Annotated in this window: 95 protein-coding genes and 5 pseudogenes (2 of these 100 cut by a window edge); 15 read left to right on the forward strand and 85 right to left on the reverse strand. The window is 38.7% G+C overall.

What is annotated here, in order from left to right; translation table 11 throughout:
- A protein-coding gene (locus SCSC_RS07385; protein WP_006270205.1) for a glycoside hydrolase family 1 protein crosses the window boundary here: on the forward strand, window positions 1-1,018 show its 3' portion. Its footprint begins 380 nt before the window's first position; 1,018 of the gene's 1,398 nt are visible here — the last part of the coding sequence; the start codon falls outside the window, past its left edge; it ends in the stop codon at window positions 1,016-1,018.
- Between the two features lie 133 nt (window positions 1,019-1,151).
- Here the strand turns inward: SCSC_RS07385 and SCSC_RS07390 are convergent, their stop codons facing one another.
- The 10 genes and pseudogenes from SCSC_RS07390 to SCSC_RS07430 all read right to left on the reverse strand — a co-directional run.
- Complete coding sequence (locus SCSC_RS07390) at window positions 1,152-1,472, reverse strand: PTS cellobiose transporter subunit IIA (protein ID WP_003031767.1); 321 nt, start codon at window positions 1,470-1,472, stop codon at window positions 1,152-1,154.
- Between the two features lie 10 nt (window positions 1,473-1,482).
- Window positions 1,483-1,797 (reverse strand): PTS cellobiose transporter subunit IIB, encoded by a 315-nt coding sequence (locus tag SCSC_RS07395; RefSeq protein ID WP_006270249.1) that lies wholly within the window; start codon window positions 1,795-1,797, stop codon window positions 1,483-1,485.
- Between the two features lie 209 nt (window positions 1,798-2,006).
- Window positions 2,007-3,767 carry an ABC transporter ATP-binding protein gene (locus SCSC_RS07400; protein WP_006270213.1) on the reverse strand — a complete coding sequence of 587 codons (1,761 nt, stop codon included), beginning with the start codon at window positions 3,765-3,767 and terminating at the stop codon, window positions 2,007-2,009.
- Window positions 3,757-5,523 (reverse strand): ABC transporter ATP-binding protein, encoded by a 1,767-nt coding sequence (locus SCSC_RS07405; RefSeq protein WP_006270248.1) that lies wholly within the window; start codon window positions 5,521-5,523, stop codon window positions 3,757-3,759. The genes SCSC_RS07400 and SCSC_RS07405 overlap by 11 nt, the downstream gene beginning before the upstream one ends.
- The gene (locus SCSC_RS07410) at window positions 5,516-5,974 is read right to left on the reverse strand and encodes a MarR family winged helix-turn-helix transcriptional regulator (RefSeq protein ID WP_006270314.1); all 459 of its coding nucleotides are present in this window, start codon (window positions 5,972-5,974) and stop codon (window positions 5,516-5,518) included. Before SCSC_RS07410 ends, SCSC_RS07405 begins: the two co-directional genes overlap by 8 nt.
- Before the next feature lie 170 nt (window positions 5,975-6,144).
- Window positions 6,145-7,332, reverse strand: a complete 1,188-nt coding sequence (locus tag SCSC_RS07415; protein ID WP_006270250.1) for an NADH-dependent flavin oxidoreductase — start codon at window positions 7,330-7,332, stop codon at window positions 6,145-6,147.
- A 266-nt stretch (window positions 7,333-7,598) separates the two neighbouring features.
- On the reverse strand, window positions 7,599-8,009 hold the full coding sequence (locus SCSC_RS07420; RefSeq protein WP_006268326.1) for a peptide deformylase: 411 nt from the start codon (window positions 8,007-8,009) through the stop codon (window positions 7,599-7,601).
- 65 nt (window positions 8,010-8,074) lie between these two features.
- Window positions 8,075-8,974, reverse strand: coding sequence for a fructokinase ScrK (scrK, locus tag SCSC_RS07425; protein ID WP_006270296.1), 900 nt, complete (start codon window positions 8,972-8,974; stop codon window positions 8,075-8,077).
- Between the two features lie 139 nt (window positions 8,975-9,113).
- Window positions 9,114-9,572 (reverse strand): annotated as a pseudogene (locus SCSC_RS09550) (PTS sugar transporter subunit IIA); the annotation flags it as partial.
- Between the two features lie 59 nt (window positions 9,573-9,631).
- A pseudogene (locus tag SCSC_RS07430) lies at window positions 9,632-11,010 on the reverse strand (sucrose-specific PTS transporter subunit IIBC); the annotation flags it as partial.
- Window positions 11,011-11,201: 191 nt separating this feature from the next.
- Between SCSC_RS07430 and SCSC_RS07435 the strand changes: the two are divergent.
- Together SCSC_RS07435 and SCSC_RS07440 are read left to right on the forward strand one after the other, a co-directional pair.
- A complete protein-coding gene (locus tag SCSC_RS07435) occupies window positions 11,202-12,656 on the forward strand; it encodes a sucrose-6-phosphate hydrolase (protein WP_006270225.1) in 1,455 nt (484 codons plus the stop codon).
- Window positions 12,637-13,602 (forward strand): LacI family DNA-binding transcriptional regulator, encoded by a 966-nt coding sequence (locus tag SCSC_RS07440; RefSeq protein WP_006270237.1) that lies wholly within the window; start codon window positions 12,637-12,639, stop codon window positions 13,600-13,602. The genes SCSC_RS07435 and SCSC_RS07440 overlap by 20 nt, the downstream gene beginning before the upstream one ends.
- 84 nt (window positions 13,603-13,686) lie before the next feature.
- On the opposite strand, the gene SCSC_RS07445 is transcribed toward SCSC_RS07440, so the two are convergent.
- From SCSC_RS07445 to truA, 15 genes are all read right to left on the reverse strand, one after another.
- Window positions 13,687-14,505, reverse strand: a complete 819-nt coding sequence (locus SCSC_RS07445) for a Cof-type HAD-IIB family hydrolase (protein ID WP_006270209.1) — start codon at window positions 14,503-14,505, stop codon at window positions 13,687-13,689.
- Window positions 14,506-14,690: 185 nt separating this feature from the next.
- A complete protein-coding gene (locus SCSC_RS07450; RefSeq protein WP_003070566.1) occupies window positions 14,691-15,614 on the reverse strand; it encodes an ATP-binding cassette domain-containing protein in 924 nt (307 codons plus the stop codon).
- A gap of 10 nt (window positions 15,615-15,624) precedes the next feature.
- Entirely contained in the window at window positions 15,625-16,692 is a 1,068-nt protein-coding gene (locus SCSC_RS07455) for an ABC transporter ATP-binding protein (protein ID WP_006268109.1), read from the reverse strand.
- Between the two features lie 8 nt (window positions 16,693-16,700).
- A complete protein-coding gene (gene oppC / locus SCSC_RS07460) occupies window positions 16,701-17,627 on the reverse strand; it encodes an oligopeptide ABC transporter permease OppC (RefSeq protein WP_006270263.1) in 927 nt (308 codons plus the stop codon).
- Entirely contained in the window at window positions 17,627-19,123 is a 1,497-nt protein-coding gene (locus SCSC_RS07465) for an ABC transporter permease (protein ID WP_006268182.1), read from the reverse strand. Before SCSC_RS07465 ends, oppC begins: the two co-directional genes overlap by 1 nt.
- A 363-nt stretch (window positions 19,124-19,486) precedes the next feature.
- Complete coding sequence (locus SCSC_RS07470; RefSeq protein WP_006270242.1) at window positions 19,487-21,466, reverse strand: peptide ABC transporter substrate-binding protein; 1,980 nt, start codon at window positions 21,464-21,466, stop codon at window positions 19,487-19,489.
- Between the two features lie 195 nt (window positions 21,467-21,661).
- Window positions 21,662-23,638, reverse strand: coding sequence for a peptide ABC transporter substrate-binding protein (locus SCSC_RS07475; RefSeq protein ID WP_006270291.1), 1,977 nt, complete (start codon window positions 23,636-23,638; stop codon window positions 21,662-21,664).
- Window positions 23,639-23,797: 159 nt separating this feature from the next.
- Window positions 23,798-24,487 carry a B3/B4 domain-containing protein gene (locus SCSC_RS07480; protein WP_022524557.1) on the reverse strand — a complete coding sequence of 230 codons (690 nt, stop codon included), beginning with the start codon at window positions 24,485-24,487 and terminating at the stop codon, window positions 23,798-23,800.
- Between the two features lie 221 nt (window positions 24,488-24,708).
- The gene (gene pyrG, locus SCSC_RS07485) at window positions 24,709-26,322 is read right to left on the reverse strand and encodes a CTP synthase (RefSeq protein WP_006270281.1); all 1,614 of its coding nucleotides are present in this window, start codon (window positions 26,320-26,322) and stop codon (window positions 24,709-24,711) included.
- A gap of 243 nt (window positions 26,323-26,565) precedes the next feature.
- The gene (rpoE, locus tag SCSC_RS07490) at window positions 26,566-27,153 is read right to left on the reverse strand and encodes a DNA-directed RNA polymerase subunit delta (protein ID WP_006270287.1); all 588 of its coding nucleotides are present in this window, start codon (window positions 27,151-27,153) and stop codon (window positions 26,566-26,568) included.
- Between the two features lie 235 nt (window positions 27,154-27,388).
- On the reverse strand, window positions 27,389-28,672 hold the full coding sequence (gene tig, locus SCSC_RS07495) for a trigger factor (protein ID WP_006270234.1): 1,284 nt from the start codon (window positions 28,670-28,672) through the stop codon (window positions 27,389-27,391).
- Window positions 28,673-28,792: 120 nt separating this feature from the next.
- A complete protein-coding gene (locus tag SCSC_RS07500) occupies window positions 28,793-29,356 on the reverse strand; it encodes a TIGR01440 family protein (protein ID WP_022524559.1) in 564 nt (187 codons plus the stop codon).
- An 84-nt stretch (window positions 29,357-29,440) separates the two neighbouring features.
- Complete coding sequence (locus tag SCSC_RS07505) at window positions 29,441-29,917, reverse strand: ECF transporter S component (protein WP_006270221.1); 477 nt, start codon at window positions 29,915-29,917, stop codon at window positions 29,441-29,443.
- On the reverse strand, window positions 29,895-30,668 hold the full coding sequence (locus SCSC_RS07510; protein WP_003070587.1) for a bifunctional hydroxymethylpyrimidine kinase/phosphomethylpyrimidine kinase: 774 nt from the start codon (window positions 30,666-30,668) through the stop codon (window positions 29,895-29,897). Before SCSC_RS07510 ends, SCSC_RS07505 begins: the two co-directional genes overlap by 23 nt.
- Complete coding sequence (truA, locus tag SCSC_RS07515; protein WP_003070588.1) at window positions 30,658-31,407, reverse strand: tRNA pseudouridine(38-40) synthase TruA; 750 nt, start codon at window positions 31,405-31,407, stop codon at window positions 30,658-30,660. The genes SCSC_RS07510 and truA overlap by 11 nt, the downstream gene beginning before the upstream one ends.
- 110 nt (window positions 31,408-31,517) lie before the next feature.
- Between truA and SCSC_RS07520 the strand changes: the two genes are divergently transcribed.
- Window positions 31,518-32,003, forward strand: a complete 486-nt coding sequence (locus SCSC_RS07520; protein ID WP_006270224.1) for an NUDIX hydrolase — start codon at window positions 31,518-31,520, stop codon at window positions 32,001-32,003.
- 31 nt (window positions 32,004-32,034) lie between these two features.
- On the opposite strand, the gene dnaJ is transcribed toward SCSC_RS07520, so the two are convergent.
- From dnaJ to SCSC_RS07620, 20 genes are all read right to left on the reverse strand, one after another.
- The gene (gene dnaJ / locus SCSC_RS07525; protein WP_006270223.1) at window positions 32,035-33,168 is read right to left on the reverse strand and encodes a molecular chaperone DnaJ; all 1,134 of its coding nucleotides are present in this window, start codon (window positions 33,166-33,168) and stop codon (window positions 32,035-32,037) included.
- 360 nt (window positions 33,169-33,528) lie between these two features.
- Window positions 33,529-35,352 carry a molecular chaperone DnaK gene (dnaK, locus tag SCSC_RS07530; RefSeq protein WP_006270313.1) on the reverse strand — a complete coding sequence of 608 codons (1,824 nt, stop codon included), beginning with the start codon at window positions 35,350-35,352 and terminating at the stop codon, window positions 33,529-33,531.
- A gap of 451 nt (window positions 35,353-35,803) precedes the next feature.
- A complete protein-coding gene (grpE, locus tag SCSC_RS07535) occupies window positions 35,804-36,340 on the reverse strand; it encodes a nucleotide exchange factor GrpE (protein ID WP_006270252.1) in 537 nt (178 codons plus the stop codon).
- 35 nt (window positions 36,341-36,375) lie between these two features.
- Window positions 36,376-37,410: a heat-inducible transcriptional repressor HrcA gene (gene hrcA / locus SCSC_RS07540; RefSeq protein WP_006270270.1), complete on the reverse strand. Its 1,035-nt coding sequence runs from the start codon at window positions 37,408-37,410 to the stop codon at window positions 36,376-36,378.
- A 172-nt stretch (window positions 37,411-37,582) separates the two neighbouring features.
- On the reverse strand, window positions 37,583-38,302 hold the full coding sequence (locus SCSC_RS07545) for a transaldolase (RefSeq protein ID WP_006270208.1): 720 nt from the start codon (window positions 38,300-38,302) through the stop codon (window positions 37,583-37,585).
- Window positions 38,303-38,318: 16 nt separating this feature from the next.
- The gene (gene ulaA, locus SCSC_RS07550) at window positions 38,319-39,695 is read right to left on the reverse strand and encodes a PTS ascorbate transporter subunit IIC (RefSeq protein WP_003070596.1); all 1,377 of its coding nucleotides are present in this window, start codon (window positions 39,693-39,695) and stop codon (window positions 38,319-38,321) included.
- Between the two features lie 19 nt (window positions 39,696-39,714).
- A complete protein-coding gene (locus SCSC_RS07555; protein WP_003035564.1) occupies window positions 39,715-39,993 on the reverse strand; it encodes a PTS sugar transporter subunit IIB in 279 nt (92 codons plus the stop codon).
- On the reverse strand, window positions 39,986-42,043 hold the full coding sequence (locus SCSC_RS07560) for a BglG family transcription antiterminator (protein ID WP_006270214.1): 2,058 nt from the start codon (window positions 42,041-42,043) through the stop codon (window positions 39,986-39,988). Before SCSC_RS07560 ends, SCSC_RS07555 begins: the two co-directional genes overlap by 8 nt.
- Before the next feature lie 205 nt (window positions 42,044-42,248).
- Window positions 42,249-42,944 carry a histidine phosphatase family protein gene (locus SCSC_RS07565; RefSeq protein WP_006270275.1) on the reverse strand — a complete coding sequence of 232 codons (696 nt, stop codon included), beginning with the start codon at window positions 42,942-42,944 and terminating at the stop codon, window positions 42,249-42,251.
- Between the two features lie 135 nt (window positions 42,945-43,079).
- Window positions 43,080-43,775 (reverse strand): histidine phosphatase family protein, encoded by a 696-nt coding sequence (locus tag SCSC_RS07570; protein WP_006270230.1) that lies wholly within the window; start codon window positions 43,773-43,775, stop codon window positions 43,080-43,082.
- Between the two features lie 46 nt (window positions 43,776-43,821).
- The gene (locus SCSC_RS07575) at window positions 43,822-45,159 is read right to left on the reverse strand and encodes a PFL family protein (RefSeq protein ID WP_006270206.1); all 1,338 of its coding nucleotides are present in this window, start codon (window positions 45,157-45,159) and stop codon (window positions 43,822-43,824) included.
- Window positions 45,160-45,172: 13 nt separating this feature from the next.
- Window positions 45,173-45,439 carry an ACT domain-containing protein gene (locus tag SCSC_RS07580; RefSeq protein ID WP_003035507.1) on the reverse strand — a complete coding sequence of 89 codons (267 nt, stop codon included), beginning with the start codon at window positions 45,437-45,439 and terminating at the stop codon, window positions 45,173-45,175.
- 111 nt (window positions 45,440-45,550) lie between these two features.
- Complete coding sequence (locus SCSC_RS07585) at window positions 45,551-46,555, reverse strand: LacI family DNA-binding transcriptional regulator (protein WP_003070602.1); 1,005 nt, start codon at window positions 46,553-46,555, stop codon at window positions 45,551-45,553.
- 82 nt (window positions 46,556-46,637) lie between these two features.
- Window positions 46,638-48,536 (reverse strand): heparinase II/III domain-containing protein, encoded by a 1,899-nt coding sequence (locus SCSC_RS07590; protein ID WP_006270238.1) that lies wholly within the window; start codon window positions 48,534-48,536, stop codon window positions 46,638-46,640.
- Window positions 48,537-48,798: 262 nt separating this feature from the next.
- Window positions 48,799-49,107: a preprotein translocase subunit YajC gene (locus tag SCSC_RS07595; RefSeq protein WP_006270279.1), complete on the reverse strand. Its 309-nt coding sequence runs from the start codon at window positions 49,105-49,107 to the stop codon at window positions 48,799-48,801.
- Window positions 49,107-49,922: a PTS system mannose/fructose/sorbose family transporter subunit IID gene (locus tag SCSC_RS07600; RefSeq protein WP_003035586.1), complete on the reverse strand. Its 816-nt coding sequence runs from the start codon at window positions 49,920-49,922 to the stop codon at window positions 49,107-49,109. The genes SCSC_RS07595 and SCSC_RS07600 overlap by 1 nt, the downstream gene beginning before the upstream one ends.
- Entirely contained in the window at window positions 49,909-50,688 is a 780-nt protein-coding gene (locus SCSC_RS07605) for a PTS mannose/fructose/sorbose/N-acetylgalactosamine transporter subunit IIC (RefSeq protein ID WP_006270285.1), read from the reverse strand. The genes SCSC_RS07600 and SCSC_RS07605 overlap by 14 nt, the downstream gene beginning before the upstream one ends.
- Before the next feature lie 15 nt (window positions 50,689-50,703).
- Window positions 50,704-51,195, reverse strand: a complete 492-nt coding sequence (locus SCSC_RS07610) for a PTS sugar transporter subunit IIB (RefSeq protein WP_003035570.1) — start codon at window positions 51,193-51,195, stop codon at window positions 50,704-50,706.
- Between the two features lie 10 nt (window positions 51,196-51,205).
- A complete protein-coding gene (locus SCSC_RS07615) occupies window positions 51,206-52,396 on the reverse strand; it encodes a glycoside hydrolase family 88 protein (protein ID WP_037565960.1) in 1,191 nt (396 codons plus the stop codon).
- 13 nt (window positions 52,397-52,409) lie between these two features.
- Entirely contained in the window at window positions 52,410-52,844 is a 435-nt protein-coding gene (locus tag SCSC_RS07620) for a PTS sugar transporter subunit IIA (RefSeq protein ID WP_003070607.1), read from the reverse strand.
- A gap of 289 nt (window positions 52,845-53,133) precedes the next feature.
- Here SCSC_RS07620 and SCSC_RS07625 point away from each other — a divergent pair, with 289 nt between their 5' ends.
- The 4 genes from SCSC_RS07625 to SCSC_RS07640 are packed head-to-tail and all read left to right on the forward strand — an operon-like array spanning window position 53,134 to window position 56,278.
- Complete coding sequence (locus tag SCSC_RS07625; RefSeq protein WP_003035431.1) at window positions 53,134-53,949, forward strand: gluconate 5-dehydrogenase; 816 nt, start codon at window positions 53,134-53,136, stop codon at window positions 53,947-53,949.
- Between the two features lie 15 nt (window positions 53,950-53,964).
- Complete coding sequence (locus tag SCSC_RS07630; RefSeq protein ID WP_006270202.1) at window positions 53,965-54,606, forward strand: RpiB/LacA/LacB family sugar-phosphate isomerase; 642 nt, start codon at window positions 53,965-53,967, stop codon at window positions 54,604-54,606.
- Window positions 54,607-54,637: 31 nt separating this feature from the next.
- The gene (locus SCSC_RS07635) at window positions 54,638-55,639 is read left to right on the forward strand and encodes a sugar kinase (protein WP_006270261.1); all 1,002 of its coding nucleotides are present in this window, start codon (window positions 54,638-54,640) and stop codon (window positions 55,637-55,639) included.
- Window positions 55,640-55,648: 9 nt separating this feature from the next.
- Window positions 55,649-56,278 carry a bifunctional 4-hydroxy-2-oxoglutarate aldolase/2-dehydro-3-deoxy-phosphogluconate aldolase gene (locus SCSC_RS07640; RefSeq protein ID WP_006270298.1) on the forward strand — a complete coding sequence of 210 codons (630 nt, stop codon included), beginning with the start codon at window positions 55,649-55,651 and terminating at the stop codon, window positions 56,276-56,278.
- Window positions 56,279-56,426: 148 nt separating this feature from the next.
- Here the strand turns inward: SCSC_RS07640 and SCSC_RS07645 are convergent, their stop codons facing one another.
- Both SCSC_RS07645 and SCSC_RS07650 read right to left on the reverse strand, forming a co-directional pair.
- Window positions 56,427-58,454: a SpaA isopeptide-forming pilin-related protein gene (locus SCSC_RS07645; protein WP_006270228.1), complete on the reverse strand. Its 2,028-nt coding sequence runs from the start codon at window positions 58,452-58,454 to the stop codon at window positions 56,427-56,429.
- A 318-nt stretch (window positions 58,455-58,772) separates the two neighbouring features.
- Window positions 58,773-62,054: a polysaccharide lyase family 8 super-sandwich domain-containing protein gene (locus SCSC_RS07650; RefSeq protein WP_006270256.1), complete on the reverse strand. Its 3,282-nt coding sequence runs from the start codon at window positions 62,052-62,054 to the stop codon at window positions 58,773-58,775.
- A gap of 275 nt (window positions 62,055-62,329) precedes the next feature.
- Here SCSC_RS07650 and SCSC_RS07655 point away from each other — a divergent pair, with 275 nt between their 5' ends.
- Window positions 62,330-65,539: an LPXTG-anchored zinc carboxypeptidase gene (locus tag SCSC_RS07655; RefSeq protein ID WP_006270200.1), complete on the forward strand. Its 3,210-nt coding sequence runs from the start codon at window positions 62,330-62,332 to the stop codon at window positions 65,537-65,539.
- Window positions 65,540-65,601: 62 nt separating this feature from the next.
- On the opposite strand, the gene SCSC_RS07660 is transcribed toward SCSC_RS07655, so the two are convergent.
- From SCSC_RS07660 to wecB, 4 genes and pseudogenes are all read right to left on the reverse strand, one after another.
- Window positions 65,602-66,705: a family 8 glycosyl hydrolase gene (locus SCSC_RS07660; protein WP_006270259.1), complete on the reverse strand. Its 1,104-nt coding sequence runs from the start codon at window positions 66,703-66,705 to the stop codon at window positions 65,602-65,604.
- 8 nt (window positions 66,706-66,713) lie between these two features.
- Window positions 66,714-68,024: pseudogene (locus SCSC_RS07665) on the reverse strand (glycosyltransferase family 2 protein).
- A 143-nt stretch (window positions 68,025-68,167) separates the two neighbouring features.
- Complete coding sequence (locus SCSC_RS07670) at window positions 68,168-68,956, reverse strand: hypothetical protein (RefSeq protein WP_006270272.1); 789 nt, start codon at window positions 68,954-68,956, stop codon at window positions 68,168-68,170.
- A gap of 1 nt (window position 68,957) precedes the next feature.
- Window positions 68,958-70,106, reverse strand: coding sequence for a non-hydrolyzing UDP-N-acetylglucosamine 2-epimerase (wecB, locus tag SCSC_RS07675; RefSeq protein ID WP_115342920.1), 1,149 nt, complete (start codon window positions 70,104-70,106; stop codon window positions 68,958-68,960).
- 434 nt (window positions 70,107-70,540) lie between these two features.
- Here wecB and SCSC_RS07680 point away from each other — a divergent pair, with 434 nt between their 5' ends.
- A complete protein-coding gene (locus SCSC_RS07680; RefSeq protein WP_006270309.1) occupies window positions 70,541-71,116 on the forward strand; it encodes a TetR/AcrR family transcriptional regulator in 576 nt (191 codons plus the stop codon).
- Between the two features lie 569 nt (window positions 71,117-71,685).
- On the opposite strand, the gene SCSC_RS07685 is transcribed toward SCSC_RS07680, so the two are convergent.
- The 20 genes from SCSC_RS07685 to pnp all read right to left on the reverse strand — a co-directional run bounded on the left by SCSC_RS07685 (window position 71,686) and on the right by pnp (window position 88,100).
- Window positions 71,686-72,198 carry an NAD(P)H-dependent oxidoreductase gene (locus SCSC_RS07685; RefSeq protein WP_006270254.1) on the reverse strand — a complete coding sequence of 171 codons (513 nt, stop codon included), beginning with the start codon at window positions 72,196-72,198 and terminating at the stop codon, window positions 71,686-71,688.
- 23 nt (window positions 72,199-72,221) lie between these two features.
- Window positions 72,222-73,175, reverse strand: coding sequence for an aldo/keto reductase (locus SCSC_RS07690; RefSeq protein WP_006270222.1), 954 nt, complete (start codon window positions 73,173-73,175; stop codon window positions 72,222-72,224).
- 11 nt (window positions 73,176-73,186) lie between these two features.
- Window positions 73,187-73,486 carry a YciI family protein gene (locus tag SCSC_RS07695; RefSeq protein ID WP_006270283.1) on the reverse strand — a complete coding sequence of 100 codons (300 nt, stop codon included), beginning with the start codon at window positions 73,484-73,486 and terminating at the stop codon, window positions 73,187-73,189.
- A 129-nt stretch (window positions 73,487-73,615) separates the two neighbouring features.
- Window positions 73,616-74,743 (reverse strand): low temperature requirement protein A, encoded by a 1,128-nt coding sequence (locus SCSC_RS07700; protein WP_006270236.1) that lies wholly within the window; start codon window positions 74,741-74,743, stop codon window positions 73,616-73,618.
- Between the two features lie 61 nt (window positions 74,744-74,804).
- Window positions 74,805-75,464, reverse strand: a complete 660-nt coding sequence (locus SCSC_RS07705; RefSeq protein ID WP_006270262.1) for a putative quinol monooxygenase — start codon at window positions 75,462-75,464, stop codon at window positions 74,805-74,807.
- Window positions 75,465-76,379, reverse strand: coding sequence for an amidohydrolase family protein (locus SCSC_RS07710; protein ID WP_006270210.1), 915 nt, complete (start codon window positions 76,377-76,379; stop codon window positions 75,465-75,467).
- Window positions 76,376-76,819 (reverse strand): MerR family transcriptional regulator, encoded by a 444-nt coding sequence (locus SCSC_RS07715; protein WP_006270217.1) that lies wholly within the window; start codon window positions 76,817-76,819, stop codon window positions 76,376-76,378. Before SCSC_RS07715 ends, SCSC_RS07710 begins: the two co-directional genes overlap by 4 nt.
- A gap of 440 nt (window positions 76,820-77,259) precedes the next feature.
- Window positions 77,260-77,652 (reverse strand): 30S ribosomal protein S9, encoded by a 393-nt coding sequence (rpsI, locus tag SCSC_RS07720; RefSeq protein WP_003026228.1) that lies wholly within the window; start codon window positions 77,650-77,652, stop codon window positions 77,260-77,262.
- 19 nt (window positions 77,653-77,671) lie between these two features.
- Window positions 77,672-78,118, reverse strand: coding sequence for a 50S ribosomal protein L13 (gene rplM, locus SCSC_RS07725; RefSeq protein WP_006270233.1), 447 nt, complete (start codon window positions 78,116-78,118; stop codon window positions 77,672-77,674).
- Between the two features lie 181 nt (window positions 78,119-78,299).
- Window positions 78,300-79,169, reverse strand: coding sequence for a DegV family protein (locus SCSC_RS07730; protein ID WP_022524561.1), 870 nt, complete (start codon window positions 79,167-79,169; stop codon window positions 78,300-78,302).
- 23 nt (window positions 79,170-79,192) lie between these two features.
- Complete coding sequence (locus SCSC_RS09560) at window positions 79,193-79,372, reverse strand: NYN domain-containing protein (protein WP_006270271.1); 180 nt, start codon at window positions 79,370-79,372, stop codon at window positions 79,193-79,195.
- Window positions 79,372-79,545 carry a hypothetical protein gene (locus SCSC_RS09565; RefSeq protein ID WP_022524562.1) on the reverse strand — a complete coding sequence of 58 codons (174 nt, stop codon included), beginning with the start codon at window positions 79,543-79,545 and terminating at the stop codon, window positions 79,372-79,374. Before SCSC_RS09565 ends, SCSC_RS09560 begins: the two co-directional genes overlap by 1 nt.
- A 119-nt stretch (window positions 79,546-79,664) precedes the next feature.
- Window positions 79,665-80,393, reverse strand: coding sequence for a 23S rRNA (guanosine(2251)-2'-O)-methyltransferase RlmB (gene rlmB / locus SCSC_RS07745; protein WP_022524563.1), 729 nt, complete (start codon window positions 80,391-80,393; stop codon window positions 79,665-79,667).
- A gap of 156 nt (window positions 80,394-80,549) precedes the next feature.
- Window positions 80,550-81,680: an ABC transporter ATP-binding protein gene (locus tag SCSC_RS07750; RefSeq protein WP_006270295.1), complete on the reverse strand. Its 1,131-nt coding sequence runs from the start codon at window positions 81,678-81,680 to the stop codon at window positions 80,550-80,552.
- A gap of 112 nt (window positions 81,681-81,792) precedes the next feature.
- Entirely contained in the window at window positions 81,793-82,665 is an 873-nt protein-coding gene (locus SCSC_RS07755) for a helix-turn-helix domain-containing protein (RefSeq protein WP_006270243.1), read from the reverse strand.
- On the reverse strand, window positions 82,652-83,056 hold the full coding sequence (locus SCSC_RS07760) for a Mini-ribonuclease 3 (protein WP_006270300.1): 405 nt from the start codon (window positions 83,054-83,056) through the stop codon (window positions 82,652-82,654). Before SCSC_RS07760 ends, SCSC_RS07755 begins: the two co-directional genes overlap by 14 nt.
- Window positions 83,049-84,392, reverse strand: coding sequence for a cysteine--tRNA ligase (gene cysS, locus SCSC_RS07765; protein WP_022524564.1), 1,344 nt, complete (start codon window positions 84,390-84,392; stop codon window positions 83,049-83,051). The genes SCSC_RS07760 and cysS overlap by 8 nt, the downstream gene beginning before the upstream one ends.
- A gap of 82 nt (window positions 84,393-84,474) precedes the next feature.
- On the reverse strand, window positions 84,475-85,242 hold the full coding sequence (locus SCSC_RS07770) for a nucleoside phosphorylase (protein WP_037565964.1): 768 nt from the start codon (window positions 85,240-85,242) through the stop codon (window positions 84,475-84,477).
- Window positions 85,243-85,285: 43 nt separating this feature from the next.
- Entirely contained in the window at window positions 85,286-85,870 is a 585-nt protein-coding gene (gene cysE, locus SCSC_RS07775) for a serine O-acetyltransferase (protein WP_003070672.1), read from the reverse strand.
- A gap of 49 nt (window positions 85,871-85,919) precedes the next feature.
- Window positions 85,920-88,100 carry a polyribonucleotide nucleotidyltransferase gene (gene pnp / locus SCSC_RS07780; RefSeq protein WP_006270268.1) on the reverse strand — a complete coding sequence of 727 codons (2,181 nt, stop codon included), beginning with the start codon at window positions 88,098-88,100 and terminating at the stop codon, window positions 85,920-85,922.
- 397 nt (window positions 88,101-88,497) lie between these two features.
- On the opposite strand from pnp, the gene pepF reads away from it, so the two are divergent.
- On the forward strand, window positions 88,498-90,297 hold the full coding sequence (pepF, locus tag SCSC_RS07785) for an oligoendopeptidase F (RefSeq protein WP_006270251.1): 1,800 nt from the start codon (window positions 88,498-88,500) through the stop codon (window positions 90,295-90,297).
- Between the two features lie 166 nt (window positions 90,298-90,463).
- Window positions 90,464-91,255: a mitofilin family membrane protein gene (locus tag SCSC_RS07790; RefSeq protein ID WP_006270301.1), complete on the forward strand. Its 792-nt coding sequence runs from the start codon at window positions 90,464-90,466 to the stop codon at window positions 91,253-91,255.
- Between the two features lie 948 nt (window positions 91,256-92,203).
- Here the strand turns inward: SCSC_RS07790 and rpsO are convergent.
- From rpsO to SCSC_RS09570, 4 genes and pseudogenes are all read right to left on the reverse strand, one after another.
- A complete protein-coding gene (rpsO, locus tag SCSC_RS07795; protein WP_001018251.1) occupies window positions 92,204-92,473 on the reverse strand; it encodes a 30S ribosomal protein S15 in 270 nt (89 codons plus the stop codon).
- Window positions 92,474-92,602: 129 nt separating this feature from the next.
- Complete coding sequence (locus tag SCSC_RS07800) at window positions 92,603-93,334, reverse strand: pseudouridine synthase (RefSeq protein WP_006270232.1); 732 nt, start codon at window positions 93,332-93,334, stop codon at window positions 92,603-92,605.
- Complete coding sequence (locus tag SCSC_RS07805) at window positions 93,321-94,493, reverse strand: MFS transporter (protein ID WP_006270290.1); 1,173 nt, start codon at window positions 94,491-94,493, stop codon at window positions 93,321-93,323. Before SCSC_RS07805 ends, SCSC_RS07800 begins: the two co-directional genes overlap by 14 nt.
- A 126-nt stretch (window positions 94,494-94,619) precedes the next feature.
- A pseudogene (locus SCSC_RS09570) lies at window positions 94,620-94,825 on the reverse strand (polyphosphate polymerase domain-containing protein); the annotation flags it as partial.
- 1,244 nt (window positions 94,826-96,069) lie between these two features.
- Here SCSC_RS09570 and def point away from each other — a divergent pair.
- Window positions 96,070-96,684, forward strand: a complete 615-nt coding sequence (gene def / locus SCSC_RS07815; protein WP_003070685.1) for a peptide deformylase — start codon at window positions 96,070-96,072, stop codon at window positions 96,682-96,684.
- Window positions 96,685-96,726: 42 nt separating this feature from the next.
- On the opposite strand, the gene SCSC_RS07820 is transcribed toward def, so the two are convergent.
- The 9 genes and pseudogenes from SCSC_RS07820 to leuS form a co-directional block, all read right to left on the reverse strand.
- Complete coding sequence (locus SCSC_RS07820; protein ID WP_006268373.1) at window positions 96,727-96,957, reverse strand: GlsB/YeaQ/YmgE family stress response membrane protein; 231 nt, start codon at window positions 96,955-96,957, stop codon at window positions 96,727-96,729.
- Window positions 96,958-97,039: 82 nt separating this feature from the next.
- Window positions 97,040-98,281 carry an aminopeptidase gene (locus SCSC_RS07825; RefSeq protein ID WP_006270244.1) on the reverse strand — a complete coding sequence of 414 codons (1,242 nt, stop codon included), beginning with the start codon at window positions 98,279-98,281 and terminating at the stop codon, window positions 97,040-97,042.
- Window positions 98,282-98,302: 21 nt separating this feature from the next.
- Entirely contained in the window at window positions 98,303-98,455 is a 153-nt protein-coding gene (locus tag SCSC_RS07830; RefSeq protein WP_000778898.1) for a hypothetical protein, read from the reverse strand.
- A 49-nt stretch (window positions 98,456-98,504) separates the two neighbouring features.
- Entirely contained in the window at window positions 98,505-99,719 is a 1,215-nt protein-coding gene (locus SCSC_RS07835; protein ID WP_248499905.1) for a Fic family protein, read from the reverse strand.
- A 158-nt stretch (window positions 99,720-99,877) separates the two neighbouring features.
- A complete protein-coding gene (locus tag SCSC_RS07840; RefSeq protein ID WP_006270274.1) occupies window positions 99,878-104,272 on the reverse strand; it encodes a PolC-type DNA polymerase III in 4,395 nt (1,464 codons plus the stop codon).
- 285 nt (window positions 104,273-104,557) lie between these two features.
- A complete protein-coding gene (locus tag SCSC_RS07845) occupies window positions 104,558-105,412 on the reverse strand; it encodes a 5'-nucleotidase, lipoprotein e(P4) family (protein WP_006270199.1) in 855 nt (284 codons plus the stop codon).
- 195 nt (window positions 105,413-105,607) lie between these two features.
- Window positions 105,608-106,871, reverse strand: a pseudogene (ltrA, locus tag SCSC_RS07850) (group II intron reverse transcriptase/maturase).
- 612 nt (window positions 106,872-107,483) lie between these two features.
- Window positions 107,484-107,717, reverse strand: coding sequence for a flavodoxin (locus SCSC_RS07855; RefSeq protein WP_006270258.1), 234 nt, complete (start codon window positions 107,715-107,717; stop codon window positions 107,484-107,486).
- Between the two features lie 496 nt (window positions 107,718-108,213).
- A complete protein-coding gene (gene leuS / locus SCSC_RS07860; RefSeq protein WP_006270201.1) occupies window positions 108,214-110,715 on the reverse strand; it encodes a leucine--tRNA ligase in 2,502 nt (833 codons plus the stop codon).
- A gap of 324 nt (window positions 110,716-111,039) precedes the next feature.
- Here leuS and SCSC_RS07865 point away from each other — a divergent pair, with 324 nt between their 5' ends.
- Window positions 111,040-112,566 carry an IS1182 family transposase gene (locus tag SCSC_RS07865; RefSeq protein WP_115342921.1) on the forward strand — a complete coding sequence of 509 codons (1,527 nt, stop codon included), beginning with the start codon at window positions 111,040-111,042 and terminating at the stop codon, window positions 112,564-112,566.
- Between the two features lie 127 nt (window positions 112,567-112,693).
- Here SCSC_RS07865 and SCSC_RS07870 read toward each other — a convergent pair whose 3' ends face one another.
- Window positions 112,694-114,589 carry a M13 family metallopeptidase gene (locus SCSC_RS07870; protein ID WP_006270037.1) on the reverse strand — a complete coding sequence of 632 codons (1,896 nt, stop codon included), beginning with the start codon at window positions 114,587-114,589 and terminating at the stop codon, window positions 112,694-112,696.
- A 175-nt stretch (window positions 114,590-114,764) separates the two neighbouring features.
- Between SCSC_RS07870 and SCSC_RS07875 the strand changes: the two genes are divergently transcribed.
- A protein-coding gene (locus tag SCSC_RS07875) for a metal ABC transporter ATP-binding protein (protein WP_003070701.1) crosses the window boundary here: on the forward strand, window positions 114,765-115,343 show its 5' portion. The gene runs 141 nt beyond the window's last position; 579 of the gene's 720 nt are visible here — the first part of the coding sequence; the start codon lies at window positions 114,765-114,767; its stop codon lies off the right edge, out of view.

Genomic DNA, 115,343 nt, shown 5'->3' on the forward strand with positions numbered 1-115,343 from the left:
GGCACTACAAGCAAAAGGTGGTTGGCTTAATCGGGAAACGGTTGATGCTTATGTAAACTTTGCAAAAACCTGCTTTAACCTATTTGGTGATCGCGTCAAATACTGGTTCACTCATAATGAACCTATTGTCCCTGTCGAAGGTGGTTACCTCTACAATTTCCACTATCCAAATGAAGTCAACATGAAACACGCTGTACAGGTGGCTTTTCACGAAATGCTCGCCAGCAGCTTAGCTGTCAAAGCCTATCACGAAAAGCAAGATGGTAAAATTGGGATTATCCTCAACTTAACCCCAAGCTATCCGCGTGATGAGAATAATCCTGAAGACGTCAAAGCTGCTCAAATTGCAGATGCTTTCTTTAATCGCTCTTTCTTAGATCCTGCCATCAAAGGCGAATACACTGCTGATTTGATTGCTATCATTAAAGAATTGGATATGATGCCAGAATACACAGCTGAAGATTTGCAGACCATTAAAGAAAATACCATTGACTTGCTTGGTGTCAATTATTACCAGCCACGCCAAGTTAAAGCAAAGGAAAACCCTGCCGATAAAGACCCGCAGAATCCTATGCCAGATGATTTCTTTGACTACTACGATATGCCAGGTAAAAAAATGAACCCTTATCGCGGTTGGGAAATCTATGAAAAAGGAATTTATGATATTATGATGAATGTCCGTGATAACTATGGAAATCTTCCTTGCTATATCTCAGAAAACGGCATGGGCGTCGAAGGTGAGGAGCGCTATATCAACGCCAATGGTCAAATTGAGGACGACTACCGTATTGACTTCATCAAAGATCACCTCCGTTACCTACACCAAGCCATTGAAGAAGGAGCTAACTGCATCGGCTATCATCTTTGGACTTGTATGGACAATTGGTCCTGGTGCAATGCCTACAAAAATCGCTATGGTCTCATTGCCATTGACCTTGATAAGAAAGGAAAACGAACGATTAAAAAATCAGGTTATTTCTTTAAAGAGTTGTCTGACAAAAACGGTTTTGAAGATTAAATGTGACAAAACTCCCCAAGGGTTCCGATACCTTGGGGAGTTTATGCCAAATAAAAGATAAAAAATAAACCTATAACATGTAACTAATTCACACAAATACTATAAGTTTATTCTTAGGAGGTTTATAAATAAATTATTTTTCTTCTAACTTTTTATATAATTCAAGCATCTCTAATGCCACTTCACGTAATGTCATTGTTGTCATCAAATGATCCTGTGCATGAACCATGATGATCTCAATTTTAATCTCAACGCCACTTGCGTAATCTTGCAACAATTTCGTCTGTGCGTGATGTGCTTCAACCAATTCTGTATTCGCGGCTTCCAATTTTTGAGAAGCTTCATCGTAGTGACCAAGTCGCATCGCTGCAAATGCTTCGTGTACTGTTGCACGCGCAGTTCCACTATGAAGAATGATTTCAAATGCTACTACTTGTAATTCTTCTGTATTCATAACATCCTCTTTATAGATTGTCTGTGACTACTTTAGCCAGAGCTGCGACTCCTGTTGAGATTGGAACATAGGCTTGAGGTGGAATTTGAACAACTGGACGTCCAACTTTTTCTCCGAGGTCAGCAAATTGTTTAAAATACATTCTTGTTTGAGGACTAATTAAATAAAGATCAAATGCGGCAGATTCAATTACTTTATTTCCTTCTGTTGCTCCAATTGCTTCAACAGTAATATCTTGTCCTTGACCTTGAAGGTATTCAGTTGTCTTTTTAGCCATGAGAGAAGAAGGCATCCCTGCTGCACAGATAATTAACGCTTTTGTCATGAAAATTCTCCTTAAAATCTTGTTTATGAGGTAAGTTTTTATTAACAAATTACCTATCATTGAAATTAGTATAGCACAGTTTTTGTTAAATGTATAGTCTTTTATATATAAAGATTATACTTTTTCAAAAATTTAATAACAAAAAACTCTTTCCGGTCAAAGTTTGACTAGAAAGAGTCCCTATTGTAATTTATCGTTTGTCATTTCCTTTACGCATACTCTGCCTCTTCATCGAATTGACTATTGTAAAGATCAGCATAGAAGCCATTTTCTTCCATCAATTGATCGTGATTTCCTTGTTCAATGATATTACCATCACGCATGACCAAAATTAAATCAGCATTACGAATGGTCGACAAGCGGTGAGCAATGACGAAAGAAGTCCTTCCTTGCATCAACTTATCCATCGCTTTTTGGATCAATTCTTCTGTCCGCGTATCAACAGATGAAGTCGCTTCATCCAAGATAAGTAAGGGAGCATCCTTAAGAAGTGCACGCGCGATAGTTAGCAATTGCTTTTGCCCAACAGAAAGACTGACTGTGTCATCCAACACTGTATCATATCCTTTTGGCAAAGTCTTGATAAAGTGATGAACCCCGACAGCTTTAGTCGCTGCCACAACCGCTTCATCAGAAATATTCTTCTGATTGTAAATCAAATTTTCTTTAATCGTTCCCTCAAATAACCAAGTGTCTTGAAGGACCATTGAGAAAGCATCATGCACTTCAGAACGTTTCATCTGCTTGGTATCAACACCATCAATGGTAATCCGCCCTTTCTCAATTTCATAAAATTTCATGAGCAAGTTGACAATCGTCGTTTTCCCAGCACCAGTCGGACCAACAATAGCAATCTTTTGGCCGGCTTTTGCCTTGGCAGAAAAATCATGAATAATTGTTCGATCCGGATTGTAGCCAAAGAATACATTATCAAAGGTAACATCACCCTTTAAAGTTGTGAGCTGTTGAGACTTGTGCTCATCGTTTTCCATTTCCGGCTCTGCTAAAAACTCAAATACACGCCCCATAGCAGCACTAGCTTGTTGAAGAGTGGTAATCCCTTGTGCAATTTGGGACAATGGTTGAGAAAAAGTCCGTACATATACCATAAAGGCAACAATCGTCCCCATCGTGACATCACCATTCAATGCCATGCTCGCTCCAACCAATACGACCATCACATAACCAAAGTTCCCTGTAAATATCATTAACGGCATCATAATTCCAGAAATAAATTGGGACTTCCACATACTACTATAAAGATTCGTATTAAGCATTTGAAAGGTTTTTTTTGATTCCTCGGTAGCATTATAGCTGACAATGACATTGTGACCAGAATACATCTCTTCCACATATCCATTGACACTAGCAAGATTCTCTTGTTGTGCACGGAAAAACCGTTGTGATTTGCCCATAATCAACGCAACAAAGACAAAACCAATCAAAACCGATCCAATCGTTACAAAGGATAGAACCACGTTGTTATAAAACATCATAAAGAGAACAGCAATGAGAAGCAAACTTGATGAAATCACTGTTCCTAAACTTTGGTTCAGCGATTGTCCAACAGTATCCACGTCATTAGTGACTCGTGAAAGAGTGTCCCCTTGCGAATGACTATCAAAATACCGCAAGGGTAATTTATTAATTTTCTCCGCAATGGCTGTCCGTAAACGTTTTGAAAAATGCTGAACGACGGACGAAATAATAAAGGATTGCATATAATTTAATACAGTACCCACCGCATATAAAACGGCTAAGAAAAGAGCAATATTAGAGATCGCCTTCAGATCAATTCGACTTCTCATTCCTTCTGTGATAAGATTGGTAATTTCTTTTAATTTGACCGGACCATAAACCGTGATAACACTAGATAGCATTGCTCCCACAAATGCAACGAGCAATGGAAACTGAAATCCTTTGATATAGGGTTTCACTTGGCTAAATAAAGATGATTTTTTATTTTCCATTTTCCAATTCCTCCTTTGATAATTGTGAGTAAGCAATTTCTTGATAAACTTCGTTTGTCGCTAGCAGCTCTTTGTGAGTTCCTTGCCCAACAACTTTCCCTTTATCCAACACCAAGATCTGATCAGCATCCATGATCGTTGAAATCCGCTGAGCTACGATCAATCTGGTTGTAGCTTTCACTTTTTTCGCCAATTCTTCTCGCAAAATACGGTCTGTCTTATAGTCCAGTTCTGAAAATGAATCGTCAAAAATCAGAATTTCAGGTTTCCTAGCAAGTGCACGTGCAATCGACAGCCGCTGCTTTTGACCTCCAGAGAAATTGGTTCCGCTTTGTGCAACCTCTGAGTGCAGACCACCTTCTTTTTCTTCAACAAATGATTTCGCTTGTGCCAAGTCTAACGCAGGCCACATTTTTTCATCATCTAAGGGACTTTCATTACTTTGTCCAAAGTCTAAATTACTCTTTATATCACCAGAGAAGAGGACAGCTTTTTGTGGAATGTAGCCAACTTTATTATGCAAATCTTCTAGCTGATAATCTTTAACGTTTACTCCATCTACTAAAATTCTTCCTTCTGTCACATCATAAAAACGAGGAATTAAACTGATTAAAGTTGACTTTCCAGAACCAGTTGATCCGATGAAAGCCACCGTTTCGCCCGCTTTAGCTGTAAAGCTAACATGTTCAATGACAGCCTCAGAGTTTTTAGTATAGCGGAAAGAAACATTGTCAAATACCACTTCACCTTTGACATCTTTAGCTGTTTTGGGTTGCATTGGAGATTCAATCGTTGAATGCAAATCAAGTACCTCATTAATCCGCCCCGCAGACACCAAGGTACGAGGAAGAACGATAAACAGAGCAGCCATGAGCATGAAGCCCATTACGACCTGCATAGCATAAGACATAAAGACAACCATGTCGCTAAAGATTGGCAAACGTCCTGGTAAAACTGCATCTTGAATCAAGTAAGCACCAATCCAGTATATTGCCAAGGTCAAACCACTCGAAATCCCCATCATAATTGGATTTAAAATAGCCATGAGCCGACTAACAAAGAGATTCAACCGAGTCACTTCAGCATTTGCCCCTGCAAATTTATCATCTTGATAGTCTTCAGCATTGTAAGCTCGAACAACACGAATCCCTGTTAGACTTTCACGCGTAATACTATTTAACTTATCAGTCAACCGTTGAATAACAGATTGCTTTGGAAAGGCCAACGTCATCAAAACTGTCGTCATAATCATATTCACAATAATTGCGACAATAACTGCCCACAGCCAGTATTCTGATTTCCCAATGATTTTTGTAATCGCCCAAATCGCCATAATCGGCCCACGAGTCACGACTTGCAAGCCCATAGTAATCATAAGCTGAATTTGCGTAAGATCATTGGTTGTCCGCGTTAAAAGACTTGGAATAGAAAATCTCTTAATCTCAGCATTTGAATAATCCAGTACACGATTGAAAATATCTGAGCGCAAGCTCGTTGTAAAGCTAGCTGCCAATCTAGCCGCAATAAAACCAACTACCACAGCACTGAGAAAACTAGCAAATGACAATCCAATCATTTTCAAGCCCGGATTCCACAAATCAGAAACGACCGTTCCTTTCGTCTGTAGGAGTTCCGTAATTTTTGAAATATAGGTTGGAACCTCTAAGTCCAAATAAACTGCCAAACAAGTAAATAAGATACTGATGATAATCATCCCTACTTCTTTGACAGTTAAACGTTTAAACAATTTAACCATTCGCTTCTCCTTTTCCTATTTTTTCAATATTCTGATAAAATCGCCCCATTATTTGAAAAAAAGTCACCAAATCTTCTTCTGAAATGCCAGTCAATAAGCAGCGATCCATCTCATCAAAGAAATCCCGAATTTTATTCATGCGCTCTTTTGATTCCGATGTCAAACGAATAATCTTAGCGCGTTTGTCTGCTTCACTCACTTCCAGATAAATCAAGCCATTTTTAACCATTCGCTTCATTAAATTACTAGCAACTGACTTGGTAATTCCCAACTCCTGCTCAATATCTTTAATAAAGGTCATCTTGCCACAATCTTCTCGATGATTCACAAAATGCAATACTTGCCCTTGTGGGCCCGCCATAAATTCAATCCCTCGCTCTTTGGCAATTTTTTGAATCATCAGATGTGTCTTCCGTCCAAATCGCTTGAATTCCAATAATGGTTTTTCCATTTGATTTCCTTTCAAATAGTTCGCTAGAGAACCAATTAGTTTTCGTGAGAACTATTTTACTATAATTCAAATGAATGTCAAGTAATAAGTTTCTATGAGAACTATTTTTATTAAAATAAAATAGCTGACCAAAAATTCAGCCAGCTACCCTTATTTTTTATATAAGACGTTTACTTTTCAGCACTGTCATATTTTCCAGTATGAAACTCTGTGATACTATCATGTCCTGGCAATTCTGGTAAACCTAAAGAATCCTCACGAGTAAAGGCTTCACGCAAACCAGATGTCCAGGCGGTTTGCTCTAGTTGTTCTGGACTAATTTGGTGTACAATTTCATCACCACGACCTTCTTTTATCTTTTGCCCAAACAATGGATCAATCAATGTTCCGCGACCAACTGCAATCAAATCAGTCGGAGTCTGTGCAATCGCATCCTGCGCTTCTTCCTCGCTAAAGACACCACCAACAATAATTAGCTTAGTTTGATTATCTAGAATTGATTTAAAATGCTCAGCATAAGTCCGATCAGAGCCAACAGGTTTTGACGCATATCCTTCCCAGAGCGACAGATGAATGTAATCCAACTCATATTTGATGACCTCTCGAATCAAGGCTTGGGCTTCTCTATAACTATAACCGGCCTCATCTCCGTGAATTTCTTCAGGACTGATCCGATAGCCTACGATAAAATCTTTTGGTGCATATTTTTCCACTACTCGTTTCACTTCTTTTACGACCGCAAGAGGAAAAGCCATACGTTTTTCTAAAGAACCGCCCCATTTATCCTCACGCACATTTGAGAAACTTGAAAAAAATTGCTGCAAGAGATAATGATTTGCACCATGAATTTCCACTCCTGAAAAACCAGCCTCAATAGCACGCTTAGTGGCACGTCCAAAATCTTTAATAATTCTTTCAATCTCAGCATTCGTCATTTCACGAACTGGATAAGACAAAAATGAAAAATCAAGAGCACTGGGTGCCAAAACCTCCTCACCTTTAACAGCGCGACCAGAAGCTTCGCGACCACCATGATGAATCTGCAAAATAGCTTTGTTGCCATTTTTCTGCAAGGCTGCCGCAATCTTTTTAGCTCCCTCTAGATGCTCATCGGAGTAAATTCCTAATTGTTCAGGATAACCTGGTCTAGAGCAAGGTCCACCTGACTCACTCACATAATGGTACTCAGCAATCAATAATCCAGCCGCCTGCGAACGAGCATGATAATAGCGCAAGGTATCATCAGAAACGAAACCACCTTTCAAACCACTAAAGGTTAGCATTGGTGGCATAACCAAACGACTAGAGAGCTGAGCACCATGACGGAATTGAACCGTATCTATAAGACTCTTTGACATGACAAATCCTCCTTAAAATTTAAATTTTTGATTCCACTATTATTTTATTAAAACCATCATCGCAGATAATAACTCATTTAGCTAAGCATATTCCCCAGACTTCATTTCCAGCAAATCCACTTTTTGCATCACAAATCAACCATTCCCTACGCTTTTTTAAACTATAAACATTGTTCATCAAGATTCATTCGACAAAACTTACAAAATTCTAGCATTTCTTCACTATTAGTCGATTTTCTCCGACATAGCATATATTACACGTTTTTCTATATCAAAATACCTTCCAAGTGATCCAATTCATGCTGGCAAATTTGTGCTGGAAAATCTTTCAAAGTTAGCGTTTGTTTTTGCCAATTCTGGTCCAAATATTCAACCATAATTTCCTTATAACGAGTCGTCAAGCAACTTCCCGAAAGTGATAAACACGATTCTTCTGCTTGATAAGGAGAGGACTTCCTTTTCAAAATAGGATTGAACATGATAACAGGCACTATACCATACATGAAAATAATCGCTCGTTTTTGCATCCCAATCATATTGGCCGCCATTCCGACACACCTATCTTGATTTGCTTTTAAAGTATCTAATAAATCCTGCCCAATTTCGATATCTTTTTCGGTCGCTAATTGCGCTTTCTGTTGTAAAAATAATAGATCTTTTACAATTGGTTTAATCATTTTCCTCCTCATAAGAAAAGAGCAAGTTCATTCAATATCCTTTTACTTGCTCTCAATTCACTTAATTATCCTTTGACTTTTTCACTGACTTTTTTAGCTAAGACAAAATTTCCAAGTGTTGCTGAGCCATTTCCAGCAACAGCTGGTGTCACAATATAGTCACGCACATCAGGTACTGGCAGATAACCGTTCAAAAGAACAGTGAATTTTTCACGAACGCGATCCAACATATGTTGTTGCGCCATGACCCCTCCACCAAAGACAACAACATCGGGACGGAAAGTCACTGTTGCTTGAATCGCTGCTTGTGCAATATAATAAGCTTGAATATCCCAGATAGAGCTGTTTAGTTCTATATTTTCTCCTCGAATGCCAGTACGAGCCTCTAAGCTAGGCCCGGCAGCCAATCCCTCCAAACAACCATTATGGAATGGACAAACACCATTAAATTCTTTCTCTACATCCATCGGGTGTTTCGCAACATAATAATGCCCCATCTCAGGATGACCCGTTCCACCAACAAATTCACCACGTTGAATAGCACCAGCACCAATACCTGTTCCAATCGTATAATAAACCAAATTTTCAATACGACCACCAGCATTGTTTCGTGCTACTATTTCACCGTACGCAGAGCTATTAACATCTGTCGTAAAGAAAATCGGTACATTCAATGCACGCCGCAAAGCACCAACAATATCAACATTTGCCCAGTGTGGCTTGGGTGTAGTTGTAATAAAACCATACGTTTTTGAATTTGGATCAATATCAATCGGTCCAAAAGAACCAATTGCCAATCCCGTCAAATTCTCAAAGCGTGAGAAAAATGCAATTGTTTTATCCAATGTTTCAATCGGTGTAGTCGTTGGAAATTGTGTTTTCTCAACCACTTCAAAATTGTCGCCACCAACTGCACAAACAAATTTTGTACCACCAGCCTCTAAGCTTCCATACAATTTTGTCATTTCAAAACCTCTTTATATTTTGTTTTATTCTCTATTCATTATAGCATATCTTCATGTCACTTCTGAGTACAAATTTCAGTTATTCTTCTCTTTTTCAAAGAAAAGCGAACAAACATTCATTTGCTCGCTTTATCTTACATTAGACTTTCAACTCAATGACAGCCTCTCCCTTAGTTACTGCACCCTCTGCAACAGGAGTGACAGAAGCGTAATCAGCCGTGTTGGTAACAATCACCATGGTTGTGTCATCAAGACCAGCGGCTGCAATTTTGGCAACGTCAAATGTACCAAGAACATCACCTGCTTTGACTTTAATACCTTGAGCAACTTTTTGATCAAATCCATCACCGTTCATAGAAACTGTGTCAATACCAATATGAATCAAAATCTCAGCTCCATTTGTCGTTTTCAATCCGTAAGCATGACCAGTTGCAAATGCGATTGTCACTTCTGCATCAGCAGGAGCATATACCACACCTTCGCTAGGTTTTACTGCGATTCCTTGTCCCATAGCACCACTTGAAAACACTGGATCATTAACATCTTTCAAATCAACGATTGAACCAACGATTGGAGAAAGGATTGTTTCGTCAGTAAGAACTGGCGCAGCAGCTTCATTCGCTTCGACTACTTCTTTAGCTTCAGTAGCTTCTTCTTCAGCATCTTTATAACCAAATGCATAAGTCAAACCAAATCCAAGACCAGTTGTTACAAGTACCATAAAGATATATTGAAGAACTTGACCATTCAGATAGAGAAGCGTACCTGGGATGATGGTAATCCCAAATCCAGTCCCAGCAAGTCCAAGAATAGAGGCTAACCAACCACCAATAGCCGGCAGCAAGACCCAGAACGAATGGTTTACCATAACGCAAGTTCACCCCGAAAATAGCTGGCTCAGTGATTCCAAGACCTGCAGAAAGAGCTGCTGGAAATGCAAGAGCTTTTAATTTTTTAGATTTTGTTTTTACACCAACTGCAAGAGTTGCACCGGCTTGGGCTGTCATAGCAGCTGTAATAATCGCATTAAAGGCATCTTTTCCTTCATTGGCAATCAATTGCGCTTCTAATAAGTTGAAGATATGGTGCACACCTGTTACCACAATTAGTTGGTGAATACCCCCAAGAATCAAACCTGCTAAGCCAAACGGTAAGGCAAGAATAGCTTTTGTTGCAGCAAGAATGACATTTTCAAGTGAATGGAAAATTGGACCAATGATAAAGAGACCCAGAACTGACATCACAAGGAAAGTCAAGAATGGCACAACAAGCAAATCAAGCACATCTGGAATTTTCTTATGCAACCATTTTTCAAGCTTCGCACCAAGTAGACCAATGAAGAAGGCTGGCAAAACTGAATTTTGATAACCAACGACCGGAATAAAACCAAAGAACATGATTGGCTTGGCATCACCAGAAGCAACAGCCCAAGCATTTGGAAGAGCTGTATTTACCAGCATCAAGCCAAGTACAATACCAATAACCGGATTCCCACCAAATACACGGAAAGCCGACCAAGAAATCAAAGCAGGGAAGAAAGCAAAAGCTGTATCTGTCAAAACGACTGTATAAGTATAAAAATCTGATGCAGCAAAAGCTTTTGAGGTTGTCCCAAATAATCCAAGAATCGTATCATTATTAATCGCACCACGAATCCCCATGAAAAGACCTGTTGCTACGATGGCTGGTAAGATAGGTACAAATACATCACCAAATGTACGAACAGCACGTTGGAACCAATTTCCTTTTTTAGCAGCTTCTGCTTTTTGTTCACCAGTTGAAGAAGTTGGTAAGCCAAGTGCAACCACTTCATCATATATTTTATTAACGGTACCAGTCCCAAAGATAATTTGATACTGACCTGAATTAAAGAATGCTCCTTGAACCTTCTCAAGATTCTCAACTCTGTCTTTAGCAATTTTAGCTTCATCCTTGACCATGATACGCAGACGGGTCGCACAGTGAGCAACACTACTTACATTGTCTCGTCCACCGATGGCTTCAATGACCGCTTTTGCAATGTCTTTATTTTCCATTTGCATCTCCTTATTGAAAATAATTAACTTTTATGAAAGCGATTTAATCGCTCCTATGACTATTATTTTAACATGATTTAAAAATATGTCAAGCGTTTTGCAGAAATTTTATTTTTTTCTGCTAAAAAGTTGATTTTTCTAAAGAAAACGTTTACTATATAAGTAAGAAAACTATATTGGAGGATAAAAGATTGGCTTGGACAACCGAACAACGCTACAAACGTTATGAAAACTGGACAACAGATGAAATCAATCAAATAAAAGAAAATATTGAAAAATCTCCTTGGCGGACTAGTTACCATGTAGAACCTCAGACAGGATTACTCAATGACCCAAATGGCTTCTCTTATTTTAATGGTAAATGGATTGTGTTCTATCAGAACTTCCCTTTTGGAGCAACCCACGGTCTAAAATGCTGGGTACAGCTCGAAAGTGATGATTTAGTCCATTTCACAGAAACTGGTCTACGAGTTCTACCAGATACGAAACTGGATAGCCACGGCGCCTACTCTGGCTCTGCTATGCAGTTTAATGACAAGCTTTTCCTTTTTTATACCGGAAATGTTCGCGATGAAAATTGGGTACGCCACCCATACCAAATCGGAGCATTGCTGGATAAAGAAGGGAAACTCGAGAAGATTGATAAAGTCTTGATTGAGCAGCCAAAAGAAGCTACAGATCACTTTCGCGATCCACAGATTTTCAATTATAAAGGCCAGATCTATGGCATTATCGGCGGACAAAATCTGGACAAAAAAGGGTTTATCAAGCTTTATAAAGCAGTTGAAAACGACTATACAAACTGGGAAGAAGTCGGCGATTTAGACTTTGAAAATGACAATACAGCCTATATGATGGAATGCCCCAATCTTGTCTTTATTGATGAAACACCTGTTTTGCTCTACTGCCCTCAAGGTTTATCAAAAAAAGTTGCTCCTTACGACAATATTTTCCCAAACATGTATAAGATAGGTCAATCGTTTGACATAGCAAAGACAGCAATTGTCGATCCTAGTCCTCTGCAAAATTTAGATTATGGATTTGATTGCTATGCAACCCAAGCTTTCAATGCTCCAGATGGCCGTGTCTTAGCAGTCAGCTGGTTAGGTTTGCCGGATATTGCTTACCCATCTGATCGTTTTGATCATCAAGGAATTTTCTCGCTTGTCAAGGAATTAACACTAAAAAAAGGAAAACTCTATCAATATCCTGTTCAAGCAATCCAAAACCTGCGGAAAGAGAATAAAGTATTCACCAACCAAGCAAAAACAAAAAACAGCTATGAACTGGAATTAGAATTTGCAAGTGGTTCACAAACTGAAATCGTCCTCTTTGCAGATCAAAAACACAAAGGCCTCCGTATTCACTTCGATATCAAAAATGGTCAAGTAACAATTGACCGTAGTGAAGTTGGCGAACAATATGCTCTTGAATTTGGGACAGTTCGCCGCTGTATGATTGAAAACCAAACTACAACTGCCTCAATTTTCATTGATAAGTCAGTTTTTGAAATTTTTATTAACAAAGGAGAGAAAGTATTTTCAGGTCGCATTTTCCCACATAATGACCAAAACGGCATTTTTATCACTGAGGGAAATCCAACCGGAACTTACTATGAATTAGATTATGGTCGCAAAACTAACTGATGTAGCAAAACTGGCAGGGGTCAGCCCCACAACCGTTTCCCGTGTGATTAACAAAAAAGGCTACCTCTCAGAAAAAACAATCACAAAAGTAACTGAAGCTATGCGAGAATTAGGCTACAAACCTAATAATCTCGCTCGCAGCTTACAAGGAAAATCCGCTAAATTAATTGGATTGATCTTTCCAAATATTAGTCATATATTTTATGCTGAACTCATTGATAAATTAGAACACGAGTTATTTAATAGAGGTTACAAAACAATTATCTGCAACAGCGAACACAATTCGAACAAAGAAAAAGAATATCTGGAGATGCTAGAAGCCAATCAAGTCGATGGCATTATCTCTGGCAGCCATAACTTGGGCATTTCGGATTATGACCGCGTAACAGCCCCTATTATCTCTTTTGACCGCAACTTGTCTCCTTCTATCCCTGTTGTATCTTCCGACAACTATGCTGGTGGGACCCTAGCCGCAGAAACATTGGTCAAATCTGGAGCTAAAAAGATCATTATGATTACCGGAAATGATAATTCCAATTCACCAACAGGTCTCCGCCATGCAGGCTTTGCCTCTGTCCTACCAACCGCTCCTATTATCAATGTATCTAGCGACTTCTCCCCCATTCGCAAAGAAATGGAAATCAAAAATATCTTAAAAGATAAGAAGCCCGATGCTATTTTTGCTTCAGATGATTTAACTGCCATTTTAATCATGAAAGTCGCTCAAGAACTGGGGGTCAACATCCCAGAGGAACTAAAAGTTATTGGTTATGACGGAACTTATTTTGTGGAAAATTACTATCCACAGCTCGCCACTATTCAGCAACCATTAAAAGATATAGCTTGCTTACTGGTCGATTTATTGCTGCGAAAAATTGAAGGAGAAAAAGTTCCAACAACGGGTTACTTCTTACCTGTTCACCTTTCTTCAGGAAAAAGCATTTAACACTGTAAAATAATGAAAACCCACTTAATTTCTCCATACTTAAGTGGGTTTAATCTTTATACGTTTCCTATGGACTTCTATTAATTATTCTACAAGGAGAAACTTATCAATTGCCTGCGCGCAGCCATCATGATCATTATCAGCTACGATAACATCCGCCAATCCTTTAATACTCTCATTAGCATTTCCCATAGCAATGCCCAAGCCTGCTTCACGAATCATACTTTCATCGTTATCTGCATCACCAACAGCAATGATCTGTTCCATAGGAAGTTGCAAATATTGAGCCAGGTGAGCTAAACCTTGCCCTTTTTCAACACCCCGCGCTGTTAGTTCAAGACCACTTACTTCTGATTTTATCATGGCAATATCCTCAAATAACAAAACCTCATACGATTGATCTCGCTCATCAGCTGTTAAGTGATAAATGTTGATCTTACCAAAATTTTCTCTTTCCTTTGCTAACAAATCACAGATATTATCTACTAATACCGCTGTTTCGTCATACAGTTCAGTATAAATTTCCATATAGTAGTTCGCAATGTTCTCAAAATGAGAGCGCTGAAGATAGCCTTGTCCATTGATCATACCGACCACCATTAAATCGTGAGCTTCTGCCAACGCCTTCACTTTATCCACCACAACAGCAGGTAATGTTTGCTCCGCTAAAGTTTGCTTCATTTCCAAATCATAAATCAATGCACCACTAGCAAGAACGGCATAGCGAATCCCTTGCAAATCTTTTTCATAAAGACCTAATTCTGACAGAGAGCGCCCTGTTGAAAGTGCAACTTGTTTTCCAGCTGAATGCGCTCTGTCAATAGCTGCAATACTACTTTTTGCAATCGTCTTTTGACTAGTTAAAAGCGTTCCATCCATGTCAAATGCAATCAATTGATACATAACATTTCTCCTTTTTTCTACTAAAATTAGTATAGCATAAAAGCTCAAAAATAGTAAAAAAGCTTAAAACCATGTTATCAAAAACGTTGGTTTTAAGCTTTTTTATTGTCGTTCATTCCTTAATTTTAACTAGAGACTAAGTTCTTATTTAACCTCTTTAATTGTCAACAAAGTTGAAGATCTATTTACAATTCTTTTTTATACTTTTCAACTTCTGCTTTATTAGCCCAGACAAAGTGTCCTGGACGAATTTCAACCATTTCTGGCTTATCTACTGAATAATCATGTTGAGCAGCATCATAAACCTTCAATACTTTCTTCCGCTCCAATATTGGGTCTGGAATTGGGACAGCAGATAGCAATGACTGCGTATAAGGATGGATTGGATTATTGAAGAGTTCTTCTGTTTCAGCCACTTCTACAATCACACCCTTATAAATAACAGCAATACGGTCTGAGATAAAACGTACAACTGATAAATCATGGGCAATGAAAAGATAAGTCAAGCCTAGATCTTTTTGGAATTTCTTAAGAAGATTCAAAACTTGTGCGCGCACAGAAACGTCAAGTGCTGAAATCGGCTCATCTGCAATCACAAAATCTGGCTCCATAACAAGCGCACGAGCAATCCCAATCCGTTGACGCTGACCACCAGAAAATTCATGCGGATAGCGGGTCAAATGCTCTGACAACAACCCCACCTCATGAATAATATCTTTCACCTTTTTCTGACGTTCTTCTTCATCTTTAAACAGATGGAAATTATACAGACCCTCTGAAATAATATAATCAACTGTCGCACGTTCATTCAAACTAGCAGCAGGGTCTTGGAAAATCATTTGAATCTTGCGAATCACTTCTGATTCTTCCTCTTTTGATTTCTTACCATTGATTCTCTTTCCATCAAAGAAGATATCTCCCTTGCTAGTATCGTTCAAACCAATAATGGCACGACCGATTGTTGTCTTACCAGAGCCGGATTCTCCTACAAGTGAAAACGTTTCTCCTTTATTGATAAAGAAATTAGCATTTTTTACAGCAACAAATTTCTTGCTTCCTTCACCGAAGGAAATTTCCAAATCTTTAACTTCTACTAATTTTTCAGGCATTTCCTTCCTCCTAAGCGTCTAAATGAGCAAAACCCATTTTTGAGCTAATTTTTTCATGTAAATCATCAATAACAGCAGGTTTATTCACTTTTGGAGCATTTTCATGAAGCAACCATGTTTTTGCCCAATGTGTATCTGATACATAGATTTGAGGTGGTTTTTCCTCAAAATCAATTTCCATCGCATAATCTGAACGAAGAGCGAAAGCATCTCCTTGCAAGTGTGAATAAAGAGACGGCGGTGTGCCAGGAATAGAGTAAAGCTCTCCTTTATCATCTGCCAACTGTGGCAAGCTTGATAACAAGCTCCAAGTATAAGGATGACGTGGATCATAAAAGACGTCTTCTACTGTACCATACTCGACGATTTCTCCAGCATACATAACGGCAACTTTATCCGCAATACTTGCTACCACTCCAAGGTCGTGGGTGATAAAAATAGTAGTGAATTGATACTCTTGTTGCAATGATTTCAACAAATCAATGATTTGTGCTTGAATGGTAACATCAAGCGCTGTTGTAGGTTCATCACAGATTAAGATATCAGGACGACAAGCAAGCGCAATGGCAATAACGATCCGTTGACGCATTCCTCCTGAATATTGGAAAGGATACTCACTAAAACGCTTTTCAGCATCAGGAATACCGACTTTATTCATATAGTCAATAGCCATTTCCTTCGCTTCTTTTGCCGTTTTCTTTTGATGTTTTACAATAACTTCTGTAATCTGGCTACCAATCGTATTAATTGGGTCTAAACTTGTCATTGGGTCTTGGAAAATAGTCGCAATTTTAACACCACGAATAGGTTCCCAATCTTTATTGGATTTCAATTTTGTCAAATCTTGTCCACGATAGTTAATCGATCCTTGCGCTACTCGACCATTATCCTCTAACATTCCAGTAAAAGTCTTTGTTAAAACAGATTTACCAGAACCTGACTCTCCTACGAGAGCAAGAACTTCACCTTCGATGAGGTCAAGTGATACACCACGAATGGCGGTTAAGACTTTATCACGAACGTCAAATTCCACGACAATATCGCGGGCAGTCAATATTACATTTTTTTCTTGTGTCATATTTACTCCTATCTATGTGTACGTGGATCACTAGCATCCGCTAAGTTCTGACCGACAACGAATAGGGAAAGGGAAACCAAAATCAACGTTGTTAATGGAATCCAGAAAAGATATGCATTTGTTGTAACATTTTGTGAATAATCCGAAATCAAACGCCCTAAACTTGGCACCGTCACAGGAAGTCCCAAACCAAAGAAAGACAGAAAGGCTTCGTATGAAATGAAACTTGGAAGTAATTGTGAAGCAGTTGTCACAATCACAGAAACCAACTGTGGCATAATATTTTTTACAATGATTTTAACAGTCGGTGTTCCCAAAGTGCGACTGGCAAGGTTATACTCTAAATCACGATAACGTAGAATTTGGATACGAATATTGTAAGCAATCCCAATCCAACCAGTGATGGTCATAGCAAAAATCAAATTCCAGAAACCTGCACCGATTGAGTAAGTCAAGACAATGACAATCAAAAGCGGTGGAATGTTAGAAATGATATTATAAATCTCAATCATCACACGATCGACAGTCTTTGAAATTCCCCAGATACCACCAATAACAATACCAATCACAAGGTTAATCATGGTTGCAATAACTGAAATAAGAATAGAGTTACGTGCTCCAAACCACACTCCGTCAAAGAGGGATTTTCCGTTACTATCTGTACCAAACCAATATTGGGCATTCGGTTTGATATAACGAGCACTAAAATCATTTACTTTACTTACATCATTAAAATCGAAATTTGAAAAAATCGGATAGATGAAACTCATCAAAACAATTGCAACAAGAATACCCAACATAGCAATTGTTGATTTTTTCCTTAAGAATTGACGCATAACAGATTTCCAGTAAGAATAAGCTGGCGCATCAATTATTTCAGAGGCAAAATCATCGCGTTTTACAAATGTGAACTTACTTTTATCAATTGTAGCCATTATTTACCTCCTTTTGATGTTAATTTAATACGTGGGTCAAGCATGGTCATCAGAATATCACCCAATAGAAGAGCGAAAATAGAAAGACATGTAAAGATAAATACAAGACCAACGACCATAGAATTATTAGATGCTTTAACAGAGTCAATCAGCATTTTACCCATTCCAGGGAAAGCAAAGATTGTTTCGGTCAAAGTCGCACCTGTGATAACTCCGATAATAGCACCAGGTATACTGGATACAAGTGGTACCATGGCGTTTTTAAAAATATGTTTATTTGAAATTTCTTGTTCAGAGAGACCTTTTGCCCGTGCAAAACGAACAAAGTCTTGTGATTGCAGGTCAATCATATAACGACGAATCCAAACAGCTGTCCAAGGCGCACTCAAAAGCCCAAGAATAACTGCCGGAAGAACATAGGAACGCCAATCTCCCGCTCCCAAAATAGGGAAGGAATCCGGCAATCCAAGAGCCGAACCAATCAACCGAATGATATAAACCAAAGCGATAGTTGGCAATGACATCAAGAATGTCAAGGCTCCTGTCGAAATACTATCAAACAATGTATTCTTAAAGCGAGCCATGTAAGATCCAAGCGGAACAGCAATTAAGTAAGATAAAGCCAGACCAATCAAACCAACAATTGAAGAACTTACAATCATTGATGGATATTGGTAGTTACTTTCTGTTGCCGTATATGGATCATCTTTTCCATAATTGGCAACATCACGCGCATCGGCTTGTTTTGGAGATTTATAAGTTCTTGTATAAATGTTGACAGACGAAGTTTTCTTACCTGTCGGGAATTGAACTTCAGAAGTTTTCGTTTGTCCTTGCCCTTGCGAAATAACTTGTAAAACAGGAAGATTCGCATAAGTTGGATAAGAAATACCTAGATTTAATCTCACAAAATTCTGATGAACAAACGGAAATTGCCCATTAAAGTACAATAAATACTTATGTTTCGTTCCAGAACCAACAACAGACCAACCAATAGCAGGATCATTTTCAATACGAAGATAACGCTTCAAGTTTGGATTAGAAGCATCTTTCACAGCACCTGTATGGTCAATTTGAATCAAATTGCCATAGAAACCAAGAACGCGTTCATAAACTGGAACCTCTCGAGTTGCATAAAATTGCTTACTTTCTTTGAATTGCTGCAATTTCCAACCACGCCCCAACTTTTTGATGTAAGCTTCATAGATTTTTTTATTTGCATTAGTAGGTTCTACTGTTACAGAAGGATTCTCTTTACTAGCTTTTTCTTGTAATTCCTTCGTATCATAGTAGTCAATGTAACCCATACGCTCAAAAATTGTATTTTCATAATTAGTCTTTTTATCAGGAGTTGTAGCTATTTTATTATAGTTCGGATCCTGCTTGAAAATCAACTTTCTTGGCACCATAGTATAGATAATGGTGTAAGTCAATGTTGTTACCATGAAAATAGATACTAAAGAGCGTAAGATACGCATAAAAATATATTTCTTCATTTACCGTTTCCTTTAAAATCCCAAAAGAACTTTCTCCCCTGTTAGAGAAAGTTCTGATGAGAAGTTTATTTTACATGATCTGCTAATTCTTTGGTATTTACTGATTTAGCATGAGTCACATCAGATATTCTACTTCAATCACTATGATTAAGTTATTAAACCTAACCTGTCAGTCAAGACCGAAGGAAGAGATAGAAAAATGTCACGCGTTACGACAAATACCTATTTTCGATTTTAGAATACCTTCAATTTTAAACTGATTGTTTAAAATTATACCACAATTCTAGTCAATTGTAAAATCAATTGTCAGAATATTTTTATCATAAATGAACCCTTTTTGTTTTTCTGTTAAATTTTTTTCAATTATTTAACATGATCTGCAAGTTCTTCTTGAGCTTTTTTATTAGATTTTGATCGCTCTTTATTCCATTTAATCATAGCTTTCTTGTACTGATCTTGTGTAACAGGCTCATCTTGGAGTTCAAGATATTTATATAGAATGATTTCACTATTCCCTTTGTTTCCTGACCAAGCAAATGGATTAGTAAATGGCACTGTGCGAGAAAGAATTGGGCGACCCGTTAGCGTTGTTGTTGGAATAACTAATGCATTATCAGTCAACCAAGCTTGGGCTGCCGCATATTTTTCATAGCGTGCATTCGTATTAGTGGTTTCTTTTTCAGCCTCGTTCAACAGCTTTTCATATTCGTTCATACCGACTTGTGCTGCTGCAGCGTTATTTGTACCTGCATCAAATCCTAGATAAGTCTTTGTGCTTTCACCGCTTGAAGGTTTGATGATATCAAGATAGGTAGATGGATCTTGGAAGTCTGGACTCCAACCAACATTATCAGAAAGATCCCAATCTTCTGCAGCTGCAGATTCAGCAAAGTAAGTGATATTATTTACATCGTCTTTAGACATTTGTTGAATGTCAATCACAACATTTTCTTTGCCAAGATTTTTTTCAATCGATTGTTTCAATGATTGTACACGTTGAACTTTATTCGTTGCCGTTTGGTCAACTGGCATGTCAATGTGGATTGGGAATTGAACACCGTCTGCTTGAAGCGCTGCTTTCGCTTTGGCTAATTTTTCCTTGGCTTTCGTTGGATTGTAAAGACCGTCTTGCGCATCATTTAAGTTGACATTTTTCCAACTTTCATCGTAGCCGACTAATTTTTCTTTGACCAATTCTCCAAAGTTCTTATCATCTGTTTGAACAAAAGTTGGTGGTACAAAGAGATTACGAAGCATCTTCGTCGCACCATCTTTCCCATTTACTTGTGACGCATAAGCTGTGCGGTCAAATGCAAATGTAATTGCTTGACGGAAATCTTTATTCAATAATGCTTTCTTAGTAGATGTCTTTTGAGCATCTGTTGTCTTTGATGTATGATTGTAAGATTGACGATCGATGTTTGTAGCCACTAGATAAGTGGTTGCATCTTGTGGAGTATAAACGATGTTGTTTTTGTATTTCTTGCTGACAGAAGCATAACTTGGACTAGTTGGAAATACTTTTGCATTGGTAAATGAACCGTCACTAAATCCTTTAGCAAGTTTATCTTGGTCTTGACCATCATAGTAAGACAATTTGATGTTATCAATGTGTACATTTTTCTTATCCCAATAGTTTGGATTTTTAGCCAATTCAACAGATGATTTTGCAGTGATAGATTTTAGCAAGTATGGTCCATTATAAAGAAGACTAGATGGGTCTGTTGCTTGTGCAAATTTATTTCCTTTTGATTTCAAAAATTCTGCATTAACTGGCGCTAAAACCCCCATCGTAGTCTTTGAATTCCAAAAGCTTTCTGGTCGATTCAGAGTATATTGAACCGTATAATCATCAACCGCTTTGATACCGACAGAAGAGAAATCTTTATTTTCACCCTTCATGTAAGCATCCAGGCCTTTGATTGAATCTTGTACCAAATAAATAGCATCGGATTTCTTATCTGCAGCGTGTTTCAAACCAGCCACAAAGTCTTGCGCTTTGACTTCGGCATACTCTTCACCTTCGGATGTATACCATTTGACACCTTTACGAAGTTTATAAGTGTAAGTCAAGCCATCTTTGGAAACCGTCCAATCTTTTGCCACAGAAGGGATTAAATTTCCGTAACGGTCATTTTCTAAAAGTCCATCAATGACATTACTTGTAATATTTGAAGTAGAGGCCTTCCCAGTTGTCAAATAATCCAAATTATCTGGATCTTGCTCATAAACATATGAAAATGTTTTGTTGCTAGAACTTGTTTTAGAGCCAGAACAAGCCGTTAAGGCTCCTGCTGTAAGTAGGGTAACAGCCGCTAAAGCAATGATTTTACTTTTCTTCATGAATATTCCTCCCAAATTCATTATTTTTATACATTCTAGCACACAAACAGTAAAAAGTAAATAGAATTTTCTAAATTTTATGACATATTTTGAAAGCTGATTTAATAAGGTTTATATTAATCTATTAACCTTTAAAAATTAAAAAAGCAGGTTTTCCTCACCTTTTAGTGAGTTTTACCTGCTTTTATCATTGTATTATTTTACATGATCAGCTAATTCATCTTGAGCTTTTTTATTAGACTCGGCTTTTTCTTTTTGCCATTTCTTCTTAGCTGCTTCATAGTCTTTCTTCGTGACAGCATCTTTACCGACTTTAATGTATTTATAATAGGTTGAGCTACCTTTACTACCTGTTTGCGCAAATGCACCTGAGAACGGTTGAATGCGTGACACAAAAGTTCCGGCACCTGTTGAAGCCATTGTTGGCAAGACAAGCGAACTGTCTGTTAACCAAGCTTGTGCTGCTGCATATTTTTCATAACGTTTTGCAATGTTTGTTGTTTCTGCACCTGCTTCATCGACTAATTTATTATATTCGTCCAAGCCTACTGCTTTAGCACCGGCATTTTCACTACCAGAGTCAAAACCAAACCAAGTCTTCGTATTGTCAGAAGCCGTTGATTTCAAAATATCAAGATAAGTAGATGGATCTTGATAATCAGGACTCCAACCAACAGCACCTGAAATATCCCAGTCTTCTCCAGCTGCATTTGGAGCATAGTAAGTGACGTTATTAAAGTCGTCTTCTGACATCATATTCAAGTCCATGACAACATTTTCTTTGCCGAGTACTTTTTCAACAGATTGTTTTAAAGACTGCATCCGAGCAACGTAGCTCTTAGAAGTTTCTACAACAGGAACGTCTAAGTGGATTGGGAATTTCACACCTTGAGCTTGCAAAGCTTCTTTTGCTTTTGCAAATTTTGCTTTTGCTTTTGTTGGATTGTACAAGCCATTTTGTGAATCAGCTAGCTTGACACCCTTCCAGTCATCGCCATAGCTTGCTAATTTTTCTTCTACAACATCACTAAATGATTTTTCACCAACTTGAACAAAATTAGATGGTACAAACATATTACGGATTGCTGTGGCAGCACCATCTTTACCATTTACTTGTGCTGCATAAGATTCGCGGTCAAGTGCAAAGTTCAAAGCTTGACGGAAGTCTTTGTTCAACAATGCCTTTTTCGTTGAATTTTTTTCTTCATCTGTTTTCTTAGCCGTATGGTTGTAAGATTGACGGTCAATATTAAGGGCTAAAGCAGCCGTTCCAGAGCCTGCTTCTGCTGTATAGATATTGTCCTTGAATTGTTTTTCAAAAGTTGCAAAGTTTGAACTTGTTGGGAAGAGGCGTGCGTATGAGTATGCCCCATCTTTGAAATTACGAGCCAATGAGTCCTGGTCTTGACCATCATAGTAAGCAAGTTTAATGCTATCAACTTTTACTTTATCTTTATCCCAATAATGTTTGTTTTTAACATATTCTACCGCAGATTTTGCTGTGATAGCTTTCATCAAGAATGGTCCATTATAAAGGATTGAGTTAGGGTCTGTTGATTGGCCAAATTTATTTCCTTTAGATTTCAAAAATTCTGCATTGATTGGCCACATAATGGCAGAGGTTGTCTTAGAATTCCAATATGGTTCTGGCTTGTTCAATGTATACTGAACAGTATAGTCATCAACCGCTTTCACACCTACCGTTGAAAAGTCTTTTGTTTGACCATTCACGTAAGCATCTAAACCTTTAATTGAGTTTTGAACCAAATAAAGAGCCTCAGATTTTTTATCGGCAGCATGTTTCAGTCCAGTTACAAAATCTTGCGCCTTGACTTCAGCATATTCTTCACCTTCTGATGTGTACCATTTGGCACCCTTACGAAGTTTATAAGTATAGGTTAAACCATCTTTTGATACAGTCCATGACTTAGCCATTGATGGTACAAGATTTCCATATTTGTCATTTTCTAACAATCCGTCAACTCCATTTGTCACAAGATCGCTAGTGGTTGCTTTTCCTGATGTTACATAATCCAAAGTTTCTGGATCACCAGAATACACATAACCAAATTTTGTTTCAGCTGAGTTTGATTTCGAACCCGAGCAAGCTGTTAACAAACCAGCAGTTAGTAGGGCTACCCCTGCTACTGCAATAATTTTACTTTTTTTCATAGGTACCTCCGAAAACTATGATATATTCTAATTATACTATATCTTACTAAAAAGTAAAGAATTTTCAAACAAATCTTTTACTAAAAAATGTGATTGTATTCCAAATGCCTTCAAAAAAACAGATTTACTTCTCGTATCCTATCAGTGAATACACTGTTTTTATGTCTTTTTCTCTGAACAAATGACATACGTTTCAAACTCCAGATTCGGCATACATTCTGCTAAATCGTTCTCAATGCGCTTCAGTGCTTCTAAACGCATTTCAACAGATGTATGAGCATTTCCTTGAATGATAAAAATAGCATTCTTTGTCTCGTCATCAAATTTATAGTGTTCTCCGTCACGAACATCTAGCCATGCTAAAATTCCTTTTTGATCACGATAAACATAATCAGTCTGTGAAACGTGTTTTTCCGTAGATAAAATCGGTAGAAAAACATCTTCTTTTTGACTAACCGTAAATTCAATTTGCCCCGCTATTTTATCCAAATCATGCCCACCGATGGCTAATAAAGAATGTAAAGATTCAACATTATAAATATCAATAATACTATTAATATTCGGGATGGATCCTCGATGTCGAATATTCCGAATAAGCGCCAAAACGGTAGGAGGATTCTTCTTGACACTACGTCCGACACTTTGCAACAAATCCTTGTAGCCTTGAATGACTGGAGTATCAGACACCTCATCGATATCGCAATTCAATGCCCACTTTTCCATCTCTTTTTGCTTTTTCAAAAATGAAGCAGGTAAAGGTGCATGTGGATCTACATTTTTAGCGATGCCAATAACCACATTTTTAATCCCAAGCATTGCGAGACTTTCATTCAATATAAACTTCATCATGATCCACCTCCGGTTAATAGTTTAGTTCATTGATTAACGATTAGAGTCTTATACTCTTGCAAAAAGACTTATATTTTCTTTAAACTATTGCTTTTTATGATAATCAAATTATAAATCTCATTCAAAATAGTGTACCAGTTTATTCTACCAATAAAATTCTCTTATGAAAGAATGATGCTAAGCAGACTTTCATGACTGCAGTCATGAAAGTCTGTCTCGCTCTATTTATTTTCACTATTTTCAACTGCTGCTGTAACAAAAGCTGTATAAAGTCCTTCTGGGCGATTAGGACGGCTAGATAATTCTGGGTGGTATTGACAAGCCACAAAGAATTTATTTTCTGGAATTTCAACAATTTCCACCAAGCGATTGTCCGGTGAAACTCCCGAGAATACAAAACCGGCATCTTCAAATTGTTGACGGAATTCATTATTAAATTCGTAACGGTGGCGGTGGCGACGCTGAACAACTTCTTGATTATCATAAGCTGCAGCTGCTTTGGACCCACGTTTTAGTTTAGACGGATAAAGTCCTAAGCGAAGTGTCCCTCCCATATCTTCCACATCAATCTGATCACGCATCAAATCAATAACAGGATGTTGCGTATCAGGGTTCAATTCTGAAGAATTAGCGTCATTAAATCCTAGCACATGGCGAGCAAATTCGACACAAGTCAACTGCATGCCGAGGCAAATTCCAAGCATTGGCACATCATTTTCACGAGCATATTGAATCGTCGCAATCTTTCCTTCCGTTCCACGATGACCAAATCCACCCGGCACAATAATCCCGTCCGCATCATTCAGCAACTCGGCGACATTTTCAGTTGTGACATCATTTGCATTGACCCAATTCAGCTTGATTTCTGCATCATTGGCATAACCAGAGTGCTTGAGAGCTTCTACAACAGAGATATACGCATCTGGCAACTCCACATATTTCCCAACAAGCACAATTTTTACTTGTTTCTTCAAGTTCATGACTTTATCAACCATAGCAGACCAATCTGTCATATCTGCTTCTGGCACGTCCAACTTCAAGTGATCACAAACGATTTGGTCCATGTTTTGTACTTGCAAATTCAGCGGAATTTGATACAAATGTTCCACATCTAGCGACTCAATCACTGCTTCTGGTGCTACATCACAAAATTGTGCCAATTTGTTCTTAATATTTTGGCCAGCCGGTTTTTCAGTACGAATAACAAGCATGTTCGGTTGAATTCCAAGACCACGCAATTCTTTTACAGAATGCTGAGTGGGCTTCGTTTTCATTTCCCCAGCAGCTTTCAGATAAGGAAGCAATGTCGTGTGGATATACATCACATTATCTGCACCAACATCTGCCTTCATTTGACGAAGTGCTTCTAAGAATGGCAAACTTTCAATATCTCCAACAGTTCCTCCTACTTCTGTGATAATCACGTCAGAGTCTGTTGTCGTTGCAGCGCGTTTAATTTTTTCTTTTAGAGCATCTGTAATGTGTGGAATGACTTGAACAGTTGCTCCAAGGTACTCACCTTTACGTTCTTTACGAAGAACTTCGCTATAAATCTTACCCGTTGTCACATTTGAATATTTATTTAAGTTGATATCAATAAAGCGTTCATAATGCCCGAGGTCTAAGTCAGTTTCTGCACCATCATCCGTCACAAATACTTCCCCATGTTGATAGGGGCTCATCGTTCCTGGGTCAATATTGATATATGGATCAAACTTTTGAATGGTTACCTTAAGACCACGATTTTTCAAAAGACGACCAAGACTTGCTGCCACAATCCCTTTACCGATCGAACTAACTACACCACCTGTAACAAAAATATATTTTGTTGCCATACATTCTCCTTATCTAAGATACAAAACTCATTTAGAAAACACACGAAAATGGGAAACGACTATTCATAAATCAACCTTTGCTTTTTCGATGTTTTCAGGCGTGTTCACTTCTAATAGCAAAAACAAAAACAGCTCCCTAGAGCTAGGGAGCTTTTGACTTCTTAAAAGAAGTGCCCGATATTATAATATCGCAGAATAAATTTTTTGTCAAATAAGAACAGAAGCAAACGTTAGCGGACTTAACTATTCTTCATCCTCTGAATCCACCTCATCATCTGAATAGTCTTCATCCTCTTCATTGAGTTCGACTTCTTCACCTAAATCATCAGGTGCAATTTCATTGATTTCAGCATCATACGCTTCTACTTCACTCTTTTCGTCGTCCGGATTATCCTCGTCATAATTAAGGGTAGGATCTGCTTCATATGAGTCTTCATCTTCTGGATCATCGTCATTGTAATCAATGGCATTTTCATCTCCGTCCATAAAGGCATTCACACGTTTTTTCTTCCGTTTCTTAGGAGTTTCTTCATCGTTATCTTCAAGGGCGATAATTTCCTCATCCACCTCGTCAATCGCATACCATGAACGCAAGCCCCATTTGTTATCTCCTAGAGGAATGAAACTGCCGTCTACATTTAACTCTGTATAAAAAAGCGGCAAGGCTTCACGAATATCACTATTTGATTTTTCAAGGTAATTTTGAATTTCATTGACAAGGTCATTAAAATACATTTCATGATTGCGACCACGTGTCTCTAAAATAGCACGCGCCACTTCAATCATAGAAAGTTCACTTTTTTCTTGTCCAGCAAATACTTCTAATTCCAAAATTGATCTCCTTTTAAGGTTTAAGAGCTTTTTTAGACTTGCTCTTAAAAATTAATTTGTTGAATTTTCGCTACTTTTTATTGTACGATAAAAATCTTCTTTCGTCAAAAAGAATTTTATTTTCCAATCAAGAAAATCACTCTTTTTCATCAAAATGACTTCTACTTTTATATAAAAGAAGCAAAAAGGCAATTCAGCCGAATCTCCGACTGAATTTGCCTTATGTATCATTAGATTATTTTACTTTTGCAGTACTTGTAATCAATTCAACGGCTTTTTTAATAACAATATCATGTTTCAACATATCTGTTGAAAGAAGTTGACGAACACGCTCCACTTCCATATTGTAGTCAGTTGCAAGTGAAGAAATTTCTGCTTCGATGTCTTCATCGCTCGCTTCAAATCCTTCTGCTTTTGCAACAGCTTCAATCACAAGATTAGTCTTAGTACGTTTTTCAGCGTCAGCTTCATGTTGTTTATGAAGATCTTCTTGAGTTGTACCAGTGATTTGGAAGTACATGTCTGGTGAAATACCTTGACGTTGCATGTTCCCAAGAAATTCATTTACAGAGCGATGAACTTCTTCGTGAACCATTTCTTCTGGCAATTCAACGATTTCTGCATTTTCTACTGCAAGGTCAAGTGCCGCAGATTCAACTGCATCATCAAACGCAATTTCTTTTGATTCAGCCAATTCTTTGCGGTATTTTTCTTTTAATTCATCCAGTGTTTCAACACCTTCATCAATGTCTTTGGCAAGTTCGTCATCTACTTCTGGAACTTCTTTTTCTTTGACTTCATGAATCGTAGTCACAAATTTAGCATCTTTACCTGCAAGATCTGTTGCTTGATAGTCTTCTGGGAATGTCACGTTTACTTCTACTGTTTCACCAGCAGCATGTCCAACTAATTGGTCTTCAAAACCTGGAATGAATTGACCGCTTCCAAGTTCAAGTGAGAAGTTATCTCCTTTACCACCATCAAATTCAACGCCGTCAACTGTTCCAACAAAATCAATCACAACTGTATCACCATTAGCAGCCTTATCTTCTTTCAATACAAGTTCTGCTAAATTATTGCGTTCGCGTTCAACTTTTGCATCTACATCTGCATCAGATACTTCTTTAGAGACATCAACAGATACTTCTAAGTTTTTATACTCACCTAATTTTACTTCGGGTTTTGTAACCACTTCCGCAGTAATGGTCCAATCTTGACCTTTTTCCATAGACGCCACATCAAATTGTGGTTGAGCAACAACTTCGATCTCTGCTTCTTTAACAGCAGCTTCATAAGCAGCTGGGAGAAGAGCATTTAATGTATCTTGGTAAAGAGCTTCTTCACCAAATCTTTGATTAAACACTGGACGAGGAAGATGACCTTTACGGAAACCTGGTACATTCAGATTTTTCTTAACTGAGTTAAATACACGATCCAATTCTGGCTTGATTTGTTCTTGACTAATTGTAAATGTCAAAACTCCGCGATTTGTTTCTTTGCTTTCAAATGATACAGACATTCTGTCATTTCTCCTTAAAATTTATTGAATACAATCAATTATACCATAAATACACGTTATTTCACAAATTTTCTAATGAAAAATTTAACGATTTTTCCGTCCATTTGCTGATTTTGCTCTTTATGCTTTTCGAATTTTATCTTTTTGGTAAGCAGCTCGCGCTCCACCGATTAGCTTTGGACGACTGGCAAGCGCAGTCACATGCGCTTCTCCGAGTTCTCTCAAAATTGGTCGTACTGGAATTTGGACGTGCTTAATATGCATACCAATTGCTGTATCTCCGATATCCATCCCTGCTTGAGCCGTAATAAATTCCACTTCAACTGGGTTGTTCATATATTTAAAAGCTGCTAATTGACCACTTCCACCAGCATGAAGAGTTGGCAACACATTGACAATTTCCAGATTTTGTTTCTGCGCCAATTCTTTCTCCACGACCAAAGCACGATTGACATGTTCACATCCCTGAACTGCCAAGTAAATTCCGCGAAGTGACAACATATCCAACATAGTTTTGACAACAACTTCTCCCACTTCTTGACTGGAATTTTTTCCAATATGCCCTCCAATCACCTCACTGGAAGACAAGCCCAGTACAAAAATATCACCGGAAGATAGTGCTGATTTCTCTAAAACATCTGCTAAAATGGTTTGAGTTTGTTTTTTCAATTCTTGTAAATTCATCATTTTACTTCGTTTCATTTTGTCATAAATACTTCTGAATATATTTACAAATAGAGCTTTTAAAAGCCCAAGAGGACACCGCCCTTATTTGTTTAACTTTTTCAAAACATCTGTCAACAGTTTATTCAAAATAGATCCGACAATTATCCCTAAGGTATTTTGGCAAAAGTTAGGAAATATTTCTGGAAAAGCCGCTCCCCAACCATGCATGATAGTGGAAGCAACAGCATAACCTCCTACCATAACAAGCGTAGCTAACACCAAACCGAGATAACGACTTTTTCCTTTAAAACCTGCAAAATATCCTTGTAAACTATGAAAAATCAAGCTAAAGAACATCCACTGTGGATAACCCGAAAGCAAATCAATGAGAAACCCAGCTAAACCACCGACGATGGCTCCTTCTTTTCTGCCAAAATAAAAGGCGGTAAAGAAAATACCTGCATCAAGGAACGTTAAAATCCCCGTTGGTGTTGGAATTTTTAAATAGTAGCCCAAAACAACTGTCAACGCAGCAATCATGGACAAAAGGACAAGTTTATATGTCTGATTTTTTTTCATATTGAACAACCCCATATTGATCTGAATGTTGGATAGCTTGGTAAACAAATTTTTTTGAAATTTGAACTGCTTCAACAATTGATTTTCCTAACACTAACTGACTGGCAATGCTAGAAGCAAAGGTACAGCCAGCGCCCGTGTTATTGTTGTCTAAAACAGGTGATTCCAGAAATTGAAACTGCTCTCCATTATAAAAAACATCAACTGCTTTTTGAGAATCTAGACGATTCCCTCCTTTGATAACAACGGATTTAGCACCTAAGAAATGGAAAATTCTAGCCGCTTCTTTTACGTCTTCCACCGTTCGCAACTCTTTTTGAGCCAATAGTTCGGCTTCTGGTAAATTAGGCGTGATAATACTTGCATAAGGGAAAAATTTAATCAGTTCCTCTCGAAGTGCTGAGACCTCGACATCATGAGTTTCCTTGCAAACCAAGACAGGATCTAATACGACAGGAATGCCTGCATGAGCTTTCACAAAATCCAAGGCCAAATCTGCTATTTCAACATTTGGTAAGAGTCCTAGTTTGATGGCTGAGAAAGGCACATTCTTGAGAGAATGAAGCTGCTGAGAAAAAACAGTAGAATCAACAGGAATGACTTCAAAACCTTGCTCTGTCATGGCTGTCAGGCAAGTCACTGCCACAAAACCATGCAGTTGATTGACTGTATAAGTAGCTAAATCAGCGTGCAATCCGCCACCACTAAAGATATCATTCCCTGAAATTGCCAGAATAAGATTATTCTTCATATCGTATCTCCTTTAGATAAAGTCCGTTTGGTGCTGCTGTTGGTCCAGCCAAATGACGATTTTTCTCTGTTAAAATTCTATCAATTTGCTCAACTGGCATTCGTTTATTTCCAATTTTCAATAAAGTACCGACCATATTGCGAATTTGCTTATACAAGAAGCCATTGCCAGAGAAAGTAAAAATCAGAAAGTTGCGCTTCTCATCAAAATCTAAGTATGCTTTTGTAATCGTCCGAACTTTATTTTCCACACTAGTCCCTGAAGCTGTAAAACCTGTAAAATCATGAGTTCCTTCTAACTTTTCAATAGCTTCTTCAATCAAACTCAAATCAAGCGGATAAGGGTAATGGGTTGCATAATGGCGCATCATAGGATTTTTAGGACGCCCGATATCCACTATAAATTCATAGGTCTTGCTGTGTTTACAATATCTTGAATGAAAATCTTCATTCACCTCTTCTACGCTAATAAAATCAATGTCTTCTGGTGTCTGCGTATCAAGTGCGAAACGTAGTTTTTCTTCATCCCTTTTTTGTGGTAAATTAAAATGAATTACCTGCCCCAAAGCATGAACGCCACTGTCTGTGCGTCCAGCTCCATGAACGATGACAGGCTTTCCTCTATTGATTTTAGTTAAAGTCTTTTCAATCTCTTCTTGAACGCTGCGAGCATGAGGTTGCCGCTGAAAACCAGCAAAGTCATGACCATCGTAAGAAATAATCGCTTTATATCGTGTCATGTGTTTATTGTAACAAGAAATAAATTGGAAAACAAGAAACTAAAAACACAACTGTCCGGGGACAGATTTTCATTAAAAATATGCTACACTAGAATACGGAGGAAAGATAAATGACTGATATTACTTTTTGCGAAAAGAAATCTCGATTTCGTTACAAAGCTGCTGCCGTCATTATTGAAGAAGGCGCGCTTGCTTTTATGACCAATCCAAACGAGGATTATTTTTATCCTTTAGGTGGAGCTGTTCAGCTAGGAGAAACTTCAGAAGAAGCTGTTCTTCGAGAAATTAAGGAAGAAACTGGACAGGACTACGAAATCGATCGATTGCTGTTCATTCACGAAAATTTTTTCCAACAAAGTTCTGGCAAATTAGCCGGTCTGAATTGCCATGAAATTTCCTTTTATTACTTGATGAAGTCAAAAGGCCAGCAGTTCCCAAGCTTTTCTGCTGCCGAAACAGTTGAATGGATTCCACTAGATCGAATGGATGAGTATCAAGCCTACCCAAATTTTCTAGCAAAACTTGTTTCCACACAACCAACTGGTATCAAGCGCGTCATCACCAAAGATGAAAAACACACAATTTTATCCTTATAATATAAAAGAGCAGCGTCAAACTGCTCTTTTCTTATTGCTCAAAGGCATCTTTCATTTTATCAAAGAAGCCCTTTTTCTTTGGATTGACTTTAATATCACCAGCTTCTGCGAACTCTTTCAACGCTGCTTTTTGTTTGTCGTTAAGTCCTGTCGGTGTTACAACATTAACTGTGACATACTGGTCACCCATGCTTCCGCCACGCAAGCTCGGAGCTCCTTTGCCACGCAGACGGAAACGTTTGCCAGTCTGTGTTCCTTCTGGGATATTCAGCTCCACATCCCCGTGAACAGTTGGAATATCCACACTGTCACCTAAAGCTGCTTGGACAAAGTTGAGATTGAGCTTGTAGTAAATGGTAGATCCGTCTCGCTCAAACTTATCGCTCGGCTCAACTTGGACCACGACATAAAGGTCACCATAAGGACCGCCATTAAACCCTGCTTCACCTTGACCAGACAGACGAACCTGCTGACCAGTTTCAACACCTGCTGGGATTTTTACATGGACACTATGAGCTTGTTTTTCATGCCCTGTTCCGTGACAGGTTTGGCAAGGTTCTTTAATTTCTTGCCCTCGCCCATGACAGACATCACAAGTTACTTGGCGACGCATCATACCAAGAGGAGTTTGCGTATCAACATTAATCACTCCTGCTCCGTGACAGCGACTACAAGTGACTGGACTAGTTCCTGGTTTCGCACCCGAACCATGACAAGTATGGCAGGTGGCCTCACGATGATATTTAATTTCTTTATCTGTACCAAAAATGGCTTCTTCAAACTTCAGGTTGACCCGATATTGAAGGTCATCCCCTTGACGAGGTGCGTTTGGATTGCGACTTGCACCGCCTCCACCAAAGAAGCTAGAGAAAATATCTTCAAAGCCACCAAAGCTAGAACCATCAAAGCCACCGAAACCGCCAGTTCCACCGCCGAAGCCGGCATTAGCACCTGCGGTACCATATTGATCATAGGCTGCCCGTTTTTGCTCATCGCTCAAGGTTTCATAAGCCTCTTGGACTTCTTTATATTTTTCTTCAGCACCTGGTTCTTTATTGATGTCTGGATGATACTTTTTAGATAATTTCCGATAGGCTCTCTTGATCTCGTCTTGAGAAGCATTCTTGGAGACGCCTAGACGGTCATAATATTCTGTATTGTTCATTTAAGATACCAAGACCGTAAAATTCGACTGAAAAATAGGAAATCAGGCGACGGAGCGATGCTCCTAGGCTGATTTCTCTTTTTTCTGAGAATTTAGGTCGGGTTCAGTTCCTTTCTAACTTAGTATAAGAAAGAACCGGAAGTTTCCATTCCAATTTCTTTCTTACCGAAAAACAGAGGCTGGCTTACAACCTCTGGATTTCTTCCTATCATTACGACGTTCGAGTTTTAAAAATCAAACTAGTAATGCTGAATCGAGCACGCCCTAACCTCTTGGTGAAAAAGATAAATCTTTCTAGAAACTAAAGTTTCTGCATCAGATTTCCTATTTTCACTGTGAGGTTTTAACGGGCTTTGCATCTTATTTTTCAGTAAACTCTCCGTCTACGACGTCATCGCCTGCGTTTCCTGTTGCTTGTGCGCCTTCTGCTCCTGCTTGAGCTTGTTGAGCTGCTGCGGCTTGTTCGTAGAGTTTAACAGCAAGTCCTTGAGCTTTTTCGTTCAAAGCTTCGAGTTTTGCTTTCATTTCGTCCAAGTTGTTGTCTTCTTGAGCTTTCTTAAGGTCATCAAGGGCAGCTTGGGCAGCATCACGTTCTGCGTCGAAGCCTTTGCCTTCAGTTTCCTTGATAGTCTTTTCAGTTGCAAAGATAGCTTGGTCTACTTCGTTACGAAGGTCTACTTCTTCTTTACGTTTCTTATCTGCTTCAGCATTTGCTTCTGCATCTTTCATCATACGGTCGATTTCTTCATCAGTCAAACCTGAGTTAGATTGGATGACAATTGTTTGTTCTTTTTGAGTTCCAAGGTCTTTAGCCTTAACAGATACAATACCGTTCTTGTCAATGTCAAATGTCACTTCGATTTGAGGAATTCCACGAGGTGCAGCTGGGATATCAGTCAATTGGAAACGTCCAAGAGTCTTGTTATCTGCTGCCATTGGGCGTTCACCTTGAAGAACATGGATATCAACGGCTGGTTGGTTATCTGCTGCAGTTGAAAAGACTTGTGATTTAGAAGTTGGAATAGTAGTGTTGCGATCGATAAGTTTTGTGAAGACGCCACCCATTGTTTCGATACCAAGTGACAATGGAGTTACGTCAAGAAGGACAACGTCTTTGACATCACCAGTAATAACACCACCTTGGATAGCAGCACCCATGGCAACTACTTCATCAGGGTTAACTGATTTGTTTGGTTCTTTACCAGTTTCAGCCTTAACAGCTTCCACAACGGCAGGGATACGAGTTGATCCACCAACTAGGATAACTTCATCGATTTCTGACAGAGAAAGTCCAGCGTCAGATAGAGCACGACGAACAGGACCTTTTGTACGTTCTACAAGATCACGTGTTAAATCATCAAATTTAGCACGAGTCAAGGTCATTTCCAAGTGAAGAGGTCCAGCAGCACCCGCAGTGATAAATGGCAAGCTGATTTGTGTTGAAGTCACACCTGAAAGGTCTTTCTTAGCTTTTTCAGCTGCATCTTTCAAACGTTGAACAGCCATCTTGTCAGCTGACAAGTCGATACCATTTTCTTTCTTGAATTCTGCTACCAAGTAGTCGATAATCTTTTGGTCAAAGTCGTCACCACCGAGTTTGTTGTCCCCTGCAGTTGCCAATACATCAAAGACACCGTCACCGAGTTCAAGGATAGACACGTCGAATGTACCACCACCAAGGTCGAATACCAAGACTTTTTCTTCTTTGTCAGTCTTGTCCAAACCATAAGCAAGAGCTGCTGCTGTTGGTTCGTTAACAATACGTTCTACTTCAAGACCAGCGATTTTACCAGCGTCTTTTGTTGCTTGACGTTGGGCATCGTTAAAGTAGGCTGGAACTGTGATAACAGCCTTCGTTACTTTTTCACCAAGGTAGTCTTCAGCATAACCTTTCAAGTATTGAAGGATCATAGCTGAGATTTCTTGTGGAGTGTATTCTTTACCGTTAGCAGAAACTTTTTCAGAAGTTCCCATCTTAGATTTGATAGAGATAACAGTATCTGGGTTTGTAACTGCTTGGCGTTTTGCTGCATCACCAACAATGATTTCACCATTTTTGAATGACACTACAGACGGAGTTGTGCGGTTTCCTTCTGGGTTTGCGATGATTTTGCTTTCAGTTCCTTCAAGAACTGCAACTGCTGAGTTTGTTGTACCTAAGTCAATACCGATAATTTTAGACATAATAATGATACCAAGAACGCCGACAATGCGACTGAAAATTAGGGAACCAACGAAGCATTCGATGAATGCCAGGCGGTTTATCTATTTTCCGAGCATTTCGTTCGGGTTCAAATCCTTTCTTATTTCCTATTTTTACTTTAATTTTCTTTTTGATACTCTTCTTAGGTGGCGACGCCGTCAGAGCTTGACTTCGTCAATCTCTTTGACTAAACTTTGAGCCTAAAGTCTCAAAGTTTGCGTAAGTAGCGCCACGACAAAGAGTATCGTCTTTGGTTCGCTTCGCTCATCAGAAGCAAAGCTAAACGAATGTTTTCTTCCTTCATAGTTTATTGTCGTTTCGGACAAGCTTTACGCAGTAGCTGATTGGCAGTTCACTTCGCAAACGCTCGTGACCAGCCTAATCACCCTTGCGGGGCTGCGTCAACGAAATCACAGATTTCTGACTTACCGCCTAATTATAAACAACCACCATTGCTGGTCGAAGAATACGATCGTGAAGTTTGTAGCCTTTTTGGAAGACCTGTGCGATGGTATCTGCTGGGTGCTCGTCGTCAGCTGGAACTGTTTGGATGGCCATGTGATAGTTATGGTCAAATGCTCCGTCAGCTGCGATTTCTTCAATTCCCTCTTCCTTCAGAGCGTGAATTAAGCTTTCCTGCACCATCTCTAAGCCTTTTTTGACATCATCCGTCAACCCTTCGACAGCCAGGGCTCGCTCTAAATTGTCCAACGAAGGCAAGATAGCTTTTGCCAGGTCTTGACTGCGGTATCTTTGCAGCTGCTGGCGTTCTTCATTTGCTCGGCGCTGGATGTTCTGCATTTCTGCATGAGCACGGAGATATTTGTTTTCAAAATCTTCTGCCCGCTCATTAGCTAGTTCTAATTCTGTTTTTTCAGGACTTACTGATTCAACCTGCTCAGTTGTTTCTACAGCTTCCTCTTTTACTTCTACATCTTCTGGATGTTCTTCTTGTTTATGTTTTGCCACAAGGCACCTCCTTTTTAGGAATATTTATACTATAATTAATGGACTTCATAGTGATTACTACTCAGATATCGATAAAAATCAGTCAATTTCATGGTCAGCACACGGTTGACAACATTCATCTGGCTAACCAGCCGTTGGTAATCAAGATTAACCGGACCAACAACTGCCAGCACCCCAAAACCTCGATAAGGAATGAGGAATTTGCTGGAAATTAGAGTCAAATCAGCCAAACAGCTTTCTCTGCTGTCTGCCACGCGCACACTTTGCATCTGATCTTCAGCTAAACTATCTCGAAGCTCAAAAGCTACTTTTTGGGGCTGATCAAAGAACTGATAACTCTCTAAATCTGCAAAATCTAATAATCTTACCTTCCCAGACACAATGACATTTTCTTTGAAAATATCACTAAAGATATGCTCGAAAAGATCCAGAACATTGTCGGTCGTTGTAAAATAACGCTGGATAATCTGAGGAATCTCTGTTCGGATTTTATAGTGAATATCAAGAACTGTTTGTCCTAAAAAACGATCTTGAATCAATTCTTTCAGCTGAACCAAATCACCTCGTAGGAAATTACGGGGGATCACGAACTGGCTGGTAATCGTATTGGACTCATCTAAAGTGAAAACTGCTAAAGCTGTATGTTGGCTGAGAATCACGATGTCAAAAGCAGTCAAGCGTTGTTGACTTGGCTCTACATCAAGTGCTGCCACTGTACATCCGCTCAACATTGAAAGAACATCTGCTGCCTGTTGAAGAACATCCTCTAACTTGAAGAATTCACGATCAAATGCCTTTATCACTTCATAGAGTTCATTTTCAGCAAGACGATCAAAGGAAAGTGAATGTTTGACAAAGTATTGAAAACCTGCAACACTAGGCTTACGGCCACTTGATGTGTGTGCTTTTTCTAAAAGGCCTTGTTTTTCAAGAATAGCCATATCATTACGAATCGTCGCACTGCTTGATTTGATTGACTCTTGTAGCGCTTTGGATCCGACTGGCTCGTGGGTCTTGGTAAAGATATCAATAATCAAATTCAAAATCTCATTTTGACGCTCCGTGACCACGGCATCACCTCCAATCAAGATTCCAATCTCAATTAGCACTCAACCGACTCGAGTGCTAACTCATGATTCTATTATACACTCTTCCACACCAAAGTCAAGACAAAAACTCAAAAAATTAGCACTCTTTTTACAAGAGTGCTAAAAATCAGACTTAAGATGAAGTATTTGCACATCATTCTTCTATTATCTTAAACCCTAAGCTAGTGCTATCACGGAGAAACATCTGAACAGTTTCCAATGAATACTCATATAGATCTTTGCCATTGAGAGATAATTTTTGAATCAAATCTGGTGTACAAGTGATAATATCTACACCTAACTCGTCTGCTTGATAAATATTGTATGCTTCTCGTGGACTCGCCCACAGCAATTCCACACTAGATTTTTGATGACATAAAGTCAAAGATTCTTTCATAATCGGTATCGGATCCACACCTGTATCAGCTATCCGCCCCGCAAAGACAGAAACGATTGATGGCAGTCCTGCCTTTAAAACTGGCACAATTTCCTTGACTTGTTCTACAGTAAACACCGCTGTCACATTAACTTTAATTCCTTTAGATGTTAATCGATCAATGAGAGGAAGAGTTGATTCACCTCGAGAATTGATGCCCGGAATTTTCACATAGACATTTTCACCGAGAGAAGCTAAGAATTCCGCTTCTTTCTCCATGATTTCCATCTCGTCTGAAAACACCTCAAATGACACTGGAAATTCTGTAATTTTTGTCAACACTTCTTTGGCAAATTCTACATAACTTGTAATGCCCGCTTTTTTCATTAGACTAGGATTGGTCGTAAAACCCGATACTAACCCAGACTCTAAATCCTTTAACATCTTATCCAATACCGCACCATCTGAGTAAACTTTAATAGATAATGTTTTAACCATATTTTTCTCCTTTATGTTATTCTTCAGAAATATTATTTAAAGCTGTATTTCCCTTTGTAATGATGGATGGTAACAGTAAAACCACGACTAAAACCGCTACAATCAGATAAACACCGATTTGTCCAATGGAATTTCCAACATTACCCAGCAAAATTCCAAATACGCCAAAGTCAAAATCGCCAAACGTTGTATTTGCAAAACCCAATTTTCCTAAAACGGGTAAGAGCGTTGCAGGAAGAAAGGCTAGAAACAAGCCATTTACAAAAGATCCCAAAATAGCTCCACGTCTCCCCCCTGTTGCATTTCCGAATATTCCAGCAGTTGCTCCACAGAAAAAGTGAGGCACCATACCAGGGACAATCAAAACACCACCAATTGCTCCTAACACGAACATACCAAGCAAACCTCCAAGGAAACTAAAAGCAAAACCGAGAATAACAGCCGTCGGAGCATAAGGAAAGAATACAGCACAATCCACAGCAGGAACAGCATTCGGAATCAATTTCATTGCGATACCTTGGAAAGCTGGAATCAAATCTGCCAAAATCATCCGAACACCAGCATAAACGATAGCGACACCAACTGCGAATGTCAAACCGCCTACAATAGCAAAGATGAACGGATTTTTCCCTGCTGCTAATTCTGTTACAGTTTTAGGATTATTGATGAGACAGGCTACAACTGCAATGAGGTAAAATACGACCATTACCAAGCCTGTCGAAATGGTTGTATTTCTCAAAAAACTCCACTTCTCAGAGATATGCAATTCTTCCGTACTGGGACTGTTTTTGCCAACTTTAGAACCAATCCAAGCTGACAGATAGTAACCCAGACTACCAAAATGTCCCATAGCAATCTCATCTCCATCGGTGACTTTCAGAGTATACTTTTGCCCGATAGCTGGCGAAATTGCAGACCAGGCCCCAAGAATAAAGCCGCCAACCGCAACTAAAGCCATTCCTTTAAAGCCAATCGCTCCCAATACTGCAGACAAAAGACAAGCCATAAAGAAACTATGGTGTCCTGTTAAAAAGATATATTTGAATCGCGTGAAACGTGCAAACAAAATATTTAAAACCAAGCCAACAATCAAGATTGACATGGTTTCAACACCTAAAATCTTTTGAGCTACCGAAGTTACAGCTTCATTATTTGGTACAACCCCTGTAATGCCAAAGCCTTGGTCAATCAAAGTAGCCAAAGGAGCTAGGTTTTGTTGGATAACAGTCGCTCCAGCAGCTAACATCAAATACCCTAGAATAGGTCCTAATGTTCCTGTCAACACCTTGTGACTCGGAGTGCGCAAAGCGACTAAGCCAACGAAGGCAATCAGGCCCATCAAAAACGCAGGTTCGCTCAAAATATTTTGTAAAAAAGTCAGTACTCCATTCATCATAAAACCTCCATTCTTATTAAGGATTCATTTCTTCTAAAACTGGAACCAAATCTGCTTCAATCTTCTTACGATTTGTGTAGCTTTTGACAATACAGACTTTGGTTTCTACTGGAAAAATATCTTTAAATTCTTTAACTGTTACGTAAAGATCGGCACCTTTTCCGACTGCAGCATTTGAGTCACAAGACTCTACCTCCACTTCGATACCCAAATCTTTAGCTATTGCTTCCACCTTTAAACGTAGTAAAAGACTGCTGCCGATACCATTTCCACAAACTGTTACAATTTTAATCATAGCTTTCTCCTTTCTCAATTGCTTCTGTGATGATGCATAGTATTTCATCAATTGTTTCCGCCCTAATTAAGCTCCCTACTACTCCTTCATCATCCAAAATCATTGCCAGCTCCTGTAACGATTTCAAATGAGAAGTCGAATCAACTGCAGCCAAGACAAAAATTAGTTGAACTTGCTTTTCCTCATCTCCTTCATCTGTTATATCAAAATCCACAGGTTGTTTGAGTTGCAATAAACTAATTCCCAATTTATCAACTCCGTATTCAGGCGATGCATGTGGAACAGCAACCCTTGGTGCCAGTACAATATATGGTCCCATTTGCTCCACCGAATCAATCATCCCTTCCACATAAGATTGGTGGATATAACCTTGTTCCAGCAATGGAGCAGATGCCACTTGAATCGCTTTCTTCCAATCAGGCACACACTCTATCTGCCTTATTAATTTTCTTTCCAGTAAATCTACCAAACCATATCCTCCTAGTTCTTGTTTTTCTTGATTACCCATGATGTAAGTCGATAATTCTCTGCGAAGCTTACTCATATCCTTAATCTCTGCATGCCTATGGATAATCTGCAATAATTCTTCAACAGAAATTCCCATTTCATCTATATTAAAGTCGGTACAAACTTGTTTTTTCAACATGATTTTCTCCATTGAATTCATCAGAGGTTTTAACAAATAAAGTGGCTTATTCGTTTCAAAATAAATTGTTGAAAAAATCATGTCGTAAGTAGAAACACCAATTTCTTTCACCTGTTTTAGCTGGTGCACCTCTCGAAATACCATTTTAGGAAATAGCTGCTTTAACTCCGACTGAAGAATCAAAGAAGAACTAACACCATTTGGACAAATAGTTAGAGCAGTCAACTTCGCACTCTGATTTGATGTCCCAATCTGCTCCAGATACCCACCAAAATGAATGGTGAAATAAGCAATTTCATCATTGCTAATCGTCTTTTTCAAATATTTTTCCAAAGGGCTCAAACTTCGCCTTACAAGATGAAAGAGTGAATTGAAATCCTTTAGAATCTGCTCTTTTAAAGGATTATTCAATGGAATATCAAACAAAAGTCGATAAAAAGCCGGATAAAGATGAGCATATAAATCTTTTCTAAATTGAATGGAATCTCTAAATTCAATCCCTGTATAAGCTTTTACTTGATTGATAATCCGATCCATAATGAAAATCATTAACGGGTCTGGATTGTCTATCAAATCTCCTTGAATACATCCTGCTAACCGACTCATGATAAAATAACGTTTCTGCTCTAGCAAAGGATAAGAAACCACCAACTCTTTCACAAGTCTCCCTATGGAAGATTGTTCCATTTTCGATAAATATGGAGGTCCAATGACAGTCTGTTCTTCCCATTGTTGGCTAACCAAAACTGCTAATAAGTAGCTCACTGCTTTGGTTTTTTCAAAAATAAAAACCAAATGATATTGACAGCCCAAATCATATAAGAAGTTATAAATCTCTTCAACATTTATTTGAATCTGGCATTCATCCAGCACATATTTGATGACCCAACTGCCACTAGCTTTGGCTAAAATATTTTCTACCACTTGCTCAAGTAGAAGCATACGCTTTGTGTCGGTTGCACGTATAATGTAACCTTCTTGTCGAGTATAGACAAGTTGCCCCCCATATTTCTTTGCCTGCAATCTCGCTTTTTTTAAATCAGATAAAACCGAATTTTTACTCATCTGAAGTAAGCATTGCAAATGAGTATTAGAGACAAAATCAGTATTCAATAGAATATAAAGTATGATCATATCCAATCGCTCTTCAAAGAACAAATATTCACCTGAGTCTAATGACATCCGGGAAAATAGATCATTGAGAGAAATATCTGGCATTTGAATATACGATTCTTCTATTTGTATCCGTGGTAAACCCACACTAAACAATATATCATTGATTTTACGTATATCCGTCAGCACCATTTTTCTATTGGATTTTAGGAGAACAGCTAATTCTAATATAGAGGCATTCGGATAGCTAGAAAAGATTTGAAATTTTTCAATGAGCTCATTTGATAACACGATGATACCTCCTACAATTTTAGTATAATATAAAAAGTATCCGCTTTCAATTCAGATTCAGCCCAATTTATTACCCAGGTCATTAGCTTCGAATTGTGCTTTGGTCGAGAAATATATGAAAAAGCAGGGAAATTTCCCTGCTTTTTCATATACAAATTCTATCTAAACTCCCTTGATTTGTTCATATCAGTTGATTTTGAACACTTTATTTTGCTGACTGTTCTGCTAGTTCTTTTGCCCCCACTGTGCGATAAGACATATCACCAACATATTCAACTGTAAAGCGACCCTCTTCGTACTCAACAACCGTCACACTACCATTATCTAAACCATGCGGCCTTGTTTGGTCAATGAGATATACAAAAGTTCCAATAGTCATGCCGTGGCTAGCAATCAAAGCATTGCCACCACCAAAGGCTTCTATTTCTTTTGCAATGTCTGAAAATCCTGTCCAAATACGATTGCTCAATTGTTCCCAAGGTTCAGCCCAACCAGCAGTATCCACTTCCACCAGACCTTCGGCCAACTCAGGATAACTCAATTGATGAACATGCTCTACGTTAAAAACACGCGGCATCACTCCCATGAACAATTCGCCATCATAGGCTCCATCAAAACTGCCAAAACACCATTCGCGAAGTCGTTTATCTGTGCGATAAGGAATGCGTCCTGTTAAACCGAGTTCCTCTAGCAGAATCCCCATGGTTTGAATCGTCCGCCCACTATCACTAGAAAAAGCTTTTGCAAATTGAATCCCAGACTTGCGAAGTCCAATCCCTAGCTCACGAATTCCACGTTCTCCCACAGCGGTCAAAGGTGTATCAGACCAGCCTTGTGCCCGACCGATTGTATTAAACATGGTTTTCCCATGGCGAACAATGTATAATCTTGTTTTTGCCATATCTTACCTCCGTTTTTCTCACTATATTATATCATTTTTTGCAGAAAATCGTTTGAGAGATGAAAGAAAAATCAGGAGTAAGATAAAAGTCACAATTTGTAAACATCAACTTTTCTTACATTCCCGTTTTTATAATTATTTTTGTTTTTCCAGTATCTTAGCACCCACTTGGCGATAAGACATGTCTCCTAATGTTTGAATGGTAAATTTCCCATTTTCATATTCCACAACTGTTACACTACCATTTTGCACGCCAGGATTTTTGGTAATCGCTTCATCAATCAGATACGCAAAAGCACCGATTGTCATACTATGACTGACGACAAGAGCATTGCCCCCGCCAGAAGCTTCTACATCTTTAGCAATCGCTGTAAACCCATCCAGAATCCGACTGCTCAATTGTTCCCAAGGTTCAGCCCAACCAGCTGTATCGACTTCAACCAAGCCATTCGCCAACTCAGGTAGACTCAGCTCCTTATAGTCATCTGTATTAAGAACTCGTGGAATCACGCCATAAAAAAGCTCACCACCATAGGCTCCATCAAAACTTCCGAAACACCACTCACGAATCCGTTTGTCAAAAGTATAAGGAATTTTGCCTGTTAAACCGAGTTCTTCAAGGACAATCCCCATGGTCTGAATCGTTCGCCCAGAGTCACTGGAAAAAGCTTTAGAAAATTTCAACCCCGACTCTCGCAGACCAATTCCTAATTCATGGATGCCACGTTCCCCTTCAGCCGTAAGTGGCGTATCACTCCATCCTTGCGCCCGACCAATTGTATTAAACATCGTTTTTCCATGACGAATAATGTATAATTTCGTTTTTGTCATTTCAATCTCCTTTTCAAAAGAAAAGGCCTGTCATACAGACCACATTTTAATTTTTAAAACTATGAATTGGTGCTGGAATTTGTCCACCACGCGCGATAAAATCAACAGATGACGCCTGATTAACTTTCATGACCGGAGCCGTTCCTAAAAGACCGCCAAATTCAATCATGTCCCCTTCTTTTCCTTTAGGAATAATCCGCACCGCTGTCGTTTTCTGATTGATAACGCCAATTGCCGCTTCATCGGCAATCATAGCTGCAATGGTTTCAGCAGGTGTTGCCGCAGGAATCGCAATCATATCCAAGCCTACTGAGCAGATAGCAGTCATGGCTTCTAATTTTTCTAGATTGAGAGATCCATTTTGAACTGCTGTAATCATCCCCTCGTCTTCTGAAACTGGAATGAAAGCACCAGACAAACCGCCGACTTGATTGCAAGCCATTACGCCACCTTTTTTGACTTGGTCATTAAGCAAAGCCAAAGCTGCCGTCGTTCCATGCGTACCGACCGTTTCCAATCCCATTTCTTCCAAAACACGAGCGACAGAATCCCCAACAGCTGGCGTTGGTGCCAAACTTAAATCAACAATTCCAAATTTCACACCTAGGCGCTCTGAAGCCATTTGACCGACCAATTGACCGATACGAGTGATTTTAAAGGCTGTTTTCTTAACCGTTTCTGCCACCATATCAAAGCTCTCACCACGGACTTTTTCCAGCGCACGCTTGACAACACCAGGACCAGAAACCCCAACATTGATGACTACATCCGCTTCACCGACACCGTGAAAAGCTCCTGCCATGAAAGGATTGTCCTCAACAGCATTCGCAAAAACAACTAATTTCGCAGCTCCCATATCAGAAAGTTCAGCCGTTTCCTTGATGACACGTCCCATGTCTGCCACTGCCGTCATGTTAATGCCTGACTTGGTGGAACCAATATTGACAGAGGAGCAAACCTTATCAGTCTCCGCTAAAGCTCGCGGAATGGAACGGATAAGGATTTCATCTCCTTTTTGATAACCCTTTTGCACCAGAGCAGAAAAACCACCGATAAAGTCAACACCGATTTCTTTTGCTGCTCGATCCAGCGCCTTTGCCAGTGGCACATAATCCTCACTATCGGTCGCTGCCCCAATTAGGGAAATAGGCGTGACAGAAACGCGCTTGTTGACAATGGGAATCCCTAGCTCAGCAGCGATTTCATCTCCGACAGCTACCAAATCTCTAGCTTTACTGGTAATCTTCTGATAGATTTTTTCCGCCGCTCGCTCAATATCCGTATCAATACAGTCGAGAAGTGAAATGCCCATAGTGATAGTCCGAATATCAAAATTCTGCTCCTCAATCATGGCAATCGTTTCAGTAACCTGCTTTATATCCATTTTTTCACCTCTGTTAGATATTGTACATGGCATCAAAAATTGCTGCACTTTGAATATTGATTTTAATATTGAGAGTTTTGCCAAAGGCTTCAAACTCCTCGCGCAAAACAGTGAAATCTTTCTTTTCATCACTAGAAACGACTGCCATCATCGTGAAAAATTCATCTAAAACCGTTTGTGAAATATCATCAATATTCAAACCAAGCTCTGCAATCTTGCTAGACACTCCTGCCACAATCCCCGTTCTATCCTTGCCAACAACCGTAATAATCGCTTTCATTCTTTGCTCCAATCAACATACTTTTTCCTATTGTAGCATAAGTAAAGGAAATTTGCATAAACTGAAAGAGAAAAATCCGACTTTTAATCCTCAAGCCTTGCTTAATCGTTATCAATTGATTGTCGATTCTTTCCAATGAACACGACAATCCAGCACTTGCTGCTTTTCTTCCTGATGACGACCTTCAATCTGATCAATCAGAATTTTCGTTGCTTGCTGCCCTTCTTCAAAAGCTGGTTGGACAATTGTCGTGATGCTTGGTGAAGATAAACTCGTCCATTCTGTATTATCAAAACCAATCAAGCCCACATTTGGTATATCAAAATCCAAGTCTTTCATAACGGTAAACACCAGTGGTAAAGCCCAGCAATTCGGTGCAAAAACTAAGGTTTTCTCTCCTGAATTGACTTCCTTTTGCAAAAATTCTTTCATTTTACCTAAGTCAGTGTGCTCATCCTCAATAATCAAACTTGTATATTCTAAGTTGGAATCTGCCAAAGCATCCATAAAGCCACTAGCTCGTTCAATCCGTGTACTCAATCGGCTAATATCTGCCGTGATGAGAATATATTTTTCATAACCTTTTGCAACACAAGCCTGTGTCACATCATAGACTGCATCGTAATTATTCGTTTTGACCCAACTTGTCCGATGTTCATACAATTGACTATCAAAAAAGACCATTCGCTTCTTTTTTTCCTCAATAATGCGAGAATATTTTCTAAAGTTTGAAGTCGGCTGAATAATGAAACCATCCACTCCTAACAAAAGCATACTTTCAATATATTTGTCTTCACTTTCTTGGTTGTAATTGCTATTTCCAATCATAACCTGATAACCATTTTGATGTGCAATATCCTCAATTCCTTTGACAATCTGATTTGAAAAACTATTGGTAATGTCACCAATCAAAACGCCAATCAATTTGGTTCGCTTGGAGTTGAGGCTGCGCGCTACAATGCTAGGCTTATAATTAGTCTCTTCAATAACCTTTTTGATTTTCTCTCTGGTTTCCTGAGACATTTTTTCATATTTACCATTTAAGTAAAAGGAAACAGTCGTTTTTGAGGTCTGAGCAATTTCTGCAATATCTTTTATGGTCAATTTTTTTGCCAATTTAAGGTCCCTCCTAAGCACTCATATTATAACATATTTTATTACAAAACGATGGCTTCAAATCCCATAAAATCAGACTTTTCTAACTTTTTAGTCTGATTTTTGTACAAGTTTTTTTGTCATAGATAACACATTTTCCTCTCATTTTAATACCATTGACCACACATAATTTTTCTCCTTTGTAAATATCATCATTTAACACTAAGATCAGTTTATTTGTGCAGTCATTTTCTATTTCAATTGCAAGTGCATTAGGAAGCCGGCGCCCATCTGTTTGATAAACTGTATGATATTTTACAGTAAATGATTGATCCATAATCAGAGTGGCATCAATGATTCGATCTGAAAATTTCTGTATTTTGACCAATTTATGACTTTCTTCCAGTTCATTGTATTTCTTAGAAATGAACGTTTTTTCTAACGCCAGCGGAATCTCGCTCCAAATCTTAAGGTCATTGACTTGACTTGGACTACCAGCAACTTGGCTGTCTAGTATAAATTGAGTTCGTAATTCATGCTCTCCAGCACATCTAATGTCATCCACTACAAACCAAACACCTTCTTCCAACATGATGATTTTCCGAGTATGCAAGTAAGAAGATGGATTTGAAGCAAGATAACTGCCTTCCACATAATGAGCATCTGACACTCTTTGATAGTCACAAAACAAAGATTGTGGATAATTTTCATAATCCCAAGAACCAGATACTATTTCAGGCGATGTCTCATCAAGGATACATCCGGTGTGACTCCAGGCACTTTTTAGAACAGAACGTTCTCCTATCTCTCTGTAGGTATAGCGACCAGAATCCACAAAAATTAGCTTGCCTTGATCCTGTAGGCAAAAGCTATTTTGATCACTGTGAGCATGGGCGCTGCCCATCGGTCCATTTTTGAAAAAGAAATGGCTCCGAGGTGTCTGAATACAAACCTGACCAGAATCCTTGAAAAAAGCAGTTCTTGTTCCTTGTTTTTGAGCTTTTAATGTTGCTAAACGATCAGCACCTTTTCTCCCAACCAACAGCAAACTATATGGATCTAAGTATGGATTTTTTAATGAGAGTAATTGTTCTTCTTCTAAAACGAGAGCAGATAAATTCAGAATATCCCACGTATCTGTACAGTCGCTATCACCAAAAGCAATCGTCTTTCCATCCAAGCCTGTCATCATCTGAATGTAGGTAGCCATTTTCCCTAACAAAGTCGCATACTTGTGCTTCAACTCTGGTAGCAAGATACACAATTCTAACAGAGCTTTATAAACTTCCACATGATACAAAATAGACTGCTCAAACTGGGTGCCATCTTCCAAAATTTGAATTTGTACCTGTTGCTGTAATTCTTCTATTGCAAACAGATATTCTTCTTCAATATCGAGCTGTTCTGAAAAGAAATGATAGATGGCAATCATTGGAATGGTCTGCAAAATCCCCCAATTACTGAGTGTATATTTGTCACGATAACACCTTCTCATAAAGTGAATCTGAGTTTCAAGAGAGCGGTAAATGATTTGCGACTCCTTTTCTTCCAGCAAATCCAATTCCAGTAAAAACAGCAAAATTTTCAACCAAGTAAAACAGCGAATCCCTGTATCTAAGGTTCTAGTCGTCAAAGATTGCGGAGAAAATTCCTGTACTTGCTCTATCCAATCAAAAATGAAAAACTTCAATTTTTGAATATATCGCATGTCTCCCTCGACCAAGTAACCAATAACAAAGTTCAGTAAATACTCCTGCCGATTGAGCATGTACGTCCACTCTGGATCTTCTTCAAATAGCACTTCCCAATTCATCGGCTGAATCTGATGTTTTCTCGGGCACGGCTCCATATCCCAATTTCCATCAAACAAAAAATAATGGCTAAACATTCGTTCAAGGGAGTGCTGAATGCGGCTATATTCTTCCTTTTGATAGCGAAGAATATAATGTCGATAATACTCTATATCAAAATCTTCAAAAAAAATAGTTCGTTCTTGTTTCATATTTCCTTACCTAAAAAATGGTTGATACAGTTCTGCTTCTCTAGAAATCTGCCTTTTATCCTACCCTACAAAGCAGATTAGGTTCTCTCCATTCGCTTTTTTAAGCTTGGAAGAGAACCTAATCTGTCATCTAGTTGTTGATTTATTATACAGTACGCTTTGAGGTTAGAGATTTTTATCTCCAATCCATCATAAATAAAGCAAGCAGCATTCGTGTTACTAGATTATCAATTCAAATACCATATAATGCTACACCTTACCATTAATCAGAGGTTGGAAACTTCTGTCCTTGTTCCTTTGTCTTTCCCATTATGCTTTCTTTTTCCACATAAATCGTTACATTCTTAGCAATTTGCAAGGTCACCAACTCATCTTGAATGGAAATAATTTTACCATGAATTCCAGACAGTAATAGAACTTCATCACCAGCTTTTAAAGAAGCTAGATAAGTTTTTCGTTGCTCCATCTGTTCTTGAAGCATTTTTTGCTGACGGAAATGACTGATGCTTGACAGTATAATCGGAGTTCCTGCCAAAACAATCAATATTCCATAAAGTAAAGTCGTATTCATTATGCTAAAATCTTAAGCCAGCTGCCAATAATACCAATGATAACTGTCAGAATAACTAGTTTATAGGTTGTCCATTTCTTTTCTTTGATCAAATAGTAAACCAAAAGAGTAAAGAGAGCTGGCAAAAGCGCTGGTGCTACTTTATCAAGCATACCTTGAATGCTCACGATACTTTGATTTGTACCTGCTTTTACTTTTCCAGCGGCAAATGTAATAGGCACTGTCATCTTAACAGAAGTAGCTGCTAGACCTGCAATAACTGTCACACCAATGATATTAGCAATCCGTGAAATAGTCGCCATTTGCTCACTTAGTTTGTCAATGACAGTTGTTCCCAACTTATAGCCATACAAACCAGTAGATAATTTAATCCCTGTCAAAATGGTATTCATAGCCAAGAAAAACAAGATTGGACCAATAATCAAACCATCTTTCGCAAAAGAAGCTGCGATTGTGGAGAAGAGTGGTGCCAAGCAGAATTGTGAAAGTGAATCTCCAATCCCGGCCAAAGGTCCCATCAATGCCATTTTAATGTTACGTGTTTCTTCTGTGGGACGATCATTTTCTAACATAACTAAGTGTAAACTCGTAATAAAGGGTAGAAAGTGAGGATTCGTATTGTAAAATTCACAATTTTCTTCTAATGCTTTGTAGAGACCTTCTTGATTATCACCATAGTGTTTTTTCAAAGCAGGATACATAACATTTGCATACCCTAACCCTTGATAATTGCTGTAGTTAAAGCCATTTTGTAAAAAGAATGCCCGCAAAGATGTTTTGAGATAATCATTCTTGTTTAATTTAGATCCAGTCATCGTGTGCTCCCCCCTCTACCACATGATCTGCTGTTTTTGGTTTGTTGTAAAATTCGATTAAAGCAAAGATTGTACCTACAATAGCAATACCGATTGTCGGAATTTTTAGATAGGCCGCACAAACATAACCTAGTAATACAAACGGGATCAATTCTTTCTTAGCCATGACAGATAAGATCATTGCAAACCCAATAGCCGGAAGCATTTTACCAGCAACCGTTAAACCAGAAAGTAATACTGGCGGAATGTAGCCTACTAATTTCAGCAAAGTATCCATTGACAGAGCACCCAAGCATCCCAAAGCAAAGCCAATCACAGCAAACAACCAAATCGTCGCATTCAACGTAATTTTGAATTTCTTCATATCACGATTTTTCAAATGCTTCATAGCTGTTTCTGGCGCACCTGCACGTACCGTATATGCAAAAGTTTGTACAAATTGAATTGCAACGGCAATTGGAGTAGATAGAGCAAGTGCTGCTTCTGGCGTAACTTTTCCTGCACTTGTAATCGCCATCAACGTTCCAAAAATACCAGGTCCGATTGGATTTGGCGGAACCGTTCCTCCAGCACCAACACCAAATCCCATATAAGCCAATTCACCAATTGCTCCCATTGTTAAAGCAGTTGGCAGGTCTCCTAAAATAATCCCTACGCCAAATGACAAAACAATACATCTGTTCGTATAAATCCCTAACAGCATTCCACTAAAACAGAACGCTGTCCATAAACCAATTAAAATCGCTTGAAATAAATTAATTGACATCATGAATCTCCTTTTTTAAATATAATCCAATATATTTACTTCTACAGCTCCATCATTACCGCTTGGAGTTGTTTTTGTATTAAAAGTTACCTGATAAGACTGACTCAGTTCCTTAATCGCTGCCTTATCCTCTTCTCCAAGGAAAATAGAACGTGTAACCTGTTCTTTTCCTTCTGCATTATGAATATTTCCAATATTGATTTCCTTAATTGGAACACCACCTTTTACCAAAGTTAGTGCATCTTTCATATCTTTCAAAACAATAAATATCGTTTGAGCAGGATTTGCTTTGTGAATAATATCAATAACTTTTTGCAACGAGAAGAAGCGCATGGCAATAGAATCTGGTACGACCGTCTTCATCAATGTTTGTTGAATCTTATCAGTACTCACTTCATCATTTGCCACGATAACTGTATTGCAGCCTAGATATTTCACCCATAACTGTCCTTGGCCATGAATCAATCGTTCATCCACACGGGTCATAATAATATTTGGTGTTGTCATCTCTCTCCTCCTACCAATATAAATTCCAATCTTTATAGAAACGTATTAGAGCTTCCAAGTAATAATAATCGCCCCATATATTGCCTTCATCTACTCCTTTGCCAGAATGCCATGAGTACACTCCATGAAGAAGCGTCGTTCCTCCAGGCTTGTACTGATCACTAGCATAATCTTCTATCAGAGAGCGAAGCATAGCGTGCATCGCATGTTTGTAAATGTCTTTATCTTTATCTACTTCCGGCAAGTATTTCAGCATCTCATGAATCCCACAGACCGCAATAGCTGTTGCAGAAGAATCACGAGACTGTTCACTACCATCACTAAAGATTAAATCCCAATAGGAAACATGATCTTTTGGCAGACGATTCAAGAAATAATTCGTTACACCTTTGAATAAATTAAAACAAGATTCATCTTTCAAATGGCGATAAGTCAATGGAATACCATACACACCCCAAGATTGTCCTCTTGCCCAGCAAGAATCATCGCTATAACCTTGTCTTGTTACACCTTTTAGAGGATGACCTGTTTCAGGATCGAAGTAAAATGTGTGAAAAGATGAGGCATCATCACGAATGACATTATTGACAGAGGCATAAAAATGTTTTTCTGCAATCTCATAATATTTTTGCTCACCTGTTTCTTGATACGCAAAGAATAGCAACTGAATATTGAGCAAACAATCAATAATCAAACGATAATGTTCTTTCTTACCTAACTCACCCCAAGCCTGAATAAAGCCTCCTTTTTCTTGGTAGCGTTCAATCAGCTTATCTGCTGCTTTTAAGGCAGCCTCTTTAGCATTTTTGTCACCATCCAACTTATATTCACTCATGCACGATGGAGTATAAAGAAAGCCTAAGTCATGGTGATCTAGTTCTACTCTTTTATTGACCCGTTCCAAGAAAGACAAGACATTTTTATGAGCTATTTCTTTAAATTTTTCATCATGACTGTATTCATAAGCCAGCCACAGTTCTCCCGTCCAAAAACCATTGGTCCATTCTGTATTATCCATAATTGGATAAACATTATCAAAGGTTGCGGGAGTCGGGAAGTCTTCCTTAAAATAATCAAGATTTATATCTAACTGCCGAATGACTTTCTCAATTGCCTGTTCTACTTCATTTTTTGTCAAAAGTGGAACTTCTAAAAATCGTTCAGGAGTGTTAATTTCTTCAATTGTAACTTTTTTAATCATTCCTTTTACCTTTTTAAATTCCTGACCCAAAATCTTCTTCTATTACTTCTGAATCATCTGAAAACAACTCTCTGCCATTGACAACACCGCCATGTGCTGCTGCAACTGCTTTTTTAGCAACTTCATCAAATGAAAGTGTCATTCTCGCAAAAACGGTTTCCAGCAACATAGCTAAATTCAAGCCTGACAAAACATTCATTTGCAAATCTGGTCTATTTCCCATTATCGTGGATGCCACCTTAAACGGCGTTCCACCTAATAAATCACACAAGACTAAGGCCTCTTCGTCGCTTGTAATAGCAGCTAGAATTTTTTCTTTTAGTTCGTTTGCGGACATGCCTTCCACAAAATCGATAGCATCTACTTTCTCTTGCTCGCCCGCAATCAATTTCAAAGAACTATGAATCCCTGTAGCGAAATTTCCATGTCCTATAACTATGATTTTCATACATTCTCCTCTCTTTTAAGTTTACCGGTTTACTTACATTTTCCATTGTAGCCTATTGTTTTTTACTTGTCAATACTTTTTTCAAAAAAATATTAGCGCTTACATCTCTTTTGAAATCTATATTTCTTTTTAACATTTAGTAGATTATCTTCAAAAATCCGAAAAGCAGATTTTTACAAAGGTTCCACTACTAAATATCAAAAAAACATTTTTTATCGTTGACAAAACCGGTTTACTAGAATATAATCTTGTTAGAATGAAATCTTATTAAACTGAAAGGAAATAAAATATGACAGAAAAAATTTTCTCCATAGAACAATTTTCTCTAAAGGGAAAAATCGCCCTTATCACTGGAGCTTCCTACGGAATAGGTTTTGCCATTGCCAAAGCCTACGCTGAAGCAGGAGCCACTATTGTTTTTAATGACATCAACCAAGAATTAGTTGACCGAGGTTTAACTGCTTATCATGAAGCAGGAATCTCAGCACATGGTTATGTTTGCGATGTTACTGATGAAGCTGGTATCCAAGCAATGGTTGAGCAAGTTGAGCGAGAAGTTGGCATTATTGATATTTTGGTCAACAATGCAGGCATCATTCGAAGAGTTCCTATGTGCGAAATGAGTGCAGCTGATTTTCGCAAGGTGATTGATATTGACTTAAACGCACCGTTCATTGTTTCCAAAGCCGTCATTCCTTCGATGATTAAAAAAGGACACGGAAAAATCATCAACATTTGCTCCATGATGAGCGAGCTCGGTCGCGAAACAGTTAGTGCTTACGCCGCTGCTAAAGGTGGACTCAAAATGCTAACGCGTAACATCGCTTCAGAATACGGCAGTGCTAATATTCAGTGTAATGGTATTGGTCCTGGCTATATCGCCACTCCTCAAACAGCACCATTACGCGAATTACAAGAAGATGGCTCACGCCATCCATTTGACCAATTTATCATCGCTAAAACACCTGCGGCACGCTGGGGGAATCCAGAAGACCTCATGGGACCAGCTGTTTTTCTCGCTAGTGATGCTAGCGACTTTGTCAATGGACATATTCTCTACGTTGACGGCGGTATCCTAGCTTATATCGGAAAACAACCAGAATAGAAAGAAGAAATAAAAATGAAAATTGCTTTAATTAACGAAAATAGTCAAGCTGCTAAAAACCACATTATTTATGATGCCTTAAAAGAAACAACTGACAAAAAAGGATATGAACTGTACAACTACGGTATGTATGGAAAAGAAGGCGAAAGCCAATTAACTTATGTTCAAAATGGTTTACTAGCAGCCATTCTCTTAAATACAAAAGCTGCTGACTTTGTCATCACCGGTTGCGGTACTGGTGAAGGAGCAATGGTTGCTTTAAATAGTTTTCCTGGTGTGGTCTGTGGCTTGGCTATCGAACCAACAGACGCCTACCTCTTCTCTCAAATAAATGGTGGCAATGCTCTTTCAATCCCTTATGCAAAAGGCTTTGGCTGGGGTGCAGAATTAAATCTAAAATTGATATTTGAACGACTTTTTGCTGAAGAAGTTGGTGGTGGCTATCCAAAGGAAAGAGCAATTCCTGAACAACGAAATGCTCGTATTTTAAACGAGGTTAAAAAGATTACCCATAACGACCTGCTAAGCGTTCTAAAAAACATCGACCAAGATTTCTTGAGAGAAACCATTGCAGGAGAACATTTCCAAGAATACTTCTTTGCGAACTGCCAAGATAATGAAATCGCAGCTTACTTAAAAGGACTTCTTGATGCATAAATCCATTTTGCAACCCGAAAGGAATTGACACATGACGAAATTATTGCTATTTGGTGAGCCACTGATTCGAATTACGCCTGTAGACGTTTCTTCTCTTGGTGACCAAGTGATCAGCACAACTTATTTTGGCGGATCGGAAGTCAATATCGCCTGTAATTTACAGGCCTTAGGAATTTGCACAAAACTTTTTACAGGATTGCCAGATAATGAAATTGGTAATCGATTCCTAACGTTTTTGAAACAGCATGACATCGACACTAGCACTATTTTCCGACTTGGTGACCGACTTGGGGTTTATTATCTGGAAAATGGATTTGGTTGCCGCCAAAGTGAAGTTTTTTACGACCGCAAGCATACCAGTATCAGTCAGATTCGTCCTGAAATGCTGGATATGAACAGCTTGTTTAAAGGAATCAGCCATTTTCATTTCAGTGGCATCACAGTTGCCATTGATGAGCAAGTCCGCGAAGTGCTACTATGTCTCTTGAAAGAAGCAAAGCAAAGGAACATCACCATTTCTATGGATCTCAACTTGCGCACTAAAATGATTTCTGTCTTAGAAGCCAAATATGAATTTTCAAAATTCGCTCGCTATGCCGACTATTGTTTTGGAATCGATCCAATTATGGCAGATGAAACAGATCTTGACATGTTTCCAAGAGAAACAGCAAGTTTGGCGGAGATTGAAAATCGCATGCGTCATTTAAAAGAAATCTATTCTTTTAAAGCCATTTTTCATACGTTCCGCTCCACTGATGCACAAGATAAAAATGTCTATCAGGCTTATGCGTTCAGTGATACATTTGAGCAATCTGTCCAGCTAAAAACTGCTGTCTATCAACGTGTTGGAAGCGGAGATGCTTTTGTTTCTGGCGCACTCTATCAATTACTCATGCAAGCTTCTTTAAAAGATACACTTGACTTTGCTGTTGCTAGTGCGACTATGAAGTGTACTCTTGCTGGCGACAGTATGAGCAAATCTGCTACAGCCATTGAAAAATTGCTAACAACCACCAAAGATATTATTCGTTAGGAGAATAGCATGACTAAGTCAGATATCATTATTGAATTAAAAACACAAAAAATTGTCGTTGTTGTTCGTGGAAAGACAAAAGAAGAAGGCCTCAAAGCATCTATCGCCTGTATCAAAGGTGGTATCAAAGCTATTGAAGTTGCTTATACCAATCAATACGCTGGCGAAATTATAAAAGAGCTAAACCACCTATATCAAGATGATGCCAGTGTTTGTATCGGAGCTGGAACTGTACTGGATGCTGTAACCGCAAGAGATGCAATGCTAGCAGGTGCTCATTATATTGTTTCTCCTTCTTTCAACTCTGAAACTGCAAGAATCTGTAATCTCTATGGCATTCCCTATATTCCGGGTTGTATGACCTTAACAGAAATCACCACATCACTGGAAGCTGGCAGTGAAATCATCAAACTCTTTCCAGGAAGTGCTCTAAGTCCAAAATATATCTCTGCCGTTAAAGCACCGATTCCTCAAGTAGCTATCATGGTGACAGGTGGCGTCAATTTGGATAATGTTTCAGATTGGTTTTCTGCTGGTGCGGACGCCATTGGTATTGGTGGAGAATTTAACAAACTTGCCAGCCAAGGTAATTACGAAGCGATTACAACAATTGCTAAACAATATACCGCACTGAAGTAAAAAATCTAGTCCTTTTCCATTAAAAAAGAAAAACAAGAAATCTATTATTGAAAATACAAGCTAAACAGGCTAGGAAAATCCTAGCCTGTTTTAACTATCTTACACTATCAAAATACCTATAGAGGACGATTTGTCAAACCAGATAACCCTACCTATTTTTTCGTTTTGCTAAGTAGATACTCCCGTTAAGAACTACCAACCCTACAACAATCAAGGCACCCATAACTGTCGTTCCTGTCCTTGGTAAAATCTTTTGTTTTGGTGCTGGCGGTTGAGATGGATCATATAAATTCTTCAATACAAAACCTGATGCTGCATCACCACTAATCTCTGCACGATAAGAAGCAACAACCTCTTCAGTGATGGTATAATGAATTTCTTTTCCATTTTTATATTTTGGTTTATTGGTAAATTCTGCACGCCATTTACCGTTTTCATTTGGTTTAATCGTTTGAGATTCTATCTTTTTCCCGTCAGCCAGCAAATTCACTGTAATATGATTTGGACGTTTTCCAGCTTGATTATCTTTGTCATCCCAATGTTTCACAACCGAGATATTTGTTCTTGCCTCATCAAACTGATCTGTAATATTTAATCTATCATTTTTGACAGTTGCCGTATTATTCTTAGCTTTAAGGATATTCACTTGTCCAGCTGTTGTTACCTCAAAAACAATGTCACCTACAGCTTTGTAGCCATTAGGAGCCGTTTCCTCATGAAAAGTATAAATTCCGGGATCTAAACTTAATTCATGTGTTTTTCCTAACTCTGATGTCCAAGAAGCAACGACCTCTCCCTGTGTTCCTTCTCCTTTGTAAACATGAAGTTTGGCACCTGAAATCATTTTACCATTTGGATTTAGCTTGCTGATTTTTATCTTCTTGTTCCCTACTTTTTGATTGACAATCGTTCTCAAAACAGTTTGTTCTGTTCCAAAATCAGAAGGGGAAATCTTGAACTTTTCATCCCTTTTTTCATAATCATCTGGTGCCTTGCTCTCTTTCAAGGTGTATTCATCTTTCAAAAGATGTGACAATTCTCCCATACCATTGGCATCCGTTGTAATAGTCCCAACCACTTCTTTCGTACGATTGCGAATCACTTGAAACTCAGCATTTGAAAGAGGCTGACCGTTAGCATCAACTTTTTTAACCTTAATCGTGAAGTTTTGTCCATCAGCCTTCCCATTGGCTTTTACATATCGTGTCTCAACTTCTGTAGTTCTATCTACAGTATTGTCAGCTGTTAATTTGACCTTATTTATAAAAGCATCTCCAATTTTCGGCTCACCATTCAATTTAACTTTATAATTGATATAGTAGCCCTCATTTGAAGCAATGTCACCAATTTTGACAGTAGCTTTTCGCTTATTTACTATAATATTAGCCTTCAATTTAGCTGTCACATCTTCTGCTTGCTGCAATTCCCATTCGGAAGTTGTCGAATTATAAAGCCATACTCCCTTGATAATCTTGACAGAATCGGCTTCAATAACACCATTCCCCACAAACTCATCTTCAATAACAGCATTTTTAAAGGTTTCTTGTGTTCGGTTTATCGCTACATCATAGCCCAATCTCTCTGGATCATTGGTCAAAGGCCATCCGCCCTTTACAATTGCAAATTTTTCTGCTTCACCTGCACCAACAAAACCAGGTTTCCCTGCATTCGTTATCTTACCATCAATTTTAAATTCTAAATCAACTTTTCCGTTGACTTTATGCTCGCGATGATCAAAACGAACATGAAAATCAAATGTCCCTTTAATATCCGAATGTTTTTCAACATAATCTGTATAAGTAAGAACAATTTTTTTATTTGTTGCATCAATATTTGCTACTGCAACAATATCTCCTTGACTGCTTACAATATTGAAACTTTTATTAGGCGAGTTATAAACAAGCTGTTTAGGGAAATCAATTGTAGTCGTATCACCAGCTGCTACCGTATTATTTGGTAACGAGAAAGTTGCACTAACCTTAAAATCCTGCCATTTTTTAAGGTCACCTTGGAGAGGATTTCCGTCACTATCCGTCACCTTCATTGAAGTGATGACGTTTGGAATTGTCTTAGCATGAATTATTTGCTTCACCGTTATATGAAAACTAAAAAGGAGAGCTAGCAGAAATAGTGCACCTCTGATAATCTTATTTGTTCTTCTTTTTATTTTAAACATTTTATCCTCCTGTCAATAGATTATATTTATCATTTTTTAGAGATCATCCTTATTTATTATACCATATAATAAATAAATTTAGGAAATGATATACCTGTTTACACAACTACAAAGTATAGTTGTCAAATTTACAAAAATCTTATTTTAAGATACTATATGTTGTAATTAGGATAAAGTGCTATATAGTTCCCTGAATTTAAAACGAGTAACGAACATATAATTATATGTAAAAATTTTATTTTTTTATTATCATGACTATGAATGAAGTAAAAACAAAAAGCTGAAAATCAATTGATTTGATTTTCAGCTTTTGGAGATTTATTTCAGCCGAAGAACAACGTAACCACTTCCCACCAATAATATGCCCAAAAGGGGTAAAACAGTGGCTCCTTCTCCCGTTTGAGGAAGAGTTTTCTTTTTTCCTTTAGGAAGTGCTGTCTCAGTCTCACTTTCTTTCATTTTCTTTCCCTTATTTTTTGATGAATTTTCATCAGTTGGTTTTGCTATTGCTAATTCTTTAAAGACCTCGTCTTTACTAGCAGAGCTTTTTGTTTCTGGATTATAGTACGAAACTTTGTATTCATTGTCTTCTTTTCTAATAGTGTACAATCCTCGTTTTCTTACTTGGAATCGATCTGAAATAGTCGAAACAGAATCATCATATTTCACAATGCCCCAAACTTGTTGTTGAGCATCATAAACAGCTTGCAATTGATCATTATTTTCAAGGAGAGCGCCTTCCAAATCTTTCACCATTTGATTAAAGGTGGCACGATCTACATTGGGAATCATCATATAACTATAGCTATCACCATCTCCCTTATGAGTCTGACTAATGGTAATAAAGGTATTCTGCACTTTCGCATCGGATTGAGAAGCATTGATATCTTTCCAAGTTCCTTCTTGAATCCTCTTCATCATTGTAATGTCTGTCTTTTTAAAGAAGAAATAACCGATATTTTTATTTTTGTCGTTTGACTCTAGAAAGACACTCTTCGTCGCATTATACGGATTTTCTTTGTCCGCTAAACCTTCTTCTTTATCATTAACATATACTTTGTAAGGACTTTCTGGGTTTTCTTTTCTCTGCTCAATGGTGGTTGAGACTGTATCATTTGAACGGTTTTGAATGGCACTTCCAAGAAAAGCTATGTTACCATTTAACATAAACCAACTCTTATGTGCTGTCAATGTTTTGTTCCAATTTGTAAAATCCATAGCTGCTGTCGCATTTTTTTCATCTAGCTTGTTTGTCCCTACAAAACCAGATGGCAGCGTGCCTTGACCAGAATCATCTTCTCTAGGAGCAGACGTTTCGGTCGTTCCTGGCAATTTATACGAATTAACAGTCGCCCAATAATGATTACTATAATGGCTCAAATCTCCATTATAAAGATAGAACATGCCATCTCCTGTATACCAACCTTTTCTGTTTTCCTTGTTCATTCCTTCATAATTTTTGGTTCGGCTGGAGAACATAGACAAGCCGAAGCCAAAATCTTTTTCAGCATGATACAAAGCTAATTTATCCATTGCATTAAAATCTGATAAGTAACTCTCTCTTGAGATTGTTGCTACAGAGGCATCATTTAACAGATTTTCCATCAGGCTAATATCACGATATGTTTTCAAATTGTTAAATACATTATAGAACGTATCGGATTGGATAATCGTCTTAATAATTGATTTCAATTTTTGTTTTGTTGCTTCATCTGACATTTCTGCAATTCGATGAATGCCTCGAAGTACTTCAACTGCTGCCACATGGTCTTCACTATTAGCACGACTAATAGAGCGTCCGCGACTCAAATCCATTAGCTCTCCATGAACAATCAAAGGCAAGAATGATTTGTCAATCCAATGATACATGGTCTTCATTTTTTCTGTTGCTATAGGAGTTGAAGTTTTTTGAATAATCGGCAACAATTGAGAAAGCCCATCAATTAAAACATTGCCATAAGCTCCTGTATAAGCAACATTGGTATGATCGATATAAGAGCCGTCTGGATAGAAGCCTTCACCACTATTTACCAAAGTGAAAACTTGCTCAATGGAACGAATCGTAGCAGCAACTTCTTGCTTATCTTTGCGCAACAGGCCTGCAATGATTTTTACACGTCCCATATCTACTAAGTTACCACCTAAGGCTTTAAATGGCGTAGTTGTTTTCCGGAAATATTCTGGATCTGGTACGAATTTTTCAATAACATCGGTATACGTTTTTATTTCATCATTTGAAAAATATTCCTGCATCAAAGACAGTGTATTATTAATGGCTCTTGGTGTACCAATCTCGTAGTCCCACCAATTTCCAACGATATTTTTAGAGCTATTGTATACATTTTTATGAAGCCATTCCATAGCCTCTCGAACAGTACGGATAACGTTGGCATCTTGATAATAGCTAGAGTGAGGATTCGTGATCTGCTTTGCCATTTCTTCTAACTTGCGATAAGTTGCTGTCAAGTTAGAAGAAGTTTCATAGTTTGCTAATTTTTCCCATAAGTAAGTTCGATTTTCTTTGGATGAGATTGTTTTCAAGTTTTCTGTTACTTTGTCCTCTAATTCTTTGTTAAAAGTAGACATGTATGGATCTTTTGGATTGAAATAACGATTACCTGCAATAATATCATTCCAGTCTTCCAACAGTTGACTATATTGATCTTTAGCAGACCTCGTTACCGTTAAAGGAATTGTCTTTACGACTTTGCCGTCTTTTTCAACTTTAATATTCGTCAGACCTTCTTTTAGTGGTTCAACAATTCCATTTTTTACAGAGGCTATTGTACTATTTTCTATTGAATAATTATATTCCACTTTGTTTAAAACATATTTTTTCCCTAATGGAAGATCAATCTTATCTTCTATTCCCTTTTCTGTTTCCTGCGGTTTTTCTTCCACCTTATTTCCATTTTCTACTAATTCAACATCTTTAAAAGAAACTGAGCCCGTTCCTTTATCATAAAACAACTCTATTTTAATTTTTTTAGCAGCTGAAAGGGGAACATAATCTTTTTCCAACACTTTCCAATCGGTTGTTCCTGATATTTTTTCAGAATACCAAAGATTCTTCTGAGTCCCCTCTCCTTCAATGATACGAACATAAGCTGCACCAGTTTTATTTTCTGCTTTGATTTTAAAACGGAGTTTGTATTTTTTGCTGGCATCAACAGTTAGCTCCTGATGCACAACTGCTCGAAAAGGTTCCGAACTAGACAGCATAACAGCTTGATCAATCACTTCTATCTTTCTAGAAGGAGTATTGTCTTTGTAATTGTTATCTATCCAAGCTGTCCAACCAATAGCCTTTGTCCCTGTCCAATAACCTTGCTTATCTTCTAACTGACTAAAATCTCCATTTTTCAAAAGATTATAAATAGCTTGATTTACCATGCTCTGTTGGTTTGTCTCTTCTGTAATTTTCTCTATCTGAGTATCTGCTTGTGAAGTTACTCCAGAGTTCTGAGATGGATTAATTGTTGCTTCATCTGCTCTAACAATCGTCGAAGCATTCACCAATAAGATTCCAGATAAAAGCACAGATGAAATGGAAATAAGCAACTTTTTCGATACAAAATGATTTCTAATTTCTGAATTCATATTCAACTCCTATACATATAAATTTCAATCATTGAGAGGATTATTCAGTACATCTCTTTTTGTTAGTAAACCGGTTTATATAAAGCATATCATTTTTGCCGTTTTTTGTAAACGTTTTCTGTTACATTCATCATAATTTTTTGTTTCCACTCATATTCATTATATATCTATTGTTTTATACATATTTCTGTTTTTTATATATATTTTCCCTTGAAATCGTTTACATTCCCTGGTATACTACCTTTGTATACTTCAAATAATAAAGGAGGTTTCTTATGAAAAATTCATATAAGAAACGGTTGTACACAAATGTTCTCAGCTTATCAGCTGCCGTTCTTGTTACAGTTTTAACGCAAGGAAATGCTGCTGCAGATACGCAAGATAGCACGGAGAAGCCTATTACTAACAAGACAGAAACAGTAGTTCCTGCCGAAAAGGCAAGTACGGAAACAAATGCAACTAGAGCGAATGTAACGCCAGATTCTTCATCAACTGGAGTTCAGCTTCCCACAACAACCCATCAAGAAGAAGCACAGAAATCGGAAAACACTCCTTCAATAGACAGCCCAACTTCTACTACAAACGAATCCGGAACAGAGACGCCTGCAACACCTGCAAAAACAGAAACACGAGCAGCTGGAACAGAAGAAAAGAAGGTCCAATTAACTGATAGTACAGTCCATATGTCTGAAAAAGCTACAATTACTGATACTGTGCAGGAACAGGGAGCTCAAGCTGGTAAGATTACCTGGAAATTAGATAACAAGCCGATTAGTGAGTGGAAAACTTGGAAGATGGCTGATGGAACCTTCTCAGGCGACCCATTTGTCACTGTAGAGGAAAAAGCTGATGGAAATGACCTCAAAGTTTCCTTTAAATTTAATGAGCTATTTGGTCAAGACTTAAGCCTGCGGACACCAAATAATATCCGCAGAACTTATCGGCAATTTATCGGAAACCATGAACTCGTTGGAACAAACGAAAAATCCGGTCTGACGATTCGAAAAACACTTGTTTTCCGACCGTATGAAAACTTCCATACTCACGAAGAAATGTTAGCTGCTATTGAAAAAAGTCGACAAGAAGCTAAAAATGATCGGCTTGTTAAAATCGAAAACATTGGTACCAGCGCTCAAGGACGTCCAGTTAAACTCGGTATCATCAGTTCTGATCAAAAAAGCATTGACGACTATCTCAATACAACTAATCGACTCGCTCTCACTAAACCCGCTGAAATGTTAGCAGCTCTGAAAAATGGTACACTGGACTATAAACTTCCAGTCCTTATCAACAATACCCACGCCGATGAACAACCTGCTATCGATATCATCACTGGCCTCTTCAATACTTTTGCGACCAAAGATCAAATTTCTTTCCAAACCACTGATGCCAATGGCAATGCTAAGACTATCACACTTAGTGTCAAAGAACTCCTCAAGAAATTCATTTTCCTCTTTGACTTTACTGAAAATCCTGACGGAGATGTTGCCAATACCCGTGCCCTAGCTAACGGAATCGATCCAAACCGCGATACTAGCTATCAGGCCAACCCAGAAACCCGGACTGTTGCTGGACTCATCAACAAATGGAATCCAATTGCACTTTACGACATCCACGGCTTTGTCAAGGACTTCCTGATTGAGCCAGCTACTCCACCGCACGATCCAAACTTTGAATATGACCTTTTGTCAAAAAATATGTTGGAAAATGCCCACCACATGGGCCGTGCTGGTGTTGCCAATTCCAAGTATGACCACTACATCATTCCTAAACTAGACTGGGGCGATGGCTGGGATGACTCCTTCTCTGGCTACACTGGTGTCTATGCTATGTACCACGGAATATTAGGACATACCGTTGAAATCCCTGAGGGCAATCAAGAATCCTATAAAGCTGGTTATCACGCTGTCCTTGGAGGTATCTCTTACCTGTCCCAAGCTCCTAATAAACTCATGGAAATGCGCCTCAACTTCTATCTCCGTGGCATCAACAAGGTTGAAGATCCAAAAGCTGAAAATGAATTAGTTGGACCAGACGGTAAAGTAGTCGGTCGTATCAAACATGGACAAAAGAAATTCTTCCCTGATTACTATGTCATTCCAATGGAACTTGACAAATCCAATGACTCTCAACAAGCCTTTAATATGATTGAATACTTCAAGAGAAATGGGGTTGTCATTCAAGAATTGAAGGAAGATACTGGCGGTTATAAGAAAGGCGATTTGGTTGTTGACATGGCGCAAGCCAAACGTGGTTATGCCAATCATATCCTCTACAAGGGTTCCAACGAATCTGCTTGGGCTGCTATGTATGCAGAACTGCTGGTTAATTTCCCAGATATGAGAGGTTTTAAGGCTGTAGCCGTCTTCAAAGATAAACTCTTTGACGGTAAACTCGGTGAAGTAACTGCTCTTCGTGCTACTCGAACCAGTGAAATTGACCACAAAGCACCGTATTATGTCATTGCCAATACTTCAGAAAGTGCCGTTCGCGCTGTCAATCGTGCAATCCGAGACGGTAAGAAAGTTTATTTGACAGATGACGGCTATATCGTAGATACTCCTACTTTTGCCAACCTGCTGAACAACTTTGCAATTTATGGAGATGCACTGTATAAAGTTCCTCAAGGTCAAGCCTTAAAAGCTTTAAAAGTTTATGCACCGCCTCATCAATATTATTGGGCTGGTGTAGATACTCCTGCTCATACTGCTCTTGCTTTGAAGAATTTGGGATTTGATATTGTCAATACCCCTGAAGAAGCTGATGTGATTGTTCTAGAAAGCGATAATTTTGACAAGTCTCTTCTCGGTTTGAAACCGACAATCATAGTTGGGGGCACTGCTATGCAACGCCTTGAAAAACTCGGTGTCCTTAGTGGCTTTGATGCGGAACATTTCAAAGGTGGTAGTGATTATGAAGGCCTGATGAAAGCTATCATTGATGATGCAGATCCGCTAACCAGTGGTTACAATAAGAATGACCTCTTCTATTCTAATTCTGGAAACTGGATTGCCAAGGTTCCTGCCAATTTCAAGACTTTGGCAACAATTGCAGGTAGCGACTACTACATTGCTGGGTGGTGGCCAGGAAATGAAAACTTAGCTAATAAAATTGTTGCGATTTCCGGTAGCTATAAAGACCAACCTATGTTCATCTATGCTGGAAATCCAACTAATCGTCTGCATACTATCCATTTCTACCGTTGGGTATCCAATGCTATCTTTGGCAGTCAATTAGCCCAACTGAAAGATCTTGAGAAAGAACAAAAACCTTCTACTGAAGTTGTTGAGATCATCAATCAAAAACCTCAGGCAGCTCAAGCTACAACCCTACGCTACACTCCTCAACCTCAAATGATGAACACTGCTAAAAAAACTCAACTTCCTCAAACTGGAAATAAAGAAAGCCAAAGCAATCTCATCATTGCTAGCATGTTCATTCTTGTCAGTGGCTACTTGCTCCATTTAAAGAAAAAAGAAGAATAAGTATCTTCTTTTATAACTATAACTTAAAACTTCCTCGGATTTAATATTCGAGGAAGTTTGTTTTATAAAGCATCTAGCGCAACAAGAGTAATCATTGCTGCTTCATAATAATTTTCTTTTGACAAATCTTGCATAAAGATATATTTGTTCTGCTGAACCAGTTTGCGATATGCCGAATTTCGATTAGCTGCATAAAAAATTGGAGCACCAAAGCTGGCAGATTGATAATTATTTAGCGCTTTTCCTTTCAAAGTATAGCCTGCATAAAGAATCTCTTGTTTCATAAAGAAATTCATCATTTTATCTAAAATCTTTTGACTTTGTTTATCCTGACTTTTCGCTAAATTATAAGGTAAACGACAAGCGTTGTAATAATAATCACCGTCATATTTAGAAGCGACCGACTTTTTCTCAACTGCACGAACCGTATTTGCCTCCACCCAAAGAAAATCTGGAAGTAGACCTGTTTTTGTTTTAGCACTCATCATTTCCAATTTAGATAGCATGTTTGATCTGATATTTAACCATTGCCTATTACCTGTCAACTTGTAAAAAGCTTGGAATTGAGCTGGAAGAACATCTGATGTTCGCATTAAACGATAGTATTTTGAATCTGAAGTTGCCCAATTTCCAACCGTCAGCACTCCTGTTGTACTGTTATAATTATAAGTCAAAATATCCTTCAAAATTGCCTTGGCCTGCGCATTATAAACGGCAGCCTTTTGTGGCCATAGTTTAGCTGCTTGAATCAAAGCATATGCAATATAAAGATCGCCATCAGTTGCATTATTGGTTTCAGCTTTAACGATGCCATTCTTAACCGTTTGCCGCCATGACATCAGCTGCGTATTTTTTATACGATGTGCCAAATAATAATTGTACAAACGTTCAAAATCTTTCAGGCTAGCATTCCTTTGTTTTGCAGCTTCAACAGCAATCACCATTCCATAGCCTTGTGATTCAGACAAGACAACATCTTTTTTCTTATTGTTGGTTGTTTTTACATAAGCTTGATCTTTTTGTCGAACAACATAACCTTTTAACCATTGTTGAGAAATCTGACTTTTTAAATGACCTGTACTATTTATTCTGACATAAGTAAAAATCGCAGTTAATGTCAATAAAATACCAACTAGCCAAACATATCTTAAATTTGTTCTTTTCACGTTTCCTCCTATCCTGCAAATCGCTTTGTTTTAACCCATTTGGTTCCATCACGGTGGAAGAGTTTGTCCAATGTAACAGAAGTTACAGCATCAATTGAAACAATAATAAATAACTGCGAGTAAGTAAAATAAGATACCAATGCTAACCAAATCTGCTTAGAAGTTGCTTGACCAAATTGGGAAGCAAGAGAGATATTGATTTGTAAGAGATACAGCATAATCATCAAAAGCCAATTAAACAACATCAATTGCGCAATGTAAATATTACTTGAATCAAATGTAAAAGGAATATGAACACTTGGGACAAATAGATGAACAATAATAGCAATCACATTTGACAAAAGGACAATATCCGATAAAATAATCGCTGCATTAAACCAGAAGAAGACACAAGAATAGTAGGCCACCTCTAATTTCACGCGCCAATTGCTCTTGTCAAACAAATGCTTGAAATTTGAAATAACAACTTCATAATTTCCTTTAGCCCAACGTTTCCGCTGCATATAATAGCTTTTAACTGTCTCTGGCTCTTGTTGGAAAGCTTCAGAATTATAAGCCAAAGCAATCAATTTCCCACTTTGCATAATTTTAAAAGAAATATCAGTATCTTCTGTCAAGGCGCCATTTCGCTACCCACCAATACTTTTTACAAATTCCGTATTGATGATAAAATTTGTACCAGGAATACGACCAATTTTAAACATATGCCACATACCAACATGCTGAATTCGTTGCGTCACGACAATCTCTTGATTGATACAACGTGTTAAGAAATTTTGATTAGCATTTCGTGTCTTGTTTCGACCAAAAGAGGCCACATGGCGTTCAGGATCTTCCAACACTTTTTTAACAAGAAAATAAAGAGCATTTTTCTCTGGCATAGCATCCGCGTCATAAACACAGATATAATCGCCCTTAGCTATTTTCAAAGCGTCATTTAACACACCCGCTTTCCCTCCGGTCCCTTTTCGATCGGTAATGGTAATATCTCTTGTAGCGTACTCTGACATCGCCTTTACGTTTAACATTTCTTGATAAGTATCATCTTCACAATTATCTGCAAATAAAAGCAATTCAACTTTATCACGAGGATAATTCATATCCAAAATAGCCCTTGCGGTTTGCGCAATGACCACATCTTCATTATGAGCTGGTACGACGATCGTGACCTTTGGATAATACTTTAAAGGACTAACATCTACTTTAAAATCACTATGTTTCAACCAAAAATGAACACCAGAACTCAAGGTTACTAGACTCCAAATTAAGGACAACCAAATGGATACCAAGGTTATAATCATAATCAACTGACTAATCATGGTTCACCGCCTTAAAGTTTTTATTTACTCTATTGTAAATGACTAAATAGCAAATAAATAATACAACGAAGCATAAAGTAAAAAAGATACTAATTGCTAATGCTACCCCGAAAAAAATATTGGTGATTGTCACAAATTTCCTCCTAATATTCTACAATAATGTCTGTTTCAAGTTGTCTGTCCAGATTTTTAACAAAATCATCAAAGTTTAAAAACTTTTCACAATTTTCTGAATCAATCAACAGATAGCCTGATTTATACTGCACTTCGTGCACACTTTTACTAGTTTTAAAGCGAAGCAAAGACAATTTAGCAAGCATATTGTGCTGGAATATCTCTGCTGGAGATTGCCCTTCTCCCGAACATAAAATGAGAAAATTCCCATTTGAAAGATAATAAACAGCACCTGTTCCCTGCATACATTTCTTTAAAGTCACATAGATCCGCACCAACATCCAACGGAATTCTTTAGGATAAATTTGTTGAAAATAATCATTATGTGCCCAATGAACTAATAAAGCTTGTAAACTTTCTTCTCGCCCATCTTGAATAGCCTGTAAATGACGTTGATACATTTCCCTTACTTGCTCAGTATGGTCCTTGACAATAGAAAGATAGGTTCGTCGGTGAATATTAACTTGCTTGGCTATTCTTAGAACCAGTGGAAAAGTAATCAATAATAAGAAACGCTGATTTGCTGGTATATACACAACACCTGCCACTAAAAACAAAGTTGCTAATACAACGCTAAAAATTAACAGCCAAGTCAGCAACATATCTGGTAAGACAAATACACTCAAGATGGCAAGAGCAATCAAAATAATTTCAACATGAAAAATACTACTCGCAAAATAGAAACTATAACCAACAATTGCTAAAATTACGATAATTAGTAAAGCAATTGTCCATTCCAGTTCTTTTTTTCGATACATCTTATTCTCCTATCACAAAATTTTTTGGTCTGGCTGCATAACCAAAGTAATGCGCAATCGCCTCTACAATTCGCTCAGACGCTCTGCCATCACCATACGGATTGCCAGCTTGAGACATTTGATGATAAACAGTCTCATCTGTCAACAATGTCTCCATAGCCTCGCGAATATTCTCACTTTCTGTTCCAACTAACTTCAATGTCCCAGCAGTCACGCCTTCTGGCCTCTCTGTCGTATCACGCAATACAAGCACCGGTTTTCCTAAAGAAGGGGCTTCCTCTTGGACACCTCCAGAATCAGACATAATAAAATAACTTCTCGCTGCAATATTATGAAAATCCACAACATCTAAAGGCTCAATTAGATGAATCTGCGGATGATTGCTAAGAATTTCCTTTGCTGCCTCTTGAACGGCTGGACTTAAATGAACAGGATAAATGACCTCAACATCACCGTGCGCTTCGACCACTTGCCGCAAAGTTCTAAACACACGACGCATTGGTTCTCCTTGATTTTCACGACGGTGCATGGTAACGAGAATAAGCTGATGATTTGATGGTATTTGCTCCAAAACATCATGATGATAATTCTCTTGAACAGTCAATTTTAAAGCGTCAATCGCTGTATTCCCTGTAACAAATATGTTTTTTTCATCATGATTTTCCTTAATGAGATTTTCTTTACTTTGCATCGTTGGAGCAAAATAAAGATCTGTTACAGCATCTGTCATTTGACGATTCATTTCTTCTGGAAATGGAGAATACTTTTCCCATGTCCTCAAACCAGCTTCCACATGTCCAATTCGAACTTGATTATAAAAAGCTGCCAAACTTGTTGCAAATGTTGTCGTTGTATCTCCATGTACCAAAATGATGTCAGGTTTCACTTCTTTTAAAAGTTTGTCCAGTTGGTTTAAAATTTTTACCGTAATATCCGTTAATGTTTGACTTTTTTCCATGATATCCAAATCAATATCTGGTTCAATGTTAAAGGTTTGCAATACCTGATCTAACATTTGTCGATGTTGGGCAGTCACAACTGTCATGGTTTCAAATTTTTCTGATTGTTTTTTCAATTGAAGAACAAGTGGAGCCATTTTAATCGCTTCGGGTCTTGTTCCAAAAACGACCATTACCTTTATTTTTTTCACGTTTTCCTCCTTATAACAGAATGATACAAATAAAAACGTCTAGCTAAAATAAGACAGCCACCCCCTACTATACACTAATATTGTACCTCTTTAAATTTATACCGTCAATATTGTAGCATATAGTTTTTACGATTTTAATCTATTCTCCATGTAAAATATCACATAGCTATTAAGATTTTCATAACAGTAGAATGCTCATGGACTAAAAATTGCACATTTGCTATTACATCATAATTAAACTATTTTATCAATCTTTTTGCTTAGCTTTTACGACATCATTTATAAATGTCAACTATCTTTCACATTGTATAAGCAGATATTAAATATTTTGTATTTATTAAATGCTATAAAATTATTCCAACAATTCCACAGTTTTTTATTGAAATCTTTTTCTATTTTCTTTATACTAAAAAAGAAATAAGAGGTATTTTCATATGGTAAAAGGTAATAAACAAAAAATTTTAGACGCCTTCTACGATTTAGCGATGCTAAATCCTGATGAAACTAATCTTTCGATGAGCGAGCTCGCCAAGAAAGCTGGTATTTCACGTCAAGCAATCTACAAACATCATTTTCACAATATTGATGATATCATTGCATTTATTCATGATAGTATCGATAAACCTGTTTACGAGACATTTTTAGAATATAGTACATTGACAAATAAAGACCCCTTTCTTTTCATTGCAGATAAAATTTTTCCTATCCTTTATGAAAATAGAAAATGGCTAAAGATGCTGTATTCTAGCTCAATGGACCCTCATTGGACCAATTATTTAAAAAAGATTTACACAAAATGGGCGCTTGAAAATATCAAACCGAATCAATCACTTATTGATTTACCAGATGACTTTATCATCTCCCTACTGGTTCATTATGTGATTGCCAACATTGAAGTGTGGATAACCCAAGAAAATCCACTCCCACCACAAATCTTCAAAGAAAAATTTTTAACTCTCGTTCACACCTCAATTGATCAATACATATCGTCAGAGAGAACTGAAAACTAACTATCACAAAAGAGACTGAGCAAACAGTTCAGTCTCTTCATTTTAGACTAACTCTAATACATTGAAATAATAGTTGAGGTGAGTTTTTCAAAAAGTGCACTAAAAAACACCCAATGAGGTAAACATTGAGTGTCTGTAATCGTTGCTGTAAAGCGGTTCTTAACGTTTTGAGAACTGGCTAGCTTTACGAGCTTTCTTAAGACCTGGTTTGGAAAGTATGAGTTTTAGTTGGATTAAAAATAGCTTCATAACAGTATTTAAGGACAGCCTTACGCAACTAAAATTTCAAAAAATTGATATTAGCTTGATAATTTAGGGAAGTTTCAGTATAGTTTTGAAGCGATTAATTACAACTACATACAGGTTTTCATTTTTTAAAGAATTCTTTCCCAAAAACGTTCAAAAGCCATGAACTAGTAGCATCATACCTATCACCAAACCTTATAATAATCAAATCTTGAACTTCAGTGGCAACAACCGATATTTTTATTTCTCTTGGAAAATGTAACCGGCGCAGATTTAGTTTTGTTTTAAGATAAATATCCCCAAACATGGTTGGTATGTCTTATTTATATTATTTGTAGGTATTTATTTACTTTATTTGATAATAACTCTTGATCCATGTTTAAAGTACCAGTTATGATAAGAGGTTCCAGAAATGTTAGACCTGTCAAATACTGAATCGTAGTGATAGGCTTTAAAATCTCTTCAATCGTTACATGGAAGCGACCGTTTCTCGTGTAGTCATCTTGCCCAGCTCCAAAACTAGCAACTAAGATAACTTCCTTACCTTGAAGGGAGGTACCACTTGAACCGTAGGCCCAACCATATTCAAATACCGCATCAAACCACTGTTTCATGAGTGCTGGTGTTTGGTACCAGTAGATTGGAAATTGCAAGACAATCCGATCGTTTGCTTCTAGCACTTTTTGCTCTTTTTTGATATCAATATTAAAGTCAGGATAAAGTTGGTACATATCACGCACCTCATAACCAGCTTCTGTGGCTGCTTCTGCTAATTCTCTATTGATCCGTGATCCTGTTTTTAACTGAGGGTGAAATGTAAAAATGGTTGTTTTCATATTGATTCTCTTTCTAATCTTAATTACGCTTGACCTTCCCAACCACCACGTGTATCGACACCCGATGCGATGGCAAGTTCTTCAAGCTGGCTCACTTCTTCGGGTGTCAAGGTAATTTGGGCTGCTTGTGTAGCATCCCTTACTTGCTCTACCTTTGTAACACCTAAAATTGGAGTTGTTCCACGCCCAATGGCCCATGCTGTAGCAATTTGAGCAGGTGTTGCAGCGTATTTTTCTGCAATTTCTTGTAAGCTAGCTAATAGGGCTTTTAATGCTGGAAATAGTGGGTTGTAAGTTTTTCCCCTATTTGAATTCTCAGGTAATGGATTAGCTTCATTGTATTTACCTGATAAGGCTCCCTGTTCAAGTACCATATATGAGAAAAACTGAATGCCATTTTCTTTGCAATAGTCTAACAAGCCGTCCTCAATAGAACGACGGTATAGCAGGCTAAAATGGTTTTGCACAGCCGATACCTTAATCCCATGCGGTGCCAAAATCTCTTGTACTCTTTTGACCTGTTCTAAACTATGGTTAGATACTCCAATTCGACCTATCTTACCTGTTTTTACAGCCTCCACCATTAATGATGTCCAGCGTTCGACATCAGCAGAATTATGAATCCAATAAATATCAATAAAATCTGTCCCTAAACGCTTAAGACTTCCTGCGAGCATATCAACTACTGGATTCTCGGCAGAGTCATTTTGCATTCCTGGAGTAAATTTATCTGAAATAACAATCTGGTCACGACCATAAGCATTGATCAATTCCCCAAGAATCCGTTCTGATTCCCCATTTGCATAAGCATAAGCTGTATCAAACAAATTCAATCCATTAGACACCGCAACCTCGAAAACTTCCTGTAAATCCTTGGTATCCAGTTGATTTCCAAAAATGGCATCGCCACCTGCAAATCCACCAATTCCCCAAGACCATGTCCCTAATGCAATTTTTGCTTCTGTTATTGTTGTCATATTCAAACTCCTTACTTTCCTTTATAATCAATTAATTTTTCTGAGATAATATTAGCCTGAAATTCATGGACGCCATAGGTCGCTAAATCAGGATAATAGGAATCTTGAGATAATATCTCTTCTAATTCCTCCCTACTTTCTGCATATGCAATTACAAGACCCGCCATCTTCTTATCTAAGAAAGGACCGACTAAAAGAAAATTTCCTTTTTCTGCTTGGTTCGTAAACCAATTACGATGCGCAGTGAGCAATTCATCAGCCCTTTTAGCAGGGATACGATTTGACTGAATGGTAATATCAATAAGATACATAGATTCTCCTTTCATTTTCAATCGGTATTATACTCCTTATAGTTCACTATAAGTCAAGAAAAAAACAAAAAAAAGTTAATTCAACCATTCTCCGAAGAGAATAAATGAATTAACTTTCAGTTTTGTTACCTAACTATGTTTAATATTAAAACGGACAACAAGCAGCATCATCAATGTAGTGATGATCGTGACACCTACCGTTAACACTTCCAAAGTCCAAGTTGAGACTACCAAGCTGATAACCAGACCACAAATAGGTAAAAGATGCAAAATGATTAAATTATGTTTTGGAAGTTTAAGTCCCGTTTTATTATATTGATTATGTTGCAACAAACCAATGATAAACAATATGAGACCACCATAAAAATAAAGTACAGTGTAAAAACTATTTATCTCACTATTCCCCAAAAATGAGAGGGCTATGGTGATTAAACTGAGTCCAAAGAGAATGGGATAGTGACTATAAATGACACGAATCCCCGTTTCTTTTCGTTCTACATCAAGCAAGTGATCCACTTCTACAATATAGATCATGAAAAGATTGGTTACGGTCATAAAAATCGCAAGGGATTGCCATGAAAAATTTTCTGAACTAAAACGATCCGATATCCCAATCAATAATTCTCCAAAGGTAATAATCACTAGCAAAGATAACCGTTCCATCAAATGCGGAAAATTGACAGGCCTCAAATCAGCTGAAACAAGACCACGATTTGGATCACTGAGTAAACCTGGTAACAGCCAGGTCGAAACAATTCCAACAAAAGCAACCCAAATACCAACTTCATATGGGAAGATTAAAGATATAAAGAGCAAGAGAGACCTTCCACCTAAAATATAGAAAAACTGCCTAATGAAACTTTTATCTGCTACATCTGATGCTTGAAAATATTCAAAAATATACTGCACTAAGAGTAGCAAGGAAATAAGGACCATAGGTAGAAATATCCATACAAAGTTAGTTTCCCAATCTCCAGCAACAGCTCTTGATGATACCAAAAGACAAATCATCTGGAGAAACATGAAAATGATATTTCTCAGCCCATTGGTTCCAAAGCGGTTTGTAAAAACGGTTTGCACCATCCACGAATTAACAAAAACAATCAAACCGACTGAGAAGTTAAAAAAGGATTGCGGACTGACAACTCCGTGATGTGCATGATGAATAATCGACGTCAGCTGACTGATGGTATAGACATAAACTAAATCATAAAATAATTCAGTCAACTCAACTTTTTTATGCTTGATTAAAGTCATAGAATCTCCTATTAGAACATTTAATAATCCCAGTATAGCACTGAAAGATAGTTGATACAAATTAGTCAGAAAAGGCTATTTTCCCTTTTGAGATTGCTATACTATTTTCTAAGTCAAGTAAGATTTTTTCTTCCACCAAGTCCTGCGTCTCTGAAAGATAGCGTTTAAAATGCGGACTTAAGAGGTGGTCTTCGTAAGCTTCTGCGCTTGCATACACTTCGTAGAAATAATAAAGATTCGGTTGCTGACAATCCTTGACGGCATACATGGCTAAAACACTTCCTTCTTCTTTTATAGACGTTTGCATATTCAGCAGGACACTACTTTCAAAAGCTTTTTCACTCCCCGCCTCCACTTGAACCTGAGCAAATTTTAGGAAATGGTGTTCTGGTCCTCGCCATACTCCAGATGGCAGTTTTTCCTCCAAAAACAAGGCTTCTACCTCGAAGACCTCCCGCTTGGTGAGTTGGGACCCCACCTGCTCTACATAGGCTTGGTAGTGCGGAGAATTCCGATGACTTTGGTAGGCCGCCTCATCTGCATAGACCTCAAAAACTTTGTACTCCAACGGATTTTCTCTCAGAGAACTGGCGTACATGGCAAGAGTACCTGCTTCCTCTTCATAAGAGGTCTGGAAATTTTCCACACCCACTTGATAAAAACTATCACGATTTTTCTCATCAATTCCCAGATGAAATAAATGAACAACTGGCTTACTCATCTATTTTGCCTCCTTCAGTAATAGTTTGATATTTTCAGAGTAAATGGCTTGCTTATCCTCCTGAGATAAGGGCAAGGAGTCAATAGCTTCTGAGATGACTTGCGTAGCCCCAGCAGGTGCAATCCCCAGAGGTGCATCTGTTCCAAAGAGAACACGGTCCAGACCGAAATAATCGATAGTTAATTCTAGAGCCTTTGGATTGCCTAAGATAGCGGTGTCCACATAGAACTTGCGGAAGTCCTCCACCTGTTTTTCCGGCAAAATGTACTGAATCCGTCCACTAAAAAATGGTGCCAAGGCTCCTGCATGATGGACGATGATTTTCAAGTTAGGGTAGTCTTGAAAAATGCCTGCTTCCACCAATTGCAACATGGCCTGACTTTGCTCATATTCCCATGAAAAGACAATGTTATTATCTGGTTTGCGGTTGTCAAATACAGGGTGCAACCAGATAGGAATATCCAATTCTGCACATTTTTCAAAGATTGGTCTGAATCCTTGATCTGCAATGGAAAGCCCAAGATGTCTTGAAAACAACTGTACTCCAACAATTTCAGGATTTTTAGCGACAAAGTCTTCCAAAATTTCCAGACTTCCCTCAATATTGTTCAGGGCCAGCATGGCCACACCAGCAAAAAATTGATTTGGATAGACCTGAACAGTTTCAAAGAGTTCTTGATTGGCTTCTTGAACCAGAGCTAAAGCTGGCTCTGCCTCTAGATAATCCTCTGGGTTGAGATTGACAAATGAAATAATCTGTTTGACAGCTGGTTCTTGTAAAGCCTGCCTTTTTTCCATGTCTTGTAGGATAGGATTTTGCAAAAAAGACATTTTTTGTGGTAAGGCTGGGTCAAGGGCCAACATTTTTTGGTAAAACTGAGGCAGCAATACATGGGCAAATACATCTATTTTCATACATCAATCTCCTTCCAACTATCTTTTTCGTCTGACAAAATAGCATACTCTTCAAAATAGGAGAGCTCTTGCGCAATATCACCAGATTCATATAGGGATATTTTATGCTCCAAACGATCTATGGAACGCTGAAGGTTAGCTTGCTTTTGATATAAGGTTGCCAACTGTTCACGGAGTAAGTTCTCACGCTCTTTTTCCGTTCCCTTACCTTGTTTCAATAGCTCTGCGTAGTTTACCAAAGTCTCAATTGGGATGCCAGAATGTCTTAAACAGATAATCATTTCTAGCCACTTTAAATTATTCTCTGTGAAATAACGGTTCCCATTTGACTGTCTCGGTATATCTGGCAATAGACCAATACGTTCATAATAGCGTAGAGTATTGCTACTAATTTGGTATTTTTCACTAACTTCTGTGATGGTATGAATGTTGTTTTGCATAACAATCACTTCCTCCTCTCAGAATATTATATCACTTATAGTTCACTATAAGTCAATCAGAGGCTGTTTCTTTCTTCAACATTCCTTGATATTTCATGAGCTAGTCAAGAAAAGTAGAATAAAAAAGCGCAAATTTATTAAAACTGTACTGACCCCAAAAAGTTAGACAAATAATTTAAGTAAAGGATTTAGTTCTGTTGAAATGCACCCAAATAGTTAGATCAATAATTTATCCAAAGGATTTAGTTCTGTATTGCACAGGACTGAGTCCTTTTAGTTTTACCTGGACAACAAGTGAACTATAAACGGGTATTTAGATTTATTAAAAATAACCAAATTTGTATCAATTTCAAGCATCACCTAATTACAAATATTTAGGGTGAACAAAAAAGCATCCCGTATTGTTGATACGAAATGCTTTCAGTAAGTGTAAATAAGTTTTAACGTTTACTAAATTGTGATGCTTTACGAGCTTTTTTCAAGCCTGGTTTCTTACGCTCAACCATACGGGCATCACGAGTAAGGAGACCAGCGCGTTTGAGTGAATCGCGGAAGTCTGGATCTACTTGAAGAAGGGCACGAGAGATACCGTGACGGATAGCTCCTGCTTGACCAGCGTAACCACCACCGATAACGTTTACAAGAACGTCGTATTGACCAACAGTTGAAGTAACTGCAAATGGTTGGTTGATGACAAGGCGAAGGTCAGCGTGTGGGATGTACTCTTCAACATCTTTTTTGTTTACAGTGATTTTACCAGTTCCTGGAACAAGGCGAACGCGTGCAACAGCGTTTTTACGACGTCCAGTACCTGCATATTGTGCTTGTGACATAGCTTATTTGTTCCTTTCCTTAGATAAGTCCTGAAATATCAAGAACTTCTGGTTGTTGTGCAGCATGAGTGTGCTCAGCACCTACAAATACTTTCAATTTCATACCTTGAGCACGGCCAAGAGTATTGTGTGGAAGCATACCCTTAACTGATTTCTCAATCAAGCAAACAGCGTTCTTAGAGCGGAGTTCACCAGCAGTAATAGATTTCAATCCACCTGGGTACATTGAGTGAGTGTAGTAAACTTTATCAGTTGCCTTTTTACCAGTTAATTTTACTTTTTCAGCATTGATAACAATTACGAAGTCACCTGTATCAGTATGAGGTGTAAAAGTTGGTTTATTTTTTCCACGAAGCACGCTTGCTACAACAGCAGAAAGGCGTCCAAGAGGTACATCAGTAGCGTCTACTACGTACCATTTCCGTTCAACTTCACCTGGCTTAGCCATGTATGTTGTTTTGTTCATGATTTCTCCTATATGAATATCGTTTTTGTTTACAGAGCGGATGTTCCGGTCCGCAAGTTATTTGGAAGGTTCCGGGGCCTTACAAATGGGGTAAACAATACCGCCTACTATCATACCAAATTTTAGGGGTAAAAGTCAATATATTTGGTAAATTATTTATGAAAGAACGGTTTCATTCCGTTTAATCTTGATTTTCATAGGCAATACTAAATAATCCCAAAGTTCCAGGACCAGTGTGGGTAGCAATAACGGGTCCTAATGGTAGGATTAAAACTTCATTAACTTGATCTGACAGAAGAAGTTGCTCTTTTAATACTTGAGCCACATCCTGACTGTTTGACCCTGCATAAGCAATTACCACACGTGGATCAGAAATACCTTCCAAAGTCATGCGCACTACTTCAGCATGAGCTTTTTTCTTGCCACGAACTTTAGCCACAGAATCTAGCCTACCATCTGCCTTAACAGCAATAATTGGCTTGATATTGACCAAATTCCCCATGAGAGCTGCCGTTTTTGAAATCCGTCCGCCTCGCATGAGATGGTTCAAATCATCCACGAGGAAATAAGTACGCACTTTTGGCAGTAAGGATTCTATCAAGGTTACTACCTGTTCTAAACTTTGCCCAGCAGTTTTTGCCTCTACCGCTTTCATCACTAAAAGACCTTCTCCCATAGATGCAGCCTTGGTATCTATCATTTGGATGACAGCTTCTGGAAAATCTTCTAAAACTATATCCCGTGCCATGACTGCACTCTGATAAGTTCCTGATAAAAGAGATGCAAAAGCAATATAAAGGACTGGCATGCCAATCTCAGCATAGTGACGAAAGATAGCTTCAAACTGGCCAACATTGATTTGACTAGTTGTCGGCTGGCTACCGGATTCCATTTTAGAAAGAAGCTGCTCACTCGTTAGTTTCTTATCTCCGACTGTTTCATATGTCTCTCCATCCAGCTGAATGGTCAGACCGAGAATTTGAACATCATTTTCTAAAGCCCAGCTTTCTGGAAGATCTGCTGTTGAATCCGTTAAAATCTTAAAAGTCATCTTTCTTTTTTCTCCATCATTTTCTATAAATTGCGTAAGGTTGGATTGTCCATAGGACATAAAGGTGGTTTTCCCATTTGAAGCTGTTGGCTCATTTGATTCAGATCCGACTTTGTAATAGCTACTCGCTTTTCGAGTTCACAAGCCGAAACACGCAAAGCTCCTTGGGTAAAGACAGTCCACTGCTCATTTAAATTGCGCATTACCACAGATGATTGAGCTCGTGGTTTGCTACCTCATATTCAATGCCATCATCTACCATTTCGTTCTCATCAATCAAAACGACTGTCACACTGAATAAGTTCTGACGAACACTAAGCATATCTTGGAGCATTGAAGTCACAAATTCTTTCCAAATCTTAAAAATCAGCCTCATTCCTCAACTTATCAGGAAAAAATTTCGTTCTACACTCCGTTCGCCCTGGTTTAAAAATGGACCAGTTCCCTTTCAAAAGGCAGTCATCTGGCAAGCATAAACTAGTAAAATTTGTCTTTTCATAAGCGATTTCTAAACACTTCATACATGAGAATGGCTGCAGCCACACTAGCATTAAGGCTCTGCACATGTCCATTCATAGGAATGGTAATCATTTCATCTACATGCTTTTTAATATTAGTAGAAATGCCTTTACCTTCATTGCCGATAATCAGAGCGAGTTTGCCTGCTGTATTCCACTTAGTAGACGGAGTTCCATTCATATCCGTTCCAAAAATCCAAAAACCTGCATTTTTCAGCTTGTCCAAAGTTTGGCTGAGGTTGGTCACCCGAGCGATCGGAACGTGCTCTACAGCTCCTGTAGAGGTCTTAGCAACGACCGGCGTGACACCAACTGCTCGATGCTTCGGAATAATGATGCCTGTAACATTTGTCGCATCAGCCGTCCGTAAAATAGAGCCTAAATTATGCGGATCTGTTAGACCATCTAAAATGAGCAAGAGAGGATTGTCTTCCTGAGTTGCCATTTTCAACATCGCCTCAAAATCCGTATAAGCAAATTCTGAAACACGCAAGACAAAACCTTGATGAACGGCACCATCTGTCATTTCTTGTAGTATTTTTTTGGTAGTCCAAGAAATGGAAACCTTTTTTTCTGCTGCCAAATCTTTCATCTTAGCAACATTTTTCCCACGTAGATCATCTTGAATATAGAGTTTATTTCCAGTATTGGCCATGAGAGCTTCCGTCACAGCATGTACACCGTATACAATATCGTTATTTTCCATGACTTTAGTATAACATAAAATTTAAAACGCTTCTTCTTATTTTATAAATCACTTTACCGTTAAATCCAAATTTTCTTCTATAAAAAATGCAGGAGTCTTGTATTAAAAACAAGGCATCCTGCATTCTCTTATTAGTTATTCTAAAGGCATTGTAAATTAATAAACTGTCTTTTCTGTTTCTGGATCAAAGAAGTGTGCTTTGTTCAAGTCAAAGCCAAGGTCAATACCTGCTCCAGCTTTGAGGTAATCACGAGCATCTACTTTAGCAATAAATTCATTGTCAGCCACTTGGCAATACAAATGAGATTCCGAACCAAGCAATTCGGATACAGAGATTTTAGCATGTACTACTGAATCTGGGAAGGTTTCAAGGAAAGCAGCTTCTGTATTGATGTCTTCTGGACGAATACCAAAAATGAGTTTCTTGCCTTCATAGCCTTTTTCACGAAGTACCTTCAAGGCACCTTCTGGTACTTTCAGAGAAAGGTCTTGTGCTACAATTTCATCACCTTTCAAAGTTACATTGATGAAGTTCATCGCTGGGCTTCCGATAAAGCCTGCAACAAATTTATTAACTGGGTTTTTGTAAACTTCTTGTGGGGTACCGATTTGTTCTATACGTCCAATTGTACCCGTTCCTGAAGGATTCTTTGTTGCAGACATGATAACGATACGATCAGCCAAGGTCATCGCTTCTGTTTGGTCGTGGGTAACATAGATAGTTGTTGCTCCAATACGACGGTGAATTTTAGCGATTTCTGCACGCATGGATACCCGCAATTTCGCATCCAAGTTAGAAAGTGGTTCGTCCATCAGGAATACCTTTGCATCACGGACAATGGCACGTCCCATGGCTACACGTTGACGTTGACCACCTGAAAGGTCAGCTGGTTTACGATCCAAGAATTCTTTCAAACCAAGAATGTCCGCTGCTTCATTTACACGTTTTTCAATATCATCCTTGCTGTATTTACGAAGTTTCAAACCAAAAGCCATATTGTCATGCACGGTCATGTGTGGATACAAAGCATAGTTCTGGAAAACCATAGCAATATCGCGGTCTTTTGGCGCCACATCGTTGACCACGCGTCCATCAATTGAGCATTCACCTTCTGTAATATCTTCAAGACCAGCAATCATACGAAGTGTAGTGGATTTCCCACAGCCTGAAGGTCCTACGAAAACGATAAATTCCTTATCTTTAATATTCAAGTTGAAATCTTCTACAGAGTAGTGTTCGCTGTTTGGATATTTTTTGTAAATATTTTTTAAATTTAATTCTACCATAAAATAGAACTCCTTTGTTGTTATGATTTCATTCTATATGAAAACGCTTTATTTTTCTATGGCAATGTGAACAAATTTAAAAGAAAATGTCTTGTGCAGGGTGCACAAAACATTAGAATAAATCAGTTAAAATAACATGATAACATAGCGTCAAATCTGTTAGGTCTTTTAGCTGTAAACCCGTCAATTCTTCCCATTTATCGATGTGATATTGTAACGTGTTCCGATGAATATACAACTGCTGAGCAGCTTTTGTCACAACCGCTGTATTTTCCCACAAAGCGGCAATAATATCAACGAGCTGATCCTGACTTTCAATCAATTGATGAAGTTTCTTCGTTAAGAGTGGCAATATGAAATCCTTTTGGCTAATCCCCCATAAAAAGAGTTGGGAAAAAGAATGGACATTAGAATGCTGAGCTTGTTCCCACCATTTAGCAAAAAGGGTATTCTCTGCTCGAAATAGCTCAGAGTAGCTCTCTTCAAACATTTGAGACCAAATCTGTCCGATTTGAATTGTCAGAGTTAAGCTAAAGTCATATTCGATGGCTGATAAAGTATCACGAAGGACAGCTTTTACGGGGATAAGTTGCGTTTGATCTAGTACAAAGATATAATCCTGAGAAGACAGCTGAAAATCTGCTATTCTATTGGGCAGTATGGTCCGCATCATTTCTAACCAAGATCCGATTGTTTCATTTTCATAATGGAATAAATGACAATGAACAAATTGTATCTTTTGTACACTTTTTGGCAATTTGCCACGACTATGAACCAGATAATCGTACCAAGGTCCACCATCAAACGCTGACTCTTCTCCAGTCAGTAAAGAAACAAGCTGTTGTTCTCTTTCTGTCAAGCTACTCATTTTTAATAACAGCCATTGATTTTTTGATAAGGGAATTGCCACTTCATCTTCTTTTACGCTCGGATTGGATTGAAACTTCCCTTGAGGAAACCATTCTAACAAATTACTTTTTATCATGATTTGTGTTCTCCACTCTGACAATGCACCAGTCAATTAACTCTTCTAAGCGCTCAATAGCTCCCGTCATATGTAGGTAGCCCATAATAGCCTCAAAGCCTGTAGACATGCGATAAGTAATGATATCCGCATTTTTAGCTTTTGTATGACTATTGGCATTGCGTCCACGCTTGTAGATTTCTTCTTCCTTTTCTGTCAGGATTCCCTCTTCTAGCATGAGAGAGATGAGATTGGCTTGCGCTTTAGCCGAAACATACTTAGTCGCTTCCCTATGCAGCTGATTGGGCTTGGTTAAGCCTTGGAAAATTAAATGACGACGGATATAAGTTGAGTAGACAGCATCCCCTTCAAAAGCCAAAGCAATACCGTTTATGAGATTGACATCAATCACGGGTCCACCTCACTCCGTCCTTGGTATCCAAAAGCTTAATGCCCTGAGCAGCTAATTCATTCCGGATACGGTCTGCAGTCGCAAAGTCCCGATTAGCACGCGCCACCTGGCGCTCCTCAATCAAGCGTTCAATGTCCGCATCCAAGACTTCTTCTACAAAGACGATGCCAAAAACTTCTAAAAGCTTAGCAAAGGCTTCCTTGACTTCAGCGGTGTAGTTGCCTGAGTTGATCCACTTGGCTAGCTCGAAGACAACCGTGATGCCATTAGCTGCATTGAAATCTTCGTCCATAGCGGCAGTGAACTTATCCAGCAAGACTTGAAGCTGAACTGAATCTGCCTGATCAGTGAAAGGCTGCTCATAGGTATTCTTCAAATATTTGAGATTAATCGCTGCATCATGGACAGCTTTTTCCGTGAAATTAATCGGCTTGCGGTAATGCTGGGTAGCAAAGAAGAAACGCAGCACCTGACCATCAATGGTCTTGAGGGCATCATGAACGGTGATAAAATTACCTAGCGACTTGGACATCTTGACATCGTCGATATTGACAAAGCCATTGTGCATCCAGTAGTTGGCAAAAGTTTGACCAGTCTTGGCCTCTGACTGGGCGATTTCATTGGTATGATGAGGAAACTCCAAGTCTGCTCCACCACCGTGAATATCAATGGTGTCGCCTAAAATCTCTGTCGACATGACCGAGCACTCGATATGCCAGCCCGGACGACCAGGCCCCCAAGGACTGTCCCAAGAAATCTCGCCTGACTTGGCAGCTTTCCAGAGGGCGAAATCTACTGGATTTTCCTTGCGAGCAGTCTCCTCATCTGTCCGACCAGAAGCGCCCAACTCCAAGTCTGCCAAGGTTTTATTGGCTAGTTTGGCATAGTTGTGAGACTTTTCCACACGGAAATAGACGTCACCCTCTGACTCATAAGCGTAGCCCTTGTCAATTAAGTCCTCCACAAAGCGGATGATATCCGCCATAAACTCCACAACACGCGGATGACGGGTAGCCGGCTTGACACCCAAAGCCGTCACATCTTCGCGAAAGGCGGCGATATACTTGTCCGCCACTTCTTTGGGAGTGATGCCTTCGTCCTTGGCCCGATTGATAATTTTATCATCTACATCTGTAAAATTGGAAATATAGTTGACCTCAAATCCCCGATACTCAAAATAGCGACGAACTGTGTCAAAAGCTACTGTTGAGCGGGCATTGCCGACATGGATATAGTTATAAACCGTCGGACCACAGACATACATGCGAACCTTGCCCTCCTCAATGGGCATAAATTCACGCAGGCTGCGGGTCATAGTATCATAGATTTTGATCATGTTTTCGATGCTGAGAGTGTTCAGAAAGTAGATAAGAATGACTACAGAAGCAGTTCTCTATTTTCAAACTTTCTATCCCTACTCAGTTCCTTTCTAGTTCCTTTGCTATTGTCAAAGCGATCGTGAAAAAAGTCATGGCATCAGCCTTCCGTTCGTTATGGCGAGCATCCCAGGTTTGGTTATGATGATTCACATAGTCAGCTGTGTAGAAGAACTGATAGACTTTAGTCTTGCGAAATTGGCTCCAAGCCATGATAGCGGAAGTTTCCATGTCCACCACTTGGGCTCCAGCAGCTAAGCGACGCTTGACCTTATCAGGCGTTTCCCGATAAAAGGCATCAGTCGTCCAAGACTTGGCGCGGATATGCTCAATATCGTGCTTGTCAAAGATAGCTTCCAGCTGAATCAATAGGGGCTCGTCATAAACGATTTCATCACCCGGTGGGGCATAGTGATAGCTAGTGCCTTCATCTCGCAAAGCAGCAGCAGGCAGGATAATCCTGTCCGCTTCAATCGAGTGATCCAAAACGCCACAAGAACCTAGAATGATGAAATTCTTGAAACCTCTGGCTGCCAATTCCTCCAATTGGCCAATCATTGATGGAGCTCCAATAAGCGCTGTCATGACCGCAACTTTATTTTCATCACATTTATATATATACCAAAGAAATTGACCGTTTAGATTTTTTAAACAGCCTCCTGGATAAACTTCTTCTGACTCAATCAAACGTTTCAAAATTTCTCCGTTAAAAGACAAGATGATAGTTTTACAAATCTCTCCCTTAGCAATAACCTGCCTATCTGTTGGTTCAATAACCCCAGCTACATCTTCAAATTCCTCTAATAGCACGCTATATACACCTTCTTTTGAGCCTACATTCAACCATTTCTCACTACAATTTAGATGAGTAATAACTTTCTTCGCGGATTTCTTCTAAATTCTTGATAGTTGGAGTATCTTTTTGACCATGCACACGGACGATTTTAGCCGGTATACCAACAACTGTCACATCACTTGGTACATCCGCCACCACTACTGCACCCGCTCCTACCCTGGCATTTTCACCGATTTCAATCGGACCAATGAGCTGCGCATGAGCGGAAATGAGTGCGCCTTGGCGAACCGTTGGGTGACGTTTCCCAGCATCTTTGCCAGTTCCTCCAAGAGTAACACCATGATAAAGCATCACTCCTTTTTCCACAACAGCCGTCTCACCAATCACTAAGCCACTCCCGTGATCAATGAAAACACCCGAAGCAATCTTTGCTCCCGGATGAATCTCAATCTGGGTCCAAAAACGCCAAAATTGACTATGCATCCGAGCTAAGAGTTTACAACCATGATTCCAAAGAAAGTGAGAAATCCGATGAGCTGCTAAAGCCTTAATACCAGGATAAGTCAACAGCACCTCGAGCAAGGAGCGAGCTGCTGGATCATTTTCTTTTACAATCGCTATTGTCTCTTTCCACCAACCCATGATGACTCCTTTCTAGCTTTAGACTGAAAGTAAACACTTAGCTACCTTTCTAGTCTTGTGCCTTTTCTTCTCGAACAACTTTATGCTCTTTATGTGTTTTATGATGATGTTTTTTCTCCTTATCCTCTTTAGGAGGGCGCGGAAGCAATGCTTTCATAGAAGCATCCACACGACCTTTTTCATCAATCTTGATGATTTTGACATCTACTTCATCACCAAGTTGTACCAAATCTTCAACCTTATTAGTACGCGTCCAAGCCATTTCAGAGATATGCACTAAGGCATCTGTCTTGTCAAATAGATTGACAAAAGCACCGAATTTCTCAATTCGAACCACTTTTGCATGATACACTTCATCTACTTTCGCTTCACGCACAAGAGCTGTAATGATTTCCTTAGCACGATTAATCGCATCTTGATCGCTAGAGTAAATAGAAACATTTCCTTCCTCGTCTATATCAATCTTTACGCCAGTTTCTGCGATAATCTTGTCAATCGTTTCACCGCCCTTACCAATGACAATCTTAATCTTATCAACATCAATCTTAATGGTGTCAATCTTCGGAGCAGTTGGAGCGAGTTCTGTGCGGGGAGCTGGAATCGTACGTTCAATCAAATCTAAAATTTCAAAACGTGCTTTTTTAGCTTGAGCCAATGCTTCTTGCAAGATTTCAGCAGTAATTCCTTCAATCTTGATATCCATTTGAAGAGCAGTAATTCCTTCACGTGTACCAGCCACCTTGAAATCCATATCTCCGAAATGATCTTCTAAGCCTTGAATATCTGTTAAAATCGTGTAGTTGCTACCATCTGAAATGAGCCCCATGGCGATCCCAGCTACAGGTGCTTTAATTGGTACCCCACCGGCCATAAGAGCAAGTGTCCCAGCACAAATTGAGGCTTGTGAAGATGAACCATTTGACTCAAGAACTTCTGCTACCAAACGGATCGCATAAGGAAAATCTTCTAGGCTAGGAAGTACTTGCGCTAGTGCACGTTCACCAAGAGCTCCATGACCGATTTCACGGCGTCCAGGTGCACCATAACGTCCCGTTTCTCCTACGGAATATTGTGGGAAATTATAGTGGTGCATAAAGCGTTTCTTGTATTCTGGATCCAAGCCATCAACGATTTGTGTTTCGCCCATCGGTGCCAAAGTCAGGACAGACAAAGCCTGAGTTTGTCCACGAGTAAAGAGACCAGAGCCATGCACTCGTGGCAGGTAGTCAATTTCAGCATCCAATGGACGAATTTCATCTACCTTACGACCATCTGGACGAATCTTGTCCTCAGTAATTAAACGCCGTACTTCTGCATGCTCCATTTGCTCTAAAATTTCAACCACATCACGCATGATGCGGTCAAATTCTTCGTGGTCAGCATATTTTTCTTCGTAAAGGGCTATTACTTCGTCTTTGACTGCTTGCGTTGCGGCTTCACGAGCTAATTTTTCTTCTACCTGAACGGCTTTTTGAAGATCAGCATTATAGCCGGCTACAATTTCTGTTTGCAATTCTTCATCAACACGAAGAAGCTCAACTTCTGCTTTTTCTTTTCCAACTACTGCCACGATTTCTTCTTGGAAAGCAATCAATTTCTTCACTGCTTCATGACCTTTCAAAAGGGCTTCCAGCATCACTTCTTCTGATAATTCTTTGGCACCAGATTCCACCATGTTAATCGCTTCTTTAGTTCCTGCAACGGTTAATTCCAATAACGAAGCTTCTTTTTGTTCTTGACTTGGATTGATGACCAATTCTCCATTGACATAGCCAACTTGCACACCAGCAATTGGACCATTAAAAGGAATATCTGAGATTGATAACGCAAGAGATGAACCAAACATAGCTGCCATAGGTGCTGAAGCATCCGCATCATAAGAAAGAACGGTATTGATAACCTGAACTTCATTGCGGAAACCTTCCGCAAACATGGGACGAATAGGACGGTCGATTAAGCGAGCGGTCAAAGTCGCGTCCGTCGAAGGGCGTCCTTCGCGCTTGTTAAAGCCACCAGGGTATTTCCCAGCTGCGTACATCTTTTCTTCATAATTGACTTGAAGCGGGAAGAAATCGCCAGTCGCCATTTTCTTTGACATAACGGCTGCTGTCAGAACGGTACTTTCACCATAGCGCACCACTACGCTACCATTCGCTTGCTTCGCCACTTGTCCAGTTTCAACCACTAATTCTTTGCCAGCAAAAGTGGTTTTAAATATTTGTTTTACCATAATTATTCCTCTTTGAGTCTATACTCAATTTCTAATTTTTTATACGTCTTGCCTACAAAGATCAAGATAGATTTAGGATATTAAAAATGAATCCTGAGTTCCACTCCAAAAATTTCTGCTTGCATAATTAGGCATAAGCTTTGTTTCAATAAAATAACTCATTATCCTGTTCAGCACACCTTTTGCCATAGCCGCGACTGTTGATAGAAAGTTTAAGCGTTTTTATACTTTGTCTATCCTCATCTTTGTATCAAGCACGTATAAACTTTATTTTATCATATTTTATACCAAAAGAAAAAGCCTTAAAATAGCTTTTTAGCAAGAATTTTTGAAATGTTATCTATTATTCTTATTTTTTGCTATACTAGAAAGAAAGCTAGTAACAAGGAGAATAGATATGGTTGAACAAAAACAACGTTCTGAGTTTCCAGAAAAGGAACTGTGGGACTTAACAGCTCTCTATCAAGACCGTGAAGATTTCCTACGGGCGATTGAAAAAACTCGTGAAGACATTAACCAGTTCATACGGGATTATAAGGACAACCTTCATACTTTTGAGGATTTTGAAAAGGCCTTTGCTGAATTGGAACAAATCTATATTCAAAGAAGTCATATCGGCAACTACAGTTTTATGCCACAAACAACGGACTACGGTGATGAAAACTTTGCACAGATTGCGCAAGCTGGTACAGATTTCGAAACAGAAGCTAACGTTGCTCTCAGCTTCTTTGATGCAGCCTTGGTCAATGCTGACGAAGAAATTCTTAATCGTCTCGAACAACTATCACATTTGACTGCCGCAATTCGCCAAGCAAAAATCCAAAAAGCTCACTACTTAGGGGCTGATGTCGAAAAGACTCTGACAAATCTTAGTGAAGTTTTTTACAGCCCACAGGATATTTACACTAAGATGCGGGCTGGCGACTTTGCCATGGCTGACTTCGAAGTAAACGGCAAAGTTTATAAAAACAGCTTTGTTACCTATGAGAATTTCTATCAAAACCACGAAAATGCAGAAATCCGTGAAAAAGCTTTCCGCTCTTTCTCAGAAGGCCTTCGTCAGCACCAAAATGCTGCTGCTGCTGCCTATCTGGCTCAGGTCAAATCTGAAAAGCTTCTAGCAGATATGAAAGGCTATGACTCTGTCTTTGACTATCTTTTGGCTGAGCAAGAGGTAGATCGCTCTATGTTCGATCGGCAAATTGACTTCATCATGACTGAATTTGCACCTGTTGCACAAAAGTTCCTCAAGCACGTTGCTAAGATCAACGGCCTCGAAAAAATGACCTTTGCAGATTGGAAGCTGGACTTGGACAGTGCACTCAATCCTGATGTCACTATTGAGGACGCTTATGACTTAGTGATGAAATCCGTTGCTCCACTCGGAGAAGAATATACACGCGAAATTGCCAATTACCAAAAAGAGCGCTGGGTGGATTTTGCAGCGAATGCTGGCAAGGACTCTGGCGGCTATGCCACTGATCCTTATCGCGTGCATCCTTATGTTCTTATGAGCTGGACAGGCCGTATGAGTGATGTGTATACTCTGATTCATGAAATTGGTCACTCTGGTCAGTTCATCTTCTCTGACAATAGTCAAAGCTATTTCAATACCCACATGTCGACCTATTACGTAGAAGCTCCTTCTACCTTCAACGAACTCTTACTTAGCGACTATTTGGAACATCAATTTGACAATCCACGTCAAAAGCGATTTGCACTCGCTCACCGTCTAACGGACACTTACTTCCATAACTTTATCACCCATCTCTTGGAAGCAGCCTTCCAACGCCGGGTTTATAATCTCGTTGAAACAGGCGAAACTTTTGGAGCAACGAAGCTTAACAGTATTATGAAAGAAGTTCTTACCGAGTTTTGGGGGGATGCAGTCGAAATCGACGATGATGCTGCGCTCACTTGGATGCGGCAAAGTCACTATTATATGGGGCTATACAGCTATACCTACTCTGCTGGACTTGTCATCTCTACTACCGGCTATCTTCATTTGAAAAATGACAAAAATGGAGCTCACGATTGGCTCACCTTCCTCAAATCTGGTGGAAGTAAAACGCCACTTGAGACTGCTCGTATCATCGGAGCCGACATTTCCACAGACAAACCACTCCGCGACACAATTCAGTTCTTGTCTGATACAGTTGATCAGATTATTACCTACAGCGAGGAATTAGGAGAATAGATTATCTACACAGCTTCAGATTTCAATTTGAAGCTGTTTTATATGAATTGATTTAAAACAAAATTTTTAAGTTTGTGGTAATTTGAAAAATTTCACTTCCTAGTTATTGAAAGCGATAATAAGTTGTGATATGATATTTTCGAAAACCAATTTATGTGAGGGAAATATGAAAAAGTGGAAAAATAATTCTAGGCTCAACATCGTTCTTGCTATCATGAGTGTTGTTCTAATCATCTTATTGGCTCCAATTACAATGCCATTAATGTTTCTAGGTGGTGTTTTGGGTATTTGGTATTTCGCAAAGCGAAATCCAAGTGTTTTCAAAAGAAATATAGCAATTGCTGCAGCGATAATAGGAATACTAGGAAGCTATACAGTAAGTAAATTCAATCTTGAATCCTCCGAAAGCCAACAAAGTCAAACTCAAGTAGTTTCTTCTACATCTAGAACTTCATCTTCAAACTCTTCAAAAGCAAGCAGTTCCTCCTCAAACTCCGATTCTAGTAGAGAAAAAGAAGAAAAACTCGAAAAAGAAAAGAAAGAGAAGAAAGCGGAGGAAGAGCGAAAACAAAAAGAGGCGGCAGAGAGAAAAGCTAAAGAAGAACAGGCTCAAAAAGAAGCTCAAATTCAGCGCATCACCCAGCAAGGTGAACAGGCTGTTAAACAACTTGAGGATAATCAAGTAGCCGAGAACATTGCTCCAGCTCAAGCTGCCGTTGAGCAAATTACCGAGCCAAATAAAAAAGGAGCTCTTCAACATCGAATTAATCTTGTACAAAATGCAATTCAGCAACGAGCTGAGCAAGCTCGACAAGAGGCAGAGAGACAAGCAGCATCTCAACAAGAAGAGACTGTAGCTGCTAGTGGCTATTTTAGAGATAAAAGGGGCAGATGGCATCGCCCAAATGGTCAATATGCTTCAAAGAAGGAAATTGCAGAAGCGGGATTGCCTTGGTAAAATACATTCCTACAATATATTAAAAAGAGAAATGAGATCTTGTAACAAGAGACATTGTTTTCCATCATAATTCCCATCAAACAGGTAGTTTACAAGCACACATGATTGGAGACTGGGACGAAAGTTTCTAGCTTCAAAGGAGACCGTTTAATAAATTAACGATGCTACAGCTAACCACTCCAATAGTCTACTGGATTATTGGATGTCGGAAATAAAACATCCATAAGGATGTGTCAAAAACACGACTTTGAATTGGTGGATTTTGCAAAGCAAGTTCTCAAGTCTATTGCTTTTCAAGCTCGGAAGAGCGCCTAATCATCCTCGTAGGAGTAAGACAACGGACTAGATTTTTTTCAAAATGGGTTCTGTCTCACTCCCTTTTATTTTGTATAAGATAAACTATATACCTTTTTACGTCATATTTTCCCCTTTCGCTTTATCGTAATCCTGAATATCTTTATTGTATCGCATTTGGAGTTTTTGGGTATAACCAACATTGCGCACCCGCATAATAAGTGGTTTATTTGTCTCGCACCTTACGGAGCGAGACGGACTAAAAGTCACAAAATAAAAAACTCTCTGAAATCAGAGAGCTAATTTGAGCTCGGGCTAAAATCCATACAAAACAAAAAGGCTACCCAATTTAGAGTAGCCTCATTTTCAAGATATGCTCAATTGAACACGGCCTAAGCATGCTGATAAAAACACAAAGCCCTCTGAAGTCAGAGAGCTGATTTGAGCTCGGGCTAAAATCCTAGTAAAAAAGATGAAACTCCTTGTGTTCATCGAACACTATATTGTTTCCCTATTTCATACGGATTTTTGGCGCCCTTAACATCATGATTCTTGCTGGATAAAACGTTTATAGACAAGGCGACGAGCCGAAGATTGTACTGATGATACATCGAGGCGAAGCCAACGAAGTATAGAAACGTTTTAGACGCAAGATTAGCGACGAAGTCCAAGAGAGTTGATTAACTCACGGTAACGGTTAACGTCGTTCTTACGCAAGTATGCAAGAAGGTTACGACGGCGACCGATTTTCTTCATCAAACCACGGTAAGTAGCGTGGTCTTTTTTGTGTTGTTTGATGTGTTCGTTAAGGTGGTTGATTTCCCAAGTAAGGACAGCTACTTGTACCTCTACTGAACCAGTGTCACCTTCGTGACGTGCATATTGTGCAATGATTTCATTTTTTTTCTCTTTTGAGATTGCCATGATAAGCTCCTTTTCTTTACGCTTCATCCGAGTGACAGGTTTGGCATGGCCTGCAACCAAGAAGAAGTTATTTGTCTCTATGACATTCTTATTTTACCAAGAAGGAAAGTTTTTGTCAACTGATACAAATTATAAGAGTTCTACGCCAAATCGTTTGAGACTTTTTATTTCTTCCTGTGTCAAACGACGAAAAGCTCCTGTTACCAACTCTTTATCCAAAGTTAATGGTCCCATAGCAAGGCGCTCTAAGTCTGCTACTTTTTTACCACAAGCTGCAACCATTCGCTTCACTTGATGAAATTTTCCTTCAGAAATTGTAATCTCTACAAGAGAAGTCTGCTGCTCTTCATTTACTTTTACTATGGTCAACTTTGCAGGCTGACAGGTAAAGTCCTTAAGCTCTATTCCTGCTTCAAAGCGTATCCTATCTTCTTCAGTCATGATGCCATCTACTTTTGCACGGTAAACTTTTGCTACATGTTTTTTAGGAGACAACATCGCATGTGCCAAAGCACCATTATTGGTTAATAACAAAAGTCCGTGAGTGTCAATATCAAGTCGTCCAACTGGAAAAACTTCTTTCTGGCGTGCACTTTCATCTAACAAATCCAAAACTGTTTGATGGTTAGCATCTTCAGTAGCTGAAATGACGCCTTTCGGCTTATTTAAAAGATAATAGACAAATCTTTCATAGTCCAATACTCGCTTATTGACTGAAATTTCATCTTGATATTCATCTACTTGTACTTTCGCTGATGTGACAGCCTTTCCGTTGACCAAAACTTGTTTCTTCTTTAAAAGTTGCTTGACTTCTGTTCGTGAACCAAGCCCCATTTCTACTAAAAACTTATCTAATCGCATCTTTTTCCTCGTTTTGTTTATGAGTGACAAAAGCCGCTAAAGTTGACGTTGCCATCATGAAAACTCCTAATACACTAAAAATAAAGATTGGGGCAGAAGAAATGATTCCAATCAAAGATAAGACGAATGTTGATACCGAAGCACCGCTACTGCAACCCAAAACGACAATCGCTGTTGCACGATTTACCAAATGAGTAGGGATTTTCTCCGATACAATATGAAACACCGCTGTTAGAGATACACTATAAGCAAAGCCAGCCAAAAGAGCACTCAAACTTAAGAGCCAAATCTGACTTGAAAATCCAATCATCACTTGACTTAGACCAAAAACAATTCCCGTTATTGTCAATAAGCGATTTTTCAATACGCTCACTAGACTGGCAAAACTAACACCAGCCAAAATTCCCACTAGTTGCATACAGCTAAGAATCCAGCTGGCTGTTTCAGCGTTGCCGATCTCTGCCTGTAAGACTAGACTAGGGATCCGTAAAGTGATAGCGACATTAGCACAAACAATCATACCAGCTATGAAAGCTAAAAAGATACTCAAATTTATTTGTTTTCTAGTCATTTTACGAACAGATTTGAGATGTTTATGCTTATCGGATTCATTCTTTTCATAAGGAACAAACATAAGATACAGTGCCAAAACGATGAAACCAACTGTATAAACCAAAAATGTAGTTGTCCAACCAAAGTGTAAGAGTTGTCCGACCGCTAAAGTCAACAAGGCCATCCCAACAACTTCCGCTGAACCACGATAACCTAACATTTGCACACGCTCTCTCCCTTGAAAGCGCTCGCTAATAATGGCAATTGCTCGAGGATTCATCATACCTAGACCTAACCCAAAAACAAAGCGCGAAGCAAAAACGAGATTATAAGATTGATTGAAAAATGGGATAAGACCACAAATAGAATACAGAATTAGCCCTAGTATAATCATGAACCGCTCAGATACAAAGCGTTCCAAAACACTATTAAACATCAACAAAGACATGATTCCAATGGACGGTAAGGAGACCAATAATTCTACTTGGCTGGAAGAGTAATTCTTATAATACTGGAACATAGCCGGCAAGCTACTAGAAATTGAAAATGCCGTTGTTAAAACCAGTGATAAAGCCAAGATGCTAGCTTTTTCCATGAATCTTTTCATCTTATCTTCTTTCTAAAATCACACTACCACTATCATACAGTTTTTTACGAAAAGACGCAATCTAGCAACGTATGAAAACAAAAAAGAAATCAAGACTGCGCATAAGATACAACATTGATTTCATTTTACATTTGTCATACACTCAAAGTAAAACTCACGACATAAGGCATGAGGACTATGAAGCAGAAATGCATAGTCTCCTTGAATAATTTTCTCTGTTTCCTCGCGTGTTAGAGGATCTGTTTCTTTATATAATTTTCAAATTTTCTCTTTCTTTCCAGCTTGATACTACGTTCACGGAAATTATACACTCGGATGCAGTATTTTTTGCGATTATAAGCTGCATCCTCATATGAGATAGATAACAATTCATTTCTTTCATTTAGCAACTGATTTTCTTTTTCTAACATTTCCTTCTCATCTTGGTATTTCATCTGGATAATCCCACAAATAAGAGCGACAAACATATAAGCCGCAAAGGAAATCCATCTATCTGTGTTATAGACGATTGATTGCCAATTTCTCCCAGAAAAAAATAGTTGCTACAAATAATCCGATTATAGAAAGACTTCCTGCAAAAATTCCATAGATTGTTCCAAAAATAATATTAATCAAACTAACAAAAAGCAAACAGATGTCAATTAATTAAAAACGTTCAACATTGCGCTCAATACCCTAGGCAAGAAAAAAGCAAATAAAATCTCAGCTATCTTTTGATAAGTCTTATTCGATTTTTTACTTTCTTTAATAAAATTTTTATACAAATCGGCTAGATCATCTAAAAGTGAATAATGAATAAACCATCCATAAGTTGTCTTAAATTATCTTCATCTTATGGAGTGGTAAAGACAAAGTTCAGGTGATTTGGAATCAATCACTATTTTACTGTTAGAGAATGCCAGCTCTTCTAACTTTTCTGCAACATGCTGAAAAGTAATTTCAAACGGATTATAAATGTTTAAAATTTCTGTTTGCTCATTCCAACTATCAAAAATTTTGCTGATCAGCTCTACTAAATCTTCTGAATTGATAAAATTCGCAATTTCATTGGGGTGCTTTTCGACATGAGCGGTTGTGCCTTTTTGAACCTTATCAAATAAACGATAGAAATAATCTTCCAGCAGTCTGGAAGATTACAAATAAGGACTACAGACTATTTTAAGAGATTGTCTGTTCACTTTAGCCCAGTGTTTACAAAGGCTTTCTGCTGCTATTTCTAACTCTTGAGGATAGTTAAGCACCTCTGGGCCTGTTACATAAAGAATCTCAGAATGAGATAATTCCTCGGTACAATTTAAAAAGTTTGCAGTCGTTCTGGTTCCCCTACTTAAAAAGTAATCTTATTTTTTACTAGTAATATTTTAGGTGCCCAAGTACATGTCATACATATTTTTGCTAGAAACTTTAAGCAAAATAAACTAATTTTTTACTAATTTATTTGTACACACATTCTTTACATTGCTATTTACTTGTATTTCTTTCTCCTTTCTTTCTCCTCTATTTTATGTTATATTTAACGTATATCAAAACAATTTAACTTGGAATAAAAATCCAATTTGAAAACAAAGGAGAAAAGATGTCTGTTATTGAAAAATTAACAAAACCGGCTCATTCAATTGATATGAATGACATCATTCGTGAAGGGAATCCAACGCTTCGAGCAGTAGCAGAAGACGTTACTTTTCCACTTACAGATCAAGAAATTATCTTGGGTGAAAAGATGCTTCAATTTTTGAAAAATTCACAAGATCCTGTAATAGCTGAAAAAATGGGGCTTCGCGGCGGGGTTGGTCTAGCAGCTCCACAACTAGATATTTCTAAGCGAATTATTGCCGTCTTAGTTCCAAACATGCCAAACAAAGATGGCAATCCCCCTAAGGAGACCTATGCTTTACAAACAGTTATGTATAATGCTAAAGTAGTGGCACATTCTGTCCAAGATGCGGCACTTGCTGAAGGAGAAGGATGCTTATCAGTTGACCGCGAAGTTTCTGGTTATGTTGTTCGCCATGCACGTGTCACTGTTGACTATTTTGACAAAGAAGGCGAAAAACACCGCATCAAACTAAAAGGGTATAATGCTATCGTTGTGCAACACGAAATTGATCATACAAATGGTATTATGTTTTATGACCGTATCAATGAAAAAGATCCTTTCGCTATCAAAGAAGGAATGTTAGTGATCGAATAGAAAAAGTAGGGTGAGAATGATTCTCACCCTACTTTTTCTATATTAACTCCCTCTCTTCCAAAAAATAGCAAGGAGAATAATGGCTCCTAATACAGATGGAATAATGGCTGTTTCTGATAAATGAGGTCCCCAATTTCCAAATAGGGCTTGACCAATCCATGCCCCAAACCAGCCTAATAAGATCTTTCCAATGCAGCCCATTTTCTCTCCACGATTAGTGATTGCTGCTGCAATCAGACCAATAATAAAGCCAACAAACATACTACCAATCATATATGCCCCTTCTTTCTATGTTTCTAGCAAGGCTTCTCAAGAATGTCATTATTGAAATCGCCATTCAAAGCAACTTGAAATCTTAGATTGCCCAGTCTCCATTACGGAAGATAGGAACTCGGCTGCCGTCTTCGCGGATACCGTCAATATCCATCTGGCTAGAACCAATCATAAAATCCACATGGACATCCGAGCGGTTGAGACCTACAGCTTCCAACTCTTTTTCAGAGAAATTCTCTCCGCCAACTACACTAGTAGCATAAGCTGCACCAATCGCCAAGTGGTTAGAAGCATTCTCATCAAAGAGAGTATTGAAGAAGGTAATGCCTGACTGGGAAATCGGGCTTGGATCTGGTACCAAGGCACATTCACCTAAAGCACGCGCACCAGCATTTTCAAAGACCAGGTTCTTCATAACCTGGTCGCCCTTTTCAGCAGTAATGTCCACAATCTGGCCGTCCTTGAAGGTCATCTTGATGCCTTCGATGATGTTGCCATTATAGCTAAGAGGCTTAGTGCTGGTCACATAGCCATCGGCCCGACGAAAGTCAGGTGCTGTAAAGACCTCTTCTGTCGGCATATTGGCAATGAAATACTCGCCCTGGGCATTGAGACTGCCAGCTGATTCCCAGTGATGGTTCTTAGGCAAGCCCAATGTCAAGTCAGTCCCAGGAGCTGTGTAGTGCAGAGCAGTGAATTGCTCCTCATTTAAAACCTTAGCTTTTGAGCTGAGTTTTTCTTCATGAGCCTGCCAAGCTGCAACTGGATCATCCTCATAGACACGACAGGTTTTGAAAATCTGATCCCAGAGCAAGTCTACCGCTTCCTCATCGCTAACTGCATCTGGAAAGACCTTCTTAGCCCACTCTGTACCGGCTGCAGCAGCGACTGTCCAGCTGACTTTATTGGATTGGGTTGCAATTCGCATCGGCTTCATGGCCAGCCCCATAGCCTTAGCAGAAGCCGATAATTTCTCAGCATCCACGCCATTCAAAGCACCTGGGTCAGATGAGCGCACACCCAAACGGCTGGCTTTCTTTTCGAGGAGATAGTTCATCTCAGCCACCTTATAGTCTGGGACATTGTCCAAGCGGTCCATTGGCGCATGGAGGAATTTCTCACGTGTACTCAAATCATCCGCCCACTGGACGATGACCTCGTGAGCTCCCAGAGCATAGGCTTCCTTGACAATCAAGTGAGCCAGCTCACGCTGCTCCACATCAATATTGAGCGCCACCGTGTGAGCCGGCTGCACATTGATACCATTAGCAACCAATAGTTTAGCGTATTTTTCTAAGTTTTCTTTAAAATTTGGCAGAACCATGCTGCTTCTCCTTTTCTTTTGTTATTTTTCTTTAAACAAGGACAGAAGGCTAACCGCTGCCACCGTACCGCAAATCAAAGCGGTCATTTTCAAAATCGTATCTGGGTCAAGATCCAGCTGGTAATCAAACACTTTTTGCGCTGGCTTATCTTGAGCGGAAATGGTAAGTTTCATGATAGAGTCCTTTCTGCTTAGTTCAAATACTTCAATAAAAATCTTATAATCATACAAAATCTTCAAGTAACTTTTCATCAATCTCGTAAACAACTGGAGAGGATTTGATTTTTACAACGAATTTTTTCTTTTCTAGCTTCTTCATAATTGTATCAATTTTTGTACGCTTATATTTTCCCTCAAAAACTTCTACTAGTTGTTTGTTACTAATTCCCATATGTAAAACATCAAACAATTTATCTTGTCCTAAGATAAATAACACTTCATTCTCTTGCTCAGATAGAGACAATTTATTGATTATTTCTCTCAGCTGTTCAACCTCAGTGGTTAATTTAGATAATTTTGATAACATAGTCTCTTGAGCTTGAATAATAATCCTCAACAACGCATCTACAAAAGGAGTTAGATCACCTTTATTTTTTGGATCTGAAGTTATAGAAAAAGCCTCTTCGTAAGTTTTCTTATTCTGCAAAACAGATTCCGAAATAGATAACCCTGTTAAAAAGTCTAGCTTTCTCGCCAAATACGAAGAAAGTAAAAACCGTCCCATTCTTCCATTACCATCATAAAAAGGATGAACATATTCAAAAAAGTAGTGCGTGATGATAGCTTTAATAATTAAAGGAACTTCTGGATTATTCATAAATAGTATGAGTTTCGTTAAATTTTCATCAATCTTTTCTTCATTCGGATCGCCCTGATGAACATAAGAATTGCCATCTCCCACAAATATTGTTTCTTTTCTAAATAATTTTCCGTCTGGCTTCTTATCTTCAGGCATCTCATCAAGAAATAGCTGATCAGATATCATTCTAAACTTAGCTGGTAAATCAATTTTTTCAAATTTATTTTCTAAAATGCTTTTATACATTTCCACAATACCAGAAAAGCGTTTTGTTTTTGAAGGCGATATATAGGCATCGTTGATTTCCTTACGTGTCGACTTTACACCTTCCATATCGTTAGTGCTCTTTATCTCATCTATAATTTGCGAATAAAATAATTTTGGTGCCAATACACTAGACAAAGAAAACGAGGATAATTCAGCACTCATTTTATATATTCTTTCAATCATCGATATATGGCTAGGTATGGATAAATAAAATAACTGATATCTATCTGATAGTCTTTTCTGCTGGCGTTTTGAAAATGGATGGAGTGATAATTCCGTTTTCAACGCAGCCGGACTATTATATCTATTCTCGTATTCTTTATCATAATTATCAAAATCTTGATAACTCACTATTTCTAATCGTTTATACATAATATCACCACGCTATCAATTTGAATTTCAAATATTTTATCATTTTTTAAAATTCAAGTCAATTTATTACTAAAAATACAATAAAATTAGAAATTTTATTGTATTTTTAGTAATTTTATCAACTTTAGAATGTAACAAATGAAAACAATATAACAGTATTAGAAAAACTCATCAAACAAACTCAACTGGTTATCCTCAGGCATATTGCCTAGGATACCCATGTCGTCCATTTTTTCAACTAGGGTGCTAGAGAGACCGCCACGTTTGCGGAGTTCTGTCTTAGAGAGGAATTCTCCCTCTGCCCGCGCTTTAACCAATTGATTTGCAACGTTGTCACCCAGACCGTCCATGGCAGAAAATGGAGGAATCAACATATCTCCGTCAATCAGAAATTCTGTCGCGTCACTCTTATAAAGATCGAGTTTCCCAAATTTAAAGCCTCTCTCCAACATTTCATTGACGATTTCCAAGGTTGTATACAGGTCAATTTCTACATTGGACGCTTCATTATTTTTACGTTTTTCAGAGATTTCATTCATTTTGCGCTTAACTGAATCTAATCCGCTACTCATGACTTTAATATCAAAGGCTTTGGCACGGATAGAAAAGTAAGCACAATAGTAATAAATCGGATGATGCACTTTGAAATAAGCTACCCGTAGAGCCATCATTACGTAGGCAGCTGCATGGGCTTTAGGAAACATGTACTTGATTTTTCCGCAAGATTCAATATACCATTCAGGGACATTGTTTTCTTTCATAGCGGCAATATAACCATTACGCTCTTCGTCAGAAATTTTCAACCATGCACCTTTCCGCACACGCTCCATAATGGTAAAAGCCATTTTTGGTTCTAAGCCCTTGTGCATGAGATAGACCATGATGTCGTCCCGACAACCGATAACGGTCGATAAGTCCGCAATTCCCTGCTTAATTAAATCTTGTGCATTTCCAAGCCATACGTCGGTACCGTGAGACAAGCCTGATAATTGAAGTAATTCTGCGAAAGTGGTTGGGTGAGTTTCATCCACCATGCCCCGCACGAAATTGGTTCCAAACTCAGGAATCCCCAGCATACCAGTTGCCGTACCTATTTGCTCTTGTGTCACTCCCAGAACATCTGTTCCTGAAAAGAGTGCCATAACTTCCTTATCATCCATAGGAATATCATTAGGGTCAATACCTGATAAATCCTGCAATTTCCGAATCATAGTCGGATCATCATGACCGAGCACATCGAGTTTCAGGACATTTTCATCAATATCATGAAAATTAAAATGGGTCGTTTGCCATTCGGCAGTCAGGTCATCTGCTGGATATTGAACTGGCGTGAAATCGTAAACGTCCATGTAGTTTGGAATAACAACAATCCCACCAGGGTGCTGTCCGGTCGTTCGTTTAACACCTGATGCACCTTGCGCCAATCGCTCGACTTCTGCATCGCGATAAAATTTATTGTAATCTCGCTCATAACCTTTCACGAAACCATAGGCTGTCTTAGCTGCAACTGTACCAACAGTACCAGCCCGAAAAGCATATTCCTCCCCAAAAATGTCTCGAACATCTAAGTGGGCACTAGGCTGATCCTCTCCAGAGAAGTTCAAGTCAATATCAGGGACCTTGTCTCCGTCAAATCCAAGGAAGGTCTCGAAAGGAATATCCTGGCCATTCTTGCTCAGCTTGTGGCCACATTTTGGACAGTCCTTATCCGGCATATCAAAGCCAGAACCATAAGAGCCATCCGTGATGAACTCGCTGTATTGACATTTACCACAGACATAGTGGGGTGACAAAGGATTGACCTCAGTAATCCCAATCATGGTCGCCACAAAACTGGAGCCAACCGAACCACGCGAACCAACTAAATAGCCTCGTTTATTAGAACGCTGTACAAGCATTTGTGAAGCCAGATAAATCACGGCAAAACCATTTCCCAAAATAGAGGATAATTCCCGTTCAATTCGATGATCTACAATATCTGGTAGTGGATTACCATAGATTTCAAAAGCCTTTGCGTAAGTCAGCTCAGCGACTTTTTCTTCAGATTTATCAATAAATGGTGTATAGAGGTCCCCTTTTACCACTTCAATTGGTTCAAAGCTTGACGCCAACTGATTGGGATTCTCAATGACCACTTGTCGAGCTAGTTCATCACCTAAAAAAGCGAATTCATCTAGCATTTCATTGGTCGTGCGGAAGTGAGCCTTAGGAAGCGGAGCCGGCTGGGCGTTTTCACCGTGACCTATGGTCCGGTTAATCATGGCACCTTGTCCCAAACTCCTAACGATAATCTCCCGATAAATTTCTTCCTCAGGCTCAATATAATGCACATCTCCCGTAGCCAGAACTGGTTTGTCTAAGCGTTCACCCACTTCAATCAAATTCTTGATGATTGTGTGCAGCTCCTCCATATCCTTAACCTGCTCTTTGGCAATCAATGGAGCATAAATCGCTGGAGGCATGATTTCGATAAAGTCGTAATATTTCGCTACTTCGACAGCTGCATCCAGACCCTGTGAAACAACCGCATCAAACACTTCTCCTTCTGAACAAGCAGTTCCTAGAACCAAGCCTTCTCGATGCGCATCCAAAACCGTTCGCGGAATCCGTGCTACACCTTCAAAATATTTAGTATTGGACAGGCTGACCAATTTGAAAAGATTCTTCAGCCCTGTTTGATTTTTCACATAAATCGTAGCGTGTTTCACTCGTGCTTTTTTATAGGAATTTTCATCCACCAAATCCGTATTCAACTTATTAAGATTGGTAATTCCACGCTTTTCTGCTACATCTCTGATGAAGATAAATAGCAGTCGTCCTGTTGCTTCCGCATCGTAATTGGCCATGTGGTGATGGTCAAGCGATACTTGAAAACGCTTAGTTAGAGGCCCCAAACCATGCCGCTTGTATTCTGGATAGAGATTGCGGGCAAATTCCAGCGTGTCAATGACTGGTTGGGTAATTTTTGGCAGGCCATGACGCTCATAGTTGACATTCATAAAGCCCACATCAAAGGTAGCATTATGGGCGACAAGTACCGTATCTTTGCAAAATTCCTGAAATTCCTGTAAAACTTGCTCAAGTGATTTCGCATTTTTAACATGTTCATCTGTAATTCCCGTCAAATCTGTCGTAAATGCACTCAAAGGGTGTCCTGGATTAATAAATTCGTCAAATTCCGCGATGACATTACCCTTGTACATCTTGCTGGCTGCCACCTGAATCAAATCATTATAAATAGCAGACAAACCAGTCGTTTCTACGTCAAAGACAACATAAGTGGCTTCTCCCAACTCCATATCTATTTCATTGTAAGTAATAGGCACACGATCTTCAACAATATTGGCTTCCATACCATAAATCAACTGAATCCCGGCTTTTTTAGCAGCTTTATAACCATGAGGAAAACTCTGCACATTGCCGTGGTCAGTAATCGCAACTGCTTTATGCCCCCACTTCGCAGCTGTCGCAATCAAATCTTCGACTTCTGGTAGGGCATCCATAGTTGACATATTGGTATGCGCGTGAAATTCAATCCGTTTTTCACCTTCAGGCATGAGATCTTTACGGTCATAATGTACCACTTCCTGTACATCTTGTACATTCATAGTCAAATCATGCGTGAAGTTATTCATTTCAATATTTCCACGTACACGCAACCATGAATTTTTCTTAATCATGTCATATTTCTTAGCTTCTTCTTCATTTTTAAACCATTTCTGAAGCGCAAAGCTAGAAGTATAATCGGTCATCTTAAAATTAATAAGTACGCGCCCTGTGCGAGTAACCTTTTTTTCAAGATCGAAAACCATTCCTTCAAAGACAATCCGATTTTCTTCAGTCTGAATGGCATTCATCTGCGTGATTTCAGCTTTATCCAATTTTGGTCGTGCAATAGCTTTTTTCGCTTGAAAACCAGAGTAACTTGTCTTTTCTTCAACAGGTGGAGCTGCCATTTTCTGCAGCGCTTCTATGGCTTTTAGAGCTTCATCATTCGCTGCTTGTACAATCTTTTCTTTCTTAGCTTGGAAAGTTTCGACTTGCTGCTGTGTTAAAGCATCGCTTGCCTTAACCTGACATTGAAATTGTGGAAAACCAAACTTGACCAACTGTTTTGCCAAATTTGGCAAATGAGTCTTCCGAAAATGATCCGTATCAATGCTTGAAGGACCTTCAATCACTAGCTGATTCTCCTCAGCATGCACCTTCAACCGGTGATATATACTGCGAAATCCCTGACTAGTACAAGAACCTTCTGTAAAAGCTTCTTGATAATAAGCCTGCAATAGCTCATCTGTGAAATCTTTGTTTATTGTCCTTATCTCAAAAACTGCTTGATTCCCCGTTTTAGAAAATTCTTCCTTCAAGCACTTTTTCAATTCTTGAAATATGTCAATCGGCAAAATTTCTGTAAAAGCAAAATGAAATTCCCAGATATGGCTGACTTTATGCACCAGAACTTGTTCAATTTCTGCATGTAAAAAGGCACTTGATTGTCTCATATCAAGTGGCATATTGATCTGATTCATTAAAATTTCAAACGTTGATGACATCTTTTTCCCTCGCCTTGTAATGACACTATTTTACCATAAAACAAAGGATTTTTCGATTAAAAAATAAAGAATCCCCTTTGTCTTGCCATTAGTATAAACCATTTTTATTTTAAGTCACATCTTGCTAGCTAGCTTAAGAGTAAGTATCTGGAAAATATAAGCACCTTTACTATAATAAAATCAGAAAATCTTAGTCCACTTTTTCACACATTCACACAGCACAAGCTAAAAGACAAAGAAAAAACAGAATCCCCCAAAATAAGGGCGTTCTGTTTTTCCTTCCTATTATTTATAACCTTGTAACGCTTTTTGGCGTTCTTCAGTTTGGCCTTTCGCATCTAATTTTTTGCCTTTGTAAACTGTGCTTTCCCATGAACCATACATTGGATTTGGGAAGATAATGAATTTTTCGCCAAATTCTTTCTTTAATTCTTCCAATTTCTTGCCACGTTCATCAGCTGATGTCTTTGAGAAATCTGCAAAGTCAACCAGATTATCTCCTAGCAACATAACTAGATTCGTTTTTTCCTGAACTTTTTGACGGCGACCTTCTTTTGATTTCACGCCTTTTTCTAAAAACATCAAATGATCTTTCCCTTGTACAGGAATACCTTCTTTTTCTAAGTTCTTAATCGTTGCATCTACTTGATTTGCCGCACGGTCAGAAATATAGTAGATTTGAACACCATTTTGATGAGCATATTGAAGAAATTCTTTCGCACCAGGAACAGCTTTAGCTGAAGCTTTCTGTACCCAAACATCCCAATTTTTAGGATTAAAAGCTGTGCCGTCTTTGACATTCTGTACTTGGTAAGGGCTATTGTCTAAGACCGTTTCATCCAAGTCAAGAACGATTGAATAGGGCTTATCTGTCGGCTTTTGCAGTAATTCTTTCAATCGGTTCGTGGCGACATTATAACCTTGTAGATACAGAGCCTTCGCTTCATCAGACTTTTGATACCAAAGTGTGCCCATGGTATTTTCTCTTGAGCGCAATTGATCATAAGTCATCGTAACTTTATTGTCAGATGTGTTGCTTTGCGTAGCCTTATTATCAGTTGCTTTTGTCCCACAACTAGTCAATAAAATAACTGAAGCAAGAGCTGAAAAAATTGTGATTGTGGCTTTAGATAATTTCATAAAACCAATTCCTCCTAATATTAATCTATCAAAATTATAGCGTTTTCATAAAAACATTTCAAGTTATCTGACCAATTATATAGACGAAAAACAGATTGGCAGAAAAATGTCCAATAAATCCATCAAAAAATCGAGTAGGAGCTAATTTCTAGTTACTCTCACACTACCCGTACGTGCCGTTCGGCATACGGCAGTTCAACTAACTTTTAACGCATGTCGTTCAAAATAATAATCTAAACAGCTAACCAGTCCTCGTTTTGCGAGGGCTGGTTTTGATATAGCTTGCTTGAATACCGACTTGGTCGCAACCAATTGATAGTACTCACCCCAACCTGAGAATTTATCCGCTATCCATTTAGGAACGCCTAATTTTAGTAATCCCCATAGTCGTCTCGATTTCTTCTATTGTTTCCAGATAATCACTTGGATACGAGTTCTCAAACGCTCATCTATTTGAGTTACTACCTTTTTCATGTCGCCAAGAGAAAAATAGTTTATCCACCCTCGTATAACCCAGTTTAATCGCTCAATATGTGTTGTTAGGTCCATACTCCACTTTCTAGTCGTCAGTCGTTTCAACTTTCGTTTAAAACTCTGAACACTATCCTGATGAGGACGACTCTTCCAACCTTGCGGAGATTTCCAAAAACCAAAACTTAGGTACTTGAGTTGGCTAGGTTTCACGATTTTAGTTTTTGTCATGTTCACTTTCAGCTCCAATCGCTTCTCAATAAAGCGACTGACTAAGTACATAACTCACTTGACAACTGCTTCTCTCCTAACCGTGATTACGCAATCATCTGCGTACCGAATGCAATGAAGACCTCGTTTCTCTAGTTCCTTATACAACTCATTAAGCATGATATTTGATAACAGCGGAGATAAGTTACCCCCTTGAGGTATCCCTACAAGAGTCTTGTGACGTTGATCATTGATAATTACCCCCGATGAAGGTATTTCCGAATCAGTAATTCTGTATCTCCATCATGAATAATATTCTGCACTAGAGACATGAGTCTATCTTGCGGTACTGTGTCGGAGAATTTCTCTAAGTCAATATCCACAATCCACTCATAACCATCATAAGTAACTTGACAATGGCTGTCTCACAAGAACGATTTGGTCTGAAACCATAGCTGTATTCTGAGAAACGAACTTCACAGATTGGACTCAGGACTTGAACGATAGCCTATTGTATCATTCTGTCCGTGACAGTTGGGATTCCTAGGTTGCGGATGTCTCCATTGGATTTTGGAATTTCAATTCTGAGTACGGGCTGAGGTTTATCCTTTCTCTCCCTGATAAGCTGTTTTGTTTCTCGCCAGTTTTGACGGAGATAGCCGTCCATCTGTTCGATAGTAATTCCAGCAATACCAGCAGATCCTTTATTAGTTTTCACCTGTTTATAAGCTTCAAGCATATTGTTACGAGATAATATCATACTTAGCAATTCTGACATGTGTGGATTCCCTTTCTGTTTTGTTGCCTGTAGGCTATCTTATATTGGTAAGCTGTCCACTATCAATACGTACTAACTTTCAGCTCTATCAGACTGTTCGTTTTACAGACACAAGTGTCTAGGATTACTTCGATTAGTTATTCACCCCTTCACTCCATCTCCATTACAGAAACTTCTTCACTACTATGGATTCGACTGACTTCTTGTCGTTCGCTGTTACTAGGTTTTACCCTCGACAAGACCTCACGGGATAAGTCATACATCTTTCCTCGTTTACTCTCGTGATTTACACATATAGGTTACGACTGCCTATTTGGATTTTAGGGTTATAAGCCCCCTCATCCACTATATGTGCCTTCATATCACGTTTCTATTCGTACAGTCACGATTTCGCTATCCCTTCCTCTCCTTGCTACCTCACGATAGTCAGGCTTGGGAGTCACTATTGGGTTCACCAGTAGCGAATGCCTCAAATGACTTGCACCTCAGATGTATGACATGCCCGTCGTACACAAAAAATCTCTGTTTTTTCACAGAGATTTCAATCATTTTTATTTCATTTATAAAAAACAGTAATAATGCTCGCTACAATAATTAGCAGCAAACCTACAATTAAAAATCAATATCTGTCAGCCATTTGATAGCATCTGTTGTGCTAGACAATACACGCCCTTGAGTACTATTTTTCATCATTTGATCAATAACAATTTGTGCCTCGCTATAAGTCGAACCACCTGAAGTTGCGAGGGTTGCAACTCGTTTACCAGCTAAATCTAGACTTTCCATTACTGTTTGGATAAGGTGTGGCGGACGTCCACACCAAATCGGATAACGCAGACCAATCATCTGTGAATGTGTTGGACAGACCTAATACCATAACCATCCGAACCATCATAAAGGAAATGTTCACAAAGGAATTCTACCCATAGCGGTTCGTATAGACCGTCTGAATCATTCAAGTGTTACCAGCACGATGAGACAAACTATAAAGGACATAAAACTCGTATAACTAATCATCCTATGATGCAAATGATGGATTAGCTCCATCATTTTAGAAATAGCATAAACAAAAGACTAAGTCATAGAAAAGCTCAGTAAACTCTACTTTTTTTGCTTGTATGATAACTCCTTAAAAATAATATTCATAAAGAAAGAGAATGAATTGTTCTTATAAACTAGTCATCATTTTCTTACTTTTTACCATAATTTTCAAGAGCAAGTGCAGCAAGTTTTTCTTCGAGGTATAGTGTATAGTATTTATAAGCAGAAAAAGACTACAGCTAACATACGCTTTTCTAAGCTTATAAAAATTCTAGCAGAAATTAACTTCTGCTAGAATTTTTTATTTCACCACAATATTGACCAACTTATTAGGTACAACGATTACCTTAACAACTTGCTTACCCTCCACTTCGGACTGAATTTTTTCGTTGGCAAGAGCAAGTTTTTCAAGATCCTCACGGCTTGAGTCTTTTGGTACGACAAGTTTTGCACGAACTTTACCTTTGATTTGAACAACGATTTCTACATCGTTTTCAACCAACTTGGCTTCGTCCCACGTTGGCCAAAGAACATATGAAATTGATTCACCAGATTGTGTCAATGTTTGCCACAATTCTTCTGAAAGGTGTGGCGCAAATGGTGCTAATAATTGTATAAAACCTTTAGCGTAGTCAGCAAAGAGTTTGTCTTCTTTGTTTGCAGCATTAATGAAAACCATTAATTGAGCGATAGCCGTGTTGAATTTCATGGCTTCAAGTTGTTCTGTAACGGCTTTGACAGTTTCATTATAAACTTTATCCAAGTTACCATTATTTTCAGCCACAATTTCTTTTGTTGTCAACAAACGATAAACACGGTCGAGGAATTTACGTGAGCCTTCAAGACCTTCTTCAGACCATGCGATTGAGGCATCAAGCGGTCCCATAAACATTTCGTAAACGCGAAGAGTATCTGCACCATACTGCTCCACTACATCATCTGGATTAACAACATTCTTCAAAGATTTAGACATCTTAGCTGGAGCTTGTTCCAATTCTTCACCTGTTTCGATATTGAAGAAAGAACCGTCACGTTTTTCAACTTTATCTGTCGCTACAAGGGCGCCACGGTGGTCACGATAGCTTGTTCCCAAAATCATCCCTTGGTTAAAGAGTTTTTGGAAGGGTTCTTTAGTTGGAACAACACCAAGGTCATATAGAACTTTGTGCCAAAAGCGTGCATAGAGCAAGTGAAGCACGGCATGTTCAGCACCACCAATGTAAATATCAACTGGTAGCCATGCCTTAAGCAGTTCTTCATCAGCTAATTTTTCTGTATTGTGTGGGTCAATGTAGCGCAGATAATACCAGCTTGAACCTGCCCATTGCGGCATGGTGTTCGTTTCACGACGGCCTTTGACACCATCTTCACGCGTAACTTCCAGCCAGTCTGTCAAGTTAGCAAGTGGACTTTCACCTGTTCCTGAAGGTTTGATGTCTTTTGTTACTGGCAATACAAGTGGTAGTTGATCTTCTGGAACAGCTGTTGTTGTGCCATCTTCCCAATGAATGATTGGGATTGGTTCCCCCCAATAACGTTGACGTGAGAAAAGCCAGTCACGCAAACGGTAAGTGACTTTCTTATTACCAACACCTTCTGCTTCAAGCCATGCAACCATTTTGTCAATAGCTTGAGCTTTATCGAGGCCATCTAGGAAGCCAGAGTTGATGTGAAGACCGTCTTCTGTATAGACTGCTTCCTCAACATTTCCACCTTCGAGAACTGGAATAATTTCTAAATCGAATTGCTTTGCAAATTCCCAGTCGCGGTCATCATGCGCAGGAACTGCCATAATAGCTCCCGTCCCATAGCTAGCAAGCACATAATCGGCAATCCAGATTGGAATTTCCTTACCATTAACTGGGTTAATGGCATAGCTACCAGTCCAGACACCTGTTTTTTCTTTGGCAAGATCTGTACGAGCGAGGTCAGATTTAAGGCTAGCCGCACGTTTATAAGCAGCAACGGCTTGAGCTTGTTCAGGACTGGTAGTAGCATCAACAAGAGCATGTTCTGGTGCTAGAACAGCATAGGTAGCACCAAATAATGTATCTGGACGAGTTGTAAATACGGTGAAGTCTTTATCAGTATCTTTTACTTTGAACGTTACATTTGCACCAGTTGATTTACCAATCCAGTTCCGCTGCATATCTTTGATAGATTCTGGCCAATCAAGGTCATCTAGATCTTCCAAGAGGCGTTCAGCATAAGCTGTGATTTTAAGCATCCATTGACGCATTGGTTTACGAACAACTGGATAACCACCACGTTCAGATGTACCATCGGGAAGCACTTCTTCGTTGGCAATAGCTGTTCCTAGTTCTTCAACCCAGTTAACTGGTACTTCTGCTTCATATGCCAAACCTTTTTCATACAATTTTGTAAAAATCCACTGTGTCCACTTATAGTAGTTAGGGTCAGTTGTATTGACTTCACGATCCCAGTCATATGAGAAACCAAGGCTATTGATTTGACGTTTGAAGTTGGCAATATTTTCTGCCGTAAACTCAGCAGGGTCATTTCCCGTATCCATTGCGTATTGTTCAGCTGGAAGACCGAAAGCATCCCACCCCATTGGGTGAAGAACGTTATAACCTTGCGCACGTTTGAAACGACTAAGAATATCAGTTGCAGTATAGCCTTCTGGGTGTCCTACGTGAAGACCAACACCAGATGGGTAGGGGAACATATCCAACGCATAAAAGTTTGGTTTTGCACTATCCGTTCCTGTTTTGAACGTCTGATTATCAGCCCAATAGGTCTGCCATTTTCTTTCAATTGATTTGTGATTATAAAAAGTCATTGATTCACTCCAATTTTGTGATGTTATTATTATACCATTTTTAAGCGATTTTAAAAGGCATAATTAGAGAAAAGCATGCTTTGACTAACTGAATTTATTGTGTGACTAATCTCAATTAACTTTTGCTGGAGATTTTACTTTAAATTTTTTAAACTTCCCTCTTGATATGGATTTTGTCTTTGTAACTTAATTCATAAAAAATGAGTCTGGGACAATAGTCCCTTTGCTACAAAAAAAGCAACGGATTTGCCGTTGCTTTTTGCATGGTTGCGATAGTCTTGGTAAAATAGAATTGCCCAATAAACCATTTAGAAAGGCTATCCCATGCATATTCACTATAACACAAATCAAACAACTTTACCACTAGAAATCAGTTCTTTCTTGCCACAAGACCATCTCGTCTTTACTATTGAAAAAGTGGTGAATGCCTTGGAGGATCGTCACTTCCACACGTTCTATCATAACTTTGGTCGCCCGTCTTATCACCCTAAAATGCTTTTAGCCGCTCTACTATTTGCCTACTCGCAAGGGATTTTCTCTGGACGAAAAATCGAAAAAATGATGATTGAAAATCTGGCTATGCAGTACCTAACAGGACAGTTGGTTGTCAGCTATCGCACCATCAATCGTTTTCGAGTCGCTGAAGGAATGGAAGAGCTCATTCGTGATCTTTTCATCGACCTCAATCTTCGTTTAAAAATGGAAGAGTTAGTGACCTTAGATTGTCTGTTTATTGACGGGACTAAGATTGAAGCCAACGCTAACAAGTATAGTTTCGTGTGGAAAAAGGCCACAGACAAGTTTTCCGTCAAACTTCAAGAACAGATACAGGTCTATTTTCAAGAAGAAATCACTCCCCTTATCCATCAGGCCATTAGGCTGGACGAAGAAGAACCGATTGCTTCAGAGCAGTTGATTGAATTCGCTCAAGTCCTCGAAGAAGAATTGGAAAAACTGAACCAAGACATTGAGGAGACACCCGTTAAAGGAAAGGATGAACGTAAAACTCAACGTCGGAAACTCAAGAAAGTCCTGCGTAAAGTCAAGGATGATTTTTCAGTACGTGCTGAAAAATATGAAGGCTACCAAGAGACATTTGAAGGGCGTAACAGCTTTTCCAAAACAGATACAGATGCCACTTTTATGCGGATGAAAGAAGACCACATGAAGAATGGTCAGCTCAAAGCTGGTTATAATCTTCAAATCGCTACTGAAAATCAATTTGTTCTTCATTATGATGTCTTCTCAAATCCGACAGATACCAAGACTCTCCTGCCATTCCTTGAAACCTATCCGCATGACTTGAAGACCGTTGTCGCAGATGCTGGATATGGAAGTGAAGAGAACCTCCTTTGTTTAGATGAAAAGGAGGTGAACCACCTGATTAAATATGCCATGTTTGATCAGGAACAGAAGAAAGGGTATAAACAGTCGGCTAGAAACTTAGCGAATTGGTACTATGATGACAAGGAGGATAGCTACACTCATCCTGATGGCTGGTGCTATCGTTTTCATCATATCAAACATCAGAAAACACAGACGGACTTTCAACAGGAAATCAAGGTTTACTACGCTGATGAACCTAAATCAGCCCCTCAAAAGGGACTATATATCAACGAACGTTATCAACACTTAAAAGCTAAAGAATGCCAAGCGCTTTTCTCTCCCGAAGGTAGACAGATTTTCAATCAACGTAAGATTGATGTGGAACCTGTCTTTGGGCAGATAAAGGCTTATTTGGGTTACAAGAGATGTAACCTAAGAGGCAAGCGTCAGGTGAAAATTGACATGGGTTTAGTGCTCATGGCCAATAATCTCCTTAAATACAATAAGAGAACGACTCAAACTTAAAAAGCTAGAGTTCCATAATTGGGAATCTCTAGCTTTTTTGTGACTGAGAACTATTTTGTCTCAGACTCATAGGTCAATTTTCATTTGAGAACTTTTTATATTCTTCTGCTACTAACAAACGTTGAAATTACCAAATAATCACGCGATCTTCTGGTTTGCGCCACATGCCGTCGCCTTCTTTAACATCAAAAGTTGTAAAGAAATCATCAAAGTTTGGCAATTGAACATTCGTCCGAAGTTTTCCGGGAGCATGCACATCTACACTTGCTAGCATTTGCATATATTCTGGACGAGCTTTCATGCGCCAGATACGAGCAAAGTTGGTGAAAAATTCTTCCGCAGAGAAGTCAGCTTCTTTCTTAGCTGCTTCCAGCGCTGCCGCAATCCCACCGAGGTCTGCAATATTTTCTGAAACAGTCAGCTTTCCATTGACTTTAGCTCCGTAAGAATCTTGTCCGTCAAATTGCTCAATCACCTTCTGAGTCCGAGCTGTGAAAGCTTCGTAGTCTTCTGGCTTCCACCAATTTTTAAGGCTACCATGCTCGTCAAAGGAAGCACCGTTTGAGTCAAAAGCATGAGAGATTTCATGCGCAATTACTGCACCGATTCCGCCATAGTTTGCTGATGAAGATTGATGCAAATCATAAAAAGGTGCTTGAAGAATAGCGGCTGGAAAAACAATCTGATTTTGTTGTGGATCATAGTAGGCATTTACCAGATGAGCTGGCATGTGCCATTCACTGCGATCCACTTCTTTGTTCCATTTACTCCAAGTGTGTGCAATGGCTACTTTCGCTAAATTTTGAGCATTTTCAATTAAACCGAGCTGTTCATCAATCACTTTTTTCGCATAAGTTTCTGGCAATTTCTCTGGATAACCAATATGTGGAGTGATAACATTGAGTTTGACAATGGCCTTGTCCCGTGTCTCCTTAGCAAGCCAATCAGCTGTTTCTAAGCGTGATTTATAGACATCAATCATCGTCTTGACCTTATGTTCCACATCTGCTTTGGCTTCTGGTGAGAATTTCTCTTCTGCATACCAAAGACCGAGGGCTTGGTTATAAGGTGCTTGTGCTAGTTGATAAGCTGCTTTTTCTTTTGGACGAGCTTCTGGAACGCCTGAAATAGCACGCACATAGGTGCCTGAAAGGACGCGAATTTCTTCTGTTAGCAAGGAAGTCCATGCTCCAGTAGAGAATAATTTCAGTGCTGCATGCAAATATTCCCAATTTTCTTCTGAATAATATTCCGCTGCAAACTCTTTCCAAAAACGCTCTTGAGGAACAATCACCTTGTCTGGGCTTTGTCCCAAAATCTCTGTAAAAATTACATCAAGTGGCAATTCTGGAGCGAGCTTCGTGAAATCTGCCCAATCATAAGGGTGATATAACTTCACATATTCTGAAGTTTCTTCATTGGAAAGGACATACTTAGCTAATTTAGCATCTAATTCCAGATATTTATCCAAAATATCTTTTGTTTCTTCTGCTGAAAAGCCAAATTTAGGTAATAATTCTTCCTGCATCTTGCGCCAGATTGTCAGCAATTCCTTGCCTTTTTCATTTCCTTCTTCATAATAGGTCGTATCTGGTAAAATGATTCCAGGTGCATCGGCCCAGAGAACATTCATTTTAGCATTCATAAAGTCTGGCGCGACGTCAAAAGTAAAAGCATTCGGCTTTCCAGCCATTTCATACTCAGCAATCTTCGCTGCAAACTCCTTGAAAGAACTTAAAGCTTTATATTCTTCCACAAGCGGCATTGCAGGGGTAACTCCTGCTCGTTCCCGTCCGTCAAAATCTGCCACCAAACGGTGGTATTTCACAAAATTTTGCAAAATTGGATCTTCTGGAACATCTTGACCTGCTAACCATTTATCAGTTGTTGCTAGCATCAATTTTTCAATATCTTGATCCAAATCCATAAATCCACCTGTCACAGGCTTGTCCTCAGGAATCACAGCAGTTTTTTCCCATTCACCATTGACATAATTAAAAAAGTCATCTTGTAAACGTGTCATCTTGTTCTCGCTTTCATTGTTTTATCTTAATCCTATCAAAAAAGTTCTGAATAATCAAACTTTTATCAAAAGAGATTTTTATGCCAAATCTTGCTTCTGATTTTTCTTAAAAATTCTAAAAATTAACTTGACTTAATTTTTGTTTTAATGTATATTAACTATAGGGGTGTATAAAATGATACGTATCGAAAATTTAAGTGTTTCTTATCAGGAAACACTTGCTCTCAATCAGATTTCTTTGGAAATCCAAGGCCCAACTATCATGGGAGTTATTGGTCCCAACGGAGCTGGTAAATCAACCCTTTTAAAAGGAATGTTGGGTATCATTGATCATGTTGGACAAACTTACCTTGATGATAAAGAATTCTCAAAAGTACTTAGCCATGTAGCTTATGTGGAACAAAAAATTCACATTGACTACAACTTCCCTATCAAAGTGAAAGAATGTGTGTCTCTTGGACTGTATCCAAAAGTGAAACTCTTCCACAGACTAACAAGCAAAGACTGGGACAAGGTGACAAATGCGTTACGCATTGTCGGCTTAGAGGATTATGCTGAACGCCAAATCAGCCAATTGTCAGGAGGGCAATTTCAACGGGTCTTGATTGCGCGCTGTCTAGTACAAGAAGCTGACTGTATCTTTCTGGATGAACCATTCGTTGGAATTGATTCAATCAGTGAAGAAATCATCATGACAACGCTACGCAGTCTAAAAGAACAAGGAAAAACGATTCTCATTGTTCACCATGACTTA

Origin of the sequence: Streptococcus constellatus subsp. constellatus (genome assembly GCF_023167545.1) — a bacterium.
GTDB classification, from domain to species: domain Bacteria; phylum Bacillota; class Bacilli; order Lactobacillales; family Streptococcaceae; genus Streptococcus; species Streptococcus constellatus.

Coding starts and splice junctions, on each gene's coding strand:
- SCSC_RS07580 (WP_003035507.1), bottom strand. CDS start 45,439: ATGAAAGCGATTATTACGGTTGTTGGCAAGGATAGAACGGGGATTGTG.
- scrK (WP_006270296.1), bottom strand. CDS start 8,974: ATGACAAAATTGTATGGAAGCTTAGAGGCTGGTGGTACAAAATTTGTT.
- SCSC_RS07750 (WP_006270295.1), bottom strand. CDS start 81,680: ATGGTAGAATTAAATTTAAAAAATATTTACAAAAAATATCCAAACAGC.
- SCSC_RS07800 (WP_006270232.1), bottom strand. CDS start 93,334: ATGCGATTAGATAAGTTTTTAGTAGAAATGGGGCTTGGTTCACGAACA.
- SCSC_RS09560 (WP_006270271.1), bottom strand. CDS start 79,372: ATGCGCAATTTAAATGAGCAGTGGACTGTCTTTACCCAAGGAGCTTTG.
- SCSC_RS07640 (WP_006270298.1), top strand. CDS start 55,649: ATGACTAAGTCAGATATCATTATTGAATTAAAAACACAAAAAATTGTC.
- SCSC_RS07455 (WP_006268109.1), bottom strand. CDS start 16,692: ATGACACAAGAAAAAAATGTAATATTGACTGCCCGCGATATTGTCGTG.
- SCSC_RS07465 (WP_006268182.1), bottom strand. CDS start 19,123: ATGAAGAAATATATTTTTATGCGTATCTTACGCTCTTTAGTATCTATT.
- rpsO (WP_001018251.1), bottom strand. CDS start 92,473: ATGGCAATCTCAAAAGAGAAAAAAAATGAAATCATTGCACAATATGCA.
- tig (WP_006270234.1), bottom strand. CDS start 28,672: ATGTCTGTATCATTTGAAAGCAAAGAAACAAATCGCGGAGTTTTGACA.
- SCSC_RS07840 (WP_006270274.1), bottom strand. CDS start 104,272: ATGTCATCAACGTTTGAAATTTTAATGAATCAGATCAATATGCCACTT.
- SCSC_RS07475 (WP_006270291.1), bottom strand. CDS start 23,638: ATGAAAAAAAGTAAAATTATTGCAGTAGCAGGGGTAGCCCTACTAACT.
- cysS (WP_022524564.1), bottom strand. CDS start 84,392: ATGATCAAAATCTATGATACTATGACCCGCAGCCTGCGTGAATTTATG.
- SCSC_RS07545 (WP_006270208.1), bottom strand. CDS start 38,302: ATGGTTAAAACATTATCTATTAAAGTTTACTCAGATGGTGCGGTATTG.
- leuS (WP_006270201.1), bottom strand. CDS start 110,715: ATGACTTTTTATAATCACAAATCAATTGAAAGAAAATGGCAGACCTAT.
- SCSC_RS07415 (WP_006270250.1), bottom strand. CDS start 7,332: ATGTCAAAGAGTCTTATAGATACGGTTCAATTCCGTCATGGTGCTCAG.
- SCSC_RS07690 (WP_006270222.1), bottom strand. CDS start 73,175: ATGACAACAATAACAGAAGCAAAAATTGCATTAGGGACATGGTCTTGG.
- pepF (WP_006270251.1), top strand. CDS start 88,498: ATGGTTGAACAAAAACAACGTTCTGAGTTTCCAGAAAAGGAACTGTGG.
- cysE (WP_003070672.1), bottom strand. CDS start 85,870: ATGGGTTGGTGGAAAGAGACAATAGCGATTGTAAAAGAAAATGATCCA.
- SCSC_RS07695 (WP_006270283.1), bottom strand. CDS start 73,486: ATGTATCTTATTGATATTACCATTCAGTCAAATCGTATCCCTGCTAAA.
- SCSC_RS07420 (WP_006268326.1), bottom strand. CDS start 8,009: ATGATTAAACCAATTGTAAAAGATCTATTATTTTTACAACAGAAAGCG.
- SCSC_RS07410 (WP_006270314.1), bottom strand. CDS start 5,974: ATGGAAAAACCATTATTGGAATTCAAGCGATTTGGACGGAAGACACAT.
- SCSC_RS09565 (WP_022524562.1), bottom strand. CDS start 79,545: ATGAGGCTGATTTTTAAGATTTGGAAAGAATTTGTGACTTCAATGCTC.
- SCSC_RS07650 (WP_006270256.1), bottom strand. CDS start 62,054: ATGAATTCAGAAATTAGAAATCATTTTGTATCGAAAAAGTTGCTTATT.
- SCSC_RS07710 (WP_006270210.1), bottom strand. CDS start 76,379: ATGAAAATAGATGTATTTGCCCATGTATTGCTGCCTCAGTTTTACCAA.
- SCSC_RS07450 (WP_003070566.1), bottom strand. CDS start 15,614: ATGCCTGAAAAATTAGTAGAAGTTAAAGATTTGGAAATTTCCTTCGGT.
- SCSC_RS07610 (WP_003035570.1), bottom strand. CDS start 51,195: ATGACAACACCAAATATTATTATGACCCGTGTGGATGAACGATTGATT.
- dnaK (WP_006270313.1), bottom strand. CDS start 35,352: ATGTCTAAAATTATCGGTATTGACTTAGGTACAACAAACTCAGCAGTT.
- rlmB (WP_022524563.1), bottom strand. CDS start 80,393: ATGGAAAATAACGATATTGTATACGGTGTACATGCTGTGACGGAAGCT.
- SCSC_RS07620 (WP_003070607.1), bottom strand. CDS start 52,844: ATGAAAATCATAGTTATAGGACATGGAAATTTCGCTACAGGGATTCAT.
- def (WP_003070685.1), top strand. CDS start 96,070: ATGTCTGTTATTGAAAAATTAACAAAACCGGCTCATTCAATTGATATG.
- SCSC_RS07845 (WP_006270199.1), bottom strand. CDS start 105,412: ATGAAATTATCTAAAGCCACAATCACAATTTTTTCAGCTCTTGCTTCA.
- pyrG (WP_006270281.1), bottom strand. CDS start 26,322: ATGGCAACAAAATATATTTTTGTTACAGGTGGTGTAGTTAGTTCGATC.
- SCSC_RS07700 (WP_006270236.1), bottom strand. CDS start 74,743: ATGACTTTAATCAAGCATAAAAAAGTTGAGTTGACTGAATTATTTTAT.
- SCSC_RS07825 (WP_006270244.1), bottom strand. CDS start 98,281: ATGGTTCTGCCAAATTTTAAAGAAAACTTAGAAAAATACGCTAAACTA.
- SCSC_RS07555 (WP_003035564.1), bottom strand. CDS start 39,993: ATGATTAAAATTGTAACAGTTTGTGGAAATGGTATCGGCAGCAGTCTT.
- SCSC_RS07705 (WP_006270262.1), bottom strand. CDS start 75,464: ATGAGTAAGCCAGTTGTTCATTTATTTCATCTGGGAATTGATGAGAAA.
- SCSC_RS07855 (WP_006270258.1), bottom strand. CDS start 107,717: ATGATTGGTCTGCGTTATCCGATTTGGTGTGGACGTCCGCCACACCTT.
- SCSC_RS07685 (WP_006270254.1), bottom strand. CDS start 72,198: ATGAAAACAACCATTTTTACATTTCACCCTCAGTTAAAAACAGGATCA.
- SCSC_RS07595 (WP_006270279.1), bottom strand. CDS start 49,107: ATGAATACGACTTTACTTTATGGAATATTGATTGTTTTGGCAGGAACT.
- SCSC_RS07645 (WP_006270228.1), bottom strand. CDS start 58,454: ATGTTTAAAATAAAAAGAAGAACAAATAAGATTATCAGAGGTGCACTA.
- SCSC_RS07605 (WP_006270285.1), bottom strand. CDS start 50,688: ATGTCAATTAATTTATTTCAAGCGATTTTAATTGGTTTATGGACAGCG.
- ulaA (WP_003070596.1), bottom strand. CDS start 39,695: ATGAATGGAGTACTGACTTTTTTACAAAATATTTTGAGCGAACCTGCG.
- SCSC_RS07635 (WP_006270261.1), top strand. CDS start 54,638: ATGACGAAATTATTGCTATTTGGTGAGCCACTGATTCGAATTACGCCT.
- rplM (WP_006270233.1), bottom strand. CDS start 78,118: ATGAACAAAACAACATACATGGCTAAGCCAGGTGAAGTTGAACGGAAA.
- SCSC_RS07715 (WP_006270217.1), bottom strand. CDS start 76,819: ATGCAAAACAACATTCATACCATCACAGAAGTTAGTGAAAAATACCAA.
- SCSC_RS07655 (WP_006270200.1), top strand. CDS start 62,330: ATGAAAAATTCATATAAGAAACGGTTGTACACAAATGTTCTCAGCTTA.
- SCSC_RS07520 (WP_006270224.1), top strand. CDS start 31,518: ATGACTGATATTACTTTTTGCGAAAAGAAATCTCGATTTCGTTACAAA.
- SCSC_RS07570 (WP_006270230.1), bottom strand. CDS start 43,775: ATGACAAAAACGAAATTATACATTATTCGTCATGGAAAAACGATGTTT.
- SCSC_RS07400 (WP_006270213.1), bottom strand. CDS start 3,767: ATGGAAAATAAAAAATCATCTTTATTTAGCCAAGTGAAACCCTATATC.
- SCSC_RS07790 (WP_006270301.1), top strand. CDS start 90,464: ATGAAAAAGTGGAAAAATAATTCTAGGCTCAACATCGTTCTTGCTATC.
- SCSC_RS07395 (WP_006270249.1), bottom strand. CDS start 1,797: ATGACAAAAGCGTTAATTATCTGTGCAGCAGGGATGCCTTCTTCTCTC.
- SCSC_RS07445 (WP_006270209.1), bottom strand. CDS start 14,505: ATGTATCAATTGATTGCATTTGACATGGATGGAACGCTTTTAACTAGT.
- SCSC_RS07510 (WP_003070587.1), bottom strand. CDS start 30,668: ATGAAGAATAATCTTATTCTGGCAATTTCAGGGAATGATATCTTTAGT.
- SCSC_RS07680 (WP_006270309.1), top strand. CDS start 70,541: ATGGTAAAAGGTAATAAACAAAAAATTTTAGACGCCTTCTACGATTTA.
- pnp (WP_006270268.1), bottom strand. CDS start 88,100: ATGGTAAAACAAATATTTAAAACCACTTTTGCTGGCAAAGAATTAGTG.
- SCSC_RS07500 (WP_022524559.1), bottom strand. CDS start 29,356: ATGAATTTACAAGAATTGAAAAAACAAACTCAAACCATTTTAGCAGAT.
- SCSC_RS07630 (WP_006270202.1), top strand. CDS start 53,965: ATGAAAATTGCTTTAATTAACGAAAATAGTCAAGCTGCTAAAAACCAC.
- SCSC_RS07575 (WP_006270206.1), bottom strand. CDS start 45,159: ATGGATATAAAGCAGGTTACTGAAACGATTGCCATGATTGAGGAGCAG.
- SCSC_RS07830 (WP_000778898.1), bottom strand. CDS start 98,455: ATGAAACTTACCATTTCCGCTCAAGATAAGCCAGCGCAAAAAGTGTTT.
- dnaJ (WP_006270223.1), bottom strand. CDS start 33,168: ATGAACAATACAGAATATTATGACCGTCTAGGCGTCTCCAAGAATGCT.
- SCSC_RS07480 (WP_022524557.1), bottom strand. CDS start 24,487: ATGATGAAGTTTATATTGAATGAAAGTCTCGCAATGCTTGGGATTAAA.
- SCSC_RS07820 (WP_006268373.1), bottom strand. CDS start 96,957: ATGATTGGTAGTATGTTTGTTGGCTTTATTATTGGTCTGATTGCAGCA.
- SCSC_RS07615 (WP_037565960.1), bottom strand. CDS start 52,396: ATGATTAAAAAAGTTACAATTGAAGAAATTAACACTCCTGAACGATTT.
- SCSC_RS07835 (WP_248499905.1), bottom strand. CDS start 99,719: ATGTATAAACGATTAGAAATAGTGAGTTATCAAGATTTTGATAATTAT.
- rpsI (WP_003026228.1), bottom strand. CDS start 77,652: ATGTCACAAGCACAATATGCAGGTACTGGACGTCGTAAAAACGCTGTT.
- SCSC_RS07600 (WP_003035586.1), bottom strand. CDS start 49,922: ATGACTGGATCTAAATTAAACAAGAATGATTATCTCAAAACATCTTTG.
- SCSC_RS07565 (WP_006270275.1), bottom strand. CDS start 42,944: ATGGCAAAAACAAGATTATACATTGTTCGCCATGGGAAAACCATGTTT.
- SCSC_RS07670 (WP_006270272.1), bottom strand. CDS start 68,956: ATGTATCGAAAAAAAGAACTGGAATGGACAATTGCTTTACTAATTATC.
- SCSC_RS07865 (WP_115342921.1), top strand. CDS start 111,040: ATGCATATTCACTATAACACAAATCAAACAACTTTACCACTAGAAATC.
- SCSC_RS07870 (WP_006270037.1), bottom strand. CDS start 114,589: ATGACACGTTTACAAGATGACTTTTTTAATTATGTCAATGGTGAATGG.
- SCSC_RS07625 (WP_003035431.1), top strand. CDS start 53,134: ATGACAGAAAAAATTTTCTCCATAGAACAATTTTCTCTAAAGGGAAAA.
- SCSC_RS07590 (WP_006270238.1), bottom strand. CDS start 48,536: ATGAAACAAGAACGAACTATTTTTTTTGAAGATTTTGATATAGAGTAT.
- SCSC_RS07440 (WP_006270237.1), top strand. CDS start 12,637: ATGGTCGCAAAACTAACTGATGTAGCAAAACTGGCAGGGGTCAGCCCC.
- SCSC_RS07805 (WP_006270290.1), bottom strand. CDS start 94,493: ATGAAAAGATTCATGGAAAAAGCTAGCATCTTGGCTTTATCACTGGTT.
- oppC (WP_006270263.1), bottom strand. CDS start 17,627: ATGGCTACAATTGATAAAAGTAAGTTCACATTTGTAAAACGCGATGAT.
- SCSC_RS07470 (WP_006270242.1), bottom strand. CDS start 21,466: ATGAAGAAAAGTAAAATCATTGCTTTAGCGGCTGTTACCCTACTTACA.
- SCSC_RS07405 (WP_006270248.1), bottom strand. CDS start 5,523: ATGGTTAAATTGTTTAAACGTTTAACTGTCAAAGAAGTAGGGATGATT.
- SCSC_RS07730 (WP_022524561.1), bottom strand. CDS start 79,169: ATGACTTTTAAGATTTTAACGGATTCAACAGCAGATCTTCCAGAAAGC.
- SCSC_RS07505 (WP_006270221.1), bottom strand. CDS start 29,917: ATGAAAAAAAATCAGACATATAAACTTGTCCTTTTGTCCATGATTGCT.
- SCSC_RS07755 (WP_006270243.1), bottom strand. CDS start 82,665: ATGATAAAAAGTAATTTGTTAGAATGGTTTCCTCAAGGGAAGTTTCAA.
- truA (WP_003070588.1), bottom strand. CDS start 31,407: ATGACACGATATAAAGCGATTATTTCTTACGATGGTCATGACTTTGCT.
- SCSC_RS07390 (WP_003031767.1), bottom strand. CDS start 1,472: ATGAATACAGAAGAATTACAAGTAGTAGCATTTGAAATCATTCTTCAT.